This is a genomic window from Domibacillus sp. A3M-37 (genome assembly GCF_024213455.1).
In the GTDB taxonomy this organism is placed as follows: Bacteria; Bacillota; Bacilli; order Bacillales; family Domibacillaceae; genus Domibacillus; species Domibacillus tundrae.
Genome location: NZ_JANAVL010000001.1, coordinates 499,392 through 614,734, shown reverse-complemented (window position 1 = coordinate 614,734; position 115,343 = coordinate 499,392). Strand labels below are relative to the sequence as shown.

98 protein-coding genes, 2 pseudogenes and 6 riboswitches (2 of these 106 cut by a window edge) are annotated in these 115,343 nt (G+C 44.5%); of the genes and pseudogenes, 74 read left to right on the top strand and 26 right to left on the bottom strand.

The window, feature by feature from the left end; translation table 11 throughout:
* From NLX67_RS03050 to NLX67_RS03020, 7 genes and pseudogenes are all read left to right on the top strand, one after another.
* Positions 1-976: the 3' portion of a WxcM-like domain-containing protein gene (locus NLX67_RS03050; RefSeq protein WP_254310334.1), read on the top strand. The gene continues 5 nt to the left of window position 1, outside the view; only the last 976 of its 981 coding nucleotides appear in the window; its start codon lies beyond the left edge, outside the window; it ends in the stop codon at positions 974-976.
* Between the two features lie 5 nt (positions 977-981).
* The gene (locus NLX67_RS03045; protein WP_254310333.1) at positions 982-2,079 is read left to right on the top strand and encodes a DegT/DnrJ/EryC1/StrS family aminotransferase; all 1,098 of its coding nucleotides are present in this window, start codon (positions 982-984) and stop codon (positions 2,077-2,079) included.
* 201 nt (positions 2,080-2,280) lie between these two features.
* Positions 2,281-2,619, top strand: a complete 339-nt coding sequence (locus NLX67_RS03040; protein ID WP_254310332.1) for a hypothetical protein — start codon at positions 2,281-2,283, stop codon at positions 2,617-2,619.
* A gap of 336 nt (positions 2,620-2,955) precedes the next feature.
* A complete protein-coding gene (locus NLX67_RS03035) occupies positions 2,956-4,332 on the top strand; it encodes a sugar phosphate nucleotidyltransferase (RefSeq protein WP_254310331.1) in 1,377 nt (458 codons plus the stop codon).
* 329 nt (positions 4,333-4,661) lie between these two features.
* The gene (locus NLX67_RS03030) at positions 4,662-6,227 is read left to right on the top strand and encodes a hypothetical protein (RefSeq protein ID WP_254310330.1); all 1,566 of its coding nucleotides are present in this window, start codon (positions 4,662-4,664) and stop codon (positions 6,225-6,227) included.
* A 15-nt stretch (positions 6,228-6,242) separates the two neighbouring features.
* Positions 6,243-6,748: pseudogene (locus NLX67_RS03025) on the top strand (family 4 glycosyl hydrolase); the annotation flags it as partial.
* Positions 6,749-7,154: 406 nt separating this feature from the next.
* Entirely contained in the window at positions 7,155-7,553 is a 399-nt protein-coding gene (locus tag NLX67_RS03020) for a Rok-like winged helix domain-containing protein (RefSeq protein ID WP_254310329.1), read from the top strand.
* Between the two features lie 238 nt (positions 7,554-7,791).
* Here the strand turns inward: NLX67_RS03020 and NLX67_RS03015 are convergent, their stop codons facing one another.
* From NLX67_RS03015 to NLX67_RS23165, 4 genes are all read right to left on the bottom strand, one after another.
* Positions 7,792-8,052: an ATP-binding protein gene (locus NLX67_RS03015; protein WP_254310328.1), complete on the bottom strand. Its 261-nt coding sequence runs from the start codon at positions 8,050-8,052 to the stop codon at positions 7,792-7,794.
* A 25-nt stretch (positions 8,053-8,077) separates the two neighbouring features.
* A complete protein-coding gene (locus NLX67_RS03010) occupies positions 8,078-8,668 on the bottom strand; it encodes a histidine kinase dimerization/phospho-acceptor domain-containing protein (protein WP_254310327.1) in 591 nt (196 codons plus the stop codon).
* Entirely contained in the window at positions 8,665-8,859 is a 195-nt protein-coding gene (locus NLX67_RS03005; RefSeq protein ID WP_254310326.1) for a PAS domain S-box protein, read from the bottom strand. Before NLX67_RS03005 ends, NLX67_RS03010 begins: the two co-directional genes overlap by 4 nt.
* Positions 8,860-9,194: 335 nt before the next feature.
* Positions 9,195-9,425 (bottom strand): substrate-binding domain-containing protein, encoded by a 231-nt coding sequence (locus NLX67_RS23165; protein WP_375143347.1) that lies wholly within the window; start codon positions 9,423-9,425, stop codon positions 9,195-9,197.
* Positions 9,426-9,792: 367 nt separating this feature from the next.
* Here NLX67_RS23165 and NLX67_RS03000 point away from each other — a divergent pair, with 367 nt between their 5' ends.
* Positions 9,793-10,512 carry an ABC transporter ATP-binding protein gene (locus NLX67_RS03000; RefSeq protein WP_254310325.1) on the top strand — a complete coding sequence of 240 codons (720 nt, stop codon included), beginning with the start codon at positions 9,793-9,795 and terminating at the stop codon, positions 10,510-10,512.
* Positions 10,513-10,629: 117 nt separating this feature from the next.
* Here the strand turns inward: NLX67_RS03000 and NLX67_RS02995 are convergent, their stop codons facing one another.
* Positions 10,630-11,733: a CdaR family transcriptional regulator gene (locus tag NLX67_RS02995; RefSeq protein ID WP_254310324.1), complete on the bottom strand. Its 1,104-nt coding sequence runs from the start codon at positions 11,731-11,733 to the stop codon at positions 10,630-10,632.
* A 161-nt stretch (positions 11,734-11,894) separates the two neighbouring features.
* Between NLX67_RS02995 and NLX67_RS02990 the strand changes: the two genes are divergently transcribed.
* The 14 genes and pseudogenes from NLX67_RS02990 to NLX67_RS02930 all read left to right on the top strand — a co-directional run bounded on the left by NLX67_RS02990 (position 11,895) and on the right by NLX67_RS02930 (position 31,340).
* Positions 11,895-13,052 (top strand): glycerate kinase, encoded by a 1,158-nt coding sequence (locus NLX67_RS02990; protein WP_254310323.1) that lies wholly within the window; start codon positions 11,895-11,897, stop codon positions 13,050-13,052.
* A gap of 1 nt (position 13,053) precedes the next feature.
* Complete coding sequence (locus NLX67_RS02985; RefSeq protein ID WP_254310322.1) at positions 13,054-14,187, top strand: 2-keto-3-deoxygluconate permease; 1,134 nt, start codon at positions 13,054-13,056, stop codon at positions 14,185-14,187.
* A 76-nt stretch (positions 14,188-14,263) separates the two neighbouring features.
* Complete coding sequence (gene larA / locus NLX67_RS02980; RefSeq protein WP_254310321.1) at positions 14,264-15,526, top strand: nickel-dependent lactate racemase; 1,263 nt, start codon at positions 14,264-14,266, stop codon at positions 15,524-15,526.
* Between the two features lie 17 nt (positions 15,527-15,543).
* Positions 15,544-16,788 carry a four-carbon acid sugar kinase family protein gene (locus tag NLX67_RS02975; protein WP_254310320.1) on the top strand — a complete coding sequence of 415 codons (1,245 nt, stop codon included), beginning with the start codon at positions 15,544-15,546 and terminating at the stop codon, positions 16,786-16,788.
* Positions 16,785-17,774 carry a 4-hydroxythreonine-4-phosphate dehydrogenase PdxA gene (pdxA, locus tag NLX67_RS02970; protein WP_254310319.1) on the top strand — a complete coding sequence of 330 codons (990 nt, stop codon included), beginning with the start codon at positions 16,785-16,787 and terminating at the stop codon, positions 17,772-17,774. The genes NLX67_RS02975 and pdxA overlap by 4 nt, the downstream gene beginning before the upstream one ends.
* A 15-nt stretch (positions 17,775-17,789) precedes the next feature.
* Positions 17,790-18,596: pseudogene (gene larE / locus NLX67_RS02965) on the top strand (ATP-dependent sacrificial sulfur transferase LarE).
* A 151-nt stretch (positions 18,597-18,747) separates the two neighbouring features.
* Positions 18,748-18,832: riboswitch (cyclic di-GMP riboswitch) on the top strand.
* Between the two features lie 37 nt (positions 18,833-18,869).
* A complete protein-coding gene (locus NLX67_RS22710) occupies positions 18,870-18,998 on the top strand; it encodes a hypothetical protein (protein WP_256519522.1) in 129 nt (42 codons plus the stop codon).
* Between the two features lie 395 nt (positions 18,999-19,393).
* Entirely contained in the window at positions 19,394-21,088 is a 1,695-nt protein-coding gene (locus tag NLX67_RS02960) for a sigma 54-interacting transcriptional regulator (RefSeq protein ID WP_254310318.1), read from the top strand.
* Between the two features lie 222 nt (positions 21,089-21,310).
* Positions 21,311-23,392 carry a hydantoinase/oxoprolinase family protein gene (locus NLX67_RS02955; protein ID WP_254310317.1) on the top strand — a complete coding sequence of 694 codons (2,082 nt, stop codon included), beginning with the start codon at positions 21,311-21,313 and terminating at the stop codon, positions 23,390-23,392.
* A complete protein-coding gene (locus NLX67_RS02950; protein WP_254310316.1) occupies positions 23,389-25,158 on the top strand; it encodes a hydantoinase B/oxoprolinase family protein in 1,770 nt (589 codons plus the stop codon). The genes NLX67_RS02955 and NLX67_RS02950 overlap by 4 nt, the downstream gene beginning before the upstream one ends.
* 76 nt (positions 25,159-25,234) lie before the next feature.
* Complete coding sequence (locus NLX67_RS02945) at positions 25,235-26,503, top strand: M20 family metallo-hydrolase (RefSeq protein ID WP_254310315.1); 1,269 nt, start codon at positions 25,235-25,237, stop codon at positions 26,501-26,503.
* Complete coding sequence (locus NLX67_RS02940) at positions 26,504-27,931, top strand: cytosine permease (RefSeq protein ID WP_254310314.1); 1,428 nt, start codon at positions 26,504-26,506, stop codon at positions 27,929-27,931.
* Positions 27,931-28,692 carry an aspartate/glutamate racemase family protein gene (locus NLX67_RS02935; protein WP_254310313.1) on the top strand — a complete coding sequence of 254 codons (762 nt, stop codon included), beginning with the start codon at positions 27,931-27,933 and terminating at the stop codon, positions 28,690-28,692. The genes NLX67_RS02940 and NLX67_RS02935 overlap by 1 nt, the downstream gene beginning before the upstream one ends.
* Positions 28,693-28,988: 296 nt before the next feature.
* Positions 28,989-31,340 carry a phosphodiester glycosidase family protein gene (locus tag NLX67_RS02930; protein ID WP_254310312.1) on the top strand — a complete coding sequence of 784 codons (2,352 nt, stop codon included), beginning with the start codon at positions 28,989-28,991 and terminating at the stop codon, positions 31,338-31,340.
* Positions 31,341-31,669: 329 nt separating this feature from the next.
* Here NLX67_RS02930 and NLX67_RS02925 read toward each other — a convergent pair whose 3' ends face one another.
* Positions 31,670-32,992 carry an ABC transporter permease gene (locus NLX67_RS02925; protein WP_254310311.1) on the bottom strand — a complete coding sequence of 441 codons (1,323 nt, stop codon included), beginning with the start codon at positions 32,990-32,992 and terminating at the stop codon, positions 31,670-31,672.
* The gene (locus tag NLX67_RS02920; protein WP_254310310.1) at positions 32,989-33,648 is read right to left on the bottom strand and encodes an ABC transporter ATP-binding protein; all 660 of its coding nucleotides are present in this window, start codon (positions 33,646-33,648) and stop codon (positions 32,989-32,991) included. Before NLX67_RS02920 ends, NLX67_RS02925 begins: the two co-directional genes overlap by 4 nt.
* A 142-nt stretch (positions 33,649-33,790) precedes the next feature.
* Here NLX67_RS02920 and NLX67_RS02915 point away from each other — a divergent pair, with 142 nt between their 5' ends.
* Complete coding sequence (locus NLX67_RS02915) at positions 33,791-34,699, top strand: SGNH/GDSL hydrolase family protein (RefSeq protein ID WP_254310309.1); 909 nt, start codon at positions 33,791-33,793, stop codon at positions 34,697-34,699.
* Between the two features lie 138 nt (positions 34,700-34,837).
* Positions 34,838-34,920: riboswitch (cyclic di-GMP riboswitch) on the top strand.
* Positions 34,921-34,933: 13 nt separating this feature from the next.
* Positions 34,934-36,805 carry a S8 family peptidase gene (locus tag NLX67_RS02910; protein WP_254310308.1) on the top strand — a complete coding sequence of 624 codons (1,872 nt, stop codon included), beginning with the start codon at positions 34,934-34,936 and terminating at the stop codon, positions 36,803-36,805.
* An 80-nt stretch (positions 36,806-36,885) separates the two neighbouring features.
* On the opposite strand, the gene NLX67_RS02905 is transcribed toward NLX67_RS02910, so the two are convergent.
* Positions 36,886-37,206, bottom strand: a complete 321-nt coding sequence (locus tag NLX67_RS02905; RefSeq protein ID WP_254310307.1) for a helix-turn-helix domain-containing protein — start codon at positions 37,204-37,206, stop codon at positions 36,886-36,888.
* Positions 37,207-37,563: 357 nt separating this feature from the next.
* Between NLX67_RS02905 and NLX67_RS02900 the strand changes: the two genes are divergently transcribed.
* From NLX67_RS02900 to NLX67_RS02825, 16 genes are read left to right on the top strand one after another with little or no spacing between them, the layout of a single operon-like run.
* On the top strand, positions 37,564-39,378 hold the full coding sequence (locus NLX67_RS02900; RefSeq protein WP_254310306.1) for a polysaccharide biosynthesis protein: 1,815 nt from the start codon (positions 37,564-37,566) through the stop codon (positions 39,376-39,378).
* A gap of 29 nt (positions 39,379-39,407) precedes the next feature.
* On the top strand, positions 39,408-40,580 hold the full coding sequence (locus tag NLX67_RS02895; RefSeq protein WP_254310305.1) for an aminotransferase class I/II-fold pyridoxal phosphate-dependent enzyme: 1,173 nt from the start codon (positions 39,408-39,410) through the stop codon (positions 40,578-40,580).
* Positions 40,581-40,591: 11 nt separating this feature from the next.
* Positions 40,592-41,623, top strand: a complete 1,032-nt coding sequence (galE, locus tag NLX67_RS02890) for a UDP-glucose 4-epimerase GalE (protein WP_254310304.1) — start codon at positions 40,592-40,594, stop codon at positions 41,621-41,623.
* Positions 41,624-41,657: 34 nt separating this feature from the next.
* Positions 41,658-42,350 carry a YveK family protein gene (locus NLX67_RS02885; RefSeq protein ID WP_254310303.1) on the top strand — a complete coding sequence of 231 codons (693 nt, stop codon included), beginning with the start codon at positions 41,658-41,660 and terminating at the stop codon, positions 42,348-42,350.
* A gap of 17 nt (positions 42,351-42,367) precedes the next feature.
* Positions 42,368-43,273: a UTP--glucose-1-phosphate uridylyltransferase GalU gene (gene galU / locus NLX67_RS02880; protein ID WP_254310302.1), complete on the top strand. Its 906-nt coding sequence runs from the start codon at positions 42,368-42,370 to the stop codon at positions 43,271-43,273.
* A gap of 41 nt (positions 43,274-43,314) precedes the next feature.
* Positions 43,315-44,754, top strand: coding sequence for an oligosaccharide flippase family protein (locus tag NLX67_RS02875; protein WP_254310301.1), 1,440 nt, complete (start codon positions 43,315-43,317; stop codon positions 44,752-44,754).
* A gap of 5 nt (positions 44,755-44,759) precedes the next feature.
* Entirely contained in the window at positions 44,760-45,854 is a 1,095-nt protein-coding gene (locus tag NLX67_RS02870; RefSeq protein ID WP_254310300.1) for a glycosyltransferase, read from the top strand.
* Positions 45,855-45,870: 16 nt separating this feature from the next.
* Positions 45,871-47,055: an O-antigen ligase family protein gene (locus NLX67_RS22985; protein ID WP_254310299.1), complete on the top strand. Its 1,185-nt coding sequence runs from the start codon at positions 45,871-45,873 to the stop codon at positions 47,053-47,055.
* Between the two features lie 6 nt (positions 47,056-47,061).
* Complete coding sequence (locus tag NLX67_RS02860) at positions 47,062-48,195, top strand: glycosyltransferase (protein ID WP_254310298.1); 1,134 nt, start codon at positions 47,062-47,064, stop codon at positions 48,193-48,195.
* A gap of 14 nt (positions 48,196-48,209) precedes the next feature.
* Positions 48,210-49,388, top strand: a complete 1,179-nt coding sequence (locus tag NLX67_RS02855) for a glycosyltransferase family 4 protein (RefSeq protein WP_254310297.1) — start codon at positions 48,210-48,212, stop codon at positions 49,386-49,388.
* Complete coding sequence (locus NLX67_RS02850) at positions 49,385-50,014, top strand: sugar transferase (protein ID WP_254310296.1); 630 nt, start codon at positions 49,385-49,387, stop codon at positions 50,012-50,014. The genes NLX67_RS02855 and NLX67_RS02850 overlap by 4 nt, the downstream gene beginning before the upstream one ends.
* Before the next feature lie 24 nt (positions 50,015-50,038).
* Positions 50,039-51,124: a GNAT family N-acetyltransferase gene (locus NLX67_RS02845; RefSeq protein ID WP_254310295.1), complete on the top strand. Its 1,086-nt coding sequence runs from the start codon at positions 50,039-50,041 to the stop codon at positions 51,122-51,124.
* A 37-nt stretch (positions 51,125-51,161) separates the two neighbouring features.
* The gene (locus NLX67_RS02840) at positions 51,162-52,376 is read left to right on the top strand and encodes an ATP-grasp domain-containing protein (protein WP_254310294.1); all 1,215 of its coding nucleotides are present in this window, start codon (positions 51,162-51,164) and stop codon (positions 52,374-52,376) included.
* Positions 52,377-52,393: 17 nt separating this feature from the next.
* A complete protein-coding gene (locus NLX67_RS02835) occupies positions 52,394-53,365 on the top strand; it encodes a glucosamine inositolphosphorylceramide transferase family protein (protein ID WP_254310293.1) in 972 nt (323 codons plus the stop codon).
* 34 nt (positions 53,366-53,399) lie between these two features.
* A complete protein-coding gene (locus tag NLX67_RS02830) occupies positions 53,400-54,173 on the top strand; it encodes a GNAT family N-acetyltransferase (RefSeq protein WP_254310292.1) in 774 nt (257 codons plus the stop codon).
* Between the two features lie 22 nt (positions 54,174-54,195).
* Entirely contained in the window at positions 54,196-55,263 is a 1,068-nt protein-coding gene (locus NLX67_RS02825; protein WP_254310291.1) for a lipid II:glycine glycyltransferase FemX, read from the top strand.
* A 580-nt stretch (positions 55,264-55,843) separates the two neighbouring features.
* Here NLX67_RS02825 and NLX67_RS02820 read toward each other — a convergent pair.
* From NLX67_RS02820 to NLX67_RS02810, 3 genes are read right to left on the bottom strand one after another with little or no spacing between them, the layout of a single operon-like run.
* A complete protein-coding gene (locus NLX67_RS02820) occupies positions 55,844-56,407 on the bottom strand; it encodes a YdcF family protein (RefSeq protein WP_254310290.1) in 564 nt (187 codons plus the stop codon).
* Between the two features lie 28 nt (positions 56,408-56,435).
* Positions 56,436-57,839, bottom strand: coding sequence for a right-handed parallel beta-helix repeat-containing protein (locus NLX67_RS02815; RefSeq protein WP_254310289.1), 1,404 nt, complete (start codon positions 57,837-57,839; stop codon positions 56,436-56,438).
* Between the two features lies 1 nt (position 57,840).
* Entirely contained in the window at positions 57,841-58,950 is a 1,110-nt protein-coding gene (locus NLX67_RS02810) for an acyltransferase family protein (protein WP_254310288.1), read from the bottom strand.
* Between the two features lie 238 nt (positions 58,951-59,188).
* Positions 59,189-59,284, top strand: a riboswitch (glycine riboswitch).
* A 334-nt stretch (positions 59,285-59,618) separates the two neighbouring features.
* Here NLX67_RS02810 and gcvT point away from each other — a divergent pair.
* The 7 genes from gcvT (at position 59,619) to NLX67_RS02780 (ending at position 66,429) form a co-directional block, all read left to right on the top strand.
* Positions 59,619-60,716, top strand: a complete 1,098-nt coding sequence (gene gcvT, locus NLX67_RS02805) for a glycine cleavage system aminomethyltransferase GcvT (protein WP_254310287.1) — start codon at positions 59,619-59,621, stop codon at positions 60,714-60,716.
* Positions 60,713-62,074, top strand: coding sequence for an aminomethyl-transferring glycine dehydrogenase subunit GcvPA (gene gcvPA, locus NLX67_RS02800; protein WP_254310286.1), 1,362 nt, complete (start codon positions 60,713-60,715; stop codon positions 62,072-62,074). The genes gcvT and gcvPA overlap by 4 nt, the downstream gene beginning before the upstream one ends.
* The gene (gene gcvPB / locus NLX67_RS02795) at positions 62,058-63,524 is read left to right on the top strand and encodes an aminomethyl-transferring glycine dehydrogenase subunit GcvPB (protein ID WP_254310285.1); all 1,467 of its coding nucleotides are present in this window, start codon (positions 62,058-62,060) and stop codon (positions 63,522-63,524) included. The genes gcvPA and gcvPB overlap by 17 nt, the downstream gene beginning before the upstream one ends.
* Positions 63,521-63,817 carry an iron-sulfur cluster biosynthesis family protein gene (locus tag NLX67_RS02790; RefSeq protein WP_254310284.1) on the top strand — a complete coding sequence of 99 codons (297 nt, stop codon included), beginning with the start codon at positions 63,521-63,523 and terminating at the stop codon, positions 63,815-63,817. The genes gcvPB and NLX67_RS02790 overlap by 4 nt, the downstream gene beginning before the upstream one ends.
* A gap of 247 nt (positions 63,818-64,064) precedes the next feature.
* Positions 64,065-65,285: an ATP-grasp domain-containing protein gene (locus NLX67_RS02785; protein ID WP_254310283.1), complete on the top strand. Its 1,221-nt coding sequence runs from the start codon at positions 64,065-64,067 to the stop codon at positions 65,283-65,285.
* Positions 65,286-65,949: 664 nt separating this feature from the next.
* Positions 65,950-66,038: riboswitch (cyclic di-GMP riboswitch) on the top strand.
* Between the two features lie 38 nt (positions 66,039-66,076).
* Positions 66,077-66,205 (top strand): hypothetical protein, encoded by a 129-nt coding sequence (locus tag NLX67_RS22700; protein ID WP_256519520.1) that lies wholly within the window; start codon positions 66,077-66,079, stop codon positions 66,203-66,205.
* Positions 66,206-66,294: 89 nt separating this feature from the next.
* The gene (locus NLX67_RS02780; protein ID WP_254310282.1) at positions 66,295-66,429 is read left to right on the top strand and encodes an anti-repressor SinI family protein; all 135 of its coding nucleotides are present in this window, start codon (positions 66,295-66,297) and stop codon (positions 66,427-66,429) included.
* On the opposite strand, the gene NLX67_RS02775 is transcribed toward NLX67_RS02780, so the two are convergent.
* Together NLX67_RS02775 and NLX67_RS02770 are read right to left on the bottom strand one after the other, a co-directional pair.
* Positions 66,426-67,316 carry an LCP family glycopolymer transferase gene (locus NLX67_RS02775; protein ID WP_254310281.1) on the bottom strand — a complete coding sequence of 297 codons (891 nt, stop codon included), beginning with the start codon at positions 67,314-67,316 and terminating at the stop codon, positions 66,426-66,428. The two genes, NLX67_RS02780 and NLX67_RS02775, sit on opposite strands and share 4 nt — an antisense overlap.
* Positions 67,313-67,588, bottom strand: coding sequence for a helix-turn-helix domain-containing protein (locus tag NLX67_RS02770; RefSeq protein ID WP_254310280.1), 276 nt, complete (start codon positions 67,586-67,588; stop codon positions 67,313-67,315). The genes NLX67_RS02775 and NLX67_RS02770 overlap by 4 nt, the downstream gene beginning before the upstream one ends.
* Before the next feature lie 214 nt (positions 67,589-67,802).
* On the opposite strand from NLX67_RS02770, the gene NLX67_RS02765 reads away from it, so the two are divergent.
* Together NLX67_RS02765 and NLX67_RS02760 are read left to right on the top strand one after the other, a co-directional pair.
* Positions 67,803-69,011, top strand: a complete 1,209-nt coding sequence (locus tag NLX67_RS02765) for a glycosyltransferase family 4 protein (RefSeq protein ID WP_254310279.1) — start codon at positions 67,803-67,805, stop codon at positions 69,009-69,011.
* A gap of 101 nt (positions 69,012-69,112) precedes the next feature.
* Positions 69,113-69,200, top strand: a riboswitch (cyclic di-GMP riboswitch).
* Between the two features lie 19 nt (positions 69,201-69,219).
* Complete coding sequence (locus NLX67_RS02760; RefSeq protein WP_254310278.1) at positions 69,220-69,357, top strand: anti-repressor SinI family protein; 138 nt, start codon at positions 69,220-69,222, stop codon at positions 69,355-69,357.
* Positions 69,358-69,447: 90 nt separating this feature from the next.
* Here NLX67_RS02760 and NLX67_RS02755 read toward each other — a convergent pair whose 3' ends face one another.
* Positions 69,448-69,774, bottom strand: a complete 327-nt coding sequence (locus NLX67_RS02755; RefSeq protein ID WP_254310277.1) for a helix-turn-helix domain-containing protein — start codon at positions 69,772-69,774, stop codon at positions 69,448-69,450.
* A 228-nt stretch (positions 69,775-70,002) separates the two neighbouring features.
* Here NLX67_RS02755 and NLX67_RS02750 point away from each other — a divergent pair, with 228 nt between their 5' ends.
* The gene (locus NLX67_RS02750) at positions 70,003-70,506 is read left to right on the top strand and encodes a VanZ family protein (protein ID WP_254310276.1); all 504 of its coding nucleotides are present in this window, start codon (positions 70,003-70,005) and stop codon (positions 70,504-70,506) included.
* 13 nt (positions 70,507-70,519) lie between these two features.
* On the opposite strand, the gene NLX67_RS02745 is transcribed toward NLX67_RS02750, so the two are convergent.
* On the bottom strand, positions 70,520-71,146 hold the full coding sequence (locus NLX67_RS02745) for a DUF975 family protein (RefSeq protein ID WP_254310275.1): 627 nt from the start codon (positions 71,144-71,146) through the stop codon (positions 70,520-70,522).
* A gap of 148 nt (positions 71,147-71,294) precedes the next feature.
* Here NLX67_RS02745 and NLX67_RS02740 point away from each other — a divergent pair, with 148 nt between their 5' ends.
* Both NLX67_RS02740 and NLX67_RS02735 read left to right on the top strand, forming a co-directional pair.
* Positions 71,295-72,602, top strand: a complete 1,308-nt coding sequence (locus NLX67_RS02740; RefSeq protein ID WP_254310274.1) for a M48 family metallopeptidase — start codon at positions 71,295-71,297, stop codon at positions 72,600-72,602.
* Positions 72,583-73,029, top strand: a complete 447-nt coding sequence (locus tag NLX67_RS02735; protein ID WP_254310273.1) for a YaiI/YqxD family protein — start codon at positions 72,583-72,585, stop codon at positions 73,027-73,029. Before NLX67_RS02740 ends, NLX67_RS02735 begins: the two co-directional genes overlap by 20 nt.
* 29 nt (positions 73,030-73,058) lie before the next feature.
* On the opposite strand, the gene NLX67_RS02730 is transcribed toward NLX67_RS02735, so the two are convergent.
* On the bottom strand, positions 73,059-73,394 hold the full coding sequence (locus NLX67_RS02730; protein WP_254310272.1) for a helix-turn-helix domain-containing protein: 336 nt from the start codon (positions 73,392-73,394) through the stop codon (positions 73,059-73,061).
* Between the two features lie 117 nt (positions 73,395-73,511).
* Between NLX67_RS02730 and NLX67_RS02725 the strand changes: the two genes are divergently transcribed.
* Complete coding sequence (locus NLX67_RS02725) at positions 73,512-73,826, top strand: CHY zinc finger protein (RefSeq protein WP_254310271.1); 315 nt, start codon at positions 73,512-73,514, stop codon at positions 73,824-73,826.
* Positions 73,827-73,838: 12 nt separating this feature from the next.
* Positions 73,839-73,991 carry a hypothetical protein gene (locus tag NLX67_RS02720; RefSeq protein ID WP_254310270.1) on the top strand — a complete coding sequence of 51 codons (153 nt, stop codon included), beginning with the start codon at positions 73,839-73,841 and terminating at the stop codon, positions 73,989-73,991.
* Between the two features lie 20 nt (positions 73,992-74,011).
* Here the strand turns inward: NLX67_RS02720 and NLX67_RS02715 are convergent, their stop codons facing one another.
* From NLX67_RS02715 to NLX67_RS02700, 4 genes are all read right to left on the bottom strand, one after another.
* Positions 74,012-74,956: a nuclease-related domain-containing protein gene (locus NLX67_RS02715; protein ID WP_254310269.1), complete on the bottom strand. Its 945-nt coding sequence runs from the start codon at positions 74,954-74,956 to the stop codon at positions 74,012-74,014.
* Positions 74,957-75,154: 198 nt separating this feature from the next.
* Positions 75,155-75,874, bottom strand: a complete 720-nt coding sequence (gene tatC, locus NLX67_RS02710) for a twin-arginine translocase subunit TatC (protein WP_254310268.1) — start codon at positions 75,872-75,874, stop codon at positions 75,155-75,157.
* 53 nt (positions 75,875-75,927) lie between these two features.
* A complete protein-coding gene (locus NLX67_RS02705; protein ID WP_254310267.1) occupies positions 75,928-76,125 on the bottom strand; it encodes a twin-arginine translocase TatA/TatE family subunit in 198 nt (65 codons plus the stop codon).
* A gap of 12 nt (positions 76,126-76,137) precedes the next feature.
* A complete protein-coding gene (locus tag NLX67_RS02700) occupies positions 76,138-77,781 on the bottom strand; it encodes a PhoX family protein (protein WP_254310266.1) in 1,644 nt (547 codons plus the stop codon).
* A gap of 172 nt (positions 77,782-77,953) precedes the next feature.
* Here NLX67_RS02700 and NLX67_RS02695 point away from each other — a divergent pair, with 172 nt between their 5' ends.
* The 7 genes from NLX67_RS02695 (at position 77,954) to NLX67_RS02665 (ending at position 84,574) form a co-directional block, all read left to right on the top strand.
* Positions 77,954-78,118 carry a hypothetical protein gene (locus tag NLX67_RS02695; RefSeq protein WP_254310265.1) on the top strand — a complete coding sequence of 55 codons (165 nt, stop codon included), beginning with the start codon at positions 77,954-77,956 and terminating at the stop codon, positions 78,116-78,118.
* The gene (locus tag NLX67_RS02690; protein ID WP_254310264.1) at positions 78,087-78,947 is read left to right on the top strand and encodes a prohibitin family protein; all 861 of its coding nucleotides are present in this window, start codon (positions 78,087-78,089) and stop codon (positions 78,945-78,947) included. Before NLX67_RS02695 ends, NLX67_RS02690 begins: the two co-directional genes overlap by 32 nt.
* Before the next feature lie 126 nt (positions 78,948-79,073).
* Entirely contained in the window at positions 79,074-80,504 is a 1,431-nt protein-coding gene (locus tag NLX67_RS02685) for a SpaA isopeptide-forming pilin-related protein (RefSeq protein WP_254310263.1), read from the top strand.
* On the top strand, positions 80,501-81,160 hold the full coding sequence (locus NLX67_RS02680) for a class A sortase (protein WP_254310262.1): 660 nt from the start codon (positions 80,501-80,503) through the stop codon (positions 81,158-81,160). The genes NLX67_RS02685 and NLX67_RS02680 overlap by 4 nt, the downstream gene beginning before the upstream one ends.
* Before the next feature lie 166 nt (positions 81,161-81,326).
* Complete coding sequence (locus NLX67_RS02675; RefSeq protein ID WP_254310261.1) at positions 81,327-81,716, top strand: GntR family transcriptional regulator; 390 nt, start codon at positions 81,327-81,329, stop codon at positions 81,714-81,716.
* On the top strand, positions 81,709-82,608 hold the full coding sequence (locus NLX67_RS02670; RefSeq protein WP_254310260.1) for an ABC transporter ATP-binding protein: 900 nt from the start codon (positions 81,709-81,711) through the stop codon (positions 82,606-82,608). Before NLX67_RS02675 ends, NLX67_RS02670 begins: the two co-directional genes overlap by 8 nt.
* On the top strand, positions 82,583-84,574 hold the full coding sequence (locus NLX67_RS02665; RefSeq protein WP_254310259.1) for a hypothetical protein: 1,992 nt from the start codon (positions 82,583-82,585) through the stop codon (positions 84,572-84,574). Before NLX67_RS02670 ends, NLX67_RS02665 begins: the two co-directional genes overlap by 26 nt.
* Before the next feature lie 37 nt (positions 84,575-84,611).
* On the opposite strand, the gene NLX67_RS02660 is transcribed toward NLX67_RS02665, so the two are convergent.
* A complete protein-coding gene (locus NLX67_RS02660; RefSeq protein WP_254310258.1) occupies positions 84,612-85,337 on the bottom strand; it encodes a hypothetical protein in 726 nt (241 codons plus the stop codon).
* Between the two features lie 281 nt (positions 85,338-85,618).
* Between NLX67_RS02660 and NLX67_RS02655 the strand changes: the two genes are divergently transcribed.
* From NLX67_RS02655 to NLX67_RS02620, 8 genes are all read left to right on the top strand, one after another.
* Positions 85,619-87,004, top strand: coding sequence for an O-antigen ligase family protein (locus NLX67_RS02655; RefSeq protein ID WP_254310257.1), 1,386 nt, complete (start codon positions 85,619-85,621; stop codon positions 87,002-87,004).
* Positions 87,005-87,159: 155 nt separating this feature from the next.
* Positions 87,160-89,295: a 5'-nucleotidase C-terminal domain-containing protein gene (locus tag NLX67_RS02650; protein WP_254310256.1), complete on the top strand. Its 2,136-nt coding sequence runs from the start codon at positions 87,160-87,162 to the stop codon at positions 89,293-89,295.
* Positions 89,296-89,457: 162 nt separating this feature from the next.
* Positions 89,458-90,825, top strand: coding sequence for an aspartate kinase (locus tag NLX67_RS02645; protein ID WP_254310255.1), 1,368 nt, complete (start codon positions 89,458-89,460; stop codon positions 90,823-90,825).
* Between the two features lie 432 nt (positions 90,826-91,257).
* Positions 91,258-92,511, top strand: coding sequence for an S-layer homology domain-containing protein (locus NLX67_RS02640; protein ID WP_254310254.1), 1,254 nt, complete (start codon positions 91,258-91,260; stop codon positions 92,509-92,511).
* A 143-nt stretch (positions 92,512-92,654) separates the two neighbouring features.
* Positions 92,655-92,825: riboswitch (cobalamin riboswitch) on the top strand.
* 120 nt (positions 92,826-92,945) lie between these two features.
* Positions 92,946-95,192 (top strand): ribonucleoside-diphosphate reductase subunit alpha, encoded by a 2,247-nt coding sequence (locus tag NLX67_RS02635; protein ID WP_375143346.1) that lies wholly within the window; start codon positions 92,946-92,948, stop codon positions 95,190-95,192.
* A gap of 12 nt (positions 95,193-95,204) precedes the next feature.
* Entirely contained in the window at positions 95,205-96,245 is a 1,041-nt protein-coding gene (locus NLX67_RS02630) for a ribonucleotide-diphosphate reductase subunit beta (RefSeq protein WP_254310252.1), read from the top strand.
* A 165-nt stretch (positions 96,246-96,410) separates the two neighbouring features.
* Complete coding sequence (locus NLX67_RS02625; protein ID WP_254310251.1) at positions 96,411-101,909, top strand: S-layer homology domain-containing protein; 5,499 nt, start codon at positions 96,411-96,413, stop codon at positions 101,907-101,909.
* 113 nt (positions 101,910-102,022) lie between these two features.
* A protein-coding gene (locus NLX67_RS02620) for an IS3 family transposase (RefSeq protein ID WP_254310250.1) occupies positions 102,023-103,173 on the top strand; the annotation gives its coding sequence in 2 pieces (ribosomal slippage) (positions 102,023-102,296 and positions 102,296-103,173; 1,152 coding nt in all).
* Positions 103,174-103,240: 67 nt separating this feature from the next.
* Here NLX67_RS02620 and NLX67_RS22695 read toward each other — a convergent pair.
* Positions 103,241-103,369, bottom strand: coding sequence for a hypothetical protein (locus NLX67_RS22695; RefSeq protein ID WP_256519518.1), 129 nt, complete (start codon positions 103,367-103,369; stop codon positions 103,241-103,243).
* 129 nt (positions 103,370-103,498) lie between these two features.
* On the opposite strand from NLX67_RS22695, the gene NLX67_RS02615 reads away from it, so the two are divergent.
* Positions 103,499-104,374, top strand: coding sequence for a CvfB family protein (locus NLX67_RS02615; protein WP_254310249.1), 876 nt, complete (start codon positions 103,499-103,501; stop codon positions 104,372-104,374).
* 177 nt (positions 104,375-104,551) lie between these two features.
* Complete coding sequence (locus tag NLX67_RS02610; protein WP_254310248.1) at positions 104,552-104,911, top strand: hypothetical protein; 360 nt, start codon at positions 104,552-104,554, stop codon at positions 104,909-104,911.
* A 106-nt stretch (positions 104,912-105,017) separates the two neighbouring features.
* On the opposite strand, the gene uraA is transcribed toward NLX67_RS02610, so the two are convergent.
* The gene (gene uraA, locus NLX67_RS02605) at positions 105,018-106,280 is read right to left on the bottom strand and encodes a uracil permease (protein WP_254310247.1); all 1,263 of its coding nucleotides are present in this window, start codon (positions 106,278-106,280) and stop codon (positions 105,018-105,020) included.
* A 105-nt stretch (positions 106,281-106,385) separates the two neighbouring features.
* Positions 106,386-106,652, bottom strand: a complete 267-nt coding sequence (locus tag NLX67_RS02600) for a hypothetical protein (protein ID WP_254310246.1) — start codon at positions 106,650-106,652, stop codon at positions 106,386-106,388.
* Positions 106,653-106,931: 279 nt separating this feature from the next.
* Between NLX67_RS02600 and serC the strand changes: the two genes are divergently transcribed.
* From serC to NLX67_RS02585, 3 genes are all read left to right on the top strand, one after another.
* On the top strand, positions 106,932-108,026 hold the full coding sequence (serC, locus tag NLX67_RS02595) for a 3-phosphoserine/phosphohydroxythreonine transaminase (RefSeq protein ID WP_254310488.1): 1,095 nt from the start codon (positions 106,932-106,934) through the stop codon (positions 108,024-108,026).
* A 24-nt stretch (positions 108,027-108,050) separates the two neighbouring features.
* Positions 108,051-109,211: a phosphoglycerate dehydrogenase gene (locus NLX67_RS02590; protein WP_254310487.1), complete on the top strand. Its 1,161-nt coding sequence runs from the start codon at positions 108,051-108,053 to the stop codon at positions 109,209-109,211.
* 140 nt (positions 109,212-109,351) lie between these two features.
* Positions 109,352-112,735, top strand: a complete 3,384-nt coding sequence (locus NLX67_RS02585; RefSeq protein ID WP_254310245.1) for a S8 family peptidase — start codon at positions 109,352-109,354, stop codon at positions 112,733-112,735.
* 124 nt (positions 112,736-112,859) lie between these two features.
* Here the strand turns inward: NLX67_RS02585 and NLX67_RS02580 are convergent, their stop codons facing one another.
* A complete protein-coding gene (locus NLX67_RS02580; protein WP_254310244.1) occupies positions 112,860-114,473 on the bottom strand; it encodes a M14 family metallopeptidase in 1,614 nt (537 codons plus the stop codon).
* A gap of 122 nt (positions 114,474-114,595) precedes the next feature.
* Positions 114,596-115,343, bottom strand: partial view of an efflux RND transporter periplasmic adaptor subunit gene (locus tag NLX67_RS02575; RefSeq protein ID WP_254310243.1) — the 3' portion only. 506 nt of this gene lie beyond the right edge of the window; the window shows 748 of its 1,254 coding nt (coding positions 507-1,254); its start codon lies off the right edge, out of view; the stop codon is at positions 114,596-114,598.

Sequence of the window (115,343 nt, the reverse complement as noted above, 5' to 3'; positions counted from 1 at the left end):
AAATTATATAGTAGATTTTCCGATAATGGGGGATGAAAGAGGTTCTTTAATTTCCTTAGAATCTCTAAAAAACATACCTTTTGAAGTTAAACGTGTTTATTATATGTATGATTTGAAAACATCTCTTCCACGAGGATTTCATGCACATAAAAACTTACAGCAAATTCTTGTTTGTGTAAATGGTTTTTGTAAAGTTGTTTTGGATGACGGTATTGAAAAAGTAGAAGTAGAACTTGACAGCCCTGATAAAGGACTACTTTTAGAAAATGTCATCTGGCGTGAAATGCATTCATTTTCTGATGATTGTGTCTTAATGGTACTAGCAAGTGATTATTATGATGAAAATGATTACTTAAGGGATTACGAAGAGTTTATAGAGTATGTACAAACAAAGAAGAATCAACATAATAATTCTTTTTTTAAGCATGAGAAAGCAATTGTAGAAACAGACCAAATCGGGGAAGGTACTACTATTTGGGCTTTTTCTCATATTTTATCTGGTGCAAAAATCGGTGAAAATTGTAATTTAAATGATTTTACTTTTATTGAAAATGATGTTGTTGTAGGAAATAATGTGACTGTTAAATCAGGGGTGCATTTATGGGATGGTATCACGATAGAAGATAATGTCTTTATAGGTCCAAGTACAGTTTTCACCAATGACCTCAGGCCCCGTTCTAAAAGGTACCCTGCAGAATTTGAACGAACAGTTATTAAAAAATTTGCTTCTATCGGAGCTAATGTAACAATTTTGGCTGGTAGTACAATAGGGGAATACGCAATGATTGGCGCAGGATCCGTTGTAACAAAAGATATTCCACCTCGTACACAGTGGTATGGCAATCCCGCTGTATTTAAAGGATATGTTTGTGAATGCGGAAAAAAATTAGACGATAATTTATATTGTTTTTCTTGTAAAGAAAGCCATAAAGATAAAATCAGTTTATTGAATAATACAGGCCTAGAGGAGCAATGATATTAATGATTCCTTTTTTAAATTTAAAAGAGATTAATAAACAATACAAAGAAGAACTAAAAGAAGCTGCCGGAAGAGTAATCGATAGCGGCTGGTACATTCTTGGCGAGGAAGTTGCAGCCTTTGAAAAAGAATTTGCAGCCTATTGTGGCGTTAAACATTGTATAGGAGTAAGCAATGGCCTAGATGCATTAAAGTTGATTTTAAAAGCGTATGGTTACGGTGCAGGTGATGAAATTATTGTTCCTTCAAATACGTATATTGCATCAATTCTAGCAATTTCTGAGGTTGGCGCAACTCCAGTTTTGGTCGAGCCTAATTCAAATACGTATAACATTGATCCTAAGCAAATCGAAGAAAAGATCACTGAGAAAACGAAAGCAATCCTTGCTGTGCATTTATATGGACAAACAGCCGATATTGATGCGGTTACTGATATTGCAGCCCGTTATCAATTAAAGGTAATTGAAGATGCAGCTCAAGCCCAAGGTGCAAGATATAGAGGCAAGAGAACAGGGAATCTTGGGGATGCGGCAGGCTTTAGTTTTTATCCTGGAAAGAATCTTGGTGCGTTAGGCGATGCAGGTGCTATTACAACAAACGACTCTGAACTGGCCGAGAAAATTACTGCGCTTAGAAATTATGGTTCTCATAAAAAATATGAAAATCTATACAAAGGCTATAATCATCGTTTAGATGAAATGCAGGCAGCAATGTTACGGGTAAAGCTGAATTACTTGGATCAGGAAAATGAAGCGAGAAGAATGATCGCGGATAGATACCATCAATTTATTAATAATGAAGAAATTATTTTGCCAACAGCTCCTGAGAATGCTGAAGAACATGTTTGGCATGTATTCGTAATCAGAACAAAGGAACGTAATCGTCTTCAAAAGTTTTTAACAGATAAAGGAATACAGACAGTTATTCATTATCCTATTCCACCTCACAAGCAACAAGCATACACAGAGTGGAAAGAAAATAAATACCCAATCTCGGAAAAAATTCACAACGAAGTATTGAGTCTGCCAATCTCTCCTGTTCAATCACTTGAAGATACAAAGCGAATTATTGAAGCTATTAACCAATACGGTCAGGTATAAAAATATGAATTTCTTAAAGAGCAGCATCTTTTCCGGCTTATCAGTAGAAGCCTCTCACAAAAACAAAAGCATTATTCCGGCGATGTTAAAGATATTTTAATTGTTGATAATTTCATTCCATCTCTAGCTGTTTGCATTCGGAAAGAATGTTTTAAAAAAGTAGGAGGCTACTCCGATAAATATTATTTTGAGGATTATTATATGTGGGTGAAAATTTCTCAGCATTTTTTGGTAGGTTATATCAAAGAACATCTAGTAAGATATAGGGTTCATAATAATTCCATGAGTAACAATCCAGCAAACATAATAAAAGTAGCTGACTCTAGACTCGATTTACTTAATTCTTTCAAAAATCAAGGAATCTATAAAGACAAAACATTAAGAAAAGCAGCAGGTTATGTGTACAAGTTATATGCCGAATATTATTTTTTGAAAAAAGAACCTGAAAATTTTATGTTTTTTTATAATAAAACACATAAAGATTGGCGAATAAGATTAAAATATTTCTATTTAAAAATGCGTTTCATGCTTCATGATTAAAATTTAAAAGATAAAAGTTATGGTGTATGAATCGTATGTTGTTTTAAATAAATCTTGAAGAATTAAATAAAAATTTTAATTTATTAGTTAATATGTGAAAAATGATAAATAGCCATTTTTCACATAAAAATTAAATCTTGTTGATATTTTTTATAAATATAAACTTGATGCTGTTCATCGATTCCATAATGATTAATAAAGATTTACGACATACTCATGGAAACAACGCCAAAAAAGTACTCTTAAAATATCCACATAAGAAAATCGAAGAATTATACTATGAGCTTCATAAACAACTCTTAAATAATTGGAAATTAGACAAGGAGGAAATTGCTAATGAAGATAGTCTTACTTTCAGGTGGCTCCGGAAAGCGGTTATGGCCATTGTCCAATGATTCGCGTTCAAAACAGTTTTTGAAGATGCTGACAGGGAAAGAAAATCAACTGGAATCGATGGTCCAGCGCATTTGGGGACAGCTTGAATCTGTTGGTTTACAGAATTCTGCAGTTATTGCGACAAGTAAGTCTCAAGTAGATATGCTTCATAGCCAATTGGGGTCCGAGGTGCCATTAATTATTGAACCAAGCCGCCGCGATACGTTTCCTGCGATCGCATTAGCGGCTTCTTTTTTATATAGTATGGGGCAGGCAAGACTTGATGAAGTGGTGGCGGTCTTACCGGTTGATCCATATGTAGAGGACCGTTTTTTTGACCGTATAAAGGATTTGGAGTCTGCTCTGCAATCAAGTAATTCAGATCTTGCTTTGATAGGAGTGGAGCCGACTTTTCCATCTTCTAAATATGGATACATTGTTCCGGACAGTTATAAAGGAGTCAGTGATTATTGCTCAGTCAATCGTTTTACGGAGAAGCCAGACGAAGAAGCGGCGCAAGGACTTATTCAGCAGGGGGCTCTTTGGAATTGTGGTGTATTTGCGTTTAAATTAGGCTATTTGGTTTCCATTTTGAAAGAAAAGGGGCTCCCTTTTGAGTATGATGAATTACTGGCGCAGTATTCTGAGCTTCCAAAAATCAGTTTTGATTATGAAGTGGTAGAAAGAACAGATAAAATTGTGGTCATTCCTTATGATGGCTACTGGAAAGACCTTGGCACATGGAACACACTGACAGAAGAGATGGCATCGGAACAGATCGGTAAAGGGGTGGTGTGCGAGGAATCACTAAATACGCATTTAATTAATGAACTTGACATTCCGGTAACGGTGCTTGGTGTATCGAATGTCGTTGTGGCGGTAAGCCCGGATGGAATTCTTGTAGCAGATAAAGAGAAGAGCCCTAAAATTAAAGAATTGATTGGCATTTTTGATAACCGTCCGATGTATGAGGAGCGCCGCTGGGGATGGTATCGCGTGCTGGATCATGTGAAGTTTGATTACGGCCAGGAAGTGCTGACAAAGCGCATCGGAGTCACAGCCGGCAGAAACTTGAGCTATCAAAAGCATTCATTCCGCAGTGAAGTATGGAAAATTATTAAAGGCGAAGGTGAATTTGCGCTGAATGATGAAATTCGTTCTGTTAAGCCGGGAGATGTACTTCAGATTACTGTTGGAGACAAACATGGGATTAAAGCATTGACGGATTTGGAATTTGTGGAAGTGCAGACGGGGACGGATCTTGTTGAGGAAGATATTGTCCGAATCTTTATGACATGGGAAGAAGTCGAACAGCATTGTGAAGCTGTGAAGAAATAATGGGAGCCGGGCGCTTTTGGGCGTCCGGCTTTTTTGCTATATATAAAACTGATATTCCATACGTCAAAATAAGCAGGTTTGTATTTTGTAGTTTACTGTATCTCAAGCCGAAGAAGTTGCCTGATATAATCAGGTCGCAGCGACCAGATTGACGCCGGAGCAGGAAGTAAAGGCACTGCGGGTCGCGTATTCACGCTTCACCGCGGAGGAAACTGCGGCTATTGAAGAGGCGCTGGGTCGATAAAGAATGATGCTTACTTGAATTTATAGTGAAATAATTGTCTGTTTTGTCAATGAAGAAATGTATAATTTTGTGAGGAGCGGATATAGTGAATCGAAGAAACTTTTTAGTGAAATTTCTCCTGTGGATATTATCATTCTTTTTAGGCTATAAAGTTGGAGAGGCTGGCTCGACCATCATTATAGATAAAGACGGAAACATGGTTTCTGAAAAAATCGACATGTTAAAAAAAGAGTTGGCTGATAACACAAATACTGTGGGGATATTAAAAAGAAAAACGGATACTTGGATTGATGTTGAAGATTTTGGAGCTACTGGTGATGCAAGTGGTGTACTTAACCAGACGCAAGCTATCCAGAATGCAATTAATGAAGCAGTAAATCAAAAAGTTCCATTGCGTCTCCATCCCAGAACGGTTTATCCGATTCATTCACTAGAAATCCCGCCTGAATTGGTCATAGAAGGAAAAAATGCCACTTTAAAACCGTTACTAGACGGGGCGACCATGTTAAATGCTGATTTTGTTACGCCTAATACATTTGAGATATACGACATATTTCTGGATATGACAGACAAGCCGAATGTTACAGGGATGAATTGTAATAGAGTACGTGACCAAGTAATTCAACGTTTTAAATCAGTAGGGGGTAAATATGGTATTAAATATCAAAACTCCTATAATAACCATCTGGATCAATTAAAAATATATAAATTCGGCACCAGTGGCATTTATATTCAAGGTGATGGCGGTGCAGAATTTGAGATTTCAAATGCCTACGGAACAGGTGTAAAAAAGGCGTTAGCTCTACTCGAAATCGAAAGAACGACGGAGGAGGACGTAGGCGCTTTCTATTTATACAATGTATTAGGCTTTTACTCAAAGCACAGTATCTACGCACACTCAAACAACCCGAATGGCTCAACCATTGTAGTTAACTTAACAGGGGGCGGCGGTGACAATACAACTGAAGAACCACTAGCTTTTGTAAATGTAAATAATGTAAGAGTGAATAATGCTTGGGTTGCTGCTAAAGCGGCGAACGGCTTTAATTCTGTTAAACTTAACAACGTAACTCAAGCGTATTTCAATAACAGTTACCTCCCGCATGGATTCCGATTTAAAACAAAAGTAAAAGACTTTGGGGCCGAAAATCTGCCAATCCCATATAAAGAAGCGTTTAATATTGACGGAAATCCTGTTCTGGAAAATATTAAATTCGACAATATTGATGCGCCTGTAGGTTTAACGAATGATGCTAATAAATTAATTGCGGGTGTGACCCTATCGACACCAACGACAGGAAGAAGTTTTTATTTGTCGCCAAGCGTGTATGCGGGAGCAATGCACTTTATTAATGCTTCTAATCCTGACTTTAAAAAGAGCGTATCGATGTCCGAAAATGACTGGGTTATGTTAGATTCTGCTTTTTCGCCTATTTTCGAGGTATGGGATAATGGAACAGTGAAAGCAAAATCGCAATTCAGGGTAGGGGACAATAAAGTGATTGGTGAGAGAATCGACGGTTGGGCAACTCCTTTGGGAACAAGCAGCCGAAGTGGATTCAATACATCCACTGCAACTACGCAGGAGGTTGCGCAAGCGTTCCGAGCGTTAATAGAAGACTTGAAAGCACATGGATTAATTGGCAAATAAATTTCTCTATAAAGTCGAACATACAGAGGCCATTTTAATATGCCGAACGATGGGATCATTGCGAATTTGCCTTATGATGCCATCATTGAAGCACCTGACTACGTTGATGGAAATGGAATCAGCATGCCAACAGTCGGGGACTTGCCACTTGGATGTGCGGCCGTGTGCAATGTCAGTATCTCCGTTCAGCGGCTGGCTGTAGAAGCAGCCATCAGCGGCGATGACCAGCTATTGCGCCAGGCGATGATGATAGACCCGCTTGTCGGAGCCGTGTGCAACCCGAACGAAATCTGGAAAATGGTCGATGAGATGTTAGTTGCTCAGGCCGAGTGGCTACCTCAATACAGGGAAGAAATTGAAGCAGCTGAGCGCAGGCTGCAGAAAGGGCCGCTGCTGCCGACACGTGACACAAAAGGCGCCGCCCGCATTCGGGTGAAGACGGTGGAAGAGATGGCTGAAGACAAGACCGGGAAGAAATGAACCGGACGGCTGGTGCTGCGGATAAAACGAAGATTATGTAAAGGTGTTAAGGGCTGTCTCCGACAAGAGGCAGCCCTTTTCGCTTGTGTATCACCTAGTACATGAAAAGCATCCGATGTATTTTCAAATTCAGCTGTCATAATCTTGAGATTTTTATTTTGAGTAATTTCTATATCTCATGTAGTGCAGCAGTGTGGTTATTAAAAAAATAATATTCTATTAAAAAATTCTGTTAAGAGTCTATTTTAAAAATAAGAAAATGCGATAGTAAAGAATTATTCAAAGGAATTTTTATAATTCTTTTATCATAGGTACAAAAAATTAAAAAACTTATTATTTTTCAGTATTTTAATAGTGCTATGGGTATTATTGTGTAGTATAATATGGAATATAATGAAATTTACAGTTAGTTCAACTGATATTGTATAGGAAGGAAACACGAAAATTGTGAACGATGTATTTGATGAACGACAAGCGATAAAGATGCGGTTACGTCAGTTAAGGGAAACAGAAAAAAGAGTGATAGATGAATTAAATGCGGAACGGGAGATTCTTTTAAGCAGGCTGCACGATTTGGAAAACGGTGTGAGTCCTAAAAAGGAAGGACGTGTACAAACACGGCGCTCACTGGGAAGAGTAAGTGCGATACGAGAGTTGATTGTTGCTTATTTAAAAGAACGAAAGGTGCCGGTTCGCGCAGTTGAAATTCAGCGATTTGTGGAGCAGGAAACGGGGAAGAAGATTTCAAACATGAGCGCCTTCATGAATGCTCTGGAACCCGAGTTTGATCGTATTCAAAAATTAGGCCGGGGCTTGTATATATACGAATACGGTACGGGCCAATAAGATCATTATAAGAAGCAGAACCGCTTGGGGATAAGCGGTCTTTTTGCGTTGGGACTGGAGAGTAAAAGAAGGAACAGTCTTAACAGTGAAGACAGATTATTTATAGCTGGATTTTTAATAAAATTAGCTGGATAGAGAGTGGTGAAGGCTGAACAAAGCCTAAAGATTGGATAAACCAGCCTTCATACCTGAGAATCCGGTAAAAATCCAGTCGAATCTTTTTTTGTAACATAGTCATTTAGTTCAGGGGCACTGAAATCGTGATCTTCGTTCCATGATTGACCTGGCTTTGCATATGGATATGCCAGTTGTGCTGTTCGATAATTTTATAGGTCAGCATTAACCCGAGGCCGATCCCTTTTTCTTTGTTGGAGTAGAAAGGCTCGCCCAGCTTCGGGAGCCGTTCTTCCGAAATGCCTATACCCTGATCAATAATGTCAATCTGAATGTTGCCGCTGCGCAATTTTGTGCGGACATAAAGAGTTCCGCCTGAAGGCATGGCTTCAATCCCATTTTGGAGAATATTAAAGAACGCTTTTTTTTATGCTTTCCTCATTGCATAAAACAGGCGGCAACGGATCATGCTTGAAGGTAAACACGAAGTTGCTCATGATCGCTTGTGTGTCCAATAGTGAAATGACGCTGTGAAGCAGCGGGTTCAAGTCTATCATTTTACATGGAGGGGCTTCCGGCATTGCCAGCAAAGAGGTTTCGTCTACAAATGTTTCAATTTGATTCACTTCTTTTGCCATTGTGGCGACATAATCGTGATTGTATTCCCCTTCTGCACGCATAAGCTGCAAAAGTCCTTTTAACGATGTGAGCGGATTTCTGATTTCGTGTGTAACGCCGGCCGCCATCTTTCCGGCTGAGACGAGTATTTCGGCCCGCAGCAGCTTTTTTTCAATTTCTTTTTGGGCGGTAATATCCCGTAAATGAACAGCCCAATTGCTTACTCTTTCCTCGTAATCAAAAATCGGTGTAATGGACAGCATCATATGATAGGCTTTCCCATCATTTGAAATTCGAATCGTTTCCAGCATCGACATATTGGAGTGTGCTGCAGCTTGAGAAAGGTGAGGCGTTGTGACAACACGGTAGTGATAGTCCTTCATTTGTTCGATTGAATGATCTGGAATAGAAGGACAGCAAGTCCCTCTAAATGCTCTTTCTGCCAGCCAAGCATATGTGAAAATGCACGATTCGCCAGGATGACCGTTCCTTTTAAATCCAACAGAAGAATCGGGTCCCGGTTGTTTTCGATAAAAGAGGTAGACAGCTCTTTGGATTGATGTATAATACCCAACTCCACTTTTTAGTTTTGATATATGTAAAAGTCACTGTACGTTAAATAATGGCTTTTAACAAATGATAGCGTTAATAATCATAAATGAAAATATTCTTTTCGGAAATGATATTCAGAAAATTCAGTGGTTGAAAAAGATATTTTTATGTATAAGCAAGTCATAAGCGGGCTATACTATAGAAAGCGTTTTCAATTCAGGAGGGAGCTGGATCCTTTGAATAATTTTTACGAAGAGGGCAATTTGTTTTTAGGCCTGCAATGGGGGATTGTCTTAAGCATCCCTTTATGGATTTCCTTTTTTGGATGGGTCAAGATATTTCTATAAATCAAATCCGTTATGGCCAGCCGATTAAAAACCGGCTGGCCATTTTTATTAATATGGATTTTAGACAATATTTACATAAAGTCCCGAAAAATAAATCATCAATACCGACTACAGCTGAATCATCCGGTACGTTGAGTCCTAAATCTAGTGCAGCATCTATCATGAGAAGCGCAGGAATATCATTAGTGGCAAAGATAACTGATGGTCTTTGTTCGGGGTTAGTGCTTAAAAATCGCCGTATTTCATTAAAAGTTAGTTCTCTAGTAATTCCTCATCCCTTTTTTAAGGATGAGGAAGCAGATAACAATGGACTCTGTTCAAAAGACAGGTTCCATTTTTGTATCCATAAGCCAGGGTCACTCTATACGGATAGCAGAAGCTGTTATTGTTCAAATAATTTGAACATACAAAGTAGGGGCTGTTTCATAGGGTACTCGAAACAATCAATTTCAATAAACTGCTACACGAAACTTCCTATGCTTTTATACCATAATCATTCGTCTTTTTGTGGGATCTGTCAGATATTCTCTCATATTCAAATGCGATAACTGAATGATTGCCAGAATTGATATTCTTTAGTTAACAAATAACAAGGAGGGATCAATCATATGACAGAGTACAAGCTTGAATTGAAAGATGTCACAAAAGTATTTGAATCTGGACGGGATAAGAAAACGACAGCGATCTCTAATATTAACATGAAAATCGGGGATCATCGTTTTGTGAGCATCATTGGTCCTAGTGGATGTGGAAAATCCACTCTTTTCAACATTATATCTGGATTGATGCAAACAGGCACCGGAGAAATTCGTGTAAATGGAAAAAGCGTAAATGGGATGGCTGGAACCGTCGGGTACATGCTTCAAAAAGATTTATTGCTGCCATGGAGAAACATTGTGGATAACGTCATCCTTGGGATGGAGTTAAAAGGGGTCTCGAAAAAAGAAGCAAAAGAGGCTGCGATTCCGCTATTAGAGAAATACGGGCTCGGTGGATTTGAGCAAAGCTATCCACCCCAGCTTTCCGGAGGGATGAGACAGCGGGCTGCTTTATTACGAACGATTTTATATGATCGGGATATTATTTTGCTTGATGAACCATTTGGGGCATTGGATGCACAAACTCGCTCGGTTATGCAGGAATGGCTCCTTGACCTATGGGGTGATTTTCAAAAAACGATCCTCTTTATTACACATGATATAGATGAAGCGATTTACTTATCAGATGAAGTGTATATTATGTCAGCCCGGCCCGGGGAAATCAAAGAGCATATGTCATTAGTAGGAAACAATCAAATCGGGCGTATCAGGACCCTGTATCCATACTAATAGATTGATCGGTTTCGACTTCAAATAAATAGTGTCTGCTTGCGGCTTCCTCATCCTATTTCTTTTCTCATAGCGTTTGTAAGTCTATTGAATCAACCCTATTATATGAAAAGCCATCTACCGATCAGAATCGCTTTTTATGCTATGAATCCATAGAGCCATTTGCAGAGTGAGTGCGTCATGAAAGTTTTTCGGGTCATAGCCTGTATTTTCTTTTATTTTCTCAAGCCGGTACAGCAGGGTATTGCGGTGGATAAATAAGTCGTCTGCTGTTTTTTGGATATTTAAGTTGTTGAGGAAAAATTTCGTTAAGGTCATCGCTTGTTTTTGAACGTTTTCTGTCAAAACACGATCTGAAAATCGCTTTGCGGCGGCTTCGTCGAGCTGGTGAATTAACGCTTTGGATTCGATCGCAGCGAAAGGAATGAGTTCGAGTTGCTCTGCACTAATTTTAAGTGTAAGGTCACAGTCCATATAGGATTGTTTAAATTCGTCCAGTTCGTTGAACGGTGTACTGTAAACAATTTTATTGACGATCCGTAATTGCTTGAATGTAGATTGAATCTGATGAATTTCTTCCAGAAATTCTTGTTCTTTTGCACCGGATGCCAGGACAATCATTCGATGTGTATGGGTGAATCCGGCAAATCCTGTTCCTCGTTTGAACGTTTTTTCTGTTGATTGAATCATCCTTTGATTGGTTTCAGTCCGGTCGGGTTTAAGTTGAATCATTGCCATTCTAAGCGGCGGGTGCAGCTCGACATCAAGCAGATTCAGTCCGCGGTTAATATGATCATAGGATGGTTCTTTTTTCAGCAGTTCTTCGAAAATCATTTCTTTTGTCCGCTGAGTCCACTCCATCTGAGAAGCGATATACTCCTGCTTGATCATGAGCTCGGTCGTCATTTTCACGAGGCCGCCAAGGTCGGTCATGTGCTCGGGGTTTCCTGTAATGCCAATCACGCCGACAATTTCTTCCTGAAAAACGATAGGCAGATTAATGCCGGGCTGCGAGCCTTTGAAAATAGCACTTTCGCTTTCATGAATAATAAAAGGCTGGCTGGTTTCGAGCACTTGACGGGCACCTTCGTGAACGGTATTGATTCGCGATTCATCACAAGAGGCGATGATCATGCCTTCATTGTTCATAATGTTGATGTTCCGGTCAAGACGCAGCGATGTTTCTTTGACAATTTCCTTCGCGATAGCTTTTGTTAGCATGCTTTCCCTCCTTTTTAGATGTTTTAACTGAAAATTGATAGAAATAAAGTTAATTTTTCATATGGTATAACTAAAGACATAAAGTGTCAATTTTTTTATAATAAAAATGTAATCGCTTTCAATAAAAGGCAGCTTATGAATAAATGAAAGAAGGGGATGGGATGAAAATTATCGTGGCGCCTGATTCCTTTAAAGGCAGTTTAAGTGCGGTTCGGGCAGCTGAAGCTATGCGAAAAGGCATTCAAACTGCTTTTCCAGAAGCAGAGGTTGTCATGGTGCCTTCAGCCGATGGAGGCGAAGGCACGCTTGAGACACTTGTGGCTTCAAATAACGGAAAGAAAAAAAAGGTGACCGTGACGGGACCGCTTGGGACAGCGGTAGAAGCAGAATATGGCGTTCTTGAGGAAACGGGGACGTGCATCATTGAAATGGCTTCAGCTTCCGGATTAGAGCTGGTTCCACGGACCGCGCTTGATCCGCTGAAAGCCACAACGTATGGAACCGGCGAGCTCATTAGGGCGGCGCTCGATGACGGATATTCTTCCTTTATTCTGGCGATTGGCGGATCGGCGACGAATGATGGCGGTGCCGGAATGCTTCAGGCGCTCGGAATGAAGCTGCTCGATTCAAAAGGAGAAGAGATCTTTTTTGGGGGCGGTGAGCTGAAAAGAATCCACCGGATTGATCTTTCGTCCTTTGATCCACGCATTGGGCGCAGTACGTTTGTGATTGCCTCAGATGTGGGAAATCCGCTGATTGGATTGGACGGTGCTTCTCACGTGTTTGGGCCGCAAAAAGGGGCGGGTCCTGAGACGGTCAGAGAACTGGACGCACAGCTGAGTCATTTTGCGGATAAAGTGGCGGAAGTAACAGGGATTAAGCTGCACCATCGTCCGGGAGCAGGTGCGGCAGGTGGTCTGGGCGGCGCCTTTCAAGCCTTTTTTCCGAGCAGGATGGAGCGGGGCATTGATATTGTCCTGGCGTACCAGCGCTTTTCGGATCATTTGAGCGAGGCGGATCTCGTTTTAACAGGAGAAGGGCGAGTGGATGCGCAGACAGCATCGGGGAAAACGGCTATGGGCATTGCACAGGCAGCGAAGAAGCAAAAGGTGCCGACAATCATTATAGCGGGCTCCGTAGGAGATGGGGCCGAGTCACTTTATAAGCATGGAGTTGTAAGCGTGAACAGCATGGTGAACGGCCCAATGTCATTGGATGAAGCCATTGGGCAGGCGGCATCGCTTTTAGAATGGGGTACAGAGCAGGTTGTTCGATCTTATTTTCATAAAGGGGTACGAAAACAAAAGGGGGTTTTCTGAGATGAAAATTAAGCAGACGATTGAACGTGTGCCAGGTGGGTTAATGGTTGTGCCACTTCTTTTAGGGGCGCTATTAAATACGATTGACCAAATGCACATTCCGGCCATTATGAGTATGCTGAAGGGGCTTGGAGTTCCCGAAACGCCAGAGGGGTATTATGAATTTTTGCGGATCGGCGGCTTTTCGCAGGAGTTGTTTAAAGATGGCGCCCTTGTGTTAATTGCCTTATTCTTATTTTGTGCAGGCAGCCAGATGAATTTACGGGTCGGCGGAAAAGCCTTGAAAAAAGGGGTACTGCTGACATCTTCTAAATATTTAACGGGTCTTGCGGTTGGTCTTTTGTTCGGGTATTTCTTTGATCCGATGAGCGGGCTGCTTGGTCTTTCGACAATGGCGATTATTGCAGCGATGACAAACGGAAACGGCGGCATGTATGCGGCGCTGACCGGACAGTATGGAAACCGGTCGGATGTTGGAGCGGTAGCTATTTTGTCTTTGAATGACGGTCCGTTTTTTACACTAATGTCACTTGGGCTTCTCGGCTCGAGCTTTCCAATTATTTCGTTTATTGCGGTGCTGTTGCCAATCGGGATTGGTATGCTGCTTGGAAACTTGGATAAAGACATTCGCGAGTTTTTGCGCCCGGGAGAAATTTTGCCCGTCCCGTTTTTTGCTTTTGCGCTTGGCGCGGGGATGAACCTGGCGAATTTCTTTAATCCTTCTGTTGTGGCAGCGGGGCTGACCATCGGCTTCTTGACCGTATTTTTAACAGGTGGGATTGGTATTTTGGTCTTCAAGCTGTTTAAAGAAAAAAGCTATATCGCGCCTGTCGCGGAAGCATCAACGGCCGGCAATGCAGCAGCGACACCAGCAGCCGTTGCAGCCGCGGCTTCTGTATCGGCTGGAGCGGGAATGATGACACAGGCAGACGCAGATGCTTTTCAAAACATCGCCAACATCGCGACCGCGCAAATCTCCATTGCCACATTGACAACAGCCATTCTTTGCCCAATCGCGGTCATTATGGTGGACCGCTACCAGCGGAAAAAAGGCATTAATGGCAAGCGGGAAGATTTAAAAATGGAAGCACCGGCTGATCCAGCTGAGAAAAAAGCGAAATCTATGGCTACTTAATTTTTACAGAGAAAGATAGACGGCGCGATTTGGAGGGCAAATTGCGCCGGTTTATTGAAAAAAGGATGTGGAATGGATGGAAACAACACTTTTATATGGAAAAGACGGATTAACGATCAATGTTCCGGATCATTCATTTGTGGTCGAGCCGAGTCATTTACCTGGAGTGGAAGATGAACAGGCTGCCCTGCAGCAGGCGCTCCGGCAGCCGATCGGGTGTGAGCCGCTGAAAGAGATGGTTAAGGAAAATCAAACAGTAGCGATTGTCATTAGCGACATAACAAGGCCGACCCCCAATCACAAGCTTGTGCCGGCTCTTATTGAAGAGCTCAGTCACGTGCCGCTCCAAAACTTTGTCATTATCAACGGAACCGGAACACACCGTGACCAGACAAAAGAAGAGTTTGTCGGCATGCTGGGCGAATGGGTCGTTGATAATATTCGCATCGTGAACAACCAGTGCCACAATCAGGATGAGCTCGTTAAAATCGGAAAAAGCACGTTTGGCTGTGATGTGTACTTGAATAAAGACTATGTAGAAGCCGACATACGGATTGTTACCGGGTTTATCGAGCCGCATTTTTTCGCTGGTTTTTCAGGCGGGCCAAAAGGCATTATGCCGGGCATCGCTGGAATCGAAACCATTATGACGTTTCATAATGCGCGAATGATTGGCGACGCACGCTCGACATGGGGCAATATGAATGATAATCCGGTCCAGCAAATGACGCGTGAAATCAACGCGATGTGCAAGCCGGATTTTATGCTGAATGTGACATTAAATGGAGACAAGGAAATTACCGCTGTTTTTGCCGGTGAATTATATGAGGCACATGATCGGGGCTGTGAATTTGTGAAAGAGCACGCGATGAGCCGGTGCAAGAAACGGTTTGATGTCGTCATTACATCAAATGCGGGCTATCCGCTTGACCAAAATCTGTATCAGGCAGTCAAAGGAATGAGTGCTGCGCATAAGATTGTGAAAAAAGGCGGCACCATTGTGATTGCATCCCAATGTGCGGACGGGCTGCCGGATCACGGCAACTATTCGAAGATTTTCGAGATGGCGGATACCCCGCAGCAGCTTTTGGATATGATTAATGATCCTGAATTTAAAATGTTTGATCAGTGGCAGGTGCAAAAGCAGGCTGTGACACAGGTGTGGGCGGATGTGCATGTATACTCCACGTTGACAGATGAACAGGTAACAGGAGCGATGCTGACGCCGGTGCACAATATGGAAGAAACACTTAGCCGGCTAAAAGAAAAATACGGTGAAGAAATGACAGTCGCCGTGCTGCCGCTCGGTCCGCTTACCATTCCATACGTAGAAGAATAGATGGGCGGTTGTGACAAATGAACAATCTTTTAATGATTGCTGATGACTTAACCGGTGCATGTGATGCAGGTATTCAGTTTGCGGCAGGCGGCTTTGCTTCTGTGGTGCTGTTTGACCAGGCCGGCACGCATGCCCGAAAAGCGGATGCGGTTATTTTTGACACCGCGAGCCGGGCGATGATGCCAGAAAAATCGTATGAAGCAGTCCGTGAATACCTGAGGGGCTTAAATGCAGCTGAGTTTGATGTTCTTTATAAAAAAATGGATTCGACGCTGCGGGGCAATATCGGCAGCGAGCTGGACGCCATGATGGATCAGTCCGGAATCCCATTTGCAGTAGTAGCCCCGGCACTGCCTGCGTTAAACCGGGTAACGAAAAAAGGCGTTCATTACTGGAATGGTGTGGAGATTGCAAAAACCGAAATGGGCCGCGATCCGAAAACACCCGTGACGGAGTCCGATATTGTCAAACTGCTTTCGGCTCAGTCAAAGCGGACCGCGGGTTTAATTGATCAATCTGTTCTTTACGCAGATGAATCGGTGTTTAAAGAGAAAGTAGCCCATTTGATCGACAAGGGCTGTACACTGTTCGTCTGTGATGCGGAGACTGCTGAAGATTTGAAACAAATTGTCTTGCGTTTTTCCGATTGGGACTCTCCTTTGGTTTGGGCCGGTTCAGCTGGTTTAGCGGAATGCCTCGTAAGCGGTGAGGAAAAAAGAGCAGAAGAATTTGTGTTAAAACCAGCGGGACCCGTTTTGCTTCTTTGCGGAAGCCGTTCATCGCTCACGAAAAAACAAACGGACCATGTGAAAATGGAATTTGGTGCGGCGTCCGTTACCATTCAGCCGGATCAGCTGTTGGACCCAACTAAACGGGAGACTGAAATCGCCCGTTGCGTTAAGGATTTAAAGCACTTTTTTGAAAATGGAAGGGATGCGGTACTGGATGTAGGTGATTCAGCAGTAAAAGAAACGGACCTTCTGCCAGCGCTTATTGAAGAAGCACTCGGGCTTGCGGCGGCTAAAGTTATTCGTTCCTGCCAGTTAAAGCGCGTCATTTTAACCGGCGGCGACACCGCTAAAGCGGCTGCACGCCAGCTTGGAGCGGAAGGAATGGAACTGATCCGGGAGATTGAAACGGGTATTCCGCTTGCCCGGATGCTTGGTACACCTGATTTAACGGTCGTCACAAAAGCAGGTGCTTTTGGCGGACCGCATTCGCTTGGCCATGCGTTAACTTTATTGAAGGGACAGATGAAATGAAACCAATTATTGCTATTACAATGGGGGATGCTGCAGGGGTCGGACCTGAAATAATTGTGAAAGCTCTACAAAATCAAGCGGTGTATGACCAATGCCGTCCAGTCGTTATTGGGGATGCCCAAATCATGAAGCGGGCACTGTTTTTCACCCAATCAGGTTTGACGATTCGGTCTATTTCCGCAATAGAAGACGCCGCTTTTGAAAAAAGTACAGTAGATGTTTTAGATTTAGCGCTACTAGATGCTGATCTTCCGGTGGGAAACGTATCAAAGGAAGCGGGCCATGCGGCGTTTCTTTTTTTAAAGAAAGGGATTGAGCTTGCGAACGATGGAAAGATTGATGCCATTTGCACCGCTCCGCTCAATAAAGAAGCGCTGCACTTAGCGGGGCACAAGTACCCGGGGCATACAGAAATATTAGCTGCGCTGACAGGAACAGAAGACTACGCAATGATGCTCACGGCTCCGACGCTGCGGGTCATTCATGTAACGACCCATGTCGGGCTGGTCAAAGCGGTGGAACTTATCACACCGGAGCGCGTGTATAATGTCATTCAGCTTGCCGATCAAACGCTGAGAAAAGCAGGGATTGATTCACCAAAAATTGCAGTGTGCGGCATTAATCCGCATGCGGGGGAAAATGGATTGTTTGGGGACGGGGAAGAAGCATCCAAAATTGAACCGGCTGTTGAAAAAGCACAGGGAGAAGGTATTTTAGTGTCCGGTCCGATGCCGGCGGATACGTTATTTTACCGGGCCGTCCGGGGCGACTTCGACATCGTGGTGGCGATGTATCATGACCAAGGCCATGCACCGATCAAAGTGCTGGGGCTCGAAGCTGGTGTTAATATTACGGTCGGATTGCCTATTATTCGGACAAGCGTCGATCACGGAACAGCCTTTGATATTGCTGGAACCGGAACAGCCGATGAGCAAAGCCTGCTTGAAGCGATCCGGCAGGCAGCCGAACTGGCGCCGAAACGATAAAGGAGCGGTACGATTATGATTCATCAAAAATACGCGCATCTCCAGCACCTATTGCGGGAAATGGAAACGGTTGTGGTCGCTTTTTCCGGCGGTGTTGACAGTACATTTTTATTAAAAGCTGCGGTCGACACGCTAGGAGCGGAGCGCGTTTTGGCGGTAACCGCCGATTCAGAAACGTATCCGACAAGTGAATTAAAAGAAGCCAAATCGCTGGCGAAGCGAATCGGCGTCTCTCATCAAGTAATTGAAACATCGGAACTGGCCATTCCGGGTTAAGCGGAAAACAATCAAAACCGCTGCTATTTTTGCAAAAGCAGCTTATTTGATCACGTGCTACCGCTGCTTGATAGGTATCAGTTTAAAAACGTGGTGTATGGTGTCATTGCGGATGACGCAAATGAATTCCGGCTGGGGATGAAAGCAGCCAATGAAAAAGGCATCCGGGGGCCGCTTATGGAAGCGGATTTGTTTAAAGAAGAAATCCGTATACTTTCAAAAGACTTGAATTTGCCTACGTGGGACAAGCCATCTTTCGCCTGTTTGTCTTCAAGAATTGCCTATGGAGAAACGATTACAAAAGAAAAGCTGACGAAAGTTGACCGGTCAGAAGCATATTTAAAATCGCTCGGTATTCGCCAAGTAAGAGTCCGCACGCATGGTGATACGGCCCGAATTGAAGTGGAGCCGGCAGAAATGGCGCATGTGCTGGCCTGCCATGCAGCCATCTCAAAACGTTTAAAGCAGTTCGGTTATAAGTACGTGTCACTTGACTTAGGAGGCTACACGAGCGGCAGCATGAATCGAGCGCTGGCGTCAATTTGATCGATAGAAAAAAAGCAGTAGACTATAAGGTTGATTAAGCACTTCGTTATCGGAGTGCTGTTTTTGTATGAATTTGTTGTATGAATTTGTCGGACGAATTTACTTAATATAGAAGGATTTACATTTTATAATGGAAGAGTACTCCGAATATTGTGCGAAAAGGCAAAATCGTTGAAAAGCGATGACGCAAAACTATAGGGGCTAAGGGAATGAACCTAGGCCAGCCAGTTGCCGAATACGATTTCGTACAATTTGATAGAGGAGGAATACATTATGCCATTATATAGCATGAAAGAGATTTGGACTCCATTGAAGTGGGTAGGCATTAAGTTTTTCAAGACATTAGATGAGGGAGCTTATTTTGTGAAGGTTGGAAACAAGCCGAGAAAGAAAATAGGCTGAAAAAGCCGAGTGGATTCATTGCTCGAAAAATATTGAAATAGGTTATAAAACAAGTCAAAGGGCCTATCATTCTTTCACGCTTCCTAGTTATACTAGTTTTAAAAAGCAGGGAAGGTGTCCATTTCCATGAAAAGACTGGATGGAGGATTGTCTTAAGCACTCCTTTATGGGTTTCCTTTTTTGGATGAGTAAAGACATTTCTATAAATCAGTCATGGCCAGCCATTTTCTCACTCGGCTGGCTATTTTTATTGAGCAGCGTAACGAGCCATATCGCCAGGCTTTTTATTCTTATTTGTGAATATAAAGGAGAGTAAGTGAATCTTGCTTTCTTCAACGCGGATGTTTTCATATAATGGTTGATGTACATTTTAAAAAAAGGAGGCCTGGTGATAAATGGTGGATAAAATGAGTGTTTCTGATCATGTGCCTTTTGGAATAATGGTAATAAACCAAGCTGGTGTGGTCAAGTATAGTAACGATATCGCTTTGGATATGATTGGAGGAAGTAAAAAGCAAGTAGATCATGCGAAAATCTTAGAGCTCATCCCTGAAAGTAATGTGATTAAGGCTATTAAAACAGGGTATCCATCTATCATTTCTGTTCACAAAGAAAAGAAACCACCGATTATTCTTTATGAATGCTCAATGAAAGACGAAAACAACCATTCCACTGGTTTGATCATTATGTTTCATGCCAGTTTCGTTGAACATCTTGCGTATCACTGCAAAAAAATTGGAGAATTAAAACAAGAACTTGATTTAATTATGGATTTAGTAGGGGAACTTGTCACCATTACAGATGGTCAAGGGCGAATATTAAGAGTAAATGAAGCGTGTGAACGGATAATGGGGGTCAAACGCAAAGATTTTATCGGGAAGCCGATGGACATGCTGGAATCAGAAAAAATAGTGGATCATTCTTCAACCAAAAAGGTCATTGAAGAGGGGCGGAGCATCACCATCGTCCAAACGACTAAATCGGGTAAAAGGCTATTGGTCACAGGCTACCCTGTTTTTAATGAAAAAGGTACTCTTGAAAAGATCATAAATATCTCTAAAGACATTACAGAAACAGAAGAGCTGTCAAAGAAGCTTGAGGAGACAAAAGAACTAGCCAGACAATATCAGTCCGAACTGTCAAATAAAGCTGTCCTGGAAGAACATGAACCGATTGTAAAATCCAGATCAATGAAGAATACATATGATTTAATTAATCGAATCGCAGAGGTAGATTCACCTGTTCTTTTTATCGGGGAATCCGGGGTCGGGAAAGAATTTTTCGCGAAAATCCTGCATGAAAAGAGTATAAGAAAAGAAAAGCCTTTTGTTAAAGTGAATTTCGGAGCGATTCCTGAACACATTATGGAAAAAGAACTATTTGGGGATTTGAGATACGGAACAAAAGGGCTGATAGCAGCAGCTGCTAATGGCACTTTATTTTTAGATGAAATTGAAAAGATTCCGCTTCACCTGCAAGTAAAGCTGCTGCAAATGCTGCAAGAGAATGAAGTCCATTCAACTGGTGATTTAGAAACAATTCATGTTGATGTACGGGTTATTACATCGACAAATCAAAATTTAGAAGACTTAGTAAAAGAGGGCCGCTTTCGGACAGACCTTTACTACTGGCTGAATGTAGCGACGATTTATATACCAAGTTTAAAAGAGCGGAAAGAAGAGGTTCCATTTTTAGCTCAATATTTTTTGAATGTTTTTAATAAAAAATACAATAGAAGAAAAACATTTAATCAGCATCTTCTTCAAGCTTTTGTCGAGCACGAGTGGGCTGGAAACGTACGGGAACTTCAAAATATGGTGGAACGGCTTGTGGTCACAACATCGCATGATGAAATTACGGACGATCAGCTTCCCGGTAACTTTTTTAAACGGCCGATTCAACTTAACAGAGAGAACCTTTCGTTAAAAGAAGCGGTCGATTTATACGAAAAACAAATGATCGAAGACATATTATCTCGTTGCCGGAACATGAAAGAAGCAAGCGGTAAGTTAGGAGTAGATCCGTCAACATTATCCAGAAAAATCAAAAAATTAAATATTGAAATTGCAAAAATGCAATACCGATTTTAATTTTGCAATTTTTAAAAAAATTATGAAAACCAGTGTGTAAGATTATAAAATGTTTGGGTCAATTGCGTTTTTGCAATTGACTTTTTTTGTCTTGAAAATGTTTGTCAGATTTTCTGTCTTATGTGAAGTGACCGGCTGATTTATTACATACAATGAGCTTAATTCCAAGATTCAAAAAGAAGTCAGGCAAGAACATCACAAGTTGATAAGGAGTGCAGAGAAATGAAACTAGTAGGTGTCGATGTAGGTGGAACGTTTACAGATATTATGTATACCGATACAGAAGAAAGAAAGACTTGGATTAATAAAGTTCCTACAACGTTAGAGGATCCATCCATCGGTGTGGTTGATGGGATTTCGGAGCTTTGTGAGAAGGAAGGAATCGATAAACGTTTCATTCATCATGTCTTTCACGGGACAACAATCGCCACCAATTCCATTTTAGAATATGACGGGGCAAAGACAGGAATGATCACGACAAAAGGGTTTCGTGATATCACACACATTGGAAGACATCAACGGCCGCAAAATTATTCCATCATGCAGGAAATACCTTGGCAGGATCGCCCGTTAATTCAGCGGCGCCATCGAAAAGTAGTAAGCGAAAGGCTCGTTCCTCCAAGAGGAGATGTTCTTATTCCACTTGATGAAGAGGAAGTGAGAGAGGCTGTTCGAGAACTTAAAGCGGAAAGGGTTGAGTCAATTATCGTGGCCTTTCTCTTCTCATATATTAACCCCGTCCATGAAGAACGCGTAAAAGAGATTATCAAGGAAGAGTATCCGGAAGCGTTTGTTACCACTTCAGCGGATATTTCTCCTCAATTCCGAGAATTTGAACGGTTTACGTCAGCGGCCATTAATGGGTTTGTGGGACCAAAAGTGAAAAGCTATATTGATAATTTAAAAACGGGGCTGAAAAAGTCTGGATTTAATGCGGATTTGCATATTATGTGCTCTAACGGAGGCGTTGGAACAGCAGAATTTGTTTCTGCGAGACCTGTCAATACGTTATTATCAGGGCCTGCTGCTGGTGTGTTGGGAGGAAGATGGTCAGGAAATCTTTCGGAAAAAGAGAAACTGATTACATTTGATGTAGGAGGAACAAGTGCCGATATTGGCATCATTACGGAACAGGGTATTGATGAATCGACCGCACGGGATACATGGATTGCCGGCTTTCCTGTTATGGTACCGATGATTGATATTCATACAATTGGTGCAGGTGGAGGAAGCATCGCTTATGTTGATGCAGGTGGCGCATTCAAAGTAGGACCTAGAAGTGCTGGTTCCAGACCGGGGCCGGCGAGCTACGGGCACGGAGGAACGAAGCCGACCGTGACGGATGCGAATGTTGTACTGGGGCGATTGGACGAAGATAATTTTCTCGGCGGTTCAATGAAAATTTATCAACAAGAAGGCTTCAAAGTAGTAGAACAATTGGCTGGACAATTATCGCTTCCTGTAGAAGAAACAGCTGAAGGGATTTTAACCATTGTGAACAATAGCATGGCAAACGCCATTCGGGAAAAAACGATTCAAAAAGGGCAGGATCCCCGTGAGTTTTCGCTGGTTGCTTTCGGTGGTGCCGGTCCATTGCATGCGGTTGAGGTTGCGCAGATTCTTGACATTCCGGAAGTCATCATTCCACCTCACCCCGGCATTACATCGGCGACAGGCTTGCTGACAACGGATTTAAAATATGACTCGATTAAGACGGAATTTATGTTAAGCAGTGACATGGATGTTAAGCGACTGAATAAAGATTTTGAATTATTGGGTCAGCAAATTGTCAATCAATTATCGGATGATGGCATCCAGCCGTCTCAGGTGGAGCTGCAGCGAACAGCGGACTGCCGGTATGTTGGGCAAGGATATGAGCTTCGCGTAAATATACCTGCCGGGGAAATAACAGAAGAAAGTACTCAGCTTGTCTGGGATGAATTCCATGAACTGCACAAAAAAGAGTACGGCCATCTTTTTGAAAACAGTCCAATTGAAATTGTTAATGTACGTATGACTGGCAAAGGTGTAATGCCAAAAATTCAAAAGCCTTTTGTAGAAACAACAGGGACCGTTGAAGATGCCCTGATTAAGAAAGGGAAAACAACCTTTCGTGTCGATGGAAAATTACAGAGCTTTGAAACGAACTTTTATCAAAGAGAAAAACTTCCATCAAATGGAGTTATTCAAGGACCGGCGATCATTTTCCAAAAAGACACAACGACGGTGATGCCGCCGAACTGTACAGCAACGGTAGAGGAAAATGGAAATATTTTGATCAAGATAGGAGGAGGCATACAATGAATCAATCTGGACAGGTAATCGCCATTGACCCCATCACGTCTCAAGTCATTCAAGGAGCATTGGAAAATATTGCGATTGAAATGGGCCATAAACTTGCACGTATGTCCTATTCAAGCATTATTCGTGAATCAGAAGATTTCGGCTGTGCCTTGGTGGACACGAATGTTCAACAGCTATGTGAGTCCACGCAAAGTACACCCCTTCAATCTGGTCCCATCCCGGGATATGTGAGGGGAATTAAAAAAATATTTGCAGAGCGGGGTGATGACTTCTGTCCTGGGGATGTAATCATGCACAACTCTGCCTACCATGGAGCTTCGCATGGCCCGGATATCGGCATATGTATTCCTGTTTTTTATCAAGAAGAATTGGTTGGTTTTTCAGTCACAACCGCCCATCATTTGGATATTGGCGCGTTAACGCCGGGAAGCTGCGGGATTGTCGATGCGGTAGACGCTTATGCAGAGGGCCTGCAATTCAAAGCCATTAAAGTATATGAAAATGGACAAAAAAATCGCCAGGTTTGGAATATGCTTAGAGATAACATACGTGCAACTGAAATGGTTGTCGGAGATATTGAAGCGCAAATTGCAGCAGCGAAAATTGGTGCTGACCGATACATTGAGCTCATTGAAAAGTACGGGCTGGAGAAGGTATTGGCAGCCAGCGAAGACTTGATGAGATATTCGGAAACGATGCTTCGCAGCGCCATTGAGAAACTGCCGGATGGTACCTATTATGCGGAAGGATTTCTCGACGGTTATTTAGACAGCCCGGATCCTGCAAAAAAGGATTTAACGATTGCAGTTGCCCTGACCATTTCCGGAAGTGATATTAAGGTGGATTTAAGCGGAACTTCCCCGCAAGTAGACCGGCCAATTAATATGCCGTTTGAAGGAACGGTGGACTGCGCCATTTATTTGACATTACGTTCAATCCTGCTTGATTCAAATACGTATGGCTCTATCCCTCAAAATGCAGGATTAATAAGACCGATTGCCATTTACGCACCAAAAGGGACGTTGTGCAATCCGATCTTTCCTGCACCGACCATTGCTCGTTTTTGTCCGGGGAATGTCATTGCCGATACGGTCATGAAGGCGCTTAGTCAAGTAGTGCCGAAGCAGGTCAGTGCCGGGGTAGGGAACCTGAAAGTGGTCTCCTACAGCGGTCTGGATAATGAAGACTATTGGGTTTTTATGGACATTATGGAAGGCAGCTATGGAGGAAGAAATGGATTAAATGGGATGGATGCAGTTGATACCCTTTATGCGAACACACGCAACAACCCGATTGAAGACATAGAAGCGCACTACCCTCTCCGGGTTAACCGATACGAATTACGTAATGACGCATGTGCTCCCGGCAAATGGAGAGGCGGGATCGGTTCTGTAAAAGAGGTTGCGTTCTTGGCGGACGGCAGCATTTCTTTAGAAGGCGACGGCCATAAATATGCGCCTTGGGGCTTTTCCGGAGGCTCAGAAGGATTTGTAGGGAATGTTATTTTAAACTATGGAACTGAAAAAGAAAAAAGTCTTCCTTCTAAACTTCCAAATATGGTCATGAAAGAAGGAGACACTATTTTGCTCACAGGACCGAGCGGCGGTGGATATGGAGATCCATTTGAACGGGATCCAAACCTGGTCCTTCATGATGTCATTGATGGGTATATTTCTCTGTCAAATGCTGAAGAAGCGTATGGCGTAGTAATTGAAGAAGGAAACGTGAATGTTGAAAAAACAATGGCATTGAGAAATTCCATGTAAATAATCTGTGAGGGTGTCTCAAAGGTCGACCCTGAAGACCTTTGGAATAGCTTCATAAAAAATGAAAGGTGGAAATATGAAACAGCTATTTCGGATTAACAACCAGAGAATATCAAATCGAATCGAAGAATTAGCCTGTATCGGGAAAACGAAGAACGGCGGGGTCACGAGAAAAGCGTTAACAAAAGAAGATGATCAAGCATTAAAATTGGTTTCCGAGTGGATGAACGAGGCCGGTTTACAGGTGAGGATGGATCATTTTGGAAATTTGATCGGCCGAAAAGAGGGAAAGAACCCTTCAGCGCCAGCCGTTATGATCGGATCGCATATTGATACGGTTCCGAATGGCGGGAAATTTGATGGAACGATTGGCGTGCTGGGCGGGATTGAAGTAGCTCAGATCATAAAAGAAGAAAACATATGGATGGAGCACCCGCTGGAAGTCGTTGCTTTTAGCGATGAAGAAGGGGCACGTTTTCAAGGAGGATTATTTGGAAGCAGGGGAATGGCAGGAAAAGTAAGAGAGGATGAGATGTATCAAAAGGATGAAGACGGAATAAGCCGTTTTGAAGCGTTAATGGCTTTTGGCCTTAATCCAATGTTACATGATCAAAGTATAAGAGAACGCGGAGAGATAAAGGTTTATTTAGAGATGCATATTGAGCAGGGCCCCTATTTACAGACGATAAATAAGCCGGTTGGAATCGTGACAGGCATTGCCGGACCGGCCTGGCTAAGCATCAAAGTTATGGGAGAATCAGGGCATGCTGGAACGGTTCCCATGCCGCTTAGGAAAGATGCCATGGCCGGTGCTGCAGACATCATCAGCCGAATTGAACAAATATGCGCTCAAGATTCACAAAGCGCCACAGTCGGAACGGTAGGCAAAATGATGGTAACCCCCGGTGGTGCTAATGTGATCCCTGAATGCGTCGAATTTACGCTGGACATTCGAGATATTGATCTGGAAAGAAGAAATCAACGGATTAGTGAAGTGGAACAAATGGTTGGAAAAGTATGTAGGGAACGGCAATTAACATTTAAAATTAAGCAGCATCTGCTTCAGGCCCCTGTTAATTGTGCGGCCCATGTTATCAAAATGATGGAGAGTATTGAAGCGTCCCTTGCCATTGATGCCCCAAAAATGATTAGTGGAGCCGGACACGATGCGATGTCAATGAATGAAATAACTGATATTGGCATGATATTTGTCCGCTGCCGTGATGGAATTAGTCACAACCCCAATGAATGGGCGGATGTAGAGGATATTTCAAAAGGGACATCGCTGCTGTTGGAAACAGCCCTTCATTATTTGTCATTTCCAATCAAAAAGGAGGTTTTTTAAATGAAAAAAGAAAAAGAACTAAGTCTCATTGGGAAAGATATCATTCCTACAAAGGAACAGGAACGAACAATATCCACTTTTGGCTTTTTCTTACTCTGGATTGGAATTGCGGTACAGTTAGTCACATTTGTCACAGCAGCCCAGCTTTATCCTGCACTATCACCAACACAAATTGTAGTGGCCGCTTTGCTTGGGAATTTAGTTGTCGCTGCTTTGCTTACCTTATTAGGTGATTTTGGCATAAAATATGGAATTCCGTATGCTGTCTTTATCCGGGCTTGTTTTGGTTATCTTGGAACTCATATTCCAGCGACAGTTCGGGCAGTACCGGCAATCTTTTGGTTTGGATTTCAAACGTGGATGGGCGCTGCTGCATTAAATGAAATTATGAAAGTATTATTTGGATATTCTAATCTCACCTTGTTAATTATTTTATTCGGGGCTGTGCAAATTATTAATACGGCGATGGGAATGGAAGCAATTAAACTATTTGAAATGCTGGCAGCGCCAAGTATATTGGTTATAGGGATTTATCTGCAATATTTAATTATGAATAGATTCGATACTTCTTTAAGCTCTTTATTTGCGCAAGAAGGAAACGGCAGTGTCTCACTTGGCTATGGTGTCGTTGTCTTCATGGGGCTGTACATTACAATGGCTTTAAATGCTTCAGATTTTACCCGGTTCTTAAAAGTGAATAAACAAGATCGAATGGGCAGCTGGCTGAAAACGAATAAAGGCAGTGCGATAGCACACACTCTAGGGCTGGTAAGTTCTACGATTTTGTTCACTATCATTGGAATGACAAGCGGTGTCGCAACTGGGAACTGGGATCCGATTGCAGTTATGACCGAAGTGCTTGGAGAGGGAAATCCATTCATCTTGGTGGTTTGTTTAGCGTTTGTCATTATTGCACAGTGGTCAACCAATATTAGTGCAAATTTACTTCCACCTGCTTACATCATGGTTAACTATTTCCCTAAGAAAATCTCTTTTACACACGGGGCCATCATCGCAGGGATTATAGGGTTAGTGATACAGCCTTGGCAATTTGCCGATTTTCTTCCTCAAATTTTAATTGCTATTTCTGCTCTTTTAGCGCCAATTGCCGGTATTATGTTTTGTGATTATTATCTGTTAAGAAAGCGCCAATTAAATTTGGAGGAGCTTTACAGATCCGGAGGGCAGTATAAATATTGGAACAATATTAACCCTGCTGCGATCATTGCCTATATTCCGGCTGGAATTACTGTTTACATGTTCCCTGACTATGGATTCATCACTGCTTTTATTGTGTCAAATGTTCTCTATTATCCATTAATGAAATTCTGGATTGGGAAAAAATATTACCAGCCGGAAATATACGGAAAGATTGAGCTAAAACATCAGTTGGATGAAAAGGTGAAAATAAATGAGGAGGCAATGTAATGAAAATTAAAGTTATTAATCCTAATACAACGATTGAAATGACCAAAGGAATTGAACATGCTGCGTTAAGTGTAAAAAGGGAAGATACAGAAATCATTGCGGTTAGTCCAAAAATGGGACCGGCTTCAATTGAATCATTTTATGACGAGTATTTAAGTATTCCAGGTGTCATTGATGAGGTGAGAAAAGGAGAAAGCGAAGGGGTAGATGCATATGTCATTGCTTGTTATGGAGATCCGGGTTTGCAGGCTGCCCGGGAAGTGACTGCCGCGCCGGTTATTGGAATAGCAGAATCTTCTATGTATATGGCTTCCATGCTAGCAGCACGATTTTCAGTCGTCACGGTGCTGCCGCGGATTAAAACAATGATCGAGGAGCTTGTGGAAGGGTATGGAATGGGGCACCGGGTTGTGAATGTCCGGACCACGCCAATGGGTGTGCTTGATTTTGAAAAAGATCCTGTAAAAGGGATGGAAATGTTAAGGCAGGAAAGCAGAAGGGCCCTTGAAGAAGATCATGCAGAAGCGATTCTTTTAGGGTGTGCGGGAATGGCTGAATTTGCAAATGAATTAGAGAAAGAACTGGGCATACCCGTCATTGATGGGGTTGTAGCCGGGGTGAAATTTGCAGAGGCTATTGTGGACTTAGGGAAAACAACCAGTAAATTTAAAACGTATAAATTCCCGGAAAAGAAAGAATATATCGGGCTGTTAGCTCATTTCGCCAGCAATACAGAGAAAGCCATACCTGATAAATTTTGAATATTCTGACTGATAAAGAATGATTGATAAACATTAAAAAGATGATATATGTAAGTTTAGCAGCAAAGACCAAGACGATGGTTTGTGCTGCTGTTTTTTTGCAGCAGAAGTGACAAAAAAGCTGAGAAGGCCCTTTTGCTCTTTTTTGTTCAAGTAATAATTGCCGCAATAGATTGGTCACGCAAACATAGAAATAGTCATGAAAACTAGCTAATCGCCACGAAACACCGCTAACGGTCTATTAGTCTTTCATTCTTCCTATGCTATACTAGTTTCAAAAAGCAGGGAGGGTTTCCATGAAAAGGTTTCAGGTTTGGCTTTTGGCGTTAATGCTTGTCTTCCCATCGCTTGCGCAGGCAGCGGTGACAGATGAGTTTGCGGTTTCGAATGGAGTAACATATACAGAAATAGTCGAGGATGGGACGGTGCCTCAGTCCATTCGAGTGATGGAGATTGATGCAACGGACCCATATACAAAGGTAGAAGCAGGCGTGCCGGATCCGCTGAATAAGCTCGTTCAGACGTCAAAGCAGGCGCTGGCAGCGAGTGAAGAAGGGCATGAGGTCATCGGCGCGATTAATGGATCGTTTTTTAATCGGGAGCCGATGCCGCTTTATTTTGTGGCGATCGATAATTATTTAGTGAACGGCGGAATGGTAGAGTCGAGTGCAGACGAGTTTGTCAGCCAGATGATTGCGTTTGGCATGAACAAAAATGGCAAAGGGCAAATCGACCAGTATTCGACGCAGTTTACATATTCGCACAACGGTGCGACAGGTACGATGGCCGGACATAACGGGCAGCGCCATCCGAATACGACGATGGTGTACACGCCGAATTTCTCAGCAGGTGTGACGACAACAAATCCGTATGGCTACGAAGTGATTGTAGTGGGTGCGGGTGATCCGTCGCTTCGATTTGGTGAATCATTAACGGGTAAAGTGATCGGATTCCGTCCTTATGGAGAAGCGAAGGGAGCGGCTATTCCAAAGGACGGCTTCGTTTTGTCCGCGCATGGGACAGAAGCAGAAGCGCTTAGCCAAATGAAAATAGGCGACACGGTGTCGGTGTCTGTTAATGTGGATGAAAAGTGGCAGGGGGCTGATTTTATGATTGGCAGCGGGCCGATGCTTGTCAAAGACGGCAAGGTGGCGCTGACCATGAACCCGAACAGCCCGAAAGCACGTGAAAAAGCGCCGCGTACAGCGGTGGCGATTGATCAAACAGGTGACAAAGTGGCCTTTATTACGGTGGATGGACGCCAGTCTGGCTACAGCACCGGCATGAGTTTGTCGGAATTTGCGGCGTACATTCAGTCGCTTGGCTACGACCGGGCGCTGAACATGGATGGCGGCGGTTCGACAACGATGCTGGCGCGTGAACCGGGCGACTTTACCGCAACGATTCAAAACAAGCCGTCTGATGTATGGGGCGAGCGGCCGGTTTCCACGTTTTTAATGGCGATCACGACCGCGCCTAAAGGCGTGCCGACGACGATTAACGCAGTGTTGTCCTCTGGCGCCGCGCTTTCGATTGGTGAATCTGTTGGCGTGAAGATTGACTCGATTATGGATGAATACGGCAATCCAGTGAAAGTGGAAAATGTGGCAATCACATCTGACCTCGGTACGGTCTCAGGAACGACCTTTACCGCTACAAAAGCAGGCACCGGCTTTATTTCGGTGAAAAAAGGAACCGCTGAAGTAAGGCTTCCGGTGACGGTCAAAGCGGCGCCTGAAAATAAAGCAAGTTTATTAGATTCATTTGAGGAATCGGGCTGGTCTGTCTCACCCGTGAAAACAGTTGCGTATGACGGCAGCCATTCGCTGAAAGTCGACAGCACCGCTCAGCCGGCTCAGCCCATTGCACTTTCCGGCAGTCCAACACTCGTCAGTATGCGTGTGTACGGCCAGGCGGATGGTGCGCAAATTACCGGGACGTTCCTTGATGCTAAAGGTGTTTCTCACAACGCGTCATTTGGAACAGTTACGTGGAACGGCTGGAAATATGTAAGCGTACCAGTGCAAAGCAGCTGGACGAAGCTTTCGGCTCTTTCAGTCACAAAACCGGGTGTGTACATGGATGCGCTGAAATCTGTGTATGGCACATCGTATAAAGAAGAACTGTTCCGCGACGTTCCGGTTGGCTTCCGGGCGGAAACGGATATTGCTTCGCTTGTAAATCAAGCGGTTATCAGCGGATTCCCGGATGGTAAGTTTCAGCCGCAGACGACGTTAACACGTGTACAGGCGGCGATTATGCTGCAGCGGGCGATGAAGCTTCCGGTTGCCGGTGTGAAAAATCCAGGCTTTACAGACGTTCCAGCAACGTATTCTTCTTATGGAAGCATCGCGGCTGTAGCAGAAGCGGGTATTATGTTTGGCCGTGCGGATGGTACATTTGATCCGCAGGCGCAGCTGACCCGCGCTGAAATGGCTGCGGTTTTGAAACGGGCGCTCGAGCTGCCGGAAGCGGAGAAAAACTACTTCCCGGATAATTATGCCGGTACGTTTTCATACAGCTCGATTAACGCACTCGCTGCATCCGGCATTACACAAGGATTTCCAGACGGAACATTTCGTCCGCGGGAACCAATCAAGCGCGCGGATTTCAGTATCTTTTTGAACCAAGGGCTTGAGAAAAACTAATTTTTGAGCAGAATATAGCTCTCTTGGGGCAGAATCTTTCATTTTGGGCCGGTTTTTTGCATGCCTGGGCCGGAAAAAAATTTTTCCGACCCAGGCGACGCAGATACCGACCCAAATTTTTTTATACCGCCTCTAAAAAAATAAAAGGACTGGCCTCTCCAGCTTACCCCGAATTTACGGTGGTGGGCTGGAGAGCCAGTCTCTTTTTTTGGGAAGAACGGCTGGATTTGGCCTGTTCATGGCTGAATAAACACTAATATATGGATAATCCAGCTGTCCATTTCCCTTATTTTTTTAACCGATCCATTCTCTATAATAAGATATTCGTTTCATTCGAACCGGAGCGCACGGCTAGGCTTCATGCGTGCCGCTTTTAAAGCCGGGTAGATTCCGAACAATCCGCCAATAACAAGTGTTGAGCCGAGGGCGAGCTTAATCGCCCATGCCGGCAAGACGAGTGTAAAGGCATCAATACTGGAGTTCCATAATTCGATAAAGGCACAGCCGAGGCCGATGCCAAATAGTCCGCCGATTAAACAGAGGAGCAGCGTTTCATAGAAAAACTGCGCCATAATTTCGAATGTGCTGGCACCAATCGCTTTACGTATCCCAATTTCCCGCGTACGCTCCCGAACGGACATAATCATCACGTTCATAATTCCGGTGCCGCTAATGAATAAAGCTGTGGCCGTAATGCCGAGCAGCATGACCTGTAGAATGGTGGTGACATTATCAATCGCACCGAGCATTTGATCCTGTTTTACCACGCTAAAGTCAATTTCATTATGATTTTGTTTAATAGCTGAAAATACGGCTCCGTCAACTTCATCGATCACATCGGTGCTGCTTGCTTCGACAATCATTTTGTTTAAGTAGTTCATATCGGTGTTAGCAAGGGCCGTTTCAATTGGCATGATAACATTATTGTCGGTGCTGGAACCGAGCGTGGCATTTGGCTCAAGTACACCGATGACTGTGTAGTCGATATCGCCGATTTTCAATGTCTTGCCAATTAATGTTGTTTCTGCTGCGGAAACGACTGTGCCGGTCATAAATGAATCCAGTGCGCGTTTCCACCAAGGCTTTTCTTCTACAACAGGGGTACCGCCGTTTCCTGAATTACGCCCAGCTGTTTTCCCGAGAAGAGCATCATGAATGTTACTGCCAAGAACGACGACGTTTGCTTTTGCATCTTGTTCTTCTCCTGTAAAAAAGCGGCCTTCCGAAAGACCGGCATGCTGGATACGGCTGTATTGATCGGTACTGCCGACAAGAATCGCCTGCACATTCTGTTCACCGTACGCTGCTGTCGAAACGGTTTCAAGCTGAGGTGTAACAGACTTCACATTCGGCACCGATTCAGCCGCTTTGGCGTCATCATATGTCAGGGTGCTTGGGACGCTTGTCATTCCGCTCAAAAAATCTTTTTGGCCATTGGCGGAATCGAGTATGCGTCCGGGCATGACAAGGATCTGCTCGGCTCCAAGGCTGCCCATTTGTTTAAGCAGCGTGTCTTTTACGCCGACCGCAATAGAAATGAGGACAATCACCGCGAACATGCCAATGACAATCCCCATCATGGCAGACATGACTCGGAATTTGTTGGACCAGAGGCCAAAACAAGCCAGTTTGAAAGCAGTAAATAGCTTCATGCGAACACCCCATTGCGCAAATGAATAACGCGTTCAGCGCGGTCCGCTACTTCCTGGTCGTGTGTAATCACAATGATTATTGTGCCTTGCTGGTGAACGCGGTCAAAAAGCTGAAGAATGCTTTCCGTTGTTGTCTCATCCAGACTGCCGGTCGGTTCATCGGCCAATAAAATAGCTGGTTCATTAACGAGAGCTCGTGCAATAGCGACACGCTGCTTTTCGCCGCCGGACAACCGGACCGGCTTTTGGTGTTTTTTGTCGGCTAGCCCAACTTCATCTAACAGCTGGAGGACGCGGGCTTTCTTTTTGCCAAGCCGCTTTCGCCCGTATGTAAGCGGAAGCAAAACATTTTGATAAACAGATAGATTTGAAATAAGCTGAAACTGCTGAAAGACGAATCCGATTTCAGCATTTCGAAGTGCGGTTCGCTTGCTTTGCCGCATGTTATGAACCGGTTTGTCAGCTAATATGTATTCACCTGAATCAGCGGCATCGAGTGCGCCGAGTATGTTAAGCAGCGTGCTTTTGCCGGAACCGGATTTCCCCATGATTGCTACATATTCTCCTGGGTCAATTTGTAAATCAATCCCGCGCAATATCTCTTGTTTGCTGCCGCTAGAATGAAAAGCTTTTTTTATATTATGAAGCGTGATCATTTTATGACCTCCAACTGGTTTGGTTACCTATAGAATGCTAGCATAATCGTCAGAATTTTCCCAGTACCATCCATCCTGACTCTTAGAATGTGCTATAATAGTATGTTCTTATTTTTATCAATCGCAAGTGGAGGATATTATTTTGAAGAAATACAATATAATAGCAGTAATGATTTTGTTTTTCGTACTGATAAGTGCGTTTGGAGGGCCGGTGAAAGCAGCTGAGCCGTTAACCGCTAAAGTAATCTCTTCTTCTTTAACCGTACGGGACAATGCAAGCCCGCACGCAAAAGTAGTAGGATCACTGGCAAAATATACAGTCTTGTACGTGTACGGTTCAGTGCAGGGCGGCTGGTCGGAAATCCGGTTTAAAAATAAAAAAGCATATGTACCATCAAGTCAGCTGAAAACGTCAAAATCAACAATTGTCGTGGCGTTTGGCGACAGCAACACACAGGGAACAAACTGGAATCAAAATTTGTCTTACGCACAAAAGGATAAATGGGTGACGAAGCTTGGGCAAACATACGGTGCGGTTAATGCAGGAGCAGGGGGCGATACGTCTGTGATGGGGCGGGCCCGTTTTCAAAAAGATGTTCTAAACAAGCGTCCAAATGTCGTAACGATCATGTTTGGCACAAACGATGCGGTTATTCATGACAATGGCAAGGCACGCGTGTCAAAAGCACAGTTTGAACAAAACATTCGGTATTTTGTCGATACGTTAAAAGCGAAAAAAGTCCATGTTGTGCTCATGACGACACCGCCTGTCATACAAGGGCTTTATTACAAGCGCTATGATGAAAGACTTTATACGAGATACAACGGCGCCCGGCAATGGCACGATTCGTACAATGCGATCATTCGAAAAGTCGCGAAGGAAAAAAAGGTGACGCTCATTGACAACTATCAAAACATGAGTGCAGCAGCGGGTGGTGTGACGGACCGGCGGCTCATTTCTTCGGGGTTAATTGATTCGTCAGGTACACATTTGACCCCAAAAGGTGCTGATATGATTTACCAATCGGTCAACCGGGTGTTAAGTAAGTAAGAGAAATGAAATCCCTTTAATGGAAGCTAGATTATGAAATTATGAAATTATCGGTATTAACTCGAAAAAATATGTTAAAACTTCTTTAGTTTGTTGAACATCCTCCGATATAAAAGTAAGCAGTTTGTTGCCTGCTTTAATTTGAAAAGGCAAATCTGTGGAAATGCAGAAACGCAAAACTATAGGGGCTAAGCCGTTTGGTGTGCCAGCCAGTTACCTGGGAGGAAATTTGTCATGAAGAAAGCTGCAGCTAGTTTAGCAGCCACTGGCCTTATTGTTGCTTCTTTTGGTCTGAATCACGCGCTTGCTGCGCATGAAGAGGAACAAAAAGTCATTGTGATATTTGATGAAAAAGTCGATAAGAAAGCGATCGCTGAAGTGGAAGGCGAGATTGACCAAACGTTTAAGCAGCTGCCAATTGCGTCCGTGACGATGCCTGCTGATGAAGTTCAGCAGCTTAAGCAGGATGAGAGTGTCATCCGAGTGGAAAAAGACATTACCGTTTATGCATCGGCTCAAACGCTCGATTGGGGCATTCAGGCAACGAATGTGCCCGCTTCCTGGAGTGCGGGCTTGACAGGCAAAGGTATCAAGGTTGCTGTAGTCGATACAGGGATCGCGACCCATTCCGATTTAGCGATTTCAGGAGGGGTGTCATTTGTTTCCTACACGACCTCTTATCAGGATGATAATGGCCATGGAACACATGTGGCGGGCATTATTGGCGCGAAAGATAATGGATTTGGGACAAAAGGTGTGGCGCCGGATGCGGCAATTTTTGCGGTTAAATCATTAAATAAAGATGGTTCAGGGAGCTTGTCGAGCATTTTAGCCGGCATTGACTGGGCGATTACGAATAAAATGGATATTATTAATTTAAGTCTTGGCACGCAGACTCATTCCTCCGCTTTTCAATCAATGGTGGATAAAGCATACGCCAAGGGCCTTCTTGTTGTAGCTGCTTCCGGAAATGGCGGCTCTGCATCGGGGACGGATGATACGGTGGATTATCCGGCACGATACAATTCAACGATTGCGGTTGGAGCCGTTGACTCTTCATTAAAGCGTGTTTCTTTTTCATCAACGGGGAGTGCGGTAGATGTCGCAGCACCGGGTGAAAGTATTACAGCCACCTACTTGAATAATGGGTACGCGCGGATGAGTGGGACATCGATGGCTGCTCCGTATGTGTCCGGGCAGCTTGCATTAATGAAGCAGGCCAATCCAACAACGGACAACGTGCGCCTGCGTGCGATGCTGACAGATACGAGCAAGGATTTAGGCGCGGGGGGCAGAGATGCATTGTACGGGTATGGCCTTATGCAAGCGACACCTGCACCAATTGCTGCTTTCAGTCCGGTGCCCGTGAAGCTTTCAGCTGATACGTCATCGATTTATGCGCTTCCGGGTGAATCGAAAGCTGTAGCTGTTACCGCTGCGTATAAAGACGGACAAAAAGCGGACCGGACAAAGGAAGCGGTCTGGACATCAAGCAATCCGGGTGTGGCAACAGTAAAAGGTGGTATCATAACCGTTCACCAATTTGGGAAGGCTGTGATTCAGGCAGCTGATGGTGGAAAAACGGTGAAGCTGTCTATTGATTCAACTGTTCAGGCGATCACTGCCAGCACGACGCGAGTAACAGGAAAGCCGCGGGATACAAAATCGATCCGATTGACGGCAACGCGTTCTAATGGAAGCAAAGTAGATGTGACGGAAGCGGCACAGTGGAAAATAGAGAATGAAAAAGTTGCAACGGTCAATCAAGGTATTATCACGATTCAAAACTATGGGAAAACATCCGTTAGTGCTTCATATGGTGGAAAGACCACAAAAATCGCCGTTGATTCAAGTGTACAAAGCCTAGCTGCCAGCACAAAAAAAATAGCTGGAAAGCCAGGAACTGCGCAAAAGGTTGTCGTGACAGCTCTCTTATCGAACGGACAAAAGATTGACGTGAGTCACGTTGTTACGTGGAAAATGCTCAATCCACGAATAGCTTCTATTGCTGACGGTGTCATTACCATTGCGCAATACGGAAAAACATATGCCGCTCCTTCTTTTATGGGGAAATCGGTGAATGTTTTAATAGAGAGTAAAAAATAAGCAAGCCCTATGATTCTTTCTTCAAATAAAAGAATAGGATTTGCACGGAACCCGGCCTTCATGTGCCGGGTTGTTTGTATTTAATGAGATTTCCTGTACTTTATAAACTCTAAGTATTTTTGAAATTCACGAAAATCTTCTTTTGTAATCCCTTCTTCAAATAAATCCATCCATTCCTGACTTATTTCCTTGCTTCCTTCATTCTTCGTTTCTTCAATAAAATAGTTCGGGGAAGTGTCCAGTGCGGCAGCTATTTTTGAAATGATATGAAGAGAAGGGTTCGTTTCAGGATTTTTTTCTAAATATGATAAGTAGGATTTCGATATTTGTGCTTTTTTTGCAAGCTGGGTAATAGAATATCCTTGTTGGATACGTAAATATTTGATTTTAACCCCTATCATTTTTTCGCACTCCTTTGTTCAGCAATTGATATTCATTATAACGCACGAAAATGAAATAAGATATTTAAAAAATAGAAAAATGCTTGTTTTAGTACAGGTTTCGTTCTTAATATAGAACAAATGAGTCTAATTAACTATTATACCTTTTGAAATCATATGCTATACTCATTTTACAAATCGTTCTTTATAGTGAACAAAATTATTAGAAAAGAATGGAAATGAAAAAGCGAGATAATGGTTTACAAATGAAGAGGGACTCTCTATAATATTCTTTATAAAGAACGAAAGTGTTTTTTATAAAGAACAAAAGATTGACCAGATGAATAGAACTTGCCAATACGAATGTGGGGGACAGCTATGAACTATCGAAAAAGAATTATGATGATGTCGCTGGTGGATACGTTCCTTGTCTGTACTGCTGTTTTTACAGGAAAGCTGATTGTGGATGGACAAGTTGGCAAAACGCTTGTGACAGCGTTGCTTTTGTTAGCAGGCTATCATGCGTTTTCGATTCTTTACCGTTTATACAACAAAGCGTGGTCCTATGCAAGTATTGGAGAAATGATGGCGCTGTTTAAAACCATCACATTTTCCGTGGCCGCAACAGCCATTGTCCAGTGGCTGTTTACGAACACAGCAGACGCAAGCTTGATGATCGTCATTTGGATGCTCCTCCTGCTTACAATAGGAACGGCCCGCTTTTCTGATAGGATGCTGCGGGATGTGGAACTGATTAAAAGCAAGCGCAAAAAACGGACGCTCATTGTCGGCGCCGGCTCTGCCGGGACAATGGTGGTTCGGCAGCTGCTGCGAGACCGCTTTACAAACTTGGTGCCGGCTGTCTTTGTGGACGATGATCAACGAAAACACCGCCTTCAGCTGCTGGGCATTCCGATTGTCGGAGGCGCAGATGAAATAGAAGAAGTGGTCAAGGCGCATCATATTGAGCATATCGTCATTGCGATTCCATCGCTCGGTAAAAAAGAATTGGATCGCATTTACAGCCTTTGCTTAAAAACAGAGGTAAAGACGCAAATTTTACCGCGGCTGGAGCAGTTGATTGTAGACAAAGGACCAGTGCCGAAGCTTGAAGATATTCAGCCGGAAGACTTGCTTGCCCGGGAGCAGATAACGCTGAATACAGATGATATTGCCCAATCGGTGACAGGAAAAGTGGTGCTTGTCACAGGGGCCGGCGGATCAATCGGCTCGGAAATTTGCCGGCAGATTTGCCAGTTTAAGCCGTCACAGCTGTTGCTGCTCGGACACGGGGAGAATAGCATTTATTCCATTGAAATGGAGCTGAGAGAAAAGATTGGAACAGAATTCGACCTGATTCCGATCATCGCTGATATACAAGATCGGGAGCGGATTTTCCAGGTAATGAGCCGGTATCGTCCAGCAGTCATTTATCACGCAGCCGCGCATAAGCATGTACCGCTAATGCAAATCAATCCACATGAAGCGGTTAAAAACAATGTGATCGGCACGAAAAATGTGGCGGAAGCGGCAGCGGAATATAAGGTGGAAAATTTCGTCATGGTATCGTCCGACAAAGCGGTAAAGCCGACCAGTGTAATGGGGGCGACGAAACGTGTCGCAGAAATGATTGTGCAGCATATGGACCGGATCAGCAGCACAAATTTTGTGGCCGTTCGGTTTGGGAATGTGCTTGGCAGCCGCGGCAGCGTCATTCCGCTTTTTAAAAACCAGATTGAGCGGGGCGGACCAGTCACGATTACCGATCCGGATATGGAGCGTTATTTTATGACAATTCCAGAAGCGTCACGGCTTGTTATTCAAGCGGGCGCACTTGCAAAAGGCGGTGAAATTTTTGTCCTTGATATGGGTGAGCCGGTGAAGATTGTGGACTTGGCGAAAAATTTGATTCAGCTGTCCGGTTATACCATTGATGAAATTGGCATTCGGTATACAGGAATGCGGCCGGGTGAAAAGCTATATGAAGAGCTGCTGAATACGAATGAAATTCATGAGGAGCAAATTTATCCGAAAATCCACATCGGCAAATCCACCAGGCAGAATATGAAATGGGTCGAATACTTGCTGACGGAGTTCGCGATGCTCGAAGAATGTGCGCTGGAGGCATTACTGCTGGATATCGCCCATCACCGGGTGAAAAATCAGCCGAATTTGATTGCGGCTATCCAGTAACATCAAATTAAACATGGAGTGTGAACAAAATGGCTCTTATTTCAACGAGTGAAAAACGAATCTATTTATCTCCTCCTCATATGAGCGGTCATGAGCAGCAATATTTAAATGAAGCGTTTGAAACAAATTGGATCGCGCCTTTAGGGCCGAATGTGGACGAGTTTGAAAGACGGATGTCTGCATATGCGGGCACAAAAGGCAGTGTGGCGGTGAATTCCGGCACGGCAGCGATTCACTTGGCCCTAATTCTCCTTAATGTGTCAAAAGGGGATGTCGTTTTTTGCTCTACACTGACGTTTGTCGCAAGTGCCAATCCAATTGTCTACGCGGGTGCAGAGCCGGTGTTTATTGATTCAGATGCTGATTCGTGGAATATGTCACCGCAGGCACTGGAACGGGCATTATATGAAGCAAAAAAGAAAAACAAGCTTCCAAAAGCCGTTATTATCGTTCATTTATACGGACAAAGTGCCAAAATGCATGAGCTGGTCTCGATTTGCCGTCATTATGGGGTGCCGATCATTGAAGACGCGGCAGAATCGCTTGGCTCGGAGTATATGGGCCAGAAAAGCGGCAGCATGGGGGAATTTGGTGTTTATTCGTTTAATGGAAATAAAATTATTACGACATCAGGTGGCGGCATGCTCGTTTCAAACGACACAGACCGGCTCGAGCAAGCACGAAATTTAGCGGCGCAGGCAAGAGAGCCAGTCCCACACTATCAGCATCAGAAAACAGGCTACAATTACCGGATGAGCAATCTGCTCGCGGGAATCGGTATCGCGCAGCTGGGGGTGCTCGATGACCGTGTAGCGGCTAAACGCGCTCTTTTTGTTCGTTATAAAGAATCATTGCGGTCGATTGAAGGGGTTCAGTTCGCTGATGAGATCAGCGGCAGCCGATCGAACCGGTGGCTGACCACATTGATAATGGATGAAACGGTGACCGGCATGAGTGTCAGCGGATTGATCGTGGCGCTGGAGAAAGAAAACATTGAAGCACGCCACATCTGGAAGCCACTTCATACACAGCCGCTGTTTAAAGGCTGTGAATACTTTTCTCACCGGGAGGAGGAAAGCGTCTCAGACCAATTGTTTGCGACCGGTATTTGCCTTCCATCCGGAACAAACATGTCAGAAGCAGAACAAGACCGGGTGATTGAAGTTATTCAAACACAGTATAAACTTCGATTTAACAAATAAGGAGGGCGGACATGGCGATACTTGTGACAGGTGGTGCAGGGTATATTGGCAGCCATACGTGTGTGGAGCTTTTGGAAAACGGTCATGATGTGATTGTCATCGACAATTTATCAAATAGCAGCTTGGACGTGCTGGACCGGATTCACACGCTGACGAACAAAAAAGTGACGTTTTATAAAGGGGATTTACTGGACCGAACGATGCTCGAAACTATTTTTACCGGCCATTCGATTGAATCCGTCATTCATTTTGCGGGGCTGAAGGCGGTTGGAGAATCGGTTGAGCAGCCAAATAGGTATTACTATACAAATTTAATGAGCACACTACATTTGCTTCAGGTGATGGACAAATACAATGTGCACAAGCTCGTATTTAGTTCATCAGCGACTGTCTACGGCACGGGCAATCTGATGCCTCTTAATGAAGAGGCCCGCTTAAGTGCAGTCAATCCGTACGGACGGACGAAGCTGATGATTGAAGAAATGCTTGCAGATCATTACCGCTCTAACCAGGCCTGGCGCTTCATTGTTCTTCGTTATTTCAATCCGATCGGGGCGCATCCGAGCGGCATGATTGGGGAAGATCCGGCGGGACGGCCGAATAATTTAATGCCGTATGTCACACAGGTGGCGGTCGGAAAGCTGCCGGAACTGAACATATTCGGCGATGATTATTCGACACACGATGGGACAGGAGTCAGAGACTATATCCACGTCGTTGATCTTGCGCTTGGCCATATTCAAGCGCTGAAAAAAACCGCTGAGCCGGGCTATCATACATATAACCTTGGCACTGGACAAGGGTACAGCGTGTTAGATGTCATCCATACGTTTGAGGAAGTGAATGGAAATCCGGTTCCCTACCGCGTGCAAGGCAGGCGCTCAGGTGATGCGGCGGTTTGTTACGCCGACGTTGAAAAAGCTAAAAAAGAATTGAATTGGGAAGCAACGAGAGGTCTGCAGGACATGTGCCGTGATGCATGGCGCTGGCAAGTGCAAAATCCAAATGGTTATCAAAAGGCAAGATCTTTTCAATCAAACTAATAAACATAAAAAGCAGATGAAAGGCGTGTATAGGATGAGCGTTGAGCAGAAGCAAATTGGAGACATTTTTCGGGTTCTTGTTAAAAGATGGCCAATCATTGTCGGGATTACTTTATTTTTAACAGCATGTGCAGGCTTAGTCAGCTATTTTGTCCTGCCACAGGAATACCAAGCGACGGCTAAAGTACTGGTTAACGAATTAGACCCTGAAACGGCTGCAGAAACAGGCGATGCTGCTACGTCTTTTTATCAAATGGAAACATCCTTTAAGCTGTTTGAAACATTTATGGTTATCGCCCAAAGCCCACAGGTGCTTGACCAAGTGATCGACAATTTATCCTTGAGCGATTCATATAGCGAGTTAAGCGAAAAAGTAACGATTGACCGGGTGGGCGAATCGCTTGTTATTGAGATTAAAGCAAATGCCGAAAATCAAAATGAAGCAGTTAACATTGTAAATGAAACAGCTAAAGTATTAAATCAGGAAATTACGAAAATTTACGGGGAAAACCAAATATCGCTCTTGGAAACGGGCGGTGAAGCCGATGTGATGAGTCCAGTAAAGCCGAAGCCTTTTCTAAATATGATTGTTGCTTTCTTAGCAGGGCTGGTCATCTCCATGGGGATTGCGCTTTTGGTGGAATTATTTAAAAAGCCGAAAATTGAACCAGTGAAGCCGCAAGCTGCGAACGGGTCTATGTACAACGGCAAGCTGTTCACTAAATGACGAAAAGAGGGGACTCTATGAGCCGAATTAGAAAAGCGATCATTCCTGCTGCCGGTCTTGGGACACGATTTTTACCGGCGACCAAAGCGATGCCGAAAGAAATGCTGCCGATTGTCGATAAGCCAACAATTCAATATATCGTGGAAGAAGCAATCGCATCCGGCATTGATGAAATCATTATTGTCACGGGAAAAGGCAAACGGGCGATTGAAGATCATTTTGACCATCACTTTGAATTGGAAGGCCACTTGCTTGAAAAAGAAAAGTTTGCGCTGCTTGAGGAAATCCGCATGATCTCTACAATGGTCGATATTCACTATATTCGGCAGAAAGAGCCGAAAGGGCTTGGTCATGCGGTCTGGTGCGCACGGAATTTTATCGGCGATGAGCCATTTGCGGTACTGCTTGGGGACGATATCGTTCAAGCAGAGGTACCTTGCATGAAGCAATTAATGGACATATATGACAAAACAAACTCCTCCGTCATTGGGGTGAAAAAAGTGCCTCACGAAGAAGTGAACCGGTACGGCATTGCGGCGGTGCAATCCCATGGCCCGCGCCTGCACGAAGTAACAAAACTTGTGGAGAAGCCATCGGTTGCAGAGGCGCCGTCGGACTTGGCCATTATGGGCCGGTACATTTTAACACCGAAAATTTTCGAACTATTGGCCGGGCAAGAACGCGGTGTCGGCGGCGAAGTGCAGCTGACGGATGCCATTGCCCGCCTGCAGCAGTTTGAGCAAGTATTTGCGTATGAGTTTGATGGAAGCCGGTACGATGTCGGGGAGAAAATGGGTTTTGTCCAGACGACGATTGAGTTTGCGCTGCAAAAGCAGGAGCTGCGGGAGCCGCTGCTGCACTACTTGTCGGCACTTGTTGCGGCTGAAATGAAAAAAGAACGATATGAAGAACGATTCGTATAAAAGGACCGCTTTTCATCATCGGACGAAATAGGTGATGCATCATGATAGGCCATTTTCTTACGTACTTTATCGCCAGAGGCATGCCGGGTGTCATGAATTTTCTGGCGATTTACCTTTACAGCCGGCTGCTGACACCGGAGCAATACGGAAAATACGCGATCATTCTCGCGGTTGCCGCTTTGATCAACTCATTATTATTAAGCTGGCTTCGGCTGGGGGTTCTTCGCTATTATCCCTCCTATAGCGAACATGAACGAAAGCGTTTTTTAAGCACCGTTATGGTCGCTTTTGCGGCGTATTCAGCTGTATCGGGTCTGCTTGTTTTTGCCGCTTCACTATTTGGTGTATTTGACAGCGGCTATTCAACGATTTGGCTGCTCGGTCTTTGTCTCTTATGGGTAAGCGGCTTTTTTGAAATTAACCTGGAGATTTTCCGGGCGGATTTATCACCGAAAAGCTACGGCTGGTTTTATGTAAGCAAAGCGGTCCTTACCTTAACGGTCTCATTAGCAACTATCTGGTTTTTTCATCTCGGAGCAGAAGCGTTAGTCGTTGGTTCCATTGCAGCATCGCTTATTCCGCTCGCTGTCGTGATGCCGAAAGTGTGGAGGGGCTTGGATATTCGGCTGTTTGACTGGAAGATGCTCCGTGAGCTCCTCACGTATGGACTGCCACTGACATTAACACAGACGATGGCGTTTATCATCGACAGCTCTGACCGTTTGCTGCTCGGCTGGCTAAGCGGCACCGCGGCGGCCGGGCTTTACGCCGTCACATACGATTTTGCCCAGCAGACGATCATTCTGATGATGACGATTGTCAATTTGGCGGCTTATCCACTGATTATTCATGCAATGGAAAAAGGACGCATGGCCGAAGTTAAGAGCCGGATGGAGCAAAATATTGTCTACTTGCTGGCGATTGCTCTCCCGGCAGCCGGGGGAATGACGATGCTTAGCGGGAACCTGTCCGGTTTATTTTTTGGCGAAGCGTACCGTGAAGCAGCCAGCCTGGTCATTCCATGGATTGCTATCGTCTCGCTCGTGCAGGGCTTTAAAGTGTTTTATCTGGATTTGGCGTTTCAATTAAGCAAGCAGACAAGCAAGCAAATTCTGTCTGTGTTCACGGGATCGCTGTTAAACATTGTGCTGAATGTGTGGTGGATTCCGGTATACGGACTTAAAGGCGCACTTGCTGCGACAGCCGCTGCCTATGCCGTGTCCTCTTTCATGAGCTGGCAGCTGGGAAAAGCTCACTTCTCTCTTCCTTTTCCGAGAAAAGAAGTGTTCAAAGTGGTGTCGTCAACAGGGATTATGCTGGCTGCTTTGTATCCAGTTCATCATATTCAAGGAGTAGCCGCATTTCTGTTGCAAGTTGCTTTTGGGGCAGCGGTTTACGCAGCAAGTATGTGGGTGTTCAATATTCAAGGCGTTCGAAGTGCGATCACGATTGATCGGCTGAAGCTGAAAGTAAAGGGGTGAACACAATGGAAAAAAAGAAAGTAGCGCTGTTTCTTCCTTCGCTCGTTGGGGGAGGAGCGGAACGGGTCATGCTGAGTCTGGCGTCAGAGTTTGCGGAACAGGAACATCACGTGGATCTCGTGTTGGCAAAAGCATCAGGCGAGTATATGGACCAAGTGCCGGCCAATATACATATTGTCGACCTGGATACATCAAGGGTGCTGTACAGCTTGTTTCCATTAATCCGGTATTTAAAAGAAAACAGGCCGCAGTCGGTGCTGTCGGCGCTGGATCATACAAATATTATTGCCATCTGTGCGGTGACGATAGCGAATGTAAATGTCAGGACAATTGTCAGTATTCATAACAATTTAACGCACCTTTCCAAAGTAAAGAAAAAACGATTTGTTACACAATGGATACCGTCGCTAATGAAATGGAGCTATAAACGGGCTGATAAAGTTGTTGCCGTGTCACAAGGTGTGGCGGAGGATGCGATGCAGAGACTTGAGCTGCCCGAAGAAAAAGTACAGGTAATCTACAATCCGGTCGTAGACGAGCGGCTTATAGAAAAAGCCGCTGAACCGATTGACCACCCTTGGTTTGCGGATGGCGAACCGCCTGTTCTTCTTGCTGTTGGGCGGTTAACGCCAGAAAAAGATTTTCCGAATTTGCTTCGAGCGTTTGCGAAGCTGCGAAAAACACGGCCGGCGCGGCTGATTATTCTCGGTGAAGGAGAAAAACGGGCGGAAATGGAAAAGCTGATCATAGAGCTTGGGATTTCGCAGGATGTACAGCTGCCGGGCTTTGTGAACAATCCGTATGCCTACATGAAAAATGCCCGCTTATTCGTTCTTTCTTCTTTAAGTGAAGGACTGCCGACGGTATTGATTGAAGCGCTCGCCTGCGGAACGGAAGTCGTCTCAACCGATTGTCCGAGTGGTCCAAGAGAAATTTTGCAAGGCGGACGGTACGGTTCACTCGTTCGTATTGAAGACAGCGAAGCGCTGTTTCAGGCGATGAAAGAACGGCTGGATATGCCAGATAACGGGACGAATAGCGAATCGTATGAGCCATTCTGGAAAACCAACGTTTCACGCCAATATTTAGACATTTTATAGAGTGGTGGGGAGGACAGTGAAACACATTCCGTTTCTTTTCTTATTGTTGACGATATTTGCTATACCATGGGAAAACGCCGTCGTGCTGCCAGGGCTTGGCACCATTGTCCGGCCGATCGGTATTCTCGCTTTTTTACTGACGGTGCTGCTTGTTGTGAAAAACGGCACGTATCGAAAGCTAGCACCTATTCATTATGCATTGCTTGCTTTTATTGTTTGGAGCAGTCTCACTATTGTCTGGTCGGTCGATCCTGATTTCACGCTGATCCGTATTAAGACGTATGCACAGCTTTTCATTATGGTCTGGCTGATTTGGGAGCTTGTTCGCACAGACGCCCAAATGAATATTTTGCTTCAAGCGTATGTGCTGGGTGCATGGATAGCGGTGGCAAGCACGATTTCCAATTATTTATCCGCCGATCAGGTGACATATGGCCGGTATTCAGCGGAAGGATTTGACCCGAATGACCTTGGTGTAATGCTGGCGCTCGGCATGCCGATTGCCTGGTATTTGTTTATGAAACAGAAAAACTGGTTTTTCCGCTTTTTGAATGCCGCTTACTTGGCGATGGCCATGTGGACAATTAGTTTAACCGCTTCCCGCACGGCCTTTGTTGTCGGCATGATTGGCCTGTTTTATGTCGTACTAACATTCAGCCGTTTGACGAAACCGATAAAAGTATTCATTGTGTTATTTTTAGCGGCGGGCGTTACCTATGGCGTTCAATCAGTACCGGCCGATTCACTGGAACGGATTGCAACGATTGGAGAAGATGTCGGCCAGGGTGACTTAAACGGCCGGGGGACTTTTTGGATGGCCGGCATTGACATGATTGAAGAACAGCCGATAATTGGCATCGGCGCGGGTGCTTATCCAAGGGCAATGGAAATACTCATTGATACGCGCGATGTAAGCCATAATACGCTGCTTGCTGTAGTAGCGGAAACGGGATTGATCGGACTACTTCTTTTTCTCGTGATGATTGTTCTTTTTCTTTACACCGCCTCGAAAACGACGTATTTGGAAGCCGCTTTGTTTCTGAGCCTGATGGCTATTTGGGGGCTTGCGACGATGTTTTTAACGTGGGAAATGCGCAAGCCAACGTGGCTCTTGTTCGGATTAATTGCCCTTGAATCAGCGAAGTGGCATCCCAGGCTCGCGCTTCATCCGTGGAGAAAGATTGAACTTGTAAAGGAGTGAGAAACAATGGTTCCGATTCTTTTTCTTATCACCGGCTTAAATACAGGCGGTGCTGAAATGCAAGTCTATCAAGTCATTAAAGCGCTGCGTGAGAAACAGTCAACCTGTCATCCGGTTGTCGTGTCACTCTTGCCGCTTGGGCCGGTTGGCCATACTCTTCAACAGGACGGCATTACCGTTTATTCGCTTGATATGAAGCGCGGCCGGCCTAGTGTCGCGGCGATTGCCAAGCTGAACCGCATCGTGAAAAACGAAAAAATTCAGCTTATTCATTCACATTTGTATCACGCCAATTTGCTCGGACGGCTGATGAAGCTGTTTCACCCAAACATTAAGCTCGTTAATACGATTCATAATATTAACATCGGCGGCCGCAATCGGGAGCGGCTGCTGCAGATGACAAATGGCTTAACGGATTCCTTGACGATCATTAGTGAAACGGCACGGGAACATTTTGTGAATGTCGGGGCTGCTAGGCCAGAGAAGCTGCTGTTTTTGCCAAATGGAGTGAACACGAAGCTGTATCAAGGAACACCAGGGGCACGCGAGGCGATCCGCAGCCAATTAAATATAGCGGACAGCACCTTTACGTGGCTTGCCGTTGGACGATTTGATGAGCAAAAAAATTACCCGAATCTTCTAAACTCTTTTCGACGGGTGCTGCAAAAAAAGCCAGATAACGAGCTGCTGCTCGTTGGTGTTGGTCCATTGCTTGAGGAAATGAAAGAAATGGCAGTGGATCTCGGTATTTCAAAACGTGTGCATTTTCTCGGCTATCGTTCGGACATTCCAGACGTGATGAGTGCATCAGACGCTTATGTGATGTCGTCAGACTGGGAAGGAATGCCGCTCGTGCTGCAGGAAGCGTCCTCGGTCGGTCTGCCGATTGTATGTACAAACGTTGGAGGAAACAAAGAAGTAGTGGTCAGAGGCAAAACCGGTTTTATCGTCCAGCCGAGAAGCCATGATGCGTTAGCGGAAGGAATGCTTTGCCTGCTTCAAATGGATGAAGAAAGCCGGAAGCAAATGGGACAGGCTGGTCAGAAGTACATGCAGACCATGTTCGAACTCGATCGTGTCGCCGAACGATGGGATGCGCTTTATAAGCAGGTACTCAAAAAACAATCACAGGCAGTGTAAGGGGGAAACAGAACATGATGGAACAAGCCGTTCAGCCAAAAGTGGCCTTTGTCGCGTCTGTTTATCGTCACTTGGCCGCGTTTCATATCCCATATATGAAATGGTTTCAGCTTCACGGATTTGATGTTCATGCTTATGCACTTGCGGACATTGGCAAAGAAGAAATAGAGCGGATCGGTGTCACGTGCCACGATATTTCATTTCAGCGGTCCCCATTTCAGCTTGATAATTTCCGGGCGCTGAAACAGTTGACCGAAAGCTTTCAAGAAGAGAGATTTCAAGTTGTGCACGTTCATACGCCGGTTGCCAGTGTGCTTGGCCGTATTGCTGCTAAAAAAAGCAACGTACCTGCTGTTTTATATACGGCACATGGCTTTCATTTTTTCGAAGGGGCGCCGCTTAAAAATTGGCTTACCTTTTATCCGATAGAACGGCTGATGGCCAAGTATACGGATTACCTCGTGACCATTAATGAAGAAGATTTTCGAAGGGCGCAGCGGTTCCCGGTGAAAAAAGAAGTACTGTTTGTCAAAGGCGTCGGTGTTGATCGAGATGGATATGGATTCGGCAGTCAAAGCGAACAGCGCAAAAAAGAAACGAGAGAAAAGCTGGGAATTGGGGAAACCGATTTTGTCATCATCTGTGTGGCGGAATTAAGTGAGCGGAAAAATCAGGTGCAGCTCATTGAAGCGGTCCGGCAGCTAAAAACAGACGTCCCGGTCACATGCTTGCTCGTTGGAAATGGAGAATCGGAAGAAAAACTGAAAGCGATGGTAGATCGTCTTGGTCTTTCAGAAAAAATTCAGTTTCTCGGCTTTCGAAAAGATGTGCCAGAGCTGATTGAAACGGCAGATGTTGTCACCTTGCTTTCGAAGCAGGAAGGGCTGCCACGGGCGATTATGGAGGCGCTGGCTTCTGGAAAGCCGATTGTGACAACCGATGTGAGAGGCAACCGTGACATGGTCGTTCATGGGGAAAATGGCTTTGTGGTCGGCCTTGGTAATGTGGAAGAAACCGTCAAGGCGTTTGAAACGCTTTCAAACCGTCGCAGTATCCTTGATAAGATGGGCGAGAAGAGTTGGGAACTGTCCGGACAGTACGATACAACCTTTATTTTAAAAGAAATGGAACATATTTATACGAAAGCGGCTCGGGGGCTTCCGCACGTTTTCAGACAGGAGGAAATCGGATGATTCAGCTGGCGGTCAAACGAGGACTTGATATATTGTTTGCATTCTTAGCGCTGCTCGTTCTTTCAGGTGTGCTGCTTGTGATTAGCGTTGCGATTAAAGTTGATTCAAAAGGACCCGTTTTTTTTAAGCAGGAACGGCTCGGCAAAAATGGAACTGTCTTTCAAATTTACAAGTTCCGAACGATGGTGGAAGATGCAGAGTCCAAAGGAAGAGGGATTTTTCAAAATGAAAATGATGACCGCATTACAAAAACAGGAAAGTTGTTAAGGGTTACTAGTTTAGATGAACTTCCTCAGTTGTTTAATATTTTAAGAGGAGAAATGAGTTTTATTGGACCGCGGCCGCCGCTTACTTATTATCCGTATACGATCGATGGCTATTCTGGAGAACAGAAAATCCGGTTTCAATTTTTGCCAGGCATAACGGGCTACGCACAAATTATGGGCCGTAACTCATTAAACTGGGAAGAAAAAATTCATTATGATATCGACTACGTGGAAAATTACAGCCTTGGACTTGATTTGAAAATCTTCATTTTAACTATTTACAAAATTGTGCAAAGAGAACATGTCCATCATCCAGAGAACAGCGATACACAATTAAACCAAGTTAATAAAAAAGCGTAGCGGCGAGGAAAAGGAGGTGTTTTTATGATCGGGGAAACAACAGCCTATCAGCTGTTAAATGGATCAGAACGAGAAAAGTGGAACGGTTTAGTGAAAGCGTGTGAGACGTATGATGTGTTTTTTTTAGCCGACTATTTGGACCTGTATGAACAGCGTGGAGAAGGAAGAGCCCGTTTGTTTGTGTATCAGGAAAATGGTGAGCGGTACGTGCTGTATCCCTATTTGCTTCGGAATATCTCTGAACGAATCGATGGGCGGGCTTATTTTGATATCGCGACACCATATGGATATGGCGGCCCGCTTTATTCTAAACAAAATCTTCAAGAAAATGAGGGATTTGTCAGCCGATTTAGGAAGACGTTCAGCCGCTATTGCCAATCAGAGGGGATCGTCAGCGAATTCATCCGATTTCATCCATACATGGATAATGATGACGGGCTTCGCGCGCACATGCAGGTGACACCCATTAGTGAAATTGTCTACAATGATTTGCTTTTGTCTAAAGAAGACATATGGGCAAACACCACTTCAAGCAAAAAGCGGCGCATTAAAAAAAGTAAAAAAAATGAAGTGGAAGTACTGTTTATCGACGGGAAAGATATTACGCCAGCCGATGTAACGACTTTTTACAACATTTACACAGAAACGATGGATAAAAAACATGCGTCGTTATTTTATTACTTTCCGCTTTCTTTTTTTCAATCTTATTTCCAGTCACTGGCGCCATACGTGACGCTTGCATTTGCCATGCACAGCGGCCAGGTTATTTCAGCCAATCTGATGCTGAGGAGCGGCGGGTTTGCCACCATTCATTTAAGTGCCTCGTTAAAAGAGCACCTTTCGCTTTGCCCGAACTGTAATTTGCGCTACGAATCCATTCTTTGGGCAAAAGAAAATGGCTGCCGCATTCTGGACCACGGCGGCGGCAAAGAAAAAGGAGATTCATTGTTTGCCTATAAGCAGCAATTTTCCAAAAGCCTGAGACACTATAAAATCGGTAAAAAAGTTCACCTGGAATCGGTTTATCAAACACTTTCTGCTCAGCTGTCAGGCGGGATCGAATGGGAGCAGGCTGCTTTTTTTCCAGAGTATCGCATGAGGACCGAGTAGCAGGAAAGACCAATTCGAATCAGGGGAGCGGATAAATGTGAAAAAGAATTTTATGGTTCTTGGCGGTGGTACCGGGCAGCTTGCAGCCATTCAAAAAGCGCAACAGCTCGGTATGAATGTCGTGGTGGTCGACCGGGATCCGGCTTGCGCCGGGGCATCACTTGCCGATTTTTTTGAACAGGTGGATACAACGAATTTCGAGGCAGTGGAGCATGTGGCCCGTCATTACGAAATCGTTGGTTCCATGACGATGTCGAACGATGTGGCGGTGCCGACGAGCTGCTATACCAATGAACGATTGGGTCTGCCAATGCAGGGAGCGGGTCTCGTTGAACTGATGACAGATAAATATAAAATGAGAAAGCGCTACGCAGAGCATCACGTGAACTCACCAGCTTTTTTTGAAGCGGATAGCGGAACGAACATGGAAGCATTAAAAGACAGGCTTTGGATGACTGGGGCATCTACTTATATCGTCAAGCCTTCTGACGGATCAGGCAGCCAGGGGATTACAAAAATATCGGGTCCCGCTCAAGTAAAAGAAGCAGTGCAAAAAGCGCTGCAAAGCAGCCGGAGCGGCCGTGTCATTGTCGAAGAGTTTATCGATGGGATGGAAGTCGGAGCATTTGGTTTTTGTATGAATGGACGGATGGAGTATTGTTTCGTCCACAATGATAAGGTGTCAAATATGATTCCGGTCGGTCATTCATTCCCATCTTTTTTAGAAAAAGAGCAAGTGGTCCGTATTCAAGAAGAGTGTGAAAAAGCCTTGAGCAGCCTTGGAATTGATAATGGACCGACCAATATTGATTTAATTATCAATCAACAAGGTGTGCCATATTTAATCGAAATTGGCGCAAGAATTCCCGCCACCCGTCTTCCAGAACTGGTAGAAGTGTACGCCGGAATTGATCTCGTCACGATGACAGTGCAGCTGGCGGCAGGCGAAACGATTACATGTCCGCCGCACATTCAAAGCCAGCCAGTCGCTGCGGAAATGCTGAATTTCTCTGAAGATGGAGTCATCGGCCGATTGGAAGATTATGCGGATCTAGTAGACGACTTTAAGCCGGTCAACCTCGAGGTGGATATCCAGTCGGGCCAGACAGTGTCAAAGCTCAGGTCCGGGCGAAATCACTACGGTCATGTCACGTTTACCGGTACAAGCGCCGAAGAAGCGGAAGCAAAATGCCACACATTCTTGACGAAGCTTAAAGAGCGAATTGCTCTTGAGAAAACGGTCACGACGTGAAAAGAGGGGGATGGTCTATGTTAAAGACAAAAACAGTAATGATGGCCGGTATACTGGTCGTCTCCAGTGTAATGGCTGGATTTGCATACAATAAAAAATATTCTCCGGCTATTTGGTCGATTCATGTCCTTAAAACAAATGCGCCGATCACAAGCGCGAGTCAAGTGGGCAATTTATCGAATCCTGTGTTAAAGCCGGAAGACGTGACGGATGTGACGGCCGATTTTGTAGCGGATCCGTTCTTGATGGAGGACCAAGGGACCTATTATTTATTTTTCGAAGTGCTCAATCAAGAAACAAAGCAAGGAGATATTGGCCTTGCAACAAGCAAAGACGGGGAGAAATGGCAGTACGAAAAGATCGTTCTGAATGAAGACTTTCATCTTTCGTATCCACATGTTTTCAAGCATGAAAACAGCTATTACATGATTCCAGAGTCAGTAGAAGCGGGCGGCATTTATCTTTATAAAGCCACGCAGTTTCCGTATAAATGGGAACGGGTCAAGCAGCTAGTCGGCGGCCCATATACCGATGCCTCCATTTTTCAATATGAAAACAAATGGTGGATGTATACGGCAGGGCTTGATAATGAAACGCTGCATTTGTTTTACGCTGACGAGCTCCATGGGGAGTGGACACAGCATGCGAAAAGCCCGCTCATTACAAATGACTTAAGCAATTCCAGACCAGGAGGCCGTGTAGTGGTCGAAGATGGAACCATTTACCGATACGTCCAGGATGACGGACCGTATTATGGATATTCAGTCAAGGTATTCCAAGTGCAAGACTTGTCTGAAACGGTGTATGCCGAAAAAGAACTCGGTGTCATTTTGGAAGGCAGCGGTGAGGCTGGGGATTGGCGGGAAGATGGTATGCACCATATTGATCATTTGAAACTAGCGGATAAACAGTGGCTTATAGCAGTCGATGGCCATCAGTTTCATCATCAAAATTACGCCATGTGGAAGTTGAAAAGCATGTTTCCGTAATGAGCAGGGGGACAAAGAGGGGGAGCGGATCGCGGTGAGTCAACAACAATTACCGATTATTCCAGTACGAGAGCGCGATGTGCCGATCATTTCAAAATGGACAGAAGAATGGCTCGGCGCAGCACATCCGCTTGCATATTCATTAACGATTTTTTCGAGTCCGGGCTATACGAAATTTTTGGCGTACCAGCAGTCCGTTCCATTGCCTCGTAATCCGATGAGGCTGCTCGGCGCTTATGACGGAGATGAAATGCTTGGATTTATCGAATTGCGCCGCATGCCCGACCGGCTTTTCATCAATAATTTTTGTGTGAAACCGGAAGCGCGGGGACGCCGCATCGGCGAGCTTCTTCTACGCCATACAGAACAGATGGCCGAAAGCATGAATTTATCCACTGTTGGATTGGACTGCTTTTTATGGAACGAGCGAGCCCTTGAAAAATACGTGAGATCAGGGTTTCAAAAAACGAACAGGATGCATTGGTTTACAGGCAGCAACGATCGATCCGCTGCTGAAGCGCCTATTCAGTTTGTTATTGAAGAGCAGGAAAAGGCAGACGCTCACCAAAAAAAATTTGGTTTTTCCCAATTTCATATCCAGACGAAAAATGGCCAGTCTCAAGTAAACCGGCTGAAAGATTCGTATTTCCGCGTGACAGCCGAAGAACGAGATCCCGAATATTATAACATTCTCTCCCAGCTTGATCGGTGCCGTTCATTATTTATGATTCGTGCAGACGAAGTAGAAATGGGTGACGGATGGAAACAAGCGAGCACCAGTGTTCGGCTCGAAAAACAGATAAAGTAAAATAAGATGATGGGGTGAAGGAATGTTATTTAAAGTACTTGGCATCCAGGATAAAGAGCAATGGCAGCATTACATGAAAAAAATGCCTCGTGCAGATGTGTATTTTACAGCGGAGTATTGCCACATCTATGAAAACAATCAAGAAGGACAGGCGCAGCTATTCGTTTATGAAGAAGGCGACAGCTGTATTTGCTACCCTTACTTGCTGAGGGAAATTGACTGTGCCCGCTTGCACGTAGACGTTCAGGAAAAGCTGTATGACGTGACAACTCCATACGGCTATGGAGGGCCGCTGACCAATATTACGGATGAGCAGGAACGAAAAAAACATTTCCAAACCTTTCAGTATCTGTTTGGTGAATATTGCAAGATGCAAAACATCGTCACTGAATTTGTCCGCTTTCATCCGCTTATCCGAAACGATCGGGATTATGATGCTTTAACGCCTATTTTTAACCGAAACACGGTCGCTCTCACCTTGCAGGAGGACGAAGGTGCTCTAATGGACAGCCTCCGGAATAAAGGAAGAAACCGGGTCAAATACGCAATGAAGCAAGGGCTGACGGTCACAGAGGAAGGCTTGGATCACTTAGATTGGTTTGCGGAGAATTACGCAAAAACGATGGAAAAAAACCAGGCGGATACTTATTACTTTTTTAAGGAGGGGTTTTTCAGAGATACCGTTGAGCTGTTGAAAGACAACATCACCACGTTCGCGGTTCGCTATGAAGGTGAAATTATTGCTTCATGTATGTTTATGCACTACAACGATTACGTGTCGTACCATTTGACCGGCTCAAAGCAGGAATATTTGCATCTTGCTCCATCTAACCTGCTGGTCTGGCATGCGGCCGCGTGGTTCGGCAAACTCGGCTATAAATCGCTGCACCTCGGCGGAGGGTATCAGCAAGACGATGATCTGCTTCGCTTTAAGCGGAACTTTACGAAAAATCCGCTGCTCGAATTTTACATCGGCAAAAAGATTCATATGCCTGATATGTATGACAGGCTCACGAAAGGAATCGAAGCAGAAGGCGGCTTCTTCCCGCTATACCGCCATCATTCGGTCAATGAAAAAATAAACGTATGAAAAACCGGCGCATCCCGCGCCGGTTTCAGTCTGTAGACAATTACCTTTCTTTGTAAGAGAAAGATGTACGTGTTGTTGAAATGGAGCTGAAAAGGCGGCGCTCGCGGAGTTTCGCTTTTCGTGGGGCAGGCGCTGAGCTCTTCTCCACCGCTTTGCGGTGCCGGCGATCTCAGCTGCCCGCTAGTCCCACAGAAGTCTTCACTCCGCGCCCGCCGCCAATGCGTTATGGACAAGTGAGTTCAAAAGAAGCGAGTCTCGGTCTTGCAGAAGCACATTCAATCCTTTTGCTCATCTTAAACGCAAAAACAGACTAGCCTACCCATTCATTGCTGTTCAAAACCCACTTGGTGAAGCCGGCCGGACGGAGACTCCTACGGGAAGTACAGCGAGTCGGGAGATCCCGCAGGCGCCAGCCGAAGAAGCTCCCGCACTGCCCGTGGAAAGCGAAGTCCGGCCGGCTTCACCTATCGACCCTTTTCAAAAAGCATATTTTCCGTAAAGACGCTTGCTTTCAAAAAAGCTGCCTACTTTGTGGACAGTCTCAAACCGGCGCATCCCGCGCCGGTTTTTGATTTGAGTATTAGTAAAGTGCATAATAACCGGCAAGCTTTGCGTATTCCTTCCAAAGCATCCGCTTGCTTTCTTCGTCATCCCACCAGGCAGTGAATTCGTAGCGGGAAGGGACGGAGGAGTAGGAAAGGGTCATACCGCTGCCTTGAAAAACTTTTTCGAAAATAAATTTCGTTCGCCTCATATGGTAGTCGTTTGTGACGATGATCGCCGAACGGTCACCGCGCTGCTCCATCAATTCTTTCGTATAGGTCGCATTTGTATAGGTGCTGTGTGCTTGTTCTTCAGCAATCACGTTTTCTTCTGGAACACCAAGCGCGACTGCTTCCTGCACCGTGAATGTTCCGGTATTGGCACGTGTCAAAATTATTTGATCTGCATAATTTTCTTTCCATAAACGGACCCCTGCTTCAATCCGTTCTGTTCCAGGACTGAGAACAACGATCACATCGGCCTGCTCCGGCTGTTCGTGAAGCGTTAAAAAATGGCCGGCATTCAGCAAAAAGGCGGCGAGAAGACCGGCTCCGAGAATCGAAAAGCCGGTCAACAGCCGCCGTTTTTTACGGGTCTTCAATAAACTTCCTCCCTTCTTTTGTCATCATTTATTCACTGTCTCCATTTTCTTTTGATGTGTTCTCTTCAACCGTAGAGCCTTTTACATCTTTCAATGTTATGCCATCCTTTTTATTGCCGAGCAGCTGATTGCCAGTGATTGTTGCATCGGAAACGTCTGTGATGGCAAGACCAGTTTTGCTATTGGCCCGCACTTCATTCGATTGAACGACAATGCCGCTCTGGTCATTCAGGCCGCCCCAGATCGAAATGCCGTTTCCTTCATTTTGACGGACGAGGTTATTGGAAACCCGATTTTGGCCAACGTGGTTCAGAAGGGAAATTCCGTCTTTTGTGCTTTTTTCAATTGTATTGCTAATAATTGAGTTTGCGGTTGAAAAATTGATAAAGATGCCATTCCCTTCGTTACCTGTAATGGAATTATTGCGGACGGTGTTATTGTTGGCAGCACCGCTGTCCTGGCTGCCGCCGATATAAACGCCGCCTTTTTTGTTGTTTTTGACTACGTTATTTTCCGCATTGTTTTCGCTGGCATACACAAACATGATGCCGTAGCCATTGTTGTCGACGACGGTGTTATTCAGTAAAGAAACGTTTTCAAGTGGCCGGTCAAATGGCGGATCACGTTCAAGGTCAATGCCAGCTTCCGGTGCCGTACCATTTGTTTTAGAAAATGTATTGTTTTTTACGATAATATCTTTGCCAGCAGTGATAGAAAGTCCTTGCCGGCGGTTATTGTGGCCGGTTGAGTCATAAATGGCGATTTTAGTCGGGTAGTCGCCGGTTTTTGCATCGCCCTCGATAATAAAGCCGTCCCCCCAGAAGTCTTTTGCCGTCACCTTGGATACCGTAACCTGGCTTGAATGGCCACCGATAAAGATGCCGTGGCCAAATTCACCTTCTGTTCCTTGGTGATCGTATCGGTCCCCGATTAGCGTACCGCCGCTGATTTTGACATTTTTCTGATTATATACCGTAAAAACCCGATAAATAGGCAGGTCATTCGGAATACTCTTCAAAATGGTTTTACTGTCCATACGAATATCAGAGCCATCTTGGACATGCAGAGTACCGGTTTGCGGGTCTGTATTAATAAGAAATGTGCCGGCTGGAATTCGGACAATCCCTTTCTTCGCTGCAGCGGCATTGATAGCCGCTTGAAGGGCTTTTGTATCATCTTTTGAATCATTTGGGACAGCGCCGTACACCGTGGCATCAAACTCAGGCAATCCTGAAGAATTCTGCTCATCAGGAGCCGGCAGCTCCTCCTCCAGTAACTCAGACGATACTGAAGCATCCTCCCTGCCGGCCGGAGCTGGTTGAGTTTTTTGTAGTTGAAGGACAATCCCGGCTGAGATCGCGAGAACAAAGAGGACAAAAGGAATCCAGAGCTTATAATAGAAACGAGTATCCCGATTCACCATAAGTCTCATATCAATTCACTTTCACAGACGGCGCTTGGATTTCTTTTAGAGGATCCTGTGCCGTCCGTTTCTGGCTGATGCCGACTTTTCCGACAATATAAGCGCCAAATGGCAGTTTATTAAACAAGTAAATCGTTAAAGCGCACAGCCCGGTACAAGAGAAAAACAAAACCGGTACGCTAAGAAGCGGCGGGAGGTCCTGCCAGGCGAATGAAACAGCCGTGAAAACAGCGAGAAAGAACGGATGGAACAAATAAATCCCAAACGAATACTGGCTGACCCATGTGAAAAAGCGCGGCACTCGTTTCAGCAGCATGGCGTGTGAATAAAGGAAAAAAATCATACTTACCGTAAAAAATACCATATCGATTCGTTTAGACGAAGCGACTGGCGTGACGCCAAGCTGATAAAGAGAAATGGACAATAAACCGAATAATAAAACCGAAACGGTTGTCCAGTGGCGGTATTTGACAAGCAGCCTTTGGAACGCCTCATAATAGTAGCCGCTGTAAAATGCCACCGTAAAGTAAAACGACCAGCCTAGAAATGGCACCCAGTAATACTGCGTCCATATATAATCGGCGAATGGGACATCCATTGGCGGGACAAAATTAAAAAATGACAGGTAAGCAGCGTTAATGAGAAACGAGCCGGCAATGACTTTTTTTGGTGATGCTTTTTTTAAATAGTTATGAAAAAGCAAGTGAAGGGCATAAAATTGAAAGATGATTAATATAAAATAACCATGATAGTCACCGAGCAAAATGTGACGCCACGTATACGTGAAGAAAGCTTCTGGAAAAGCGGCACTCGTCCCTGTTTCTTGAACCGCTTTCGCCGCCGCGTAAAACACTCCGAAAAACAAGTATGGCAAAAAGATATATTTGATCCGGTTTCCCCAAAAGGAACCAATCGCCCGATTCCGGTACGAGTAAGAGATAATAAACTCAGAGATAAACACGAAAGCAGGCGTGCCAAATGTAAGCAGCACACTAAAACTGTTTATTGTTTCACTGTTGTCCAAATATACACGGTCTAGTACATGTAAAAGCAAAATGCTCAGACAGGCTGCACTTCGCAAAATGAATATTTCATTAACAAGCGCCCGGTTATCCTTCAAAATCAGCCCTCCTAATTTTTTAGATATAGTATTCTTTCTGAAGAACAAATTGTTCGTTATATAGAATATTACTATGAGAATAAAAAAAAGTAAAGCACTTTGGTGTGCTTTCTTCTCTCAATCTCTTTTGAATTGTCAAACAATACATGAAGTTGTCTGATAACATAAATTTTTCAGAAAATACTTGTAAAAGCGGTTTTGATTGATTAAGATGGGAGTGATAAATGAATACACGCGGATGACGGTTGGGGGAGAGTGCGGAAACGCCGCCGACGGAGCAAGTTTCAAAAGCCTTGAAACGAATCTCTCAGGCACATGGGACCACAATCGGACGCAGCTCTGGAGAGAGCATGATCATTCATGCCACCAAAGGGGAAAATCCGAGTCGGATAAACTTTCAGGTAAACGGACAGGGAAAGGGTTGATACCTTTTCTCTGTCTTTTTTTATTGTCTAGCTCCAGATGCCATCAGCTCGAGGGGCTACAGGATGTAGGTCACAAAAGCGTTGCGGCACGATGCCGCGTTCTTAGCTTTTGTTCCATTTACCCAGCCAAGCATTTCTGGAGGAATAAACCGCCTCCGCCAGCACTCGTCTTATGCTTGTCGCTGATAAACAGGCATCTTGCGCTTTTCTTGTATCCAAAACGATAAGTGGGGGTTTGGTCAGATGGAATTAAAGAAAACACCGCTTTTTAACGAATATGAAAAACTTGGAGCGAAGGTGATTGATTTTGGCGGATGGGCGCTTCCTGTACAGTTTACCAGCATTATGGGTGAACACGAAGCAGTGCGGACAAATGCCGGGCTGTTTGATGTATCACACATGGGTGAGGTACTCGTAAATGGTGATGGGGCAGAGGCATATATTAATCATCTCGTCACAAATGATGTATCAGTGTTGGAGGAAGGCCAGGCGCAATATACGGCGATGTGTTATGAAGATGGCGGCACAGTAGATGACTTGCTTGTGTATAAAAAAGCGGACGATGAATGGATGCTTGTGATTAACGCGGCAAACATTGCTAAAGATGTTGCCTGGTTGAAGCAGCATATCTTAGGGGATGTAACCGTGACAAATGTGTCGGATGAAACAGCGCTGCTGGCGGTGCAGGGACCAAAAGCGGAAAGGATACTGCAAAAGCTGACAGATACCGATCTTTCTGCAATTGGCCCGTTCCGTTTTGCTGAGAATGTTACAGTCGGCGGCGTGGATGATGTGCTTGTTTCCCGCACTGGCTACACAGGAGAAGACGGATTTGAATTGTATATGCCGGCAAAAAGTGCTGCTGCATTGTGGCAGCGGCTTGCCGAGGAAGATATTACGTTATGCGGCCTCGGCGCACGGGATACACTTCGGTTGGAAGCACGGCTGCCGCTTTACGGCCAAGAGCTTTCAGCAAAGATAAGCCCGCTTGAAGCTGGCATCGGCTTTGCGGTCAAAACGGCCAAACAAACGCCATTTCTTGGACAGGATGCGCTGCAGCAGCAAAAAGAAACGGGACTTGAGCGAAAAACAGTCGGCATTGAGATGATTGACCGTGGTATTCCCCGGACCGGCTATCAGATTTTATCCGAGCTTGGTGAGCCGATCGGTTTTGTCACATCCGGCACCCATTCGCCGACATTGAAAAAACCGATTGGCCTTGCGATTGTTAATGCAGATTTTGCAGGCGTTGGCACGAAATTTTTTGTGGAAATCCGCCAGAAACAAGCGGAAGCAGTTGTTGTGAGCGCGCCATTTTATAAAAGGGAGAGAACTAAATGACGTCAACCTATCGATATTTGCCGGATACAGCCCAAGACCAAAAAGAAATGCTTGCCCTTTTAAACGTTTCGTCCGTAGACGATTTGTTTTCCGATGTGCCGGAATCGATTCGCCTTGACGGTGAGCTGATGATTCCAGAAGCACTGCCGGAGCCATTGTTATGGAGACAAATGCAAAAAATGGCCGGGCAGAATGTGAATGCCAACGAATTGCCGATGTTTCTCGGAGCCGGGACGTATGATCACTATATTCCGAGTGTTGTAAATCATATGATTTCCCGTTCGGAGTTTTACACAGCTTACACACCGTACCAGCCGGAAATTTCGCAGGGAGAACTGCAGGCGATTTTTGAATTTCAGACGATGGTGTGCGAATTAACGGGGATGGATGTGGCCAATTCATCGATGTATGACGGCTTTACTGCCCTTGCCGAAGCCGCCTCACTTGCTGTTGCGCATACGAAACGGCAGAAAGTGGTCGTGTCCAGAGCAGTTCATCCGGAGTCGCGTGCCATTTTAAACACAGTCGCAGCCGGTCCGGACTATGCGGTGGAAGAAGCAGCTCTTTCTGCTGATGTGACCGATCTTGACGCATTGAAGCAGCAAATCGACAGTGAGACAGCTGCTGTCATCGTACAGTATCCGAACTTTTTCGGTTCGATTGAGGATTTAAAAGAAATTGACGTGATTGCGAAAGAACATGGTGCATTGCTTGTTGTCAGCTCCAACCCGCTGTCTCTTGGCTTATTGCAGCCGCCGGGCAAACTCGGCGCGGACATTGTCGTCGGCGATATGCAGCCGCTCGGCATTCCGATGGCTTTTGGCGGCCCGCATTGCGGATACTTTGCTGTGACGAAAAAATTAATGCGCAAAGTGCCGGGCCGAATCGTCGGCCAAACGACCGATGATAAAGGAAACAGGGGCTTTGTGTTAACACTGCAGGCACGTGAGCAGCACATCCGCCGTGACAAAGCGACATCGAATATTTGCTCTAATCAAGCGTTAAACGCCCTTGCTTCAGCGGTCTGCATGACGGCGCTTGGCAAAACAGGATTGCGCGAAATGGCGCAGCTGAATTTGGAAAAAGCAGATTATGCGGCATCGGTGTTTAAGAAAAAAGGATTCAACGTGTTCAACAAATCCCCGTTTTTTAATGAATTTGTTGTCGAGCTGCCGTGTACGACAGCGAATGTGGAAGGGAAGCTGATCGAAAAAGGGTTTATTGGCGGCTTTGATTTAGGCGTCGATTACGGAGAGCCGGCTCAGATGCTTGTCGCGGTTACCGAGCAGCGGACTAGGAACGAGATCGACCAATTTATTGAGGCGCTGGAGGCGATTACCCATGATAAATTACAATGACCTTATTTTTGAAATCAGCCGCCCGGGACGTGTCGGCTGCAGCCTGCCTGAAAGCGACGTAGATGCCGTGGATTTGACGAAAAAACTGCCGGCGCATTTAATCCGGGAAGAAGCGCCAGAACTGCCGGAAGTGTCCGAATTGCAGCTTGTCCGCCATTACACAGCGTTATCGAATAAAAATCATGGCGTCGACAACGGTTTTTATCCGCTCGGCTCATGTACGATGAAATACAACCCGAAAATCAATGAAGATGTCGCGCGGCTTGACGGATTCAGCCGCATTCACCCGTATCAGCCGGAAGCAACTGTCCAGGGTGCCCTCGGTCTGCTGTATGAATTGCAGGAAGATCTGGCGGTCATTACCGGCATGGATGCGGTAACGCTTCAGCCGTCCGCCGGTGCGCAAGGTGAATGGACCGGACTTATGATGGTCAAAGCATATCACGAGCAAAAAGGTGAAAAGCGGACGAAAGTGCTTGTGCCGGATTCTGCGCATGGCACGAACCCGGCCAGCGCAACGGTCGCCGGCTTCCGAACGGTTACCATTCCGTCAAACGCCAATGGCCTGGTCGATGTCGACGAGCTGAAAAAACATGTTGATGGTAACACAGCGGCGCTTATGCTGACGAATCCAAATACACTCGGCTTGTTTGAAAAAGACATCATTGAAATTGCGAAAGTCGTTCATGAAGCAGGTGGTCTTCTTTATTACGATGGTGCCAATGCGAACGCCATTTTAGGCAAAACGACGCCGGGGAAAATGGGCTTTGATATCGTTCATTTAAACTTGCATAAAACGTTCACGACGCCGCATGGAGGCGGAGGTCCAGGGGCAGGACCGGTCGGTGTGAACAAAAAACTCATCCCGTTTTTGCCGGTGCCGCGTGTCGAGAAAAAGAACGGCACATTTGTACTTAATATGAATGAGCCGTTATCCATTGGCCGGGTCAAAGGCTACTACGGCAACTTTGGCATATTAGTCCGAGCGTACACATACATCCGCACGATGGGACCGGCCGGGCTTCGGCAAGTATCGGAAAGTGCTGTGCTGCATGCGAACTATTTGCGAAAAAAATTGGAGCCGTATTTTGTGTCGCCATATGAGCAGGTGAGCAAGCATGAGTTTGTCCTGTCCGGCTCGAAGCAGAAAAAACTTGGCGTCCGCACACTCGATATGGCGAAGCGGCTGCTCGATTTCGGCTATCATCCGCCGACAATCTATTTCCCTCTCAATGTTGAAGAATGCCTGATGATTGAACCGACGGAGACGGAGTCAAAAGAAACACTGGACGCGTTTGCAGATGCAATGATCCAAATTGCGAGAGAGGTAGAAGAAAATCCGGACATCGTGTTGAATGCGCCGCACACGACCGTTATTGGCCGGCTTGATGAAGTAAAAGCGGCTCGTCAGCCAGTTGTCCGCTATGAGAAAGAAACGGTTCATACATGAAGATCGTGCTGACACCATCTGCCCGGCAGCAGCTGCTTGACTGGCCTGTGACAGCCAGCCAGCTGCCGCGAATTGACGCCAATATGTCGGGCGGGTGCGGCATTTCTGTTCAGTTCTCACTCGTACTGGATGAACCGCGCCGGAACGATGCCGTGATTGACTGCGGTGATGGCATCGTTCTCCACATTGACCGATTTACCGAGCGGTATATGGAGGAAGAAATGACCGTTGATTTTACAGATGATGATGGATTTATCTTTGGCGATTCGTTTGATTCCAGCTGTACAGTTTAATCGGGAAGGGATTGTCTCTATTTTTGGGAGACAGTCTCTTTTTCTTTTAAGTTAGCTCTATTTTTAACTAGAAAAACCTGAAATATGGATAAATCAGTCGATAGTCATTAGAAAAGTGCGTTTGCTGCTAGTAATCCCGCTAATGTTCCTGTAACTTTCTTCCTGATTTTAAATTTTTGAGATTGAAAACGTTTCCAGCTGGATATATATAAATAGTGATTATTTTTATGAAGGAAGGTGGCTTTATATGGGGGAAAGAGCATGGCCGTTTCATTCTATTGTAGGTGCGATTCGACCGGAGCAAAGTTCGGAAGATATTTACGGGGAAGGGTATGTGTATTCGCCGAAGTTATTTGCGCATGATTATGAGCATTTCGGCGGCGATTTGCTTAGCCTTGAAGCACTGACCGGGCGTGAGCTGAGTATAGCCGGAGAGATGCCGGTTATTTGTCATGAAGGCGCAGTAACACCTGGGGCCGTTCGTCTGCTGGAAAAGGCGGGGCTGCGGCTGCCGTCCGTCCGCTATACGTACCGTAATGATGAAGAATATGTATCTATTTTAAAGAAGCTGTCTTTGCATGGAAAAAAAGTCATTTTTCAATACCCACACCCTCCTGAAGATGCGCCTGATTCCCTTTATTGGGTTGATCCTTCCATCATCGCTTATTTAAGCGACAAGCGCAGCATTCCAGCACTCGTTCCAGCCGAGCATGTTCCGCCAAGACGAATGGTCAGCTTGGATGAGCTGCTGGAAAATACGCCCCCAATGCCCTTTATTTTAAAAACAGGCGATGGACGCCCGACTTCCGGCGGATGCGGTGTGCTTTTGATTGAAAAGAAGGAGCAGCTTCAGCATATAAACGAAGATTTTGGTGATTTATCGACAATCATTTTAGAAGAATATATACAATATGACCGGAATTTTGGCTTCCATTACGTGGCAGACCATTCAGGGAAGATCCGATACTTAGGCAAGTCCGAGCAAGTCGTCAACGATGATAATTGCTTCCGTGGCAGCTGGATCAGCACGGATGCTGAACCATTTGAACAGGTTGTTGAAGCTGGTTTTCGTATAATGGAAAATATCGTTGCGGCAGGCTATGTCGGTGTCGCAGGCTTCGATGTACTCATGTGTGGTGATGCGTTTTATTTTATTGATTTAAACGTTCGCTTCAACGCTTCTTCCTGCGGTCTCATGCTTTATGAGGACGTGATTAGCTTGTACAGAAAACCGTCTGTCCGCTTCTCCTCTCTTGAATGGAACGGAGTGTTTGAGGACGGACTCGCTGTTGTCGAAAAGTACATGGACCAGGAACAGTTTGTTCCGCTCAGCTTGCTGGACGCTGCCTATGTAGACGGAACATTAGGGCCTTCTAAAGTCATTGGTCTCGTAATTGGAGAAGACGAGGAAGAAGTAGAATCTATTTTAGCATATATGGAAAACGACCACTTAACGAGAAGAGAGTAATAAAGCGGGGCTGTCCTAAAAAGGACAGCCCCGGCTGTAGACAAAGTCGTCAGCCTTTTTTTTGAAAGGGCCGATAGGTGAAGCAAAAAGGACTTCGCGTTTCGCGGGCAGTGCGTGAGCCTCCTCGTCGCTCCCGCTCCTGCGGGGTCTCACGTTCACCGCTGTTCCCGCAGGAGTCTGCGTCCTTTTTGCTTCACCCCGTTTTTTGGCTGGCCTATATTCGCGAAAACGAGTGGGCATCGTAACGGTCCCGTTTCGGCGCTGCCGCCAGTGGAGCGTGTCCGTGAGAACCGGCGATGCTCTTATAGAAACAGCGGCGGCGGGCTTGCGGCGAAGACTCCTGCCCGCGAAACGCGAAGTCGCGAGCCTGCCGCATTTCGGCTCCCATCAGAAAGCCATAAACCGCCATCACCAAAGAACAAGGATGAAGAAAAAAATCAAATGTGCTGACAAAAGAAGGTTTTATTTGTAGCTGTCCTAAAAAGGACAGCTTTTTTAATTGGAATCAGAAAATTAACTCAATTAATATATGTACATTTTTAGGTAAAGCTGACATAATGAAATTATATTACTTATAAATATTATTATAGTTATATACTAACCTGTTAAATAGTAGGTATAAATGGTGATTTGATTAATATAATAGTTTGTGTACTCCCCTAATTGTACGAAAAGGCAAAGCCATTGAAAAATGGTGACGTAAAGCTAGAGGGGCTAAGGCTTGAAAGATAGCTATGCCAGCCAGTTGCCGAATACAAGGCACCGTACAATTTTTAAGGAGGGCAATAAATATGCCGCTTTATACAATGAAAGAGATATGGACACCGCTTCGCTGGGTTGGAGTTAAGTTTTTTAAAACACTTGAAAACGGGGATTATTATGTGAAAATGGGCAGTAAACCGAGAAGAAAAATTAAATAAAATATAGTAAAGCGGCTAGCAAGTGCTTGCCAGCTGTTTTTTTGACGGAAAAGACACGGCAGAAAGGATGAAAGTAAAGGAGCGAAAAAATGTCGGGGAAAATTGAACTAGATTATGAATGGATAGAGCTGATGAAGCAAGCGAAAGAAATCGGTTTAGAGCCGGATGATATACGACATTTTTTGAAATACGGCCAGGAAGAAAAAAAGGAAATCTCTATTTAAAAGGAGATTTCCTTTTTTTCTGGAGCTGTTTCTATAATATTTAGATGTTTGTGGAAAAGAGAAGAAAGGCGTTGGCGCTCTTGTTCATTAACGAGATAATAATAGGTGTTGTCAATTGTTTCACCTGTGCCTGCTATGGAAAGAACATCAATTTGAAAACGGGCCTCGTTGTAATTCTGCTGTAAATATAAAAAATTCGATGGTTTTAGGTTCGTTTCAACATTGTTCCGGACCGCTGATAGCAAATCATCTATATGCTTAAGCTGAACAGCTTTATCCAATAAAGCGCGCATCACGTCCTGCTGCCTTTTTTGGCGCCCGAAATCTCCGTTTGGATCATCGTAGCGCATGCGGACATACTTCAGCGCATCATCTCCATTCAGTAAAATGTTTCCTTTTAAAAAAACAGATCCATCTGATTCAAATGAAAAATCGTTTCGAACCGTTACTCCGCCCATTTTATCGATCAACTGAATAAATCCCTCCATATTAACATTTACAAAGTAATCAATTGGTACATTTAAAAAATTTTCAACGGTTTTTACGGTTAGTGCTGTTCCGCCGTAACTATAAGCATGGTTGATTTTTGTTTTGTTTTGGCTGCCTGCTATTTGGACACGAGTATCACGTGGAATGCTGAGTAATTGAATGGATTTATCGGAAACAGAAGCGAGAACAACTGTATCTGTGCGTCCCCGGTCTCCTTCACGCTGATCGGTTCCTAGGAGCAAGACGGTGAAATGATCTTTCTTTTTCAAGGAGACGGATTCTGCACGCTTTTCCGACGGCGGCATTGCAACGGAATTTAGTGTCCGTTCTGCGGTAAAGACAACAATTACCAGGATACTGGCGAAAAGAAGAAAAGTAAAAAAAAGAAGTTTTTTCATGACCGGCCTGCTTTTCTCTGCTGCAGGTAATGGCGAAAATGTAAAAATTCATTGGCGCTCATACCGGAATTTTCCTCATCTTCTTTAATTAAATCGTCGGTTTTCATATCTAGCGCATAAGCCAGCCTGTGTAAAATAGATAAAGATGGATTAACTTCCGGTTTTGTTTCGATTGTAAATAAATACGATTTCGAGATTGTAGCTTTTTTGGCTAACTGGCTAAGGGACAATCCTTGCTTTACTCTTCGTTCTTTTATACGAACGCCAATCATATCCATTCCCTCCTTTTTGCTTTTGTCGCTTCGTTCATTATAACGCACAACAAGGAGAGAAATCATTATTTTTATAGGATACATTTTATTATATGTTCTTTATTTAGAATAATTGATTCTTTATACCTATTAAATCGGCATTTGGAGCATGGTATAATCCATTCAAAGTTGTTCTTTAAATAGAACAAAAATGGAGGTGAGAAGGATAAACGTTTTGTATATTGCACAAAAACGTCCAGATTTCACCGGAACAGTTGATCAAATTAGGGCCTATCAGCAAATAAGCAGTCTTTTAAAACGGAACTACTGTGTGTACTGCCTGTTTCAGGAAAATGATTCGATTTTCTTAGTAGAGGGAGAAGAGGTCGTTCGAAGAGGTATGGAAAGCATTTATGCAAAAAAAACAGGCCCTTTATATTTTGCGATGTTGAAAAGTTATTTGTTTAAACGGTATCCACTTAGTACGTCGCTGCATTCGTTCCCAGAAATCAGACGAACAGTGAAACACATTATGCAGGAAGTCCGGTTTGATATTATCCACATTCAATCGAATATGGTTCATAATTTTCCAGACATTGATAGCTGGACAGAGCCTGTCGTCGTCGATTATATGGATGCAATCAGTTTAAGCTTAGAACGGCGGTACAGATGGACGAGCCAACTTGTGGAGAAAACGGCGATGCGGGGGGGGCTGGGCCGTGTACGAAAATATCAATCTTATTTGAAAGGGTGCACAGCAAATGGCATCGTCTCGTCTGAAGCAGATCGAAATCATTTAGCGCCGGTTACAATTGAAAAGCTGGACGTTATACCAAATTATGTAGACGATTCGCTTTTTTTAACCGATATTCACATCCCGAAAAAAACAGCCGTTGTTTTTGCAGGACCGCTTAATCAGCCAGAATATGCCGACGCAGCTATTCGCCTTGTAAAGGATATTTTTCCGGCTCTGAAGCTGGCTTTTCCAGGACTTGAATGCTGGATTGCCGGATCTGATCTCTCTGCGGAAGTGAAAAAGCTAGCAAGGGTGGAAGGGGTAGTGTTAATAGAGGAACCAGAGGCTGCACATAAGCATGTGTGGGAAGCCGCAGCTTATGTTTGTCCGCTTCGATTCGGTTATGGACAAAAAACTTCTATACTGGAGGCAGCTGCGCTTGGATGCCCGATTATCTTGAGCCACATAGCTAATGAAGGTATTGAATTTACAAGTGGAAAAGAAGTGCTGCTTGCTGATACAGATGAGCAATTTATTTCTAAAACAAAACTAATGCTTTCGGACCGAATAAAAAGACTGTTAATGGCGAATCAGGCTCGGTCATTTGTCCGTACTTTTTTTTCGGAAAAACGGATAATAGATCAGCTGGTTCATGTATACACTAAAGTGGAAAAACAAGTAGAATGCAATGAAAGGGAACGCGCATAAAGAAAATTTAGGTATATTGTATGGGTATCTATGATTATTCCGAAAAATATTTTCAAAAGTCAGACAACGTGCTACAATCTATCTACACGAATATAAAGCAGACGTGACAAAGGCAAACTTACTGAGAAGTAAGGACGCAAAGTTCCAGATCCTAAAGTAGAAATCTGCTCGGATGGCTGTGCTGCCGGAAACGGGAGGAGAAGCTTTCATGGAGAGGCTTGAAGTTTGTACCGTTGAAGAGGAATGGATCAGTCTGATATCGGAAGCAAAACAATTGGGTTTATCGATACAAGAAATTCGTGGGTTTTTAAAAACAGTACATCAGGAGGAGCATAGAAAAGATTGACACATACTAAAGCTCATATACACATAAAATAAAAGCAGCCGATCTGACAAAATCAGCTGCTTTTTTGTATGGAGTCAAAAAGAATAAGAGTTAATTGGTTTTTTGCCATTTTTGAAATTCGAGAAATTCTTTAAATTGTTCTTTGCTTGTATCGGATTCCATAGCTTCACGTGCTAACGTCATCCATTCTTCACCTAATACAGGAAAACTTTCGCGGACAGGGTCGTTCAAAAGCTGCTCAATATTGACGTCGAGCACCCGTGATACTTTGGTCAAAAATTGAATAGAAGGATTTACTTGAAGGTCCCGCTCGACGGAAGAAATATACGATTTAGCTATGCCCGACCGGCTGGCCAGTTCAGTAAGCGACATTTCTTTTTCAAGACGAAAAGAGTAGATTCTTTTGCCAATAGACATTTGTATCTCCTGCCTTTATTCATATTTTTTAAGCACACTGTATTATTTTAAAGAAAATGCTGCGAAAATGAATGTGGATCTTAGTAAATTTTACTATATGTATGAATTAATTGTCGAATTTAACCTGATATCTGAGCGTATTTGTATGGTTAGACATTTTTTTGTCGTTCTTGTATTCTATTTACCAATCGTCTAATGAGTGAAAGATGTTAATAGTGAGGTGTTTTATTGAAAAAAGCATTAAGTGTAGCTAGTTTGATCGTCGTTGGTATGGTGATTTTTAATTTTTCTTCTCAGACGTATGAACAGCAGTCACTTGTGCCGACGCTCGAGCGGCTGCTTCCAGGGGAGCCGCTTGCAGGACTGCTGGCACCTGTCGAAGTATCGTATTGGGGAACGCCGATATCGATTGAAACAAAGGGGTACTATTATTTTATTGAGTTTTTCATCCGGAAATTTGCCCATCTCTTTTTGTTTGGCTGTTTAGCAGTGGCGCTGTTTCGCGTGCTCATGCTTGCACGCCCGAAACGGATCTGGCCGGTTATACTGTTTGCGTTTATCGGCACAGGTATGTATGCAGTACTTGATGAATACCATCAGCTGCTCACAGGCGGGAGGACGCCGATGGCAATGGATGTACTGCTCGATATGACAGGAGCCTTTATCGCGCTTAGTTTATATGTACCGATTTATAAGATACGGAAAAGCAACGGGAAAACCCGGCTCAGATGATTGAGCCGGGTTTTTAAAATGTGCTTTTTTCTTCGTGCTCTGCACGAATCGTATTATAAAAATGCGCATAGGTCACGCTCATATAAGGAGCGATCCAGAGAAAACCAATGCCGATCGTCACAATCCCGAGTAAAATCCAGCCGATAAAGGACAGACCGAGCACGAACGCTTCTCCTTTATGGCCGTCCATCATTTTACGTGATTTTGTAATGGCCTGCAGAGGGGACAACTCGGGCTCGTCACGCAAAATGTAATACGTCATCATGTAAGAAAACGATTTGATAATGCCGGGAATCACGAGCAGAAGGAACCATAAAAATAACAATATGCTTTGAAGAAGAGACACGAGAATACTTTTGCCAAACATTGTTTTGTATGGTTCAAGCAAGTGGCCAAAACCAATTTTTTTGCCGCGCGATAAATCAACCCAAGCCCAGATTAAGCCGAGTGAAATCGGCATGAGAAGGATGGAGAGAGCAACAATGACCACATCTTTCCATGAAAAGTCGTACTCATCCGGATTTAAAATAAAGTCAGGAGCACCGAACAGAAGCAATGATACAACGAAAAGACCTACGGCAATCAGCCAGTTCCCTTTGAGTGAAGCGCGTGCTTTCGACCGTAATTTACTATAATACATATGAATTCCACCTTTCTCTTTTTTATACGGCAGTGTGCTGTTAAAAGTTCCATCTTTTTTGAAAAAGAAGCCATTTTTTCATCTTGACCACTGTAAAAATCTGTCGTATGTTGAAAAGTATGAACACATAAATAAAGGAGAATGTTGGTTGGAAAATCGAAATTTAGTGTATCCGAGGGAAACGATTTATTTTATTGTTTGCTGTTTCGTCAGCAGCGGCTTGTACGTGGGCTTGTTTTTTTCTGTTTTATTTCTTCCTGTGATTTTAGGTTTGTTTTTATTGTCTTTGTTTTTTCATGCTTTAATGATTGGGTCGATTCGCGGCAATGGCGTCAGAGTGAGTGAGGCGCAGTTTCCGGATGTATATGATCGAATTCAGGCATTGTCATTGGACATGCGGCTGAAAAAAGTGCCGGATGTGTTTATCGTTCAGTCTGAAGGGGCGCTAAATGCATTTGCCACGCGCTTTTTCGGTCGAGATGTTGTTGTCCTTTATTCAGAAGTATTTGAATTGGCGCGCCAGCAAGGGGAAAAAGAACTTGAATTTATTATTGCGCATGAGCTGGCTCATGTGAAACGGCGTCACCTGTGGAAGAGCTGGCTGACACTGCCGGCATCATGGATTCCTTTTTTAAGCGAAGCATATTCGCACGCGGCTGAATATACATGTGACCGCCATGCGGCTCACTATGTGAATGATGGAAAAGCTGCCAAGAACGCATTGACGATTTTAGGGGTTGGAAAAGTATTATATCGAGAAGTCAATGAAGAGGCTTATGTGCGCCAGATTGAACAAGAATCGAATCCATTTGTCTGGCTTGCGGAAAAATTGTCTACACATCCGGTCTTGCCGAAGCGAATTCAGCACATCGGCCAGTTTTTGCGTCTGCCCGGATCAACCAATTATCAGTCACATAAAGGGAAAGTGATTGCCGGTGTCGGAGCGATCTTTGTAGCAGGCAGCATTGTGATTGCCGGAGGGGTATACGCACTGTCGAAAATGGACACAGCCGGGGTATTTTCTGACTTAATGGAAGATGATTTTCTCGCGGAAGATGTGACGGGTGAAACGGATGCGATGTTAGCGGCTTCTTCGGGAGATATTCCTTCTTTAGAGGAGATGATTGATGAAGGAGCGGATATAGACGCGTTAAACAGCAATGGAGAAACAGCCTTGCATTATGCGGTCAACGACGGACAGCTTGAAACGGCGGCGTTGCTTTTAGAGGCAGGGGCTGATCCAAACGTTGAAGATGATTATACGTTCACGCCGCTTTGGAGTGCATACAGCAATGGCGATGAAGAAATGGCTGCTTTGCTTGTGCGGTATGGGGCTGATCCGGATTTAGAAGATGCAGAGGGTGACACAGTTCGAGGCTATGCGGAAATGGATGAGGAAGACGGATTTTTAGCGATATTTAAAGGGGAGGAATCTGATGACAGCCTTGTTAATTGATGCAGACGGCTGTCCAGTTGTTGATCTGGCTTGCCTGGCAGCAAAAGAATACAAGCTGCCTGTTGTCTTAATTTGTGATACGGCACACGAAATGAGCCGGCCGGGTGCAGAAACAATTATTGTCTCAAAAGGAGCCGATGCGGTTGATTTTGTGCTTGTCAATCGGGTCAAAAAGGGAGATATCGTCATTACCCAGGATTATGGCCTAGCCGCCATGGTGCTGGCTCGACAGGCCTATGCGATCGATCAAAATGGCCGCGAGTATACACATGATAATATTGACCAGCTCTTGTTAAGCCGGCATACGGCGAAAAAAATCAGGCAGGCGGGCGGCAGATTAAAAGGTCCGGCCAAACGGCGTGAAAAAGATAATGAACACTTTTCACTTCAATTAAACCGGCTGCTCAGCCGGGTAATAGAACAATAAAAAAACAGTGGATTCACAATCCGCTGCTTTTATAGTTCCTCATCTGATTGTTTTTTCCATTTTTGAAACGCTAAAAATTCCCGAAATTGTTCTTTGCTGATACCAGATTCCATTGCTTCTTTTGCTAAATGGACCCATTCATCATCGACTGTTTCGTGAGGTTTCTGCGGGTCGACAATAAGTGATTCTACCGCTACATTCAGTACACCGGCAATTTTTGTTAAAAATTGAATCGAAGGATTCATCTGCAAGTCACGCTCTACGGAAGAAAGGTACGATTTTGCTACTGCTGCCCGTGATGCCAGTTCCGTCAAAGAAAGCTTTTGTTCCATACGTAATTTTCGTATACGTTCTCCAATCGACATCCAATCACCCTTATCGTGTTTTCCTTTATAAATAGTATCAAAGAATTCGACTCAATTATACAGATGAACGAAAAAAAGGACAAAATTTAATAAATATTTAATGAAAGGATGAGAGAAATGCAGATAAAAGGGAAAGTTCTTGATGAGGAAACAAGATGCGAGCATTACCATAAAGAAATCGATCGGATCGCCATCAAATTTTACTGCTGCCAAACCTACTATCCCTGTCATAGCTGCCATGAAGAATGTGGGTGCGGGGATGCATTAGTATGGCCGCGCAGATTGTTTGGAGAAAAAGCCATTTTATGCGGCGCCTGTAAACATGAATTAACAATTAACGAATATTTATCATGCAATTCAACATGTCCGGCCTGTGGGGCGAGTTTTAATCCAGGCTGCAGCCTTCATAAGCATTATTACTTTGAGGAGTAATTGGATGGGAGAATGGGAAGGAATTTAGCTATTGGCCATGAAAAACGAAGATTGGTCACGAAACGTGGCTGCTGGTCACGAAAAACGAAGGTTGGTCACGAAACCTGGCTGTTGGTCACGAAAAACGAAGATTGGTCACGAAACAAAGCCATCGATCTCTTGTAAAGATCGATGGCTTTGTTTACTTATTTAAAAAAATGCGGCCAGTTGTAACTAGATAAATCATATCGGCGGTTTCGGTCGCCGCCGATAGACAGAAGGTCCATCTTTTTAAGAAGACGGTATGCCGTATGAACAGAATTCACCTGTAGAAACTGTGCACATTCAGTGGCGCTGATTGTTGAGTCAATGAGCCAAAAGTAGTCACGTAATGTTTCTATATAATCTGTGCTGCTCTGGCGTCCACATTTACTGCATGACCATTTTCTTTTGAGACGAACCATTGGAGAATGACGGCATATAGGACAATGTACGCCATCTTGAATATCATTTTTATCTATGTGGAATTTTTTTACTGGATTATCGAAAGGATCGACATGGCTGGAGATCAGTATTTTCGATAATTGATGAAGAATTTGTTTTGAAAGGATAGGTTCACTATATGTATTCTCAAGCTGCGCCAAGAAAGTGTGAAGTTCATACGGATAAATAAATTGAATAGGGAGGTCTGTGTGAACGGTATCGTTTGAAAAAACGATCGTTGATTCAATAGGAACGGGTGGAATACCGTTTTTTATTAAAAATTGGGTTAGGTGATGCCGTTGTCTGGCGACTTGGTGAACAGGGTTAGGGAGTGATTTCCCATCGCGTTCCAGCACGCGTTTCGTTTCATTCAGCTGAATCGAACCGGCATAATCTTTCACTTCGAAAATAAGCAGGAAATGTTCGGTGAGCAGCAAAAAGTCCATTTGAAAATATTGAGTGGAGCTGGAAGGAAGGCGAAGATCGTGAAGGATGATAGAGTGATGTGGAGGGAGCTCACGCAGAAAGTAAAAAAGTGACTTTTCTCCTCGAAAACCGGCATTATGTCGAATCAGCTCTTCGCGAAGGGCTGGATGAGTGAGAATTCGTCCTTCGAGTCGTTCTAATTTTTGCAAATAAAGTGGTTTTCTAAATGGTTTACTGAACATTAGAATGCATCTCCTTTGAGGAAACCCGTATTGGTCACGAAATGGAGCTGGTTTGCCACGAAAAGTGGGGGTTAGTCACGAAGCTTGGCTTTTGGCCACGAAAAACGAAGGTTGGTCACGAAACCTGGCTATTGGTCACGGGAAATTGAGAATGGTCACGAAACTCAGCTATTGGTCATGAAACGCAGCCGTGCCGCGTTAATTCGCGGCAGCAGCAAGTTTTCGTTTATAAACCATTTTGGAAAGCGACACACTCACTTCGTACAGCAGAATGAGCGGGATGATGACAAGCACGTCCGACAAAAAGTCGGGTGGTGTAATTAAAATCGATACGACAATAAGGGCAAAGTATGCGAACTTGCGCATTTTTTGCAGGTTGTACGGATTTAAAATACCAAGGCTCGTTAAAAACATCATAATGACCGGCATTTCAAACAACACACCGAATGGCAGTGTCATATGAAGCAGGAATTTAAAGTATTTTTCCGTTGTAAAAAAGGTCGCAAACATGTCACCAGACAATGACATTAAAAACGACAGCACAATTGGAAACAAGACAAAGTAGCCAAATGACATGCCCGCAATAAACAAAAAGAACAGGGCTGGAATATATGTCACAGTCACTTTTCGCTCTGTAGGGGATAAAGCGGGCCGTACGAACAGCCATGTTTGGTGAGCAGCGACTGGAATGGTCGCAGCGCCAGCAACGACGACCGCAATCAAAACGTACACCATAATAATGTCACTTGGCCCAAGCAGTGCCAGTTTAAACGGCAGATCTTTCACAATGTATTGATAAATATCTTGTACAAATGTAAAAGAAACGAGAAAGAACACAAGAAAAGCTGCAACGGTAATAATAAGCCGCTTGCGCATTTCTTCAAAGTGCTCAAGTGCTTTCAAATTTTGCTCTTCCACAAGCCCACCTCCAAAAAAAGCCGCTCCCGCGCATGGCGGGAACAGCGGGATTCTTAAACGAGTGTTTTTTCTTTTTTCTTTTCCATTTTTTCTTCTTCATCATCCGACACGAGCTCACGTGTAGACTTTTTAAATTCTTTTAGTGTCGAACCGAATGCGCGGCCGATTTCCGGCAGCTTGGACGGCCCGAAAATGATTAATGCGATGACGAGGATTAAAACTAACCCCGGTACGCCAATGTTTTGCAGCATGAAACATCCTCCTTAATATTTAAAACCGGTAATGGCAACGACAGATGGACGCGGCTGGTTGTCGCCTTTACGGTGCGGCCACATGCTTGTCGGATTATTTTTGTCTTCTGTTTCTTCACCTGGATGCTGAATAGCAAGAAACAGTGTCGTTTCATCATCTGTGAAGCAAGGCCCTGTCAACTCTGCTTCAATTGGCGCTGAAGCAAACTGGTACGCTTCGCCCATCGCATCACCGCTTGTTGGAATCACAAACACACCATTGTTTTGGAACGTTTCGTAAATGCCTTTTCCGACAGAGCTGGATGAAATGTCTGTGACGGTCCACAGGTTGCCATCGCTGTCAAATGTTAAGTTATCCGGCGCGCTAAAGCCGCTTTGACGTCCGCCGCAAGCGAAAATTTCAAAATCGAATGTCAATGAACCAAGGTCATCGTTACCTTCAAGGAAGCGGGTAATGTGACCATGCATATTGCCGTGTTTTGCATTGTTTGTATGTGCAATAAAGACCGATTTATCAAACGGGCTGATTTCCACATCTTCCGGACGGTCTGTCGGTGTTGCGCCGAGTAAAACAGCAGCGTCATGCGCGTGAACGAGTACATCTGCCTGCGTCTGGAATTTGGCTAAAAGCTCTGCATTGTCGTTCGCAGCTGCACGAACGGCATCAATAGTTAACGCGACCCACGTACCTTTTGACATGTTAGCCGCATATAACGTACCTTCTTCAAGTAAATCCGAATTCGCCTGCTTGCGTGACTTCACATATTTGTTTTTGCTGATGAACTTGTATACACACGCATCCTGCTTGTCATCGCCCATGTAAACGGCAATGCGGCCGTCATTTGTTAAGCCCATTGCTGAGTTTTCGTGATGGAAGCGGCCAAGTGCTGTATGCTTGCGCGGTGCGAAATTTTTATCAAAAGGATCCACTTCTACGATCCATCCGTAATGCGTTTCGTTGAGCGACGCTGCTTTTGACGTTGATTCATAGTTTTCTTCAGCCGATAACACTGTATTCCAAAGTGTTTTACCGCCGGAGCAGTTTGCAAATGTTCCTTGAACGATGTCAACGCCGCCGACTGTTTTTGATCCGTGGGCCGGACCCGTTAAACGGAATGGTGTCAAGCCGGTAATGCGGCGTGCATACTTTGATGACGTATCCATTTTCCAAACGCCATCTTCGTCCTGATAAATTTCGATGATTGAGCCGCCTTGATTATAAAGAAGCTTTTGAATTTGAGAAGCAGAATATTTGCCGTTAACAGGAGAGCCTGTCACCCAAAGATCATTCGTATATTCATGGTTGACCCAAAGAAGCCCGCGCTGATTAGACCCGTTGATTGGAAAAAACATTGTAAAATCGTTATTGTATCCGAATGTATCACCGGCTTTATTAATTACGTCGCCGTATGCTGCCACCACATCATAGTTATATCCGCGCGGCAGGACAAGCTCATCTTTGCCCGATGGCTGAATGGGCTTGAAATTTAAACCGGAAATTTTTTTCTTCATGCCGAACAAATGAGAAGCGGCTTTTGTGCCTTGTGCCTGTGTTTTCGGCGCGAATGTGCTTAATCCGGCTGAAGCCACGGTCAATGCTGTGACGCCTGTACCGACATACGTTAAAAATTTTCTTCTGTTTAAATCTTGAGTCATGACTGGACCACCTTTATGTATTTTTTAAACTCCCAGTTGCTATGGTAAAAAAAGAATGTAAAGAGAAGTCGCTCAAATTGTGTGAATTATGTAAAAAAATATTAAGTTTATGAAAATAATTGAATCTATTATTAAATTATTTCGTAAAAGTAATGAAAGAGGTGATTGATCAATGAAGGTGTTTATTGGTTCTGTCATTGTGCTGTTGTTAATTGGGGCAGGAATTTGGCTCATGCTGTCACCTTCTTTTAAAAAGGTAGGGGAGACGGTCAGCAACGTGAAAAAAAATTTAAAGGAGGATTCAGATGGAAACGAAGACACCAAAGAAGATAAATAAAGGCATGAATAAAAAAGTAGTGGGTGGTTCGCTTGTTGCAGTTGCACTTATTTTAGGGCTAGCCCTTTTATCAATGTTTATTGAAAAAATTCCGAACGGCTATGTAGGTGTTGTGTACAGTCCAAATGGCGGTGTACAGAACGAAACGCTTGGTCAAGGGTGGCATCTCGTCGGTTTATTCGACAAAGTAACGGTGTATCCGGTCCGGATGCAGACAGTCAATTATAAAGATATTCAAGTCGCCACGTCTGACGGGAAAAGCGTCACAGTGGATTTTGCTTATAACTACAGCATTCAGCCGGATAAAGTCGTCGATGTATTTAATCAATTTGGTCCGATTGAAGTGGAACAAATTGAAGATTCTTACTTACGAACACGTCTATGGGATGCCGGGCGAAAAGGAATTGCCAAGTATTCGGTTATTGATACATACGGGGAAAAATCATCGGAAGCCGCGGTAAATGTTCAAACGCTTTTCTCAGAAGATATTAAAGACCTCGGTTTTGTCGTCGATAATATGACACTTGGTGTGCCGAAGCCGGATGAATCAACGCAAGCCGCGATTAACAAGCGGGTGGAAGCGGCGCAGGAGCTAGAAAGAAAACAAATTGAACTGAAGATTGCGGAAGCAGAAGCGCAGAAAAAGAAAATTGAAGCGCAAGGGATCGCGGATTATAACCAGATTATTAAAGAATCTATTTCTCCGGAAGTGATTCAAAAAGAATGGATTGAAAAATGGGATGGCGTTATGCCGAAAGCAACCGGTTCTGACCAGCTGATTTCCATTCCAATGGATGAAACAGGAACCGCTGAATCGAGTCAGCCATAAAAGATGGGATCTCACTGCTATCGGTGAGATCCTTTTTTTCTGAAAATTCATTGTGGTTTTTGATTCTTTTTATGGTAAAATTATCTAAGAGATGAAGGTGAAAATGAGAGTGAGGGAGAGATACATATGAAAAAATGGTTACTGCCGCTACTGGCACTGTTTGCAGTGATAGGCATTATGCAGCCTGTCCAAACGTCAGCGGAAACAGCGTTTTATACAAAAACGGCTGTGACACACAAAGATGGTACAACGACGCAGCCGTATATGATGAACGAGCAAATGACCGTTCAACTAGACTGGACATACGATGAAGCAGTACCGGCTGTTTTTACATTGCCTGATACATTTAAAGTCAACGAAAATATAGAAAAAGAGTTAACGACAAAAGAAGGCAAGACGATCGGAACACTGACGGTAAATGCGGCGACAAACGCCGTGACAGCTGTTTTTGAAGATGCAGAATCAGGTATTTCAGGCACAACGGCGATCCCAGTTTCGTTCAATCAAGAGAAGGTAACGAAAGCGGGATCGTACAGTGTTGCATTTCCGACTGGCGAAACGATTACGCTCACGGTAACCGACACGGCAGCAGGAGCCATTAAAGTGGTCGCGCTTGATGCAGACACGAAAGTGAAGCTTGCCGGATCGGTTTTTACAGTTGTGAATGAATCGGGCAAAGTGGTTGCTTCTTTAACAACAAACAGTGCAGGAGAAGCTTCGGTTCCGAACCTTGGATTTGGAACATACACCGTAACACAAACGGCTGCGCCCGACGGATATGCTGTGCCGGTTGATCCGTGGAAAGTGGAATTAAATACGGTGCTGGCAACGAAAGAAATTTTGCATAAAAAAGCAACAGGCTTAACAGGTGCACTGAATATTACAGCTGTTGAAAAAAGCACGACGACACCAATTGTTGGAGCCGAATTTGAATTAAAAACAGAAAGCGGCCTTTTTTCTAAAAAAGTGGTCACGGATGAAAAAGGAAAAGTATCTTTAACTGGCCTTTCCTATGGCACATATATCTTAACCCAGACGAAGACAGACACGGATTACGTGCTGCCAGCGGATTCCTGGACGATTACAATTGGCCGCCAGACACCAATCGAACAAAAAATTGAAAATACGCTTGTCAATGCATATGGCGCACTGACTGTCACACTGACGGATTCTTCTTCAAGCACGGTGCTGAAAGGAGCAGAATATTCCCTTTATGATGAAGCAAAAACACTTGTTTCTAAAGTAGTGACAAATGATAAAGGAATCGCTTCGTTTACAAATTTAAAGGCTGGCAGCTATACGCTCGAAGAAACGGATGCGCCGGAAGGCTACACGCGGTCAACCGATAAAACGGCCGTCACGATCAAAAGCGGTGAAACGGTTGAAGTGAAGCTGGAAAATACGAAAACAGCAGCTGCATCGTCAAGCTCTACTACAACGAAAGCAGCGGGAACACTTCCGCAAACGGGCGATGAATCCAGCATGATGTACATGTTCGGAGGCGTACTGCTCGCAGGGGGCACACTGTTACTCATGAGAAAAGGCAAACGTGCGTGAAACTGAGACAAGTCATTGGTATTCTATTTATTCTTGCAGCCATTGTGCTGATTGGAGCGCCTTTTTTGAAGTATGAATTGCTTGAAGCCAGCTCCAAAAAGCTGACAGCCCAAGCGTTGACGCCGGAAAAAATTCAGCAAAATAACGAACAGCCGGCCGAGTTTAACATGGAAGCAATTGAGCCGCCTTCTGTAATAGACAGTGTAGTTCAAGAAGCGCAAGCCGATATGGCAGCGATTGTCGGCCAGATTGAGATTCCATCCGTTAACCTGAGCCTGCCGATTTTAAAAGGAACAACCAATGAAAATTTAATGGCCGGGGCAACAACGATGCGGGAAAATCAATGGATGGGTGTCGGCAACTATCCCCTCGCCGGCCACCATATGAATCGGGATGACCTTTTATTCAGTCCGGTGCTGAATGTGAAAGTGGGCACCGTCATTTATGTAACGGATTTGACGTATAGCTATACGTATGAAGTAACAAAAACGGAAGCCGTTCATGAAAGCCGGACCGATGTAATGGACAATACGGTTGATCCGATGATTACGCTCGTTACTTGTTACGGTTCAAGTGACCGGGAAAAGCGGTTTATCGTTTATGGAAAGCTGAAAGAAACAAATGAATATGAAAAAGATGGACCTGTCTCGAACTAGAGACAGGTCCTTTTTTTCAATCGATTAGTACACGAATCGATTTGAAGCCTGGACCACTATTTTTAAAACTTTAACCATCTCCAATGGAAAATGTTGCTTTTCTAAAAATTAACTGTATTATTTATATTAATACAGTTAATACGGTTTATGGAAAAGGAGGACGGCGATGTTTACCATTGATACGAGAAGCCGAACACCGATTTACGAGCAGCTGATGGAAAAGCTCAAAGAACTGATCTTTCGTGAAGTGATGAAAGAAGACGAGCAATTGCCATCAGTTCGTACGCTGGCACAGCAATTAACAATTAATCCAAATACCATTCAAAAAGCGTACCGGGAGCTGGAGCGCGAAGGCTATATTTATTCAGTGCCAGGTAAAGGAAGCTTCGTATCACCGGTGAAAAAAGAGGTCAATAAGGAGCGGATGGAGATGTTGAAGAGTGAGCTCGAGCGGATCGTCGGCGAAATTTTATACTTGGGCGTACCGAAAGATGAAGTGATTAAGCTGATTGAAACGATGGAAGAACCGGAAAGGGGAGAAGGCGGAAATGATTAAAGCGGATCATATATCGAAGCGCTTCGGTCGTTTTGAAGCAGTAAAAGATGTACACATGCATGTGAAAAAAGGATCGATTTACGGACTGCTTGGTTCGAACGGTGCTGGAAAAACAACGCTGCTCAAAATGTTGTCCGGTATTGTGCAGGCGGATCAAGGAAAGCCAACGATCGAGGGCGAATTGATTTTTGAACGCCCGGATATAAAAAAACGCATTTTATTTATTCCCGATCAGCCGTACTTTTTTCATCAAACCTCTCTATTGCAAATGGCCTCTTTTTACGAGGCGGTATATGACAGATGGAATGGGGAGCGGTTTCACCAGCTGCTTGAACATTTCGATCTTGATCCGAAAGCAAAGCTGTCACGAATGTCAAAAGGGATGCAGCGCCAAGCCTCGTTTATTTTAACGCTGTCCGCTATGCCGGATGCACTTATTTTGGACGAGCCATTTGACGGGCTGGATCCGGTTGTGCGCCAGCAGGTGAAAAACTTGCTTATTCAAGATGTCAGCGGCCGGGAGATGACGGTGCTTGTCTCGTCACATAACTTGCGGGAGATGGAAGATTTCTGTGATGCGGTCGGTGTTATGCATAAAGGGCGTATCCTCTACGAGCGTGATTTGGAAGAATTAAAGACAGACGTAAGCAAGCTTCAGGTCGCATTCAGAAAAATGCCGGATGAAACGTTCCTAAAAGGAATGGATGTTATGCATTTTGAGAAGCGGGGCCGTGTCCTGATATGTATTGTCCGCGGAAATGAAGGCGATATTGATCGTCATGTGCGTTCGTATGAGCCGGCGATTTATGACGTACTGCCGCTTACGCTTGAAGAAATTTTTACGTATGAAATGGGGAGTGTGGGCTATGAAATCCGGAATCTTATCGTTTAATAAAGGGCTGTTTTTGCAGCATACACGCTCTGTTTTATGGGTTAGTGTGTTTTTTCTTCTGTCGCAAATCATTCTCCTGCCGCTCGGCATTTTAGTTGTGCTTCGCGATGAATGGGGAGTGAAATCGTTACTGGACACGAACCCCGACAACGTGCTGATCACCATTTCATTTGCAATTCAATACATGACATATATGATATTTCCAGTACTTGCAGGCATTATTTTAACGAGCTATATGACGAAAAAAGGTTCCTCGGATTTTATGCACAGTCTGCCGTTTAAACGGGGGATGCTGCTCACACATGTTTATGCGGTCGGAGCAGTGTCGCTCCTTGCACCGATTTTAATCAATGCAGCCATTTTGCTGCTCATGCGGCCATTTGTTCAGCCGATTACATACACAGCAGGCGATGTAGCTGAGTGGGCGGGCGTATCGATGTTTATCGTGCTTTTTATGTTTATCGTAACCGTATTAATCGGCTTGTTTATTGGCCCGGCGATTTTACAGGGCGTCATGGCGTACGGGGTCTTTGTGCTGCCGGCCGCGTTAATTGTCATGACGCTGACGAATGCACGTTACTTTATTAACGGGCTGGCCGTTGAATCGTATACGTCGAAAATTATGGAAGACGGCATTTTCTTAGTCCGGGCCGGAGGGTATGAGACGCGTCCGTTCAGCGGCATGGAATGGGCAATATACATCGCGATTGCGGCTGTGATTGTGGCCATCTCCTATTATGTTTACAAAGTAAGGCCTGCCGAAGCGGTCGATGAAACCATTGTGTTCCCGTTTTTCCGATGGGCATTTATTTTCATTTTAACGTTTGCAGCGATGATGATCGGCGGTATTTATTTTGGCGAACTGCTTGGCGGCACCATCGGCTGGATGATCGCAGGCTACCTCATCGGCGCACTTGCCGGCTACACGCTGCTGCAAATGGTTGTGCAAAAATCACTCCGGCTCATTTGGCCGTGGAAAGGATTCGTTTTGTACGCGGCGTTGATTATCGTCCTGCTTATTCCGGGAACGATTTTTGCTAGATCGTACGAAAAAGCAACTCCTGACACGAGTGAAATTGAAAAAGTGTATATCGGGGACAGTACAGAGCCGTTTTCCAACCTTTTTTACATGGAAGAGCAAAATGATTTGAAAAACGCGGATGCTGGTTTTATGACGAGCGCAGATTCAATTGAGCAGGTACGCCGTGTGCATGAACAGCTGATGACCTTTGAAAACAGTGTATCGGCAATGGAAAGTTATCCCGTAACTATTACGTATGGAATGAAAGACGGAAGCCGGATGCAGCGCGAGTATAGGGTATCAGCCGCAGAGCTTGCTCATGCAACAAGTGATCTTCGAAAAAATGCTGAGTTTATTAAAGCATCCGACCCGTTGTTTGCCCTGAAAAAGGGGTCCGCTATTACGTATTTGAGTATATATAACAGCGCAACTGAATCGCAAATGGCAAACGTGGCTGAAAAAGAAGCCGTTGAAGCTATCCGCAGTGCCATCGAAAAAGATGCCTTGTCAGGGGAAGCAGATATGTTTAGCACAAACTCCAATTCAAGTGCTGGCGCTATTGATTTTTATGTTGGAAAAGAGAGCAGTACAAATATATACAGCAACGTTCATTTAAACGATGAATATACGATTGCGGCTATCCGGAAATATGTGCCGAATGGTGATTCTTTCGCTTCTGCTGCAAACGTCGATAAGGCGTTTATCGTAACAGCAGCTAATGAAGAAGAAAAACAAGCACTCAATGAATTTATTTGGAATGAGGAAGGAAAAGAACCGGACTGGAGCAAGCTGCCGCTTGACTATGAACAAGTGAAAAGCGGGCGGGAAATCGAGCAGCTGATGAATCCTGCCATGCTGACGGAAGACAGCAGTCGTTTGCTCCTTTTAAAGTGGAAGAGCAGCTCGGGAAATGTAAATGTCTCTGTTACCGCCTTAAAGAAATAACGGCAAAAGCAGCCTCTTCCCAAAGGGCTGCTTTGTTTTATTGGTTAACGAGCGCCTGCCACGATTCAGCATGGTGAACCGCGATGCGGCATTCACATTCTTTTGCCGCTTTTTCTATTTCGTTTTCAAAATAAGCAGCGCTTTTCCCGAAAAACGAAATGCCTTCCGCTTCTGCATCTTCAATCGTTTCAACGGCAATCAGGACCTCTTTATCAGTAGAACGCCCGAGCGCAAGTTCCGTTCGTGCGGCTTTTAGAATTTGCTCAGAACTGTCGCGGTAAGCCATGATGACTGTATAGTCCGCGCGCTCGACCACAAACTCTGCCAGCGTCCCATTGGCGGAAGATGGAATTTCATCGTACCAGAATGGAATATCCACTCCGAGGACGACGCCGCTGTCTGCTGCTTGCTTGATCAGCCGTTCATACATGTGGACTGCCTGCTTCTGATCCAACTCCCATTCTTCAGATAAATAGGGTTCAATGTCCAGATGAATGCCATCCCAGTCAAGCGAGCGTACCCGCTTTAAAAAAGCGGCCAATTCCTGTTCTGTGTAATCCGGTGATCCATCCAAGGCGTGAACCCGTATGTTTTGATCGTGTGCGTCTGTTAGAAAAGACTGGTATACTGAATCCGGAACGGACAGATCCAGCTGGACATACACATCTTTTACGTTTTGTTCCTCGAAAAATGAAAGCATCGCGAGCGGTTTTTCCAAAGAGTGAGCATTCCATACCCATGTCGCTTTTTCATTTTTAACCAATGCACATCCTCCTAAAAAAAGCAGAATAAAGGTCATAAGCAGTCTGCTATATACATATAAACGCATGGAATAAACCTCCATAATATCGTAAACTTGTTTACTACGATTATAACAAACAGATGTGTTCTTTTTCATTTGTGTGAACAGTTCATTTTCCACTGGATTCTCAAAAGTTTTCCGCTATAATAGAAAAGATGCATTTTCCGGTTGAAACGGATATCTTGAAAAAAATATAATGCGATAAAAATCTACGAATTTGGAAGGAAAGAGGACTTTTCACCATGAAGAACGAAAAGACATTTTGGCTGTTTGCCCTGGCTTTTATCATCTGGCAGCCGGTTATTGACGTGCTGACAAGCGCGTCATTGCTTCTGCTCAATATTAATTTGACCGTTGGCGTTATCGCCCGCGTATTATTTATGGCCGCTATTGTACTAATGCTGCTATGGAAAGCGCGGCACAGGGGGCTGGCAAGGAAGTATATTATCTATTTAATTGGCCTTGCCGCAGTGATTGTGATCAACATTGCTTTGAATTTGAATGTAAAAGATCCGTACTATATTGCGAGTGAATTAAAGTTTTTTAATAAAGTCGTATATTTTCCAATTATGTTTGTCGGCTTCAGCATGCTGTACCTTTATCTAAAACGGGTGCATGTCCCTTTTAAAGAAAAAACCACTACTTATTTCCTGTATGCCTCGCTCATTATTAGCGCTGTTTTTATCGTGTCTTTTATTACGGGAACAAGCTTGTCGAATTATTCCCACACGAAGATCGGCTTTACCGGCTGGTTTTTTGCCGGAAATGAAATCGGTGCAATTATGTCGATTATTTTGCCAATCACTGCGCTTTATGCGATTGAGCGGACAGAGCGTATGAAAGAGTGGCGCTATTGGGTGCCTTTCGTTTTGCTGGCGATTTCGATGCAGTTTCTTGGAACAAAAGTTGGCTATGGCGGTATTTTAGTCGTTTTGCTGGCAGCATTTTTCTCGATGCTTATTATATATTTTACTAAAGAACGGACCGAAAAAATTCGTTCAAACATGCTCATTTCTCTTATTTTGATTGCAGTATTGGCGGTTACAACGCCAATAACACCTGTTTTTCATAATATGTTTGCTCATTTAAGCCTATTGAACATTGAGTTAGATTTCGGCAGTAAAGAAAAAGAGTTTGATTCGGAAACAGGCGAAGAAATTATAGAAGAAGAGCCAGAAGAAGACATTACAAACGAACAAATTCAAAATCTCGTCTTCAGCAGCCGCGAAAAGTACTTGCAGGAAATGAAAGATCAGTTTGTGGAAGCACCAATGTCTCAAAAGCTGTTCGGCATGGGCTTTGCCGGGAACTATGAAGAGCCGGAACCAGGCAAAACGCCGAGAATGATTGAGATGGACTTTTTTGATCTCTTTTTCTCACTCGGTATTATTGGGTTTTTGACGATGATGTCATTGCCGCTTTATTATGTGATACGGTTTTTGATTCACTTCATTCGCAACATTAACCAAACATTCACTCCGGTCAACGTGATGTATGGCGTAGCGTTTATTCTCGGTTTAGGGATTAGCGCAACAGCCGGCCATGTTTTAACAGCTCCTGCTGTTTCCATTTATGTCGCAGCTGTCATGGCGCTGCTCATGGTACGGGAAGGAATTATAGAAGAATAAGAAAAGCCGCTCTACGCAATGCTAGAGCGGCTTTTCTATGTAAATTATTAATATAATGTAACCATTTGTTAAAGTTTTTGTAATATTCTTGTTTTTGTTGTAATAATCGAATAAGCTTTGAATAAGCTTTCATATTTTATGAGGAGGAATGTCATTTGAAAAACAAGCATAAGTTTATCGCAGCTGCTGCTGTCGCTTCTGTGAGTGTATCAGCTGTAGGAGCTTCCGCGGCGTCTAATTTCACAGATGTGCCGGCAAAATATGAAGAAGCGGTTCAATTTTTAACAGAAAATGAGATTACAGCAGGTTATTCCGGGAGCACATTTGGCACGTCGATGTCAATCACACGTGTAGACGCTGCGATTCAATTAGCAAGAGCACTCGGATTCACAGATGATGATACATATGAAGATGCCGGGTTTACAGACGTTCCGGAACGGGGCCAATGGGCCGTTAACGCGCTGGCGGAATCGGGCATTACAGCAGGAAAAGCAGAAGGCAAGTTCGGTGCGTTCGAACCAATTACACGCGGTGAAGCATCCTACTGGCTCGCGAATGCTTACAGCCTTGACGTGGATGAAACCGTAACGGAAACACCTTTTACAGATGTCAATGAACGCTTTGGCCCTTACGTAAACGCGCTGGTGGAATCAGGGCTTTCACTTGGCAAATCAGAAACAAAATTCGGTGCAGCAGACAAATTATTGCGCGGCGAATGGGCCTTATTTTTATACCGCGGGGCACAGCTTCCAGGAAATTTCCTTCTCTCTCTTATTCATACAAATGATACACACGCACACATTGACAACGCAGCCCGCAAAGCAACAGTTGTTGAAGCGCTTCGTGAAGAAAATCCGTCTTCGTTATTAGTGGACGCTGGGGATGTATTCTCAGGTACACTTTATTTTAATGAATTTAAAGGACAAGCAGACCTTGAATTTATGAATCTGCTTGGATATGATGCCATGACATTCGGCAATCATGAGTTTGATCTTGGCACAGAGCCGCTTGCGGCGTTTATTAAAAATGCAAAATTTCCGTTCGTATCCGCAAACATGAAAGCAGATGCTAATGCGAATCTATCCTCTTTAATGAATGAAACAGTCACAGACAAGCCAGTGGACGGAAAAGTATATAATGGCATTATTAAAGAAGTAGATGGCGAGAAGGTCGGCATTTTCGGCTTAACAACAGCGGAAACGAAAACCATTTCGTCTCCGGGCGATGACGTGGTATTTGAAGATTATATCGAAGAAGCCGAAAAAGCCATTGCTTCTTTTAAAGCGGAAGGTGTCAATAAAATTGTGGCGCTGTCTCACATCGGCTTCCAGGATGGCGGCGGTGACAATGACGTGACACTCGCAAAAGAAGTAGAAGGCATTGATGTGATCGTAGGCGGCCATTCTCATGACAAATTGGACGAGCCATACATTGATGAAACGGGCACCGAGCCAACCGTTATTGTACAGGCGAATGAGTATAATAAATTTGTTGGAACGCTTGACGTTATGTTCGATGAAGACGGCATGGTGACAGAGTATGCGGGTGAGCTGATTGAAGTAGATGCGCAAAATGAAGATAAAACATACGTTTTTGAAGAAAACCAAGAAGTGAAAAACATTTTGGCCACAAAATATACACCGGCGATCGAGAAAGTAAAAGCACAGGTGGTTGGTTCTGCTTCAGCCGCGCTTGATGGGGAACGTGCAAATGTCCGGACGAAAGAAACGGATCTTGGGAACTTGATCACAGACGCGATGCTGGCCAAAGCGAAAACGATTGATGCCGCTACAGTGATTGCTCTTCAAAATGGCGGCGGTATCCGTGCTTCTATTAATGCAGGGGATATTACGATGGAAGAAGTTCTAACCGTGATGCCATTTGGCAATGCACTTGCGATTATGGATTTAACAGGAGCGGAAATTAAAGCAGCGCTTGAGCACAGCGTCAGCCTGGCACCAGAACAAAACGGTGCCTTCCTGCAAGCAGCCGGCTTGAAGTTCACATATGATTCATCAAAAGCAGCAGGTTCCCGTGTAACGTCTGTTCAAGTAAACGAAGGCGGCACGTACAAAGCGCTTGATGAAACAAAAACGTATGCTGTTGCGACTAACACGTTTACGGCAAAAGGCGGCGACAACTATGCGATGTTTAAAACAGCATACGAAGACGGCCGTGTGAGTGAGCCTGGTTTCGTTGACTGGGAAACATTCACAGAGTATTTAGCAGCAAATCCGAAAGTGGATGCTTCGGTTGAAGGACGTATTACCGATACAAAAGCGGCACAATAATCTTTCATAAAACCGTTCGGGCAGATGAACATGCCCGGGCGGTTTTTCTGTTTTGATGACGAAATTCTGATAATTTCTTCTTTTTTCATATAAACGGTGGTATAATTTTTGGGATAAAGCGCATTTTCATCTAAGAATGCAAACCAGCAAGGAGTGGCAGAAATGATCGTATGTAAATTTGGCGGCACATCGGTTGCAAGCGCCGAACAGATTAAGAAAGTGGCATCCATTGTGAAAGATGAACCGAAGCGAAAAGCGGTTGTCGTATCGGCACCGGGTAAACGTTTCGGCGACGATATAAAAGTTACGGACTTATTAATTGCTCTTGCTCATGCATCTCTGCAGGATCAGAATGCGGAAGCCGAATTAAAAGCGGTTGTGAACCGTTATGCAGACATTGCACAAGGACTTGATCTTGATGACACGATCGTAAATGTCATTGAGCAGGATTTGCGCAGCCGCCTGGAGGAAAACCGCGACAATCCGCCGCTGTTTATGGATCAGCTGAAAGCGAGCGGAGAAGATAACAATGCAAAATTGATCGCGGCGTATTTCACAAGTATCGGGTTGGATGCGGAATATGTGAATCCAAAAGAAGCGGGACTGATCGTCAGCGACGAGCCGGGTCGTGCGCGTGCACTTCCGGAAGCGTATGAAAACTTGGCAAAGCTGCGCGAAAATGGCAAAATTGTCGTATTTCCAGGCTTTTTCGGCTATACAAAAGAAGGCGTCATGATGACGTTTGCCCGCGGCGGCTCCGATATTACGGGCTCCATTTTAGCAGCGGCCCTAAAAGCAGAGCTGTATGAAAACTTTACAGATGTGGATTCTGTTTTTGCGGCGAATCCGAAAGTCGTTGACAACCCGGCGGAAATTAAGCGGATGACGTACCGTGAAATGCGTGAATTGTCGTATGCAGGCTTCTCGGTTTTCCACGATGAAGCGTTAATGCCGGCTTTCCAGCATTCGGTCCCGGTCTGCATTAAAAACACAAACAATCCGTCCGCGCCTGGCACAATGATTGTGGCTGAGCGTGAATACACGAAAAGCCCGGTAATCGGCATTGCCGCGGATGACGGTTTTTCTACATTATATGTAAGCAAATATTTGATGAACCGCGAAATCGGTTTTGGCCGCCGGCTCCTGCAAATTTTGGAAGAAGAAGAAGTGTCGTATGAGCATACACCTTCTGGCATCGATGATTTGTCCGTAATCGTGCGCAGCCACCAGCTCACACCGGAAAAAGAAGAGCGTATTTTGGCGCGCTTCCGCGACGAACTTCACGTCGATAAAGCAAATGTAGAGCATGGTTTTGCGATGATCGTACTTGTCGGCGAAGGCATGCACAATACACTCGGTCTTTCTGCGCGTGCAACGGCGGCGATTTCCCGTGTCGAGGCAAACATTGAAATGATTAACCAAGGCTCATCAGAAGTCAGCCTTGTGTTCGGTATTCAGGCAGAAGATACAGACAACGTCCTGCGCGAACTGTACAAAGAATTTTTCAGCAAAAGTGCTGTTCTTCAATAATAAAGCAAGCCGCAGCGAATGATCGCTGCGGCTTTTTGCTTTTCGTGACTAATATATTCAAAGTATATAAAAAAGATCCTCAATTACGAGGATCTCTCTGTGTGAATTATTTAAGTTTATCAAGAATGCTTTTGCCGGACATACGCGTTCTGTGGGAATCGCTGTATGATTTGCGCAAATTGTTTGTTCCCATACGTTTTTGGACTTTCGGGTAAACGATTGGAGCGATAATGGCACCGTACTTGATTAGCTTTTTCAAATTCATCTTCGTCATCTCCGTTCTAAAATGTTCATTTACATTACTATACCCATTTACAGCCTCTTAAAACAACGTTTTCATTATAGCACATTTCACCATTTTTTTTTAGGAAGTTAACAACTTCCAATCTTTCCCGTGGTAAAATAAACAAAACAAGGTGAGGGGGAAGAAATGTGAAAAAGTATATATCCATGCTTTTAGCGGCGGTGTTACTTCTAAGCGCTTTTATCATTCCATCGGCAAGTGCGGCTGTTCAAAAAGTAGATTATGTGGCATTTGGTGATTCAATCGCTTCAGGCCAGACGCCATATGGTGTGAAAGTAGGGACAAGCTATACTGATTTGATTGCGAAAAAATTAGAAGCTGATGGCTATCTTTCTGATTTTACGAAAGAATTTGCGCTATCAGGTGAATCGAGCATGCAGTTTCTTGCAAAGCTGGATCAGCCAAATGTACAGGCAGCTATTAAAGAAGCAGAATTAGTGACGATTTCGACTGGGGCGAATGACTTAATTCAGTTTGCTCTTTCAGGCAGCACAGACTATTCAGCAGGTCTTGAAGTGGTTAATCAGGTTGAGCGGAATTTGACATCAGGCCTCCAAAAAATTAAATCTATAAATCCACAAGCGGATATATATGTGGTAGGATATTATTTTCCTTTCCTTAATCATGAAGAAAGTGAAAGAAAAGCAGGATTAATGTCTGCATTTGATTATTTTAATAAAAAATTAATTGCAACAGCTAGTGCTCAAGGCGTGACTTTTGTGGAAGTTTCTTCCGAATTTAATGCGAGTTATTTACCAAATCAAGAAGACATTCATCCTAATATTGAAGGTTATCAAGTCATAGCAGATCAATTTTTTAAAGTTTGGCAAAACAGTCCCGTAGCTGATCCATTCTCTGATATTAGCTCAACCGGTTCGCAAGCCCGTCTGGCAATTATGAAACTGGCGGAAGCTGGCATTGTAACTGGAAACACCGATGGAACATTCGCGCCGAAAAGCAACATTACCCGTGCGGAAACGGCGATTATTTTAGCACGGGCACTCGGATATGGGAAAACGACTGGCAAACCCGGATTCTCAGATGTTTCCTTCAACATGAAGTCGTACGATGCTATTGCGGCTTTGACAGAAGCGGGCATTTTTGCAAAAGCGTCAAAATTTAATCCGGACAAGCCGTTAACCCGTGCGCAAATGGCACGAGTGTTAACGCAGGCACTTGGACTTGAAGCAAGCGTTTCAGCATCGTTTTCTGACGTACCTGCAACGCACTGGGCAAAAGATGAAATTGATGCAGTCTTTACAAATGGCATCATGACAGGCGGAACGAATGCGCGCTTCCTTCCTGAAAACAACATTACGCGTGAGCAGTTTGCGATGACTGTTTACAACGTTTGGAGCCATTCATTGATTGGCACTCCATAATAGCGAAAAAGGACTGTCTTACAAAGGCAGTCCTTTTTGTTTTAGCAGGACCGCATCCCGCTGGCTGGTCTCTTTGGCCGTTTTTCTCTGTACATCTTTAATACAATATGTTAGTATTTACAAAGTGTTCAAACACAATATATAGTATGCAATGAAAAACAGGTACCAGTAATGGTGTAAAAGGGAATCCGGTTCAATGCCGGAGCTGTCCCCGCAACTGTAAGTGCAGACGAATGCCAGGCCACTGTGAAAACGGGAAGGCGGCAGGAGGATGACGCACGAGCCAGGAGACCTGCCTGTTTTTCTATAAGCGACACTTTCTTCGGGGGTTGAGAGGTGGAAGCGGCGAATTCTGCCTGTTTCCTCATTTTACCCGTTCAGAGCGATAGCTCAGCCGAAGAGGCTTGAGTTATCGCTCTTTTTATTTTGCTTACATAAAAAAGGAGGAACACTACATGACAATTACGACTATTTCAGAAATTGATCAACTCCTGCATGCGCTGCAGCACGAATTCAGCGAGGGAAGAATCGGCCCGCTTTTAAAAGTGAGTGAGCGCTGGGTGGCAAAACATCCGGATGCAGACATAGATGCCTGGTCAAAAGCGATGACGCTCGAAGCACTCAGCTTTATGGATGAAGAAGAGCCCTATTGGACATTCGTGGCAGCGCGTCTTTACTTGCAGCAAACGTACCGGGTGATTGCGAAAAAAAGAGACATACGGGTTGATAGTGTGTATACAGGCTTTGCCGGACATATTCACCGTGAAACGGAAAAAGGGCTTTATGATGAACGACTGACCGGCGCATATACGAAGGATGAGCTTGAGGAAATCGGCAAGCTGATCGAACCGGAACGGGATCAGCTTTTTACATATATTGGCCTGAAAATGCTGATAGACCGCTACGTTGTCCGTGATTTTGACAAAACACCTGTCGAGCTCCCGCAGGAACGCTGGCTTGTGATTGCCATGACGCTTATGCAAAACGAAACGGAAAACCGTCTGGCAAAGATTGCTGAATCATATTGGGCAATGAGTAACCTGTATATGACGGTTGCGACACCAACATTGTCGAATGCCGGCAAACCGTACGGGCAGCTTTCAAGCTGTTTTATCGACACGGTTGACGACAGTTTACAGGGTATTTACGACAGCAACACCGATGTGGCGACCTTGTCAAAATACGGCGGCGGCATCGGCGTTTATATGGGCAAAGTGCGCAGCCGCGGCTCGTCTATCCGTGGTTTCAAGGGCGCATCAAGCGGCGTTATGCCATGGATTAAGCAGCTGAACAACACAGCGGTCAGTGTTGACCAGCTTGGACAGCGCCAGGGCGCTGTGGCTGTCTATTTGGATGTTTGGCATAAAGATGTATTCGCCTTTTTGGACTTGAAACTAAATAATGGTGATGAACGTCTTCGGGCACATGATATTTTCACAGGAGTCTGCCTGCCGGATTTGTTTATGGAGCAGGTTGATGCGCGCGGCGAATGGCATTTATTTGACCCGCATGAAGTGCGCACAGTTATGGGCTTTTCGCTGGAAGACTTTTATGACGAAGCGCGCGGAAAGGGTTCGTTCCGTGAAAAGTATGAGCAGTGTGTACGAAACGAGCAGCTTTCCCGTGAAACGGTGCAGGCGATTGATATTATGAAGCGGATTATGCGCTCGCAGCTTGAAACCGGTGTGCCGTTTATGTTTTACCGTGACGAAGTAAACCGAAGCAACCCGAATAAACATGAAGGGATGATTTATTCGAGTAATTTGTGTACCGAAATTTTTCAAAATATGAGTGCGACTGAATTCGAATCAGTTCAGCTTGAAGGCGATATGATCGTCACACGCAAAAAGCCGGGCGACTTTGTTGTGTGCAACTTGTCATCAATTAACCTTGGCAAAGCGGTGCCGGCGGATGTACTTGATCGCTTAATCCGAGTGCAGGTGCGCATGCTTGATAACGTTATTGACTTAAACATGATTCCGGTTCCGCAGGCGGAGCGGACGAACAGCCGATACCGCGGCATTGGGCTTGGCACATTCGGCTGGCATCATCTGCTCGCGCTGAAAAACATTCGCTGGGAAGCGGATGAAGCGGTTAAGTATGCGGACGAGCTGTACGAAACCATCGCCCGCTTGACGATTCAGGCATCAATGGAACTTGCCCAAGAAAAAGGGGCGTATCCGTTATTTGACGGCTCGGACTGGCAGACAGGCGCTTATTTTGACAAGCGCGGCTACGAGGGAGCAGAATGGGATTCATTGCGTGAGGACGTACAGAAAAACGGCATGCGTAACGGCTATTTAATGGCGGTCGCGCCGAACTCGTCAACATCGATTATTGCCGGCAGCACCGCGAGCATCGATCCGATTTTCCAAAAAAGCTATTCCGAAGAAAAGAAAGATTACAAAATTCCGGTAACCGTGCCGGATTTAAATGCGGAAACAACATGGTACTACAAGTCGGCGTACTTTATCGACCAGCAGTGGACGCTGCGCCAGAACGCCGCACGCCAGCGCCATATTGACCAAGGTGTCTCGCTGAATTTATATGTGCAAAATACGATCAAAGCAAAAGAACTGCTCGATCTGCATCTTGCCGCATGGAATCAAGGCCTGAAGACTACTTATTACGTCCGGTCGACATCAGTGGAATTAATAGAATGTGAATCTTGCTCTAGTTAAGGAGAGAACAACATGACACTTATTGAAAAGCGAAAATTGATGGACAAAGAAGCGCCTAACCGCTCAACTGCTATTGTCAATGGCCGTTCGTCAAACGTCTTAAATTGGGATGACGTGAAATTTGACTGGGCGTATCCAAAATATAAACGGATGCTTGGGAATTTCTGGACGCCTTTTGAAATTAATATGAGCAATGACGTAAAGCAGTTTCCGGGTCTTTCAACTAATGAACGCGAGGCCTTTTTAAAAACAATTGGGCTTTTAGCGCTGCTTGACAGCATTCAAACCGATTATGCCGGCAAAGTGGCCGATTATTTAACAGATTCCAGCCTGCAGGCGCTGATGATTATTTTGGCGCAGCAGGAAGTTATTCATAATCACAGCTATTCGTACGTGTTATCGAGCCTTGTGCCGAAAGACGAGCAGGATCGGGTGTTTGATTACTGGCGGAGCGAGCCGGTGCTGGAAAAGCGAAATGATTTTGTCATGAAAGGCTATGAATCATTCGCGGAGCAGCCGACGGTCGAAAACATGCTGAATTCGATTGTGTATGATGTTATTTTAGAAGGTTTATTCTTTTATTCAGGATTCGCGTTCTTTTATCATCTTGCACGTCACCAAAAAATGGTCGCTTCAAGCACGATGATTAACTATATTAACCGCGACGAGCAGCTTCACGTCGATTTGTTTGTGAAAATTTATCAGGAGCTGCTGAACGAATATCCGGAACTCAACACACCGGATCGTGCGGAAAAAGTACAGGCGATTTTTAAAGAAGCGGCAGAACTCGAAATCGAATGGGCCCGTGATATTATCGGGGATAAAATTGAGGGACTCGATGTTGAGGACTTGGAGGCATACATTTATTTCTATGCTAACGTACGCTGTCAGCAGCTCGGCTACGAAAAGCCATATCCGGACTACCGTAAAAATCCGCTTAAATGGATTAAAGCGTATGAGGATGTCGATCTTGGCAAAACAGACTTTTTTGAGCAGCGGTCTCGTCAGTATGTGAAAGTAAATGTACAGGATAATGGGTTTGATGAATTATAAGAACTAAAACAAAAGAGACTTTTGTCAGCAAGATTAGACAACGGTCTCTTTTTCTTTACAATTATTTTCTTTTCTTTACATTATTTTTACATGTCATTTATATTGTAAGGACATTCATTCGCTAAACTAACACTGGATGTTTATTTAGAGGAGGAATGACTGTACATGCAAAGAAAGCCTTTTTATTCATTGGTACTAGCGAGCAGCTTATCAGTTTCTTCACTTATCGCGCCGACACTCTTTGCTTCAGCAGAAGAAGCACCTGCCGCGCAAACGATTACAGCGCCACCGATCATGATCACGGAACTATTGCCGAACAGCAACAATGTTTCAGGATCAGATGCATATGAATTTATTGAGCTGTACAACAACAGCAGCCAGCCGTTTAGTTTAAAAGATTATAAGCTTGTATATGGCTACCCGGATGGAAAAACAGCAGACTGGGTGTTTAAAGAAGACAAAACGATCGATCCTGGTGAAACGATGGTTGTGTGGATCAAACTTAAAAATAAAACAAATGAATCTCTCACTTTAGCTGATTTTAATACAGAATTTGGCACGTCTTTAACAGAATCACAGTTTACATACATAGAATCTGATGGAATGGCAAATGGATCAGAACGAAGCCTGTCAGTGGCGGATACAGTGGGTAATGTCTTATCAAAAGCTACTTATTTGCCCGGGGATGTAAGTGAAAACAAAGGTATTCAGTACAAACCAAATACAGACGGCAAAACGATGGACATCTTAAATTCCTCTGAGCCGGCAACGCCTGGCACGTTAATCGAAGAGCAGAAACCGGAAGCGCCGGCTGAATTGGATACAAAAGCCCCTGTGATTACTCACACACCGCTGGAATCCATTGAAGCTGGGAGCGATGTAACAATCCGGGCGTCTGCATCAGATGAAACGAAAATAAACAATGTCAAAGTGTTTTATCAGCTTACAGCAGGCGGCGCATGGCTTGAAAAAGAAATGACAGCAGGAGAAGACGGTTCATATGAAGCAGTTATTGGTGCATCTGAACTTTTATTAGATGGAGTAACGTACCGGATCGAAGCATTTGACGGTCAAAATACGGCCAAAACAGAGGATTTTCTTGTTGCAGTGAGCGGACTGGATTATGATCCACAAGCTGTGCCTGCTTTGCTTGTGACAGAACTTGTACCGGACTCCACGAATGTAGGCAGTTCAGATGGGTATGAGTTTATTGAAGTGTATAACAACACAGATAAAGAGATTAATTTAAAAGATTATACGCTCCGTTATCGATATCCGGCAGAGGGATCAGAAGCTGACTTGGTTTGGAAAGCGGAAAAAGAAGATATTGTGCTGCCGGCGGGCGAAAGCATCACGTATTGGATCATAAATGCTGCAAACCGAGATAAAACAGTGGCTGATTTTAACAGCAACTATGGGACAGATTTACAAGAGAATATAGATATTGTAAAAGTTTATTCGGGTGGTATGGCAAATGACAGCTCCCGTGGTGTGGCAATTGCGACGAACACCGGTGTCGACGTCTCGGCCGCTTATTATTTCGATCAGCCGAATGTCGATGATTCGGCCGCAAACAAAGGTGTTTTTTATGCATTTCCGAGTCAAGCTGACAGCAAAGATATGCGGAAATACAGCGCTGCTGCAAAAAATGCGACACCGGGGGCAGTAGATGCCGTGCAGGTGCCGGCTGTTAAGAAGAAAACGACAGTAGATGAACAAGCGCCTGTTGTGACAGATATGACAGAAACTGCACCTGTATCAGCACGCCAAAATGTAAAATTAGCGTTTGATGCCTCTGACGACCAGTCTGTTAAAACAATGCGTTTATATTACAAAACAAAAGAAGTGGATGAGTACACGGCAGTTGATTTGGTCGAAAACTATGATACTGGCTTGTATTCACATACTGTCTATTCTCCTGAATTGTTTGGCAAGGAAGGTGTGCAATACTTTGTCAAAGCATCAGATGGAACGAATGATACTGAAACAGAAGTGAAAGACATTTTGGTTTTAAATGATACAACTGAGAAAACAGGATTGAACGTAGAAGATGGATCGATTTTAAGCAAAATAGCAACAATTAAATCTTTTGGCCAGGATTCAACATTATCAATTGACGAACAAGATGTAACGAACGAAACGGTTCCGTCATTGCCAACGAATGCTTATTTTGCATTTGATGTGAAAAAAGCGAACTTGTATTTTAAAAACGGTGTGACGATTGGCGAAGAAACACTGCATATTTTTGATGATACGATTAACACGTACGAAACGATGACAGTGCCGGTTGATCCGTCGAAGTTTAAGATGGGTGAAGGTACGACCATGTCGATCCGCGCAGGGACGAAAGTGTCACCTTTTGATACAAATTCAGAAGAAAATCGCGATGATTTTTATGTGAAAAATGTGCGCCTCGTGCTTGAAGACGGAACAACGATTTATGATCCGTCATACAACGATGCGGCGAAAGAAATTTCAATTGGAGACGGAGGAAGTGCCAAGCCTGTTGTTGATTTCACATTTAACCTGCCGGATGAAGCATTTACAGCGAAAGCATATCAATGGGATACGACAAAAAAAGCTGACGGCAAGTATTCAATTAAAGCAGGTGGCTCAGCATCTGTCATTGCGGAGGTTCAAGTCGACAACAGCGCACCAGTCATTACGCCATCTGTACAAGAAGGAGAACTATATAAAGGGGAATTTACCATTAATGCGGAAGTGGAAGACGACTCGGATGTAGAAACGTTAACTGCGCGGCTGGATGGCGAAGAAGTCTCTCTTCCACTTGATACCTCGTCTGCCAAACTGTCACCGGGCGCTCACACTGTAGAATTTACAGCGATAGACCAGGCAGGGAATGAAGCAAAACAAACCGTCACATTTACCGTAGTGGAAGAGCAGCCGTACGCACCGGAAGCTGCTTCACCAGCCGACGGGGAAACGAATGTTAATCCGAACAACGCCAAATTGCAGGTGAACGTAACCGACCCGACGAATGACACGTTGGATGTCGATTTTTACCGTGGCTATGAATATGCACCAAATGATGCGGAAGTACGTGTGTTTGAAAACAACGCCGAACAGGAGCCGCCGAAAGAGATGGTGCCGGCAGGAGAAACAGCCGTTTCGAACACAGAAAAAATGGCTCAATCAGATGGAGAGTACGTGGAGACGAAGTCCCTCGACAAATTCCCATATCATCGTTTTGAAGTGGCTGTGGACGAAAAAGTGGATGAAACGGATGAAATTGCCCTGCATTGGGAAGGAAAGTCATTGATTGGCCGGAAAGTGTCGATGTATGTATGGAACTATGCCGCATCAAAGTGGGAACTGGAAGAGTGGAAAGTCGCGCAGGATGACAAAAATTTCACGCTGGCCGGTCAAGTAAAAGGGCTGGATTACGTAAAAGATGGCAAAGTTCAAGTGATGGTTCAAGACGAAATTGCGTCAACACCTGAATTTGACTATTCGTTTATCTGGATGTCGGATACGCAATATTATTCAGAGAGTTATCCGCACATTTTTGACCGCATGACGAAATGGCTGGCAGAGCAAAAAGAAGCGCTGAACTTAAAGTACGTGTTCCATACAGGCGATCTTGTTGATGAAGCGGATCAGCCAGTTCAGTGGGAGCGCGCAGATGCGTATATGAAAACGCTGGATGATGCACAAATTCCGTACGGCGTATTGGCTGGAAATCATGATGTTGGACATAAAACAGGGGATTATAATGAGTACAGCAAATATTTCGGTGAAGCGCGCTTTGCCCAAAAAGACTATTACGGAGAATCCTACAAAGACAATCGCGGTCATTATGACTTAATCAGTTCAAACGGCAACGATTTTATCATGCTGTATATGGGCTGGGGTGTAAACGAAGAAGATATCGCCTGGATGAATAAAGTGCTGGCGGAACATCCGGACCGAAAAGCAGTCATTAGCCTGCATGAATATTTGCTCGTGTCCGGCAACAGAAGCCCAATTGGCGATCAAGTATTTGAAGATGTTGTGAAGCAAAACGAAAATGTCATTGCGGTGTTATCCGGTCATTATCATGACAGCGAAACACTCATTGATGAAATTGATGATGATGGTGATGGAACGGCCGACCGTAAAGTATACCAAATGCTTGCGGACTATCAAGGCGGTCCAGAAGGCGGTCAAGGATTCTTGCGCTTGATGAAAGTAAATCCGGTTGAAAACAAAATGTATTTGCAGACATATTCACCGTATTTAGATCAATACAATTATTACAGCCCGGTCGACTATCCAGGAAAAGATGAGTTTGCGATTGATGTCGATTTGACACCGAAGGAAAAAGTTGTTGCGACGGATTCATTTAAAGCAGAAGTGTACACCGATGAAAAAATCGGATCGCAGACAGGCATAAAAGATGGCAAGACAGCCGAAGCAACTTGGAGAAATATTGAAAGATCAACTGAGCACGGCTGGTATGTGAAAGTAAAAGACTCATTTGGCGGGGACGTGCAATCCGATGTCTGGTCCTTTACAACAGGTTCACAAGGAAGTGGAAATGGAGACGGTGGCAGCACACCAACACCAACTCCATCACCAGTTACACCACCAGTAGGTGACGGTCCAATTATTGACGTGACGGACGCGATGATTGAAAAAGGTGGAGAGGCATGGAGATTGACATCGGATCAGAAAAGCATCGAATGGGTACTGCCGAAAATGTTGATTGATGCGGCTGCGCAATCTGCGAAGCCTCTTCAAGTCCAAACAGCTGAAGGACACAGCGCACTCATTCCATCAGAGGTCCTGGCTCAAATGAGAAAGTCGGGCGAAAAAAAGGTGTCTATTCAGATGAATGTAGTGGATAAAAAAGATGCTTCATTGCCATCTGGACAAGTGTATAGCAGCATATTGGACATAACGATCAAAGCGGGCGAAACGGATATTGCGTCGCTGGATGCACCAGTCGAATTGCGTTTTAAGGTAGAAGGGAATATAAAAGAAGATAAAACAACTGGTGCTTTTTATAATGAAGCAACGAAGCGGTGGGAGTATGCAGGTGGGTATGAAGAAAATGGCTATTGGGTGATTCCAGTTTCTCACTTATCTATTTTTACGGTCATGTCAGTGAATGCAGCTTTTGCGGATGCTAAAGATCATTGGGCAAAAAATGAAATTGAATCACTCGCTTCAAGACTCATTACGAGCGGAAAAACAGAAAGTACGTTTGCGCCAGAACAAAAACTCACTCGTGCTGAATTTGCGGTGCTGCTTGTACGTGCCCTTCAAATCCCTTTACACGAATATGAAGGAACATTTGCAGACGTTCTACAGTCTAAAGAGTGGGCAGCAAGGCAAATTGAAGCAGCGAACCGGGCTGGAATTGTCTTTGGAAAAGAGGATGCACAGTTTGACCCAGACGCGGACATTACACGCGAGCAAATGGCTGCGATGATGATTCGAGCACTTCAATTTAAGAATCCGGAACTGCTGGACGGATTGCAAAGCACAAAAATATTTAAAGATGAAAAACGGATCAATGCTTATGCGAAAAAAGCGGTCGCACAAGCGGCAGAACTTGAACTTATCTACGGCCGCTCTAACGGAAAATTCGACCCGAAAAAACAGACAACCCGTGCAGAAACAGCCGTGATGCTTTATCGCTTAATGAACAAGATGAAGTAACAAAAAACGCCGCGAGCTTTTGGGACTGACCCCATAGAGTGAGACAAATAAAAACACCTTTAAGTTGAAAGACGGGTATGGACTACCTAAAACAACTTGGAGGTGTTTTTTCTATGGGCACAAGAGTGAGTTATCCAGCAGAAATAAAAATGAAAGCAGTGGAGATGCGATTGGCTGGGATACCGGTCAAAGAAGTCATGAATGAATTAAACATTAGGCACCGCGCCCAGCTCAAGACGTGGATGAAATGGTACAAAAATGATGAAATTCATCGGTTTGAACAGCCGGTGGGAAAGCAGTATTCTTACGGAAAAGGGCCAGAGTATGAAAATGAAACGGCGAAGCTGCAGGCAGAAAACCGTTATTTGAAGCAACAGATTGAGGTCCTAAAAAAGTACAGCGAATTGGAGAGGAAGTGGTACGAGAAATAGCAGTAGACTTAGTGGATGAATTAAAAGCAGGGATGCCTATTGGGGAAATCTGCAGGCATCTTGACATCCCAAGATCCACCTATTATCGCTGGAGGAGACAGAATCAACTAGAAGCATCAAGGCAGGCAATCGAACGAAAAATTGGCACGCTGTGCCGGGATAATAAGTTTCGATATGGCTACCGTAAAATCACTGCCTTACTGAACCAGGACATCCCTATCAACCACAAAGCGGTGCAGCGTGTGATGCAGAAATATGGCTGGCAATGCCGTGTGAAAGTAAAAAAACGCAGGCAGACGGGACAACCTTATCACATTGCCGACAATCTATTGAAACGTGATTTTCAGGCAGATCAGCCTCTCCAAAAACTCGTAACGGATATCACGTACTTGCCTTTTGGGCAGAAACAGCTGTATCTTTCAAGTATCCAGGATTTATTTAACGGTGAAATTATTGCCTATTCCATCGGGGACTGCCAGGATACAGATTTTGTGCTCGATACCATGGCGCAGCTTCCACCTCTGCCTAAAGGATGCCTATTGCACAGTGACCAGGGATCCGTTTATACGTCTTATGCCTATCAGCAGGCAATAAAAGAAAAAGGCATTACCATGAGCATGTCCCGTAAAGGGACGCCCGCTGATAATGCCTCCATCGAATCGTTTCATGCCTCGCTAAAGTCTGAAACGTTCTATCTCGACGAGTTGAGAAACACTACGACAGCCATCGTAGAGCAAACTGTCGAAAACTATATCCATTATTATAACCATATCCGTATTCAAGCGAAACTAAACAACCAGCCGCCGGTACAATACCGGAAGCTGGCTGTTTAAAAGGTGTTTTGATCCCTGTCTCAAAAACGGGGGTCAGTCCCTTTTTGCTCCGGCGTTTTTGCATTTTTTATCTTGGGCGGTATACTTTTGCCGCTTTTCTTTTACTCAAATATTTTTTAACGATCGGATAAATAATCGGACCGTATTTCATTCCCATTTTCATTAAATTTTTGAATCCACCTGATGATCGCGCCATGATTTTTTCTCACCTTTCCGTTTTCAAATTGTTAATACAAGTCTACCCGGCACTTTGGATTGTTAAACATTTGATCGGGAAAGCTGATATAATGAAAAACAATGAGAACTTTGGAAAGGACGTGCGTGTATGGCTCTTGAAGCTGGAACAATCGCAACGCTGCATGTGAAAAATAGACAGGAATATGGCTGGTTTCTTGAGGATGAGGAAGAAGAGGCTGTATTGCTTCATAATAGTGAAGTTAGGGATGGCTTTGAACCGAATGAGCCGGTTGAAGTCTTTTTGTATCAGGATCATGACGGCCGTATGGCGGCAACGATGGACCGCCCGCTCATTACGCTCGGGGAATACGGTTGGGTGGAAGTAGTCGGAGAGGAAATGAGGCAGCTTGGCATATTTGTCAATATTGGCATTTCAAAAGACGCGCTCGTGTCTGAGGATGACCTTCCGTATAAGTTCGAGGTGCGCCCGATTGAAGGGGACAAATTGTATTGCACGTTAAAACTCGATAAAAACGGCCGTTTGTTTGCGAAGCCGGCAACAGAAGAAAAGATTTGGGACATTGCAAAGCGGGCGAATAAAACGGATATGAACAAAGATTTTACCGGAATTGTCTATCGGACAGGCAAGGCAGGTACATGGATTATTACCGATGATATGCACCGGGCATTTTTACATCCGAGCGAGAGGGAAGACGAGCCGCGTGTCGGCCAGACCGTTACAGGCCGAATTGTTGATGTTCATGGCGATGGTTCTGTGAACGTATCGCTCTTAGGCCGCCGGACAGAACGCCAAAAAGACGACGCGGAAAGCATTTATGACTATTTAATGATCCGTGGAGGCAAAATGCCGTATTGGGACAAAAGTCTGCCGGAAGAAATCGAAAAACGGTTCAGTATCAGCAAGGGCGCGTTTAAACGGGCGCTCGGCAAGCTGATGAAAGAAGGCAAGGCGTATCAGGAAGACGGCTGGACATACGCCGGCGCAAAACCGGAAAGTGAATAAGCTGACCAGCGCCTCATTTTTTCGTGAGCAATTGTTTTCTTTCATGACCACATCTAGCTTTTCGTGAACAAACTCTGATAATCAATCGTAAACAAAAGGGACTTCGCCAGCCGGCAAAGTCCCTTTTGTTCCAGGCTGTCGACAAAGTTGGCCGTCTTTTTTTGAAAGGGCCGATAGGTGAAGCAAAAAGGAATTCGCGTTCTGCGGGCAGTGCGTGAGCCTCCTCGTCGCTCCCGCTCCTGCGGGGTCTCACGTTCACCGCTGTTCCCGCAGGAGTCTGCGTCCTTTTTGCTTCACCCCGTTTTTTGGAAGAGCAGCGAGCTTTCGTGCCGTTTTTCAGCTGGCTTTTATTCGCGAAAACGAGTGGGCATCGTAACGGTCCCGTTTCGGCGCTGCCGCCAGTGGAGCGTGTCCGTGAGAACCGGTGATGCTCTTATAGAAACAGCGACGGAAAGGAGCTCAGCGCCTGCCCGCGGAACGCGAAGCCGCGAGCCCGCCGCATGTCGGCTCCAATCAGAACGCCATAGACTGCCATAACTAAAGAACAATGGTGAATAAAAAAAACAGATGTGCCGACAAAAGGTTTTATTTGTCTACATGAAACAAAGGGGACTTCGCCAGCAGGCAAAGTCCCTTTTGTTCATTAATCATTGTCATTGGATAAATTCAGCTTATTAATAAGTGCAAAGAATAAACTCAAGAGAATGGCGATAACCGTTGCGAGCGCCATGCCTTTTAGCTGCAGGTAGCCCCATGTGAATGTGGCACCGGACAAACCGATGACGAGCACAACAGTTGTCAAAATCATGTTGGTCGTTTTCGAATAATCAACCTTTGTCTCAACGAGCATGCGAAGGCCGCTTACCGCGATAATACCGAACAGAAGCAGTGATATGCCGCCCATAACCGGTGTCGGAATGGTTGAAATCAAAGCTGCTAATTTACCGAGAAAAGATAAAATGATCGCCATGACTGCTGCACCGCCGATGACCCAGACCGAATACACTTTTGAAAGAGCTAATACGCCAATGTTTTCGCCGTACGTCGTATTTGGTGTCGAGCCGACAAAGCCGGAAATCACTGTTGAAATACCGTTTCCGAATAAGGAAACACCAAGACCAGGCTTTTTCATAAGGTCACGGTCAATAATATTCTGGGTCACGACGAGGTGGCCGATATGCTCTGCAATCACAACAAGTGCGGCGGGCGCGATAATTGCGATGCTCGTCCAATTAAACTCAGGTGCATAAAATTGCGGGAGCGCGAACATTTCTGCTTCACGAACGGGTGTGAAATCCACCATTCCGAACAGCGCTGCAATAGTGTAACCGGCAACAATGCCGACTAGAATCGGAATGATTTTCAGGAAGCCGCGAAACATAACGTTGCCGATAATCGTAATACCGAGTGTCAGCATCGCCACAATAATGGTGTTGCGGTCCGGGGACCAGTTTTCTGAACCATCTGAAATAATACCTGCCATTTGTGCCGCAACCGGAACGAGCTCAAGCCCGATTACTGCAACGATGGCACCCATTGCAGCAGGCGGGAAGACAACATCAATCCAGCCGGTGCCGGCGATTTTAATAATGCCGGAAACAATGATGAAAATAAGACCAACGACGATAAACCCTCCAAGTGCCTGGTTGTAGCTGCCATCAGCAAGCACTAAAAAGACGGGAGATAAAAAGGCAAAACTTGATCCGAGGTAAGCCGGGATCTGCCCTTTACAAAGAAAAATATACAAAAGCGTGCCGATGCCGTTCATTAACAAAATCGTAGCAGGATTGACACCAAACAATACAGGAACTAATACGGTCGACCCGAACATGGCGAATAAATGCTGCAAACTAAGCGGGATCAGTGCCGGAATCGACGGCCGCTCGTCAACTTGATAGGTACGCAAACGATATTCCTCCTAAATGACACACAAATTGTAGTCATTATACTTCAAAAAAGAACACTTGACTACATAAAAAAACAGAACCTGACGGGCAGGCTCTTTTTAAAACTACTGCATCACTAGAATTTCTTCCAAATCCAACTCATCAATTATGCCATCCATGTTCACGTCTTCCGTTACGTCAAGCACATCAATCACGCCATCTTCATTGATGTCTTCAAGCACAGGAAGCGGCTCTTCTTCCACGATCTGCTCTTCGACAATGGGTTCTTCATCGACGGCCGGCCATTCTTCAGCAGGCATCTCATCAATGATTTCTTCCTCTTTGAAAAGAAAGGAAGGGTTTCGTGACGAACAGCCGAGGTTCGTGGCCAATAACCACTGTTTTCTAAAGTAAGAATCTTTGTTCAACTTATATAATAGAAAAATTTCCTCTTTTTTAGAAAAACGAATAAATGTAAGAAAATTTAACAAAACGTTCGTAAATGACCATGACCGTTCTATCAAGCGATGTAAGCGATAACAACAAAGGATTCTAACGAAATCTACAGTGACATGCCCTTGATTAGTAGGGCGCGTTATTTTATAATTCGGGTATTGATAAAGCACAAATTTTCAGATTATCGAAAATAACACGAATGAAGGAGTAGTATGATGACACGAGTGTATAATTTCTCAGCGGGTCCATCAATGTTGCCTCTTGAGGTACTTGAAAAAGCACAAGCCGAACTTACGAATTACGCGGGTTCCGGTATGTCGGTAATGGAGCTGAGCCATCGTTCGAAATGGTTTACAGAGATCATTGAAACAGCGGAAGCCGTTCTGCGCAAGCTGATGAACATTCCGGACAACTACAAAGTGTTATTCATTCAAGGCGGTGCTTCCCAGCAGTTCGCCATGGTGCCGATGAACTTGTTTGCCAGCAGCAAAAAAGCGGATTTCGTTAACACTGGCTCTTGGTCGAAAAAAGCGATCAAAGAAGCGAAAAAATATGGGGAAGTGCGGGTTATTGCGTCTTCTGAAGATAAAAATTTCAGCTACATTCCAACTGTGACAGCGGATATGATCGATCCAGAAGCGGACTTCGTTCACATTACGACAAACAACACAATTGAAGGAACAGTATTCAACACTATTCCGGATACAGGAAATGTACCACTCGTTGCTGACATGTCTTCGAATATTTTGTCAGAAGAAATCGACGTGGCGAAATTTGGTGTTATTTACGCGGGTGCACAAAAAAATATCGGTCCGGCTGGATTGACGCTCGTCATTATCCGTGAAGATCTGATTGGAAAAGCAGACGCTTCTGTGCCAGTGATGCTTGATTATAAAACACATGCGGACAGCGGTTCGCTTTATAATACACCGCCGACATTTGGAATTTACATGGCGAAGCTTGTGTTTGAATGGCTGGAAGAGCTTGGCGGTCTTGCAGCGATGGAGAGCATTAACCGTGAAAAAGCGGCTATTTTGTATGATTACTTAGAGCAATCTGCTATGTTCAGTTCGCCTATTGAGAAAGCGAGTCGTTCATTAATGAACATCCCATTCGTATCACCAAGTGAAGAACTGGATGCACTATTCGTCAAAGAAGCAAAAACAAAAGGGTTGGAAACATTAAAAGGACACCGTTCAGTCGGCGGTATGCGCGCAAGCGTGTACAATGCGATGCCGGTTGAAGGCGTAAAAGCGCTCGTAGCCTTTATGGAAGAATTCGAACAGACTCATTCAGCGGAAGGGAAGTAACCAAACGTGTATACGATTAAATCCATGAACAACATTGCCGATATCGGCTTAAATATATTCAACAATGCGGACAATTTTCAAGTAAACGACGACACAAATACGCCGGATGGCATTATTTTGCGCAGTGCAAATTTGCATGATTCACAATTTGACAAAAATGTGAAAGCGATCGCCCGCGCCGGCGCAGGTGTCAACAATATTCCGGTGCAGGCATGCACAGAGCGCGGTATCGTTGTATTTAATACGCCAGGTGCAAATGCGAATGCGGTAAAAGAATTAATTTTAACAACGATCATGGCCGTTTCTCGTAATTTATTCGACGGTGTTAACTGGACAAATGAGTTAAAAGGACAGGGCGATGCGATTCCGAAGCTTGTCGAAGCAGGTAAAAAGAAATTTGTGGGCCGAGAAGTAAAAGGAAAAACGCTTGGCGTTATCGGTCTTGGCCATATCGGTGCGCTTGTGGCGAACAATGCGCTTGACCTTGATATGGACGTGATCGGCTTTGACCCGTTCATTTCTGTTGATACAGCATGGAACTTGTCACGCAACGTACAGCGTGCTCTTACCATTGAGCAATTGTTCGCAGCGAGCGACTACATTACAGTTCACGTGCCATTAACGGACGACACGCGCGGCATGTTTAATAAAGAAGCATTCTCTGTTATGAAAAACGGTTCCGTTATCTTGAACTTCTCACGCGGCGAGCTTGTGAACGAAGAAGATATGCGTGCTGCGCTTGAAAACGGCAGAATCGGCAAGTACGTAACAGACTTCCCGAACGAAAATGTAATTGGTATGAAAAATGTCATCCCGATTCCTCACTTAGGGGCATCTACAACGGAATCAGAAGAAAACTGCGCGATTATGGCTGCGCGTCAAATGAAAGATTACCTGGAGACAGGAAATATTAAAAACTCAGTCAACTTCGGCAACGTGGAAATTCCGTTTACCGGCAAACGCCGTGTAACGGTGGCGCATAAAAATGTGCCGAACATGGTTGGCCAAATTACCGGTGCCCTGTCTGATTACGACTTGAACATCGCAGACATGATGAACCGCAGTAAGGGTGACTATGCATATACGCTGATTGACATTGACAATCAAGTAAATGGCGAAGTCATTCCTGGTTTAACAGAGCAATTATCCAACATTTCAGGCGTGATTCTAGCGCGTATTATTTGATAAGAAAAGCGGTTCTGGACACATGTTCAGAGCCGCTTTTTTTTCTATAAAAAAAATTCAAATACTTGAAAAAATTTGAAACCAATCGCCTCTTTTTCCTGTATGATTAAGAGAAAGAAAATGCGAATGGGGGATTCATCTTGAAAAAGCGGAAACAAATAATGGCTGCGGCAGTCAGCGCGTCGCTCGTCATTCCGGGTGCAGCATTCGCCGACGTGCCGGCGTCGGACAAAGAAGCGCAATATAAAGCAGCTCAAGCCGACAAGCAGGTAACCGATTCACAGACACTCGTCATCAAGTATTCAAAAGCGCTGCCGCAAAGTGTACATAAAAAAGCAGGCGTCTCTGTTATAAAGCGCCTGCCAGGTTTAAAATATGACGTTGTGCAAGTGCCGAAATCAAAAAAGCTGAGCGATGTCATCGGGGTGTATAAAACGCGTTCAGAAGTCCTGGCCATCACGCCAAGCATTCAATACAAAGCGTTTGCCGGCACACCGGATCCGAAAGCAGCGAAGATGGACCATTTAGCGATGCTGAATATGGGAAAAGCACTTTCGTACGCGGGAAAAAATAATATTACCATTGCCGTTGTAGATGCAGGTGTTGATTACAAGCATCCAGATTTAAAAGCGAATTTGCTGAAGCCGTACAACGTTGCGAATCCGGCACGAAATCCGGTTCGTGACTTACATGGGACACACGTAGCGGGCATTATTGCGTCATCAAAAGATAACGGCCTTGGCGGCTATGGCGTTTTTCCGAATGCGAAAATTTTGCCCGTCGATGTGTTTAACGGCTCAATTGGTGCCAATGATTTTACAATTGCAGAAGGCATTACGTATTCCGTTGATCAAGGAGCAGACGTCATCAACTTGAGTCTTGGCGGTTTTATGCCATCGGCTGTTGTGGAAGAAGCGATTCAGTATGCGATTGATTCAGGTGTTGTCATCGTTGCGGCGGCGGGCAATGAATCAACGGATCAGTATTCGTATCCAGCAGCATACCCGGGTGTGATCAGCGTCGGGAACGTAGCGGGCTCAAAGACGCTCTCAGACAGCTCCAACTACGGCGCAAGTGTTGATGTTGTCGCACCAGGTGAAAATATTTACAGTACGGCGTACGGAGCGGAATCCGGATCGAAATTTGAACGGTTGACCGGCACATCAATGGCATCGCCAATGGTCGCTGCCGCTGCTGGTTTGTTGAAATCTAAATATCCGGATTTAACGGCGTTTGATATTGAATATATTTTGGAGCAGACGGCAACGGATCTTGGTGAAAAAGGGTACGATTTAACGTACGGCAATGGATTAATTAATCCGCTGAACGCGCTGAAATTTGATGTGAATAAACTGCCGGATCGTCCGGATGTATCAGGGGAAGCCATTTTAAAAACAGCAAAAGAAATCAAGTCAGGAAAGCAGTCATTTACAGGCGCATTTAAAACGCCAGGAACGATGCATTGGTATAAAGCGGACGTGACAGAAGGGCAGCATGTACAGACAGTACTAGACGGCAGCAAAGGGTACGATTACGCGATGGAATTGTACTTTGTACCGGAGGATGGAGATCCCCAGTACATTCGTGATGTGGATCGGACCGTTGTGAACGGGCAAGAAGGCTACTTGTACACGGCTAGTGAGGCGGGCACGCTTGTTGTCGGCGTAAAAGATGCGAACGGCAATTACAGTGCAGCCGGAAAATCGACATTTACGCTCCAGGCAGAAAAAATAGCCCCGATTACACCGGATCAAGCAACATCTGAAGAACCTGTCGCCATCACGTCTCTGCCGTATACGAAAAATGATTTCACTTTATACAGCGGAGAAGAAGAAGTGCCGGATTCAGACTTTTTCACGCTGTCAGTTGACGAAGCAAAATTGCTTTCTTTGTCCGTCTCGGATTTGCCTGGGGTTGATTCTGCGATTCATGTTTACATGCCTGAGGGCGAAGAGGAATACGCCATTGTGGATGGGAATAACAATCCGGTTAATCAAGGTGAAACAGTCTCGTTTCAGGCGGTTCCAGATGTTGAATACCGAATTGAAGTGACAAATGGGGCGTTCAGCGAGGATATTTTCTTAAACTCGATTATGGACCTTTTTTCAATGGATATCTCCATGTTTGAAGAGCTTGCAGTAGGCGAGTCTGCAATGCCATACACGTTTAAAGTAGAAGAGCGGACGATTCCGGCAGATGAAGATGGGCTGCCAGAAGAAGTGTCATTGGAAGACACATTGATGGATGGTGACATTACGCCGGACGAGTATGGTGAAAGGAAAGAGGAAGAACTGATTGATGGAGAAGAAGAGGATATAGAAAGCGATCGTATTCTTGAAAAAGCCATTCCATATACACTTGGCGGCAGCAAGCAAGGCTACTTTCAATCCGGATTTGACGAAGATTATTACCGCTTCGTTCCCTCTGCTGATGGAATTTACTCATTTGAAGTGAATCAAGGGCAGCTTGCCTCGATGACATTGATGGAAGTCGACTCAGAAACAGGCGAATTAATTCAGGTCTCAGGCAGTGATGGAGAAATGGACTTAATTGCAGCTCTTCTTGGCGGCTTAGGCGCATCAGGAAAAATGAACGCCGCTTTGAAGAAAGACAAAACGTATGTGATGATGGTCATGAACAATTCCGAAAATCTTTCAGCAGATCCATACACGCTTACATCGAAACGAATCGCCAACGTACCGGCAGAAAAAGATACAGATAACAATATGCCGGAAGAAGGGCAGGACATCACAGCTGGTAAAGCGGTTCAAAACTACTTTATGCAATCTGGTGATATTGATTACTACTACTTCGTGAATGAAGGCAAATCGCGGGTGTACACGCTTGATATTGCTGGAAGTGCCCTTACTGCCTCACAAAAAGCGGGTATTCCATACGAGCTGCGTCCAGGGCACGTATTTAGCGGTGCGATTATTGAAGATTTAAACGGTGATAAAGTGCTTGATGAAGATGAGATGAGCCGTGTGACTCCATTTGGGCCTGATTTGTTCTCGCTTGTCATTGAGCCTGATGTGCATACATCATTTGCGGCGAAGGAAGATACCGGCTATTTTGTTGAAGTGGCACCATTTTTCGGGGCTGGACCGAACTTGCAGCCGTACGAAGTAAAGGCAGGCGCGACCTATAACCAATTCGCGGATGGCGATGCCAAAGTCGCGGGTCATGTACCAACGAAGCCGCTGCCGCTTAAAACAGCAAACGGCAAGTATGGGGCGCGCGGCTACTTTAATACTGGCGTTTCATTCGGAGATGTCGATCATTTTGTTTTAAACATGGAGAAAGAAGGCACTGTTTCGTTTTCATTTACAGCCGGCAGCAATTTAGACGGCGTTATGGAAATCTACAACTCGAAAGGCGCGCTCGTTTCTTCCTTTGACCGTTATGGCAAAAATGATGAAGAACTGGCCACATTGAAGCTGCCAAAAGGGAAGTATTTTATTGAACTTAGCGAAGCGAATGGCATGGCTTCCACAGCTTCATATGAATTAATCGTGAAAAAATAACAAAAAGAAGCTGTTACTCAAGTCGGAAAAAAAGACTTGAGTGACAGCTTTTTTGTGGATGGCGCGATTTTCCGAGAAGACGGCGCAATTTGGACTAAATCGCGCCGTCCCTTATTTTTCGTAGTTATTGGATTTTTTCATTCGCCAGCATTAACCCAATCGAGTCGTTTTGTTTCCAAATGCTTGAAAAGTAAATAATCGGAACGGGGCGGTTCCCGATGTATGGTGAGACTTCGATTGTAACACCCGGTTTTTGTTCATTTTGAATAAACCAGTCGTTAAAGCCGCCGCCGCTTGGGTTTGAGCGTGCTGCAACCAAGCTGTAACCAGTTTTTTGGCTCACTTTTTTCGCCAATGCCAAGTCGCGCGATTTTCGGGCGCCTGATTGGTAAAAGTGCCAGAAAATAATTTGGCCGGAGCTATGATACGATGCGCTTGTTTTAAAAGAATGCTTTAAAACAAAGTCGTGCATCGCTTTTGATTCCGGTTCGCTCAGTGCCATTGGACCTTTATAGTTTTGAGAAGACGGCTTGCCAGGATCGCAGCAAATGTTTTTCCAATCGGCCGGATATTGCCGGTTTAAATCCACGCCGCGTATATTTGCTTTCCAAGCAGAGAAATTAGAGCTGCCACCGTTTAGTTTCAAAATAGCGGCTTTATTTTTTGCGCTATTCGCACCAAGCTGCACGAGCGAAACGCCGTCGGGATTTACCATCGGTACAAAATAAATTGATGCTTTTTGCAAAATCGATCTCGCCGCATACCCATTCATGGACCCATTTGTTTTAAAGAGGTGGGCATATTGATCGACCATTTCCATGACGACATTTGTTGTAATATGTTCACGTGCATGGTGAGAAGCATTGACAAGAATTTCTTCTTTGCCCGTACCGAGTTTTAAAGCGTACAAATCACGTCCGTCAACGGATTTGCCGATCACATCAAGAGACGCGATATCTGGATGCCAGAGCACAAGCTCTTTTAAATCCTGTACCATTTGTTTATACGTCATCGTTTTAAATGGATCGACGTAATTACCGGTATACAGCGTAAGGTCTGTTTTCCGAATGTACGCTGTCCGGCCGCCAATATCGACAATGTAATAATCCCGGTAGGCGGCGCGTGTATCAAGTGCTACGCCTGCCTGCAAACGGCCAATCGATGTTAATGTACCATTTTTTGAATAAAGAAGATCAACAGTTTTTTCAGTGATGGCCCGATTTTTATAAGCGGTGCCAGGCTGCACTCCGCCGGTAAGAGAAGCTTCAGTCAAATACGTGACGGCAGTTTCGGCTACATAGCCGGTTGTACTGCCAAATACAAATGATACATAGCCATTTTCACTGCCGGCTTTTCTAAACACTTCGTCTGCGAGAAGGCGGCCGGTTTTCACGTACCTACCATTTTGCTTTTCCAATAGTTCAGCGTCTGTTTCAAGCTGGATGTAGGAGCCGGATGAATCGATTTGGTCGTTTTCTTCTATTAATAAATATTCCCGTGCAATAAAGCCATTCACGCCTTGCCAGGAAACACGGATTCTCGTTTCCTGTTCTTCAATAACTTTGACATTTGTACGGGCCGGGATAGGGGTTAAGATCGCCGCCTGTCCGGCAGATGCCGGCGTATAAATCGTCGTATCCGCCGTCGTCAGCAAATATGTTGAAGCCTGAGGGGCGAGTGGTGGGAGCGAAGCGGCAAGTAGAAAAGATGTAAGCAAAACAAAGAGCCATTTTTTCATTGAATCCTCCATAATGTAGGTTATTTACCCCTATTTTAACAGATTTGTAGAATGGAAGAATCTGATTTTACAAATAAAAAAAGCAACGCCAGAGGAATTTTCCTTCTGGCGTTGCTTTTATTTTAAGATAGAAAGCCCATGAGCGCATATTTCACTTTTTCAGTACGGGACAGCTCATTCCACGGTTTCTTTTTTACATGATCGGCATTGACTGGTGTAATGAACGGCCCCCGTTGCATAATCAAATCATAGGGATCAATGACGATGGCTTCGCCTGTTTCTACACCACTGACAACTTGGTACACGCCATCGACGTGAAGACCCGTTTCGATTTGCCGCCGTTCAAGCAGTCCTAGCTTGTTTAAAATGACAGCATATGATTTTTTGTTTTTCTTTAAGATCGCTGTATTTGGAATGGTTACAACATCCGTCTGCTCTGCCGTTATCACTTTTACATTTGCTTTTAATCCAGGGTATAGATCGCTTGATTCAATGCCTGACAGCTGGGCAGAGAAAGGATACAAGCTTTTTCGTTTTACAGAAGGTTCTTCTTCTGGATATGTACTCACTGCTCCAAGAGAACCATCAAACTGTTCTAACATCGTATCTACTGTTACTTCAACCCGTTGTCCAGCCTCTGCTTTGGTCATTTGTTTTTCATCAAAGATGCCTTGCACAGCCGGCACAGAGGAGTTAATAGTTAACAGAGGATTGTTCAAGCTCGTATCAATTTTTTTCACGTAGCCTTCATTTGTGCTTTTCACGACGAGATCACTTTTTTTCGCTTCCTGCGCCGCAATCAGCGTATCGAACTTTTTCACTTCTTCCTGCAGCTTTTGTTTTTCTGTTTCCTGCTGCAAAATATCTTTT

What these genes read in the sequence shown, in the direction of transcription:
- NLX67_RS02905 (WP_254310307.1), bottom strand. Translation starts at nt 37,206, where the DNA reads ATGATAGGGGTTAAAATCAAATATTTACGTATCCAACAAGGATATTCT.
- galU (WP_254310302.1), top strand. Translation starts at nt 42,368, where the DNA reads ATGAGCCGAATTAGAAAAGCGATCATTCCTGCTGCCGGTCTTGGGACA.
- NLX67_RS02835 (WP_254310293.1), top strand. Translation starts at nt 52,394, where the DNA reads ATGTTAAAGACAAAAACAGTAATGATGGCCGGTATACTGGTCGTCTCC.
- NLX67_RS02715 (WP_254310269.1), bottom strand. Translation starts at nt 74,956, where the DNA reads ATGTTCAGTAAACCATTTAGAAAACCACTTTATTTGCAAAAATTAGAA.
- NLX67_RS02580 (WP_254310244.1), bottom strand. Translation starts at nt 114,473, where the DNA reads ATGAAAAAATGGCTCTTTGTTTTGCTTACATCTTTTCTACTTGCCGCT.
- NLX67_RS02900 (WP_254310306.1), top strand. Translation starts at nt 37,564, where the DNA reads ATGAACTATCGAAAAAGAATTATGATGATGTCGCTGGTGGATACGTTC.
- NLX67_RS03010 (WP_254310327.1), bottom strand. Translation starts at nt 8,668, where the DNA reads ATGAAGGACTATCACTACCGTGTTGTCACAACGCCTCACCTTTCTCAA.
- NLX67_RS22695 (WP_256519518.1), bottom strand. Translation starts at nt 103,369, where the DNA reads ATGGCGCGATCATCAGGTGGATTCAAAAATTTAATGAAAATGGGAATG.
- NLX67_RS02870 (WP_254310300.1), top strand. Translation starts at nt 44,760, where the DNA reads ATGGAAAAAAAGAAAGTAGCGCTGTTTCTTCCTTCGCTCGTTGGGGGA.
- NLX67_RS02735 (WP_254310273.1), top strand. Translation starts at nt 72,583, where the DNA reads ATGACAGCCTTGTTAATTGATGCAGACGGCTGTCCAGTTGTTGATCTG.
- NLX67_RS02725 (WP_254310271.1), top strand. Translation starts at nt 73,512, where the DNA reads ATGCAGATAAAAGGGAAAGTTCTTGATGAGGAAACAAGATGCGAGCAT.
- gcvPA (WP_254310286.1), top strand. Translation starts at nt 60,713, where the DNA reads ATGACGTCAACCTATCGATATTTGCCGGATACAGCCCAAGACCAAAAA.
- NLX67_RS02855 (WP_254310297.1), top strand. Translation starts at nt 48,210, where the DNA reads ATGATGGAACAAGCCGTTCAGCCAAAAGTGGCCTTTGTCGCGTCTGTT.
- NLX67_RS02665 (WP_254310259.1), top strand. Translation starts at nt 82,583, where the DNA reads ATGAAATCCGGAATCTTATCGTTTAATAAAGGGCTGTTTTTGCAGCAT.
- NLX67_RS02760 (WP_254310278.1), top strand. Translation starts at nt 69,220, where the DNA reads ATGGAGAGGCTTGAAGTTTGTACCGTTGAAGAGGAATGGATCAGTCTG.
- NLX67_RS02745 (WP_254310275.1), bottom strand. Translation starts at nt 71,146, where the DNA reads ATGTATTATAGTAAATTACGGTCGAAAGCACGCGCTTCACTCAAAGGG.
- NLX67_RS03045 (WP_254310333.1), top strand. Translation starts at nt 982, where the DNA reads ATGATTCCTTTTTTAAATTTAAAAGAGATTAATAAACAATACAAAGAA.
- NLX67_RS02875 (WP_254310301.1), top strand. Translation starts at nt 43,315, where the DNA reads ATGATAGGCCATTTTCTTACGTACTTTATCGCCAGAGGCATGCCGGGT.
- pdxA (WP_254310319.1), top strand. Translation starts at nt 16,785, where the DNA reads ATGAAACCAATTATTGCTATTACAATGGGGGATGCTGCAGGGGTCGGA.
- NLX67_RS02925 (WP_254310311.1), bottom strand. Translation starts at nt 32,992, where the DNA reads ATGAAGCTATTTACTGCTTTCAAACTGGCTTGTTTTGGCCTCTGGTCC.
- NLX67_RS02960 (WP_254310318.1), top strand. Translation starts at nt 19,394, where the DNA reads ATGGTGGATAAAATGAGTGTTTCTGATCATGTGCCTTTTGGAATAATG.
- NLX67_RS02625 (WP_254310251.1), top strand. Translation starts at nt 96,411, where the DNA reads ATGCAAAGAAAGCCTTTTTATTCATTGGTACTAGCGAGCAGCTTATCA.
- NLX67_RS02955 (WP_254310317.1), top strand. Translation starts at nt 21,311, where the DNA reads ATGAAACTAGTAGGTGTCGATGTAGGTGGAACGTTTACAGATATTATG.
- NLX67_RS02950 (WP_254310316.1), top strand. Translation starts at nt 23,389, where the DNA reads ATGAATCAATCTGGACAGGTAATCGCCATTGACCCCATCACGTCTCAA.
- NLX67_RS03000 (WP_254310325.1), top strand. Translation starts at nt 9,793, where the DNA reads ATGACAGAGTACAAGCTTGAATTGAAAGATGTCACAAAAGTATTTGAA.
- NLX67_RS02655 (WP_254310257.1), top strand. Translation starts at nt 85,619, where the DNA reads ATGAAGAACGAAAAGACATTTTGGCTGTTTGCCCTGGCTTTTATCATC.
- NLX67_RS02975 (WP_254310320.1), top strand. Translation starts at nt 15,544, where the DNA reads ATGAACAATCTTTTAATGATTGCTGATGACTTAACCGGTGCATGTGAT.
- NLX67_RS02755 (WP_254310277.1), bottom strand. Translation starts at nt 69,774, where the DNA reads ATGTCTATTGGCAAAAGAATCTACTCTTTTCGTCTTGAAAAAGAAATG.
- NLX67_RS02615 (WP_254310249.1), top strand. Translation starts at nt 103,499, where the DNA reads ATGGCTCTTGAAGCTGGAACAATCGCAACGCTGCATGTGAAAAATAGA.
- NLX67_RS03015 (WP_254310328.1), bottom strand. Translation starts at nt 8,052, where the DNA reads ATGCCTTCAGGCGGAACTCTTTATGTCCGCACAAAATTGCGCAGCGGC.
- larA (WP_254310321.1), top strand. Translation starts at nt 14,264, where the DNA reads ATGGAAACAACACTTTTATATGGAAAAGACGGATTAACGATCAATGTT.
- NLX67_RS02780 (WP_254310282.1), top strand. Translation starts at nt 66,295, where the DNA reads ATGTCGGGGAAAATTGAACTAGATTATGAATGGATAGAGCTGATGAAG.
- NLX67_RS02590 (WP_254310487.1), top strand. Translation starts at nt 108,051, where the DNA reads ATGAACAACATTGCCGATATCGGCTTAAATATATTCAACAATGCGGAC.
- NLX67_RS02770 (WP_254310280.1), bottom strand. Translation starts at nt 67,588, where the DNA reads ATGATTGGCGTTCGTATAAAAGAACGAAGAGTAAAGCAAGGATTGTCC.
- NLX67_RS02945 (WP_254310315.1), top strand. Translation starts at nt 25,235, where the DNA reads ATGAAACAGCTATTTCGGATTAACAACCAGAGAATATCAAATCGAATC.
- NLX67_RS02720 (WP_254310270.1), top strand. Translation starts at nt 73,839, where the DNA reads ATGGGAAGGAATTTAGCTATTGGCCATGAAAAACGAAGATTGGTCACG.
- NLX67_RS02910 (WP_254310308.1), top strand. Translation starts at nt 34,934, where the DNA reads ATGAAGAAAGCTGCAGCTAGTTTAGCAGCCACTGGCCTTATTGTTGCT.
- NLX67_RS02940 (WP_254310314.1), top strand. Translation starts at nt 26,504, where the DNA reads ATGAAAAAAGAAAAAGAACTAAGTCTCATTGGGAAAGATATCATTCCT.
- NLX67_RS22700 (WP_256519520.1), top strand. Translation starts at nt 66,077, where the DNA reads ATGCCGCTTTATACAATGAAAGAGATATGGACACCGCTTCGCTGGGTT.
- gcvPB (WP_254310285.1), top strand. Translation starts at nt 62,058, where the DNA reads ATGATAAATTACAATGACCTTATTTTTGAAATCAGCCGCCCGGGACGT.
- NLX67_RS03040 (WP_254310332.1), top strand. Translation starts at nt 2,281, where the DNA reads ATGTGGGTGAAAATTTCTCAGCATTTTTTGGTAGGTTATATCAAAGAA.
- NLX67_RS02990 (WP_254310323.1), top strand. Translation starts at nt 11,895, where the DNA reads ATGAAAATTATCGTGGCGCCTGATTCCTTTAAAGGCAGTTTAAGTGCG.
- NLX67_RS02825 (WP_254310291.1), top strand. Translation starts at nt 54,196, where the DNA reads ATGTTATTTAAAGTACTTGGCATCCAGGATAAAGAGCAATGGCAGCAT.
- NLX67_RS02700 (WP_254310266.1), bottom strand. Translation starts at nt 77,781, where the DNA reads ATGACTCAAGATTTAAACAGAAGAAAATTTTTAACGTATGTCGGTACA.
- NLX67_RS02670 (WP_254310260.1), top strand. Translation starts at nt 81,709, where the DNA reads ATGATTAAAGCGGATCATATATCGAAGCGCTTCGGTCGTTTTGAAGCA.
- galE (WP_254310304.1), top strand. Translation starts at nt 40,592, where the DNA reads ATGGCGATACTTGTGACAGGTGGTGCAGGGTATATTGGCAGCCATACG.
- NLX67_RS02675 (WP_254310261.1), top strand. Translation starts at nt 81,327, where the DNA reads ATGTTTACCATTGATACGAGAAGCCGAACACCGATTTACGAGCAGCTG.
- NLX67_RS02705 (WP_254310267.1), bottom strand. Translation starts at nt 76,125, where the DNA reads ATGCTGCAAAACATTGGCGTACCGGGGTTAGTTTTAATCCTCGTCATC.
- NLX67_RS02895 (WP_254310305.1), top strand. Translation starts at nt 39,408, where the DNA reads ATGGCTCTTATTTCAACGAGTGAAAAACGAATCTATTTATCTCCTCCT.
- NLX67_RS02920 (WP_254310310.1), bottom strand. Translation starts at nt 33,648, where the DNA reads ATGATCACGCTTCATAATATAAAAAAAGCTTTTCATTCTAGCGGCAGC.
- NLX67_RS03035 (WP_254310331.1), top strand. Translation starts at nt 2,956, where the DNA reads ATGAAGATAGTCTTACTTTCAGGTGGCTCCGGAAAGCGGTTATGGCCA.
- NLX67_RS02930 (WP_254310312.1), top strand. Translation starts at nt 28,989, where the DNA reads ATGAAAAGGTTTCAGGTTTGGCTTTTGGCGTTAATGCTTGTCTTCCCA.
- NLX67_RS02695 (WP_254310265.1), top strand. Translation starts at nt 77,954, where the DNA reads ATGAAGGTGTTTATTGGTTCTGTCATTGTGCTGTTGTTAATTGGGGCA.
- NLX67_RS02790 (WP_254310284.1), top strand. Translation starts at nt 63,521, where the DNA reads ATGAAGATCGTGCTGACACCATCTGCCCGGCAGCAGCTGCTTGACTGG.
- NLX67_RS02985 (WP_254310322.1), top strand. Translation starts at nt 13,054, where the DNA reads ATGAAAATTAAGCAGACGATTGAACGTGTGCCAGGTGGGTTAATGGTT.
- NLX67_RS02630 (WP_254310252.1), top strand. Translation starts at nt 95,205, where the DNA reads ATGACACTTATTGAAAAGCGAAAATTGATGGACAAAGAAGCGCCTAAC.
- NLX67_RS02645 (WP_254310255.1), top strand. Translation starts at nt 89,458, where the DNA reads ATGATCGTATGTAAATTTGGCGGCACATCGGTTGCAAGCGCCGAACAG.
- NLX67_RS02885 (WP_254310303.1), top strand. Translation starts at nt 41,658, where the DNA reads ATGAGCGTTGAGCAGAAGCAAATTGGAGACATTTTTCGGGTTCTTGTT.
- NLX67_RS02785 (WP_254310283.1), top strand. Translation starts at nt 64,065, where the DNA reads ATGGGGGAAAGAGCATGGCCGTTTCATTCTATTGTAGGTGCGATTCGA.
- NLX67_RS02730 (WP_254310272.1), bottom strand. Translation starts at nt 73,394, where the DNA reads ATGTCGATTGGAGAACGTATACGAAAATTACGTATGGAACAAAAGCTT.
- NLX67_RS02935 (WP_254310313.1), top strand. Translation starts at nt 27,931, where the DNA reads ATGAAAATTAAAGTTATTAATCCTAATACAACGATTGAAATGACCAAA.
- NLX67_RS02850 (WP_254310296.1), top strand. Translation starts at nt 49,385, where the DNA reads ATGATTCAGCTGGCGGTCAAACGAGGACTTGATATATTGTTTGCATTC.
- NLX67_RS02995 (WP_254310324.1), bottom strand. Translation starts at nt 11,733, where the DNA reads ATGCTAACAAAAGCTATCGCGAAGGAAATTGTCAAAGAAACATCGCTG.
- gcvT (WP_254310287.1), top strand. Translation starts at nt 59,619, where the DNA reads ATGGAATTAAAGAAAACACCGCTTTTTAACGAATATGAAAAACTTGGA.
- NLX67_RS02845 (WP_254310295.1), top strand. Translation starts at nt 50,039, where the DNA reads ATGATCGGGGAAACAACAGCCTATCAGCTGTTAAATGGATCAGAACGA.
- NLX67_RS02685 (WP_254310263.1), top strand. Translation starts at nt 79,074, where the DNA reads ATGAAAAAATGGTTACTGCCGCTACTGGCACTGTTTGCAGTGATAGGC.
- NLX67_RS02690 (WP_254310264.1), top strand. Translation starts at nt 78,087, where the DNA reads ATGGAAACGAAGACACCAAAGAAGATAAATAAAGGCATGAATAAAAAA.
- NLX67_RS02815 (WP_254310289.1), bottom strand. Translation starts at nt 57,839, where the DNA reads ATGAGACTTATGGTGAATCGGGATACTCGTTTCTATTATAAGCTCTGG.
- NLX67_RS02775 (WP_254310281.1), bottom strand. Translation starts at nt 67,316, where the DNA reads ATGAAAAAACTTCTTTTTTTTACTTTTCTTCTTTTCGCCAGTATCCTG.
- serC (WP_254310488.1), top strand. Translation starts at nt 106,932, where the DNA reads ATGACACGAGTGTATAATTTCTCAGCGGGTCCATCAATGTTGCCTCTT.
- NLX67_RS22710 (WP_256519522.1), top strand. Translation starts at nt 18,870, where the DNA reads ATGCCATTATATAGCATGAAAGAGATTTGGACTCCATTGAAGTGGGTA.
- NLX67_RS02860 (WP_254310298.1), top strand. Translation starts at nt 47,062, where the DNA reads ATGGTTCCGATTCTTTTTCTTATCACCGGCTTAAATACAGGCGGTGCT.